Genomic DNA, 113,080 nt, shown 5'->3' with positions numbered 1-113,080 from the left:
GCGACTTAATGCCGTATATGTAATGAGGTACCGCCGACGGATCAGGGAATCGGTCGCGTGTCTGGTCATTTTTATAACAAATACAGCACCATCCGATTCAATCCCTCGCCTCCGGGGCCGCGGTCGCCCGGGCCATCGCGCAAATGCCCACAACGCAGCACGCGCAGGCAACGATTCCCGCGCGCAGCGCATGAATGCTTTCGTCTGCTGGCGGGCATACTCGCACGCGTTCAGAGAAAACCCATTTCAATAAGGATCCCATGTCAGGACACGGCTTTCACGTGCACGGCCCGCACGACCACGAACTTGAACACGCGGCATCCGGCGCTGGCCATGGCGACGGCCATGGGGACGGCACGGCGGCCTCACCGTCGGGTGGCATGAGCATGACGAGCAAGATCGCGGTGTGCACCGCCGTGATCGCCACCGTCGGCGCAATCTTCTCGTACATGGGCGGCGCCACGCAGGCCAACGCGGGCCTCTACAAGAACAACGCCGCGATCAAGAAGACCGAGGCGTCGAACCAGTGGAATTACTTCCAGTCGAAAAGCACCAAGCAGGCCTTGGCCGAATTCGCGCGCGACACCGCGACCGACGACGGCCGCAAGCAGGACTGGCAGCTCAAGGTGGCGCGCTACGAGCAGGAGAAGACCGACATCCAGGCCGCCGCAAAGAAGCTGGAAGCCGAGGCGAGCCAATGGGACGCCCAGTCGGAAGAGCAGATGCACCAGCACCATCGCTGGGCGCAGGCGACGACCGTGCTGCAGGTGTCGATCGCACTGGCCGCCATTGCGTTGCTGACGAAGAAGAAGTGGCTTGAGCGCGCGATGTTCGGCGTGGCGGCTGGGGGGCTTGTGGTGGGGGCGCTGGCGGCGTTTCACATCTAGCAGCCAGGCCGGCGCGAGTCGGAGGCGACGCATGCAGCTGCCGCCTCGACCTCCCGGCCCTCCGCTAGGCAGCTTGCCGCACAGAGGCGCGCGCGCAGGCCAGGAAGGGCTCGATGAGCGGGCTCTGCCAATCGCTGCGCCAGCAGGCGGCGATGTCCATCTTTGCATCGACGTTGCGAAGCGCCCTGAACACCACACCCGGAGGCCGGCCGATCCGGGCGCAGGCCGGCAGGATGGCCACGCCCTTGCCCGCCAGCACGAGCGCCAGCGCCGACATCATGGTCTCGACCCGCTGCGCGATCGGCATGCTGACGCCGTGCCGCCGAAGCATCGAGGCGACGACGGATTTGTCGACGTCTCCATCCGGCACAGGCAGCCCGATGAGGGGCAGGCCTGAGAGCCGCTCCAGTGGAATGCTGGACATGCGGGCCAGGGGCGAGTCCGCATGCATGGCCAGCATCAAGGGCTGGGTTCCGATGCGCTCGACCGCGATGCCGGCCTGGGCCACGGGCGGGATGCAGATCGCCACCGACACGTCCGAGTCGACGAGGGCCGAGACGTTGTTGAGGGCGTTCAGTTCCACGTACTGGACTTCCACATCCGGCAGTTTCGCCCGCAGCGCGTTCTCCAGGCGAGGGAGCACCAGGTAGGACAGCACGACCATGGTCCCGATCGTGAGCCGGCCCCTGCGGCCCGAGCCGATCGCCCGTGCCGCGTCGAAGCCTTCGTTGGCGAGCAGCAGCGCTTCCTTCGCACGCTGGAACAGCGCATTGCCGGCATCGGTGATCTCCATGCCGCGCGCCGCCCTGCGGAACAGCGGCGTGCCCACCGCCGCTTCCAGGTTCTTGATGTGGACCGACAGCGGCGGCTGGGCCATGTTGAGCCGGCGTGCCGCCTTGCCCACGCTGCGTTCCTCGGCGACCGCCACGAAGTAGCGAAGCGTTCTGAAGTCTGGTGCTGCCATACGCTGCTCGTATGCCTTTTCAAGAAAACAGTATTGGACCCGATGGTGCGGTGCGTCAATCATTTGCGCATGAAAAAGTTTCCGCGTCTTCCGAAGTCCGAAATCTGCGAGATGTCCGCCGCGACCATGCGCACGCTCGTCGCGCAACGAAAGCTCTCGCCGGTGGAGATCGTCGAAGAAGTATTGCGCCGGGCCGACACCGTGCAGCCGCACCTCAACTGCTTCATCACGCTGTGCCACGAGCAGGCGATGGCGCAGGCCCGGGAGGCGGAACGTGCCGTGACGAGGGGCGAGGCACTGGGCCTGCTGCACGGCCTGCCTTTCACGGTGAAGGACATCGTCGACACCGCGAACGTCAGGACGACCTACGGCTCCCTGCTGCATCGTGACCACGTTCCCACGCAGGACGCCGTGGCGGTGGCGCGCATGCGCCAGGCGGGGGCCATCCTCATCGGCAAGACGACCACCTCCGAGTTCGGCGCCAAGTGCCTGACCGACGCTCCTCTTTTCGGCAGCACCCGCAACGCCTGGGATGGAACGCGCACCAGCGGCGGCTCGAGCGGCGGCGCGGCCGCGTCCATCGCGGCCGGCATCGCGCCGCTGGCCATCGCCACCGACGGCGGCGGCTCGACCCGCATTCCCGCCGCCTGCAACGGCGTGGTCGGCCTGAAGCAGAGCCTGGGCGTGGTGCCTCACAGCCAAGTACAGGACGCTTTCGGCAACTACACCTACGTGACGCCCACCACGCGCAACGTGGCCGACACCGCGCTCATGCTGCAGGCCATGACCGGCGCCCACGGGTCCGATCCCTGGTCATTGGGCGTGCCGGCGCAGCGCTACTTCGACGCTCTGCAACCCGGCGGCGATCTGCGCGGCAAGCGGATCCTCTACTGCGCAACGCTCGAGGGGCGTCCGATCTCCGACGACGTCGCCGCCGCCTTCGAAGCCGCCCTGGACACCTTGCGTTCCATGGGCGCGGAGCTCGAAGAGATGTCGAGCGACGGATACGACGTCGAGCCGGTGTGGCGGGTGATCAACCACACCAGCTGGCGCGGCCGCTTCGCCCCGCTGGCCGCGGCGCATGCCGACCAGTTGAGCCCGTCGTTGCTGCAACAGCTCGAACTCGCGCAGCACGTCGACGGGGTCGCCTTCCAGCAGGCCATGTTTGCCAGGACCGCGCTCTTCCGCAAGGTCCAGGCCCAGCTGGAGAGCCACGACTTCATCTTCACGCCGACGCTCTCGCGCACGGCCCTGCCGATCGACCAGGACCTGTTCGGCCGCATCGAGATCGATGGCGCGGCGTATGCCGAAGTGCGGCCGAACTGGTTTCCCTGGACCATGCCCTTCAACCTCACGGGCCACCCCGCTATCAGCCTGCCGTGCGGCGCGGGCCGCGATGGCCTGCCCATCGGCATGCAGCTCGTCGGCCGGTTCCGCGAGGACCTGCAGCTGTTGCAGGCCGCGGCGTCCTTCGAAGCCGCGCACCGGCCGGCGAACGCGCTGCCCGCCCTGGCCTTCTAGATCCCCTCTCCCGCTCCCATTCCACAACTTTGGAGGTACTCCACCATGGCCTCGTTTCTCAGGACACTTTTCCTCGGCGCGTCGATCGCACTGATCGGCGCCGCCGCGCATGCCGACAGCAATGCGCCCATCCGGCTGGTCATCGGCTTTCCGCCGGGCGGCGCGCTCGACAACCTGGCGCGTTCGCTGGCCGAGGACTTGCGCACCACGCTCAAGGAACCCGTGCTGGTGGAGAACCGGCCCGGCGCCTCGACCCGGATTTCCATCGAGGCCGTCAAAGCCGCCCGGCCCGACGGCCGCACCATCCTGCTGGGCGCGACGCCGCCCTTCGTCCTCTTTCCGATGACCTATGCGCGGCTGAACTACGACGTCGACAAGGACTTCATCCCCATTGCGCATCTGGCGAACGTGCCCAGCGTCCTTTCGGCCGGCGCAGGCCAACCGTTCAAGACACTCCCCGAATATGTGGCCTGGGTCAGGAAGAACCCCACGGGTGCGAGCGTGGGGTTGACCAACCTCGGCGGCGCGCTGCACTTCAGCGTGCTGCAGCTGTCCAAGGCCATCGGCGTGCCGCTCGCGCCGGTCACCTACAAGGGCGGTGCGCCGCTCGCGACCGACCTCATCGGAGGCCATGTGCCGTTCGCTGCCGACGCGCTGGCCAGCCAACTCGAGCTCCACCGCGCGGGCAAGCTGCGGATCCTGGGTGTGGCAGGGACCCGGCGATTGAGCTGGCTGCCCGACGTTCCGACCATCAAGGAATCAGGCTACGACGCCTTCGACCGCGCCAACGCCGCCTATGCCGCCTTCGTGCCGGCGGGCACGCCGAAGGATGTGGCCGCGAAACTGGAAGCGGCCCTCCTCGCGGCCATGCGCAATCCGCAGGTGCGCGCGCAGGTCGACCGCATGGGCCTCGAGGCCACGGGGCTTCCCGGCGCCGAAGTGACGCGCATCATGAGGGAGGACCGGGCGTACTGGCGCCCCATCGTCAAGGCCTCGGGGTTCAGGAGCGAAGACTGAATCGATGATGGCCGACGACGACGCCGACCGGGCGGGCTGGGCGGTGCTCGTGGCCGCCAGTTCGGGCGCGCTGCTGTGCTTCCTGAATCTCAGTGCGCTCAATGTCGCGCTGCCTGCCGTGGCGCGGAGCCTGCATGCCTCGCCGGCGCAGGCGAGCTGGATCCTGCTGTCCTACATGCTGGTCAGCACCGTCTGCATTCTCAGCTTCGGACGGCTGGCCGATCTCTGGGGACGGCGCCGGCTCTTCCTCGCAGGACTGGGGCTTTTCGTGGCGGCGTGTGCGGCATGCGCCTTCGCACCCACCGCCGAACTGATGTTGGCGAGCCGCATCTGCCAGGCCGTCGGTGCGGCCGGCGTCATGGCCAACGCCAGCGCGCTGGTGGGCGATGCCTTCGGCCGCCGCAGGATGGGGCTGGCACTCGGCGTGCTCGCCATGGTTGCGGCCCTGGCCCAGGTCGTGGGCCCGCTGGCGGGCGGTTTCGTCGTCTCGTGGTGGGGATGGCGCGTCCTCTTCATGCTCAACGTGCCGATCGGGCTCGGCGTGCTGGCGTGGTCCTGGAAGATCCTGCCAAGAAGTGCGCTCGTCCAGGCCGAGCGCTTCGATCTGGCCGGCGCGGCACTGTCCTTCGTCGGCATTGGATGCGTGACCTATGCACTCTCGATGGCCGGTACCCGCGGATGGACCAGCCCGCCGGTGTGGGCCTTCATGCTCGCGGGGCTGTGCGCCATCGCCCTCTTCTCCGGCGTTCAAATGCGCGTGGCCAGTCCGCTGGTCGACCCCTCGCTGTTCGGCGACCCGGGACGCCGCACCGCCTACGCGGCCATCCTGCTCCTGTCGATGACGCAGGCGGCTCCACTGCTGCTGGTGGCTCTGTATCTGCAGGCTTGCGCGGGCCTGCAGCCATCGCAGGCGGGCCAGCGCATCGCACCGGTGGCATTCGGCATGCTGATGGCTGCGCCGGTGGCGGGCATCCTGCTTCGCCGCTTCGCGGCCGAATCCATCTGCGTGGGCGGCATGCTGCTCGCAGCCTGCGCCTTGGCACTGCTGGCGGCGCTGCTGCAACCGATGATCGGCGCCGTGCAGCTGTCGCTGTGCCTCTGGATGCTCGGCCTGGGCATCGGGAGCTTCGTGACGCCGAACAACGCATCGATCCTCCAGAGCGTGGTCCCCCAGCGCCGGGGCATCGCCAACGGCGTCCGGTCGACGCTGCAGAACACGGGCATCATGGTGGGAACGGCGCTGACGCTGAGCGTGGCGCTGGCACAGCTTCCTTCCGGCTCGCAGCGCATGATTCTGGGAGGCGGTGGCGCGGGACTTTCGAATCCGGATGTGGCGGCCTTTACGCAAGGCGCCTGTTCTGCGCTGATCTTGCTTGCGGTCCTTTGCCTTGCCGGCGCGGCCTTGATCGCCGCGACCATCTACAGGAACGCCAGCGCAGGGCCGCCAGTCAGCGCGGGCGCCTAGCGCGAATTGCAAAAAGCCTTGGTGTCGTTCTGGGCGACTTCACGATCGTATTTGTCGGTCGGCCTGCCGTTGCCCTGCCGGACAGCCCCGTTCAAAACATTCCGCGCGAGCACGCATTGCGATGCATCGGTGCGGTGATCTCGTCCGTCGAAGAGTGGCTTTGGCCTTGCCACGGGCGGCCCGTAAGGCCCCACTGCCAGCGGCCGCGGCGGCTGAGCGAACCTGCAGCGCGCCCGGCAATGGTCTGATGAGGGCGCGGAGCCTGGCGGCGCCGCAGGCGGCGAGATTTTTTGCCTCCACCGCCTTGGCTTCGCCCGCGTCGGCTTTGCGCTCCGTAGTGTGTCTGGCCTTTGGCATCCACCCATTTGTGATCTCTGCATGGCCGGCAGTAGGGAGAAGCAGCGTCGCGAGGACGGCGCCGAGCGCCAGCCAGAGTTTGAACGTTGCGTGACTTCAGGTCGGTTTGATGCCGCCAACTTTGCGGGTGTGAGACAGGCAGATAAATCACTAACCATCGAACCGAATCTCGTTGGCTTCGGTTGAAGCGCTGGATCCCGATGGTTTTCCTACGTCTGCATCCATGCAGGTATGTCGCGCTGGCCGTGGAGGAGGCGCCAGACGTCGATGCAGTCGGGCTGTTCGAAGTAGAAGACCAGGTACGGAAAACGAGTCAACGGCCAAAAGCGAAGCCCCGGCAGACTGAGCTCATATGCGTAGCTCGCAGAACCCGTTCCGGGATTCCGGCTGATGTGGTCGTAGGCCTTTTCGAGTGCATCGATGAAATTCATTGCGGCAGCTGCCGCATCTTCTCTCAGGTAGTAGGCAATGGCTTCATCAATGTCTCGGTTCGCCTGTTCCCGCGGAACGACTGCTTTCGCCTTCACCTTCCGCCAGCCCTAGCGCCCTTTTTTCCCGCGTTGCGAACCCTCTCGCGCAAGCCATCGAAGTAGGCCTTGTCTGCCCTGCTGGTGGGCGCCGAGAGGCCTCCTTGGAGCAACAGACTGCGCAGCTGAAGCCGCTGCTGGTCCTTGCGGATGAGCTCGCGCACATATTCACTGCTCGTGCCATACCCACGTTCGACCACTTGCTCATCCACGAACGACTTCATGGCTTCGGGCAGGGATACGTTCATGGTGCTCATATGCGAAGCTTAAGCCTTTTGGCAAATTTTGGCAAATCAACCGCCAGGGTTCGCCGTTCCCGGTCCAGAGCGAGCCGCACGAAGCGGGCCGGCGGGCGAGAGGATCTGGACGAGGGTTGTCGGGCGTGGGCAGTCGAAAACGCCAGTCATCGCGGGTGGGGAAACAGCCGTTCGATCGGGCAGTGCGTCTTGATGAACGGCGACTTGATGACGATGTAGCTGAAGTACTTCGAGATGCCGATGTTGCGTTCGAGCAGTTCCTCGATCACTTCCTGGTAGTGGTTGACGCCGCGCGTCAGGAAACGCAGCAGGTAGTCGTAGCCGCCGCTCACCAGGTGGCACTCGAGCACCTCGTCCACCTCTCGGATCGCGGCCTCGAAGCGCACGAAGTCCTCGCGGTGGTGGTCCTGCAGCGTGACTTCGGTGAACACGGTGAGCGTGTCGCCGAGCTTCTCGAGCCGCAGGTGCGCGCCGTAGCCGGCGATGTAGCCGGCCTGCTCGAGCCGCTTCACGCGGATCAGGCAGGGGCTGGGCGACAGGCCGACCGCATCCGCGAGGTCGACGTTGGTCATGCGCCCGTTCTGCTGCAGCTGGGCCAGGATGCGCAGGTCGAGTCGGTCGATCTTGAAAGCTTCAGACATGGCAGTCCTGAAAAAACGAAAGAGGATCCGATTCTGCTTTGCCGGCGAGGTCCCGGGGCAGTGCTTTCCCGCCCGCTCAGGCCCCCAGGGCCGCGCGCACGTCGGTGGCATCCAGCACCTCGTCGAGCGTCTTCTTCAGGCGCGCGAACATCTGGGCGAACTCATCCTCGGTGAAGGTCAGCGCCGGCGCAAAGCCGAGGATGTGGTCGCCGAAGGATCGGAACACCAGGCCGTTGCGGTAGCCCGCGGCAAAGATGCGGTCCGCGAGGCCCAGCGCCGGATCGAAGCCGCGCTTGCCCTGTTTGTCGCTCACCAGTTCCAATGCGCCCAGCAGGCCTCGGTGGCGCGCATCGCCCACCAGTGGATGCGCGCGCAGCGCATCGAGCCCGGCCGCGAAGTGCGCCGCGCCGCGCTGGCCATTGGCGAGCACGCCGCCCTCTTCGTACAGCCGCAGCACCTCGAGCGCGACCGCGGCGCTCACCGGGTGGGCCGAATAGGTGGCGCCGTGGCCGACCGGCACGCCCGCGGGCGCGCCGTCGGCGATGCCGGCGTAGACCTTCTCCGACATCATCGTCGCGCCCATCGGCACGTAGCCCGAGGTCAGGCCCTTGGCCATGGTCATCAGGTCGGGCTCCACGCCTTCGGCCTCGCAGGCGAACATCGGGCCGGTGCGGCCGAAGCCGGTGATGACCTCGTCGACGACGAAGAGGATGTCGAGTTCGCGCGCGGCATCGCGCATGGCCTTGAGCCAGCCCTTGGGCGGCACGATGACGCCGCCCGAGCCCTGGATCGGCTCGCAGAAGAAGGCGGCCACGTTGTCCGCGCCGAGCTCGGCCACCTTGGCGCGCAGCGAGGCCACCGATGCGGCGATCAGGGCCTGCGGGTCGCCGCCGTCCGCATGGCGGTACGGGTTGGGCGACGGGATGTAGTGCTGCGTGGGCAGCGGCAGATCGAAGCCGCGATGGAAGGCGGGCAAGGCCGTGAGGCCCGCGCCGGTCGACGAGGAGCCGTGGTAGCCGCGCCCCAGTGCGATGAACTGTTTCTTCGACGGCTTGCCGATGGCGTTGTAGTACTGCACGATGAAGCGCACGGCGGCATCGACCGCCTCCGAGCCGCCGAGCGTCATGTACACGCGCGTCAGCGATGCGGGCGTGATCTGCACCAGCTTTTCCGCAAGGCGGATGGCCGGCTCGCTGCTGAAATGGAAGTAGCCGGTCGCGTAGGGCAGGCGCCGCATCTGCTCGGCCGCAGCCTGCACCACGCTCTCCTGGCCGTAGCCCACGTTCACGCACCACAGGCCCGCGAAGGCGTCGAGCAGTTCATGCCCGTTCGCATCGGTGAGCCACACGCCGCGGGCCGAGGCCAGCACGGTGGGGCCGCGCTGCTCGTGCGTGCGCCAGGGCGAGACGGGGTGGATCAGGTGGGCACGGTCGATGGCGTCGAGCGTGGCGTGGTGCGGCAATGCGGTGGGATGCGTCATGGCGGTGTCGATGGAAGCGAGAGCGAAGAAAGCTTTCGATGCCTTGAGCTTAGGCCGCGTGCCGCACGGCGTGGTGCTGCTTTGGGGGTGCTGCGCGAAGCAGGCTGCGGTTATGCGGCCCGCTACGGCACATCATGCGGCAGGCCCTTTCTCTTCTTCATCTTCAGTAGCCCCGCGCGCGGTCCACCACTCCAGCCATCGGCTCGCCGGCTTCGAAGCGGCGCAGGTTGTGGAGCACGGCTTCGGCGGCGCTCAGCGGCTGCGTCATGCTCGCGATGTGCGGCGTGAGCTGAATGCGCGGATGGCGCCAGAAGGCATGCGCAGGCGGCAGCGGCTCGGGGTCGGTCACGTCGAGCACCGCATCGCCGACCCGCCCGCTGGCCAGCGCCGCCAGAAAGTCGGCCTCGACCAGGTGCGGCCCGCGGCCCACGTGCACCAGCCCCGCGCCCATGGGCAGCATCGAGAACAGTCTTGCATCGAGAAAGCCGCGCGTCGAATCGGTGAGCGGCAGCAGGCACACAAGGATGTCGGTGCGCGCAAGAAAGGCAGGCAGTTCGTCGCTGCCCGCATGGCATTGCACGCCATCGACCTCATGCCGCGAGCGGCTCCATCCCGCGCAGTCGAAGCCCAATGAGACCAGCTGCGCGAGCACAGCCTGGCCGAGCGAGCCGAGCCCCAGCACACCCACGCGCCGCTCGCTTGCGGGGCGCACCGGCAGCGGCTGCCACTGGCCTTGCTGCTGCTGGCGCCGGTACTGCGGCATGTCGCGGTGCAGGCCGAGCACGGCATGCGTCACGTATTCAACCATGCCCTGCACGATGCCGGGCTCGACCATGCGCACCACCGGCAACCCGGGCGGCAGCGCCGCGAAGTCGAACTGGTCGACACCCGCGCCCGAAGAGAACAGCACCTCGAGATTCGGAAAGCGCTCGGCAAGATCCTCCGGCGGCACCCAGGCTGCGAGAAAGCGCACCTGCGCCGGATCGCCAACGTCGGGCCAGATGCGGAAGTCGATGTCGGGGCGGTGGCGGCCGAACACTTCGGCCCACTGGCGGCCGCGTACGGGGTCTGACTTGTAGAGGAAGGTGGTCTTCATGGTCCGGGCCTAGCCCACAGCCTGAGTCACGAGAGCAAACAGCGACGGCCCCTGCGCCGCCACAGCAAGTGGCGCACCGCGCACCATCGTCGTCGGCGCATCCACGCGCAGCAGGCCGATGCTCTCGAGCCATTCGGCCAGGCCGCTGTCGAAATCGATGTCGATGCGCGTGAAGTGCCCGGCGTTGAGCCCGGCAAGGTGCGCGATCAATGCCTTCGCACCCTCGGCATCGGGCGCCACCACCGGGCCGATCGAATGGCCGCGCCCGAAGCGCCGCAGCATTGCGAAGCCCTTCGGCTCGTTGTCGTGGTCGAGCACCACGCAGGCATCGGCACCTTGCAGCAGCTCGGCGACCAGCGCATCGCGCGGCATGCCTCGCGCGGCCGCGTCGAGCGCCTGCAGCGCGGGCAGCTCGTTGAGACCCGCCGGCCGCAGGCGCCAGCCCGGCTGCAGCGCGACCAGCGGCGCCGGCTGCGCAATGCCCTGGTGCTGGCGCACCTCGCCGGCGCGCACAAAACCGAGCCGCTCATAAAGCCCCCGCCCTTCCGCGGTGGCGTGCAGGAGCACCGTGCGGTCTTCAAGCCCCTCGAGCAGCGCGCTCATCAGGCGATGGCCGATGCGGCGGCCCTGGCAGGCGGGCGTGACGATCACCAGGCCGATGGTGGCGTGGCGCTGGCCCCAGCGCCAGCGCAGGCCGGTCGCAATGATCTGGCCGTCGCGCTCCACCGCAATGCCGTCGGCATGGGGGAACACCTGCTCCCAGTCTGCGGGACGGTGCGGCCAGCGCTGTTCGGCCGAGAGCGCATGCGCTTGTGGAAGGTCGGCGGCCGTCATCGGCCTGAGCACCACGCCATCCATGGCGGGTGCGTTCGAAGTGGGTTCAGGCATAGGGAAAACTCTCTGTTGCGGCGGAATGGCGCATCCATCTTGGACGACATTGCGGCGCCGCACCAGAGCGAAACGGGCCTCTTTCACAACTTGCAAGCTTCGGTTGCAGCACCCCCCTGTTTCGCAATTCGCTGCGGCGGCGCGCCCGCATACGCACACAAATGCTGTGCCACCCTGCCTAGGATCGACCGCCACTTTCCTCGCCCCCCGCCATGCAAGCCTTCCATCCGAGAAACACCCATCAGCAACGACCTGGAACACCAGATGGTCGAGGCCAGGCTGAGCTTCAAAAGCGTGCTCGTCGACTTTGCCGCGACGCACGCAGGTGCATGGACGCACACACGCTGGGCACACCGCACGGCATGCCGTCGCCGCCCCCGCAAACCGCAGCTTCGTTTCGCCAGGCGCCGTTTTTCCCTACATACCTCGAGCGATGGCGTGCTGCAATCGCTTCGTAATGAGTTTGTCGCATTTGCCACCCTTCACAGAGGATTCGAGACCATGACCTTCCGTCCCAAGTACGTGACCTTCGACTGCTACGGCACCCTCACGCGGTTCCGCATGAAGGAGCTGACCACCGACCTCTTCGCCGACCGCATCCGGCCAGAGCAGATGGATCAGTTCGTCGCCGACTTCACCGCCTACCGCTTCGACGAAGTACTGGGCGCCTGGCAGCCCTACGAAGTGGTGCTGAAGAACGCGGTGCGGCGCCTGTGCAGGAAATGGAAGATCCAGTACTTCGACAGCGACGGCCAGAAGTACTACGACGCCGTGCCCACCTGGGGCCCGCACGACGACGTGGCCGCGGGCCTCGCCAAGGTGGCCAAGGAAATCCCGCTGGTCATCCTGTCGAACGCCTCGGACGACCAGATCCAGAAGAACGTGGCGATGCTCGGCGCACCGTTTCACCGCGTCTATACCGCACAGCAGGCGCAGGCCTACAAGCCGCGGCTGCAGGCCTTCGAATACATGCTCGATTCCCTCGGCTGCAACCCGGAAGACGTGCTGCACGTGTCGTCGAGCCTGCGCTACGACCTGATGTCGGCCGACGACATCGGCATCGTCAACAAGGTGTTCGTCAATCGCGGCCATGGTCCGGGCAATCCGGCCTACCGCTACACCGAGATCCAGGACATCGGCGGCCTGCCCGGCGTCGTCGGTCTCTGATCTTTTCTTTCATCCAGCACAGGCCCCACGCCATGAAGCTCGACTCCTACTGGACCGATTCGGCACCTGCGTTCGTGCCGCAGACGCACGAGCTGCCGGCGCAGGTCGATGTCGCGATCGTCGGCGGCGGCTTCACGGGCCTGTCGGCGGCGCGGGCGCTGGCGAAGCGCGGCGCGCGTGTCGCGGTGCTGGAAGCCGGCAACCGTGTGGCGGCCGAGGCCTCGGGGCGCAACGGCGGGCACGTGAACAACGGGCTGGCGGTCGACTATGCCGACGTGGCGGCCAAGGTCGGCATCGACAAGGCCCGCGCCTGGTACCGCGCTTACGACGACGCGGTCGACACGGTGGCGCGGCTGGTGCGCGACGAAGCCATCGACTGCGACTTCATGCGCCACGGCAAGCTCAAGCTCGCCACGCGTGCCAACCAGATGGCCGCGCTCGAACGCAGCGCCGAGCGCCTGGTCGGCGACGGCGTGGACACCGATGTGGAGATCCTCGGCGCGGCACAGGTGCGCAGCGAGGTGCAGAGCGAGCGCTTCCACGGCGGCCTGCTCTACAAGCGCAGCGGCCAGATGCACATGGGCCGCTTCGCCCAGGGCCTGGCGGAGGCCGCACAGCGCCATGGCGCGCAGATCCACACCGGCACCATGGTGAGCCGCATCGAGCGCCTGGGCCAGGGCCATGCGCACCGGCTGCACACCGCCGGCGGCATCGTCAGCGCGCAGCAGGTGCTGCTGGCCACCGGTGCCACGCGCCATGGCGGCTACGGCAGCTTCGGCTGGCTGCGCCGGCGCATCGTTCCGATCGGCAGCTTCATCGTCGTCACCGAGCCGCTCGGCGCGGAGCGCGCGCAGGCGCTGCTCGCGGCCCGGCGCACCTACACGACGGTGGCCAACATCCACCACTACTTCCGGCTCACGCCCGACCACCGGCTGGTGTTCGGCGGCCGTGCACGCTTCTCGGTTTCCAGCCCGCAGGCCGATGCCGCGAGCGGCGAGATCCTGCGTGCCGGGCTGGCCGAAACCTTTCCGCAGCTCGGCGCCGTGCGGCTCGATTATTGCTGGGGCGGACTGGTCGACATGACGCAAGACCGCCTGCCCCATGCCGGCGAGCGCGACGGCCTCTACTACGCGATGGGCTACAGCGGCCACGGCACGCAGATGTCGGTCCACATGGGCGAGCGCATGGCCGCCGTGATGGACGGCGACGCCGCCGCCAACCCCTGGCGGGACCGCGGCTGGCCCGCCATTCCCGGCCACTTCGGTCCGCCCTGGTTCCTGCCCGCAATGGGCCTCTACTACTCGCTCAAGGACAAGCTGGCCTGAGCGCCCCGCGAGTGCACCGTTTTCGTTCCGTGTTTGTTCCACAACCTTCAGTCACCGGCCCACAGGAGTACCCCATGAGCAACAGCAGCAACACGAGGTTCGAAGACCTCGTCGGTCCCGGCGAAAGCCTTCGCGTGATGGATTCGATCAAGCGCGGCGCATCGCGGCGCGACATCCTCACGATGCTGATGGCCGGCGGCATGCAGGCCACCCTGGCGGGCAGCCTCGCGGGCGTGGCGATGAGCGCCCATGCGCAGACCCCGCGCAAGGGCGGCCGGCTGCGCGTGGCAGGCGCCACGGCCGCCGCCACCGACACGCTCGATCCGGCCAAGCAGTCGAACCAGACCGACTACTCGCGCTGCAACATGATCTACAACGGCCTGACCTCGCTGGACGGCAGCCTCACGCCGCAGCCCGCGCTGGCTGAATCCTTCACCACCAAGGACGCCAAGACCTGGGTCTTCACCTTGCGCAAGGGCGTGAGCTTCCACGACGGGAAGGCGCTCGCGCCGGCCGACGTGGTGTTTTCGGTGATGCGCCACAAGGACCCGGCCACCGCCTCCAAGGCCAAGATCCTTGCCGACCAGATCGAAAGCGCCAAGGCCACCGGTCCGAACGAAGTGACCTTCGTGCTCGGCGCGCCGAACGCCGACCTGCCCGTGATCCTGGGCACCTTCCACTTCCACATCGTCAAGGAAGGCACCACCGACTTCAACGCCGGCATCGGCACCGGCCCCTACAAGCTCAAGGAATTCAAGCCCGGCGTGCGCTCGCTGATGGTGCGCAACGACGCCTACTGGAAGCCCGGCAAGCCCTACCTCGACGAAATCGAGTTCGTGGGCATCGGCGACGAGAGCGCGCGCGTCAACGCGCTGCTGTCGGGCGGCATGGACCTGGTCGGCTCGGTCAACCCGCGTTCGGTGGAACGCGTGAAGGGAACCCCCGGCTTCGGCATCTTCGTGACCCAGTCGGGCCAGTACTCCGACCTCATCATGCGCAAGGACGTGGGCCCCGGCGCCAACCCGGACTTCGTGCTCGGCATGAAGCACCTGTTCGACCGCGAACAGATGAAGAAGACCATTGCGCTGGACTACGCGGTGCTCGGCAACGACCAGCCGATCGACCCGACCAACCGCTTCTACTTCGCCGGCCTGCCGCAGCGCCCCTTCGACCTGGACAAGGCGAAGTTCCACCTGCAGAAGTCCGGCATCACGGGCAAGGTGCCGATGGTGGCATCGCCCGCGGCGCTCTATTCGGTGGAGATGTCCCTGCTGCTGCAGCAGACGGCCCAGCGGGCGGGGCTGGAGCTCGACATCAAGCGCATGCCGGCCGACGGCTACTGGTCGAACCACTGGCTCAACAGCCATGTGGGCTTCGGCAACGTCAACCCGCGCCCGAGCGCCGACGTGCTGCTGACGCAGTTCTTCCAGTCGGGTGCGGCATGGAACGAATCGCGCTGGAAGAGCGAGAAGTTCGACCAGCTGCTCGTGGCCTCGCGCGCCGAGACCGACCTGGCCAAGCGCAAGCAGATGTATGCCGACATGCAGACCATGATCCACCAGGACGCCGGCATCGGCATTCCGCTGTTCCTCGCGAGCATCGACGGCCACAGCTCCAAGCTCAAGGGCCTGTCGCCCATCCCGCTAGGCGGCCTCATGGGCTACAACTTCGCCGAGAACGTCTGGCTCGAAGCCTGATCCGTGCATCGGAAGATCCTTCATGAACCATGTCATCCTGAAGCTTCTGGCCCAGCGCATCGCGCTGGCGCTCGTGTCGCTGCTGGCGGTCTCGGTGGTCGTGTTCTCGATCACCGCGGTGCTGCCCGGCGATGCCGCGCAGGAGCAGCTCGGCCAGGACGCCACCCCCGAGGCGGTGGCCGCGCTGCGCGCCCAGATGGGCCTGGACGTGCCGGCGCCCGCGCGTTACGCGAAGTGGCTGCTCGGCATGGTGAAGGGCGACCTCGGCCGCTCCACGACCACGCAGATGCCGGTGTCCGAGCTGGTCGCCAGCCGCCTGCCCAACTCGCTGCTGCTGGCCGCGGTCACGGCGCTGTTCTCGGTGCCGATTGCGCTGGCGCTGGGCATTGCCTCGGCGGTGTGGCGCGGCTCGTGGTTCGACCGCGCGGCATCGACGGCGGCCGTGGGCGTGGTGTCGGTGCCGGAGTTCCTGGTCGCGACGCTGGCGGTGCTGGTGTTCGCGGTGCAGCTGCGCTGGCTGCCGGCGCTGTCCTTCGTCAACGACATCGAGTCGCTGGGGCAGCTGCTGCGCGCCTTCGCCATGCCGGTGCTGGTGCTGTGCTGCGTGATCGTGGCGCAGATGATGCGCATGACGCGCGCCGCGGTGATCGACCAGCTCGAGGCGCCCTACATCGAGATGGTGCGGCTCAAGGGCGCCTCGCCGATGCGCATGGTGCTCGCGCATGCGCTGCCCAATGCGGTGGGGCCGATCGCCAACGCGGTGGCGCTGAGCCTGTCGTACCTGCTGGGCGGCGTGATCATCGTCGAGACCATCTTCAACTATCCCGGCATCGCCAAGCTGATGGTCGACGCTGTCTCGCAGCGCGACATGCCGCTGGTTCAGACCTGCGCCATGATCTTCTGCTGCGCCTACCTGATCCTGGTGACGACGGCCGACATCTGCGGCATTCTTGCCAACCCGCGGCTGCGGCACCGCTGAAGGAAGCTTCATGGAAACCTCCACCTCTCCAACGGTCGTGAGCGCTGCGGCCTTGCTGCCGCAGGTGCCGCAGAAGCGCCGCGGCGGCCCGCTGCACTGGCTCGCCGGCTTCGGCGTCTCGGGCCTGTTCGGCCTTGCGGTGCTGCTGTTCTGGGTGCTCGCGGCGCTGCTCGGGCCCTGGCTGCTTTCGCACAGCGCGGCGGCCGCGGGCACTTCGAATGTCTTCGCGCCGATCAGTGCCGCGCACTGGCTCGGCACCGACTACCTCGGCCGCGACATGCTCGCGCTCGTCATCGAGGGCGCGCGCTACACCGTCGGCGTTGCATTGCTGGCCACGCTGCTGGCCAGCGGCACCGGCACCGTGCTGGCGCTGCTGGCCGCGGCCAGCGGCCGCTGGATCGACGCGGTGCTCAGCCGCGGCCTGGACACACTGACCGCGATCCCGAGCAAGATGTTCGCGCTCATCATGGTGGCGGGCTTCGGCTCCTCGGTGCCGATGCTGGTGGTCACGGCGGGCATCATCTACGTGCCGGGCGCCTACCGCATCGCGCGCTCGCTGGCCGTCAACATCAACGCGCTCGATTACGTGACCGTGGCTCGCACGCGCGGCGAAGGCACGCTCTACATCATGCTGCGCGAGATCCTGCCCAACATCGCGGGCCCGATGCTGGCCGACCTGGGTCTGCGCTTCGTCTATGCCGTGCTGCTGCTGGCGAGCCTGAGCTTCCTGGGCCTGGGCATCCAGCCGCCGGCGGCCGACTGGGGCTCCCTGGTGCGCGAGAACATCGGCGCGCTCGCCATGGGCGGCGCCTCGGTGATCGTGCCGGCACTGGCCATCGCGAGCCTGACCATCGCGGTCAATCTCGTCATCGACAACCTGCCCGGCCGTTCGGCAAGAGAACGAGGAGCACGCTGATGGGCGCACCACTCACTGTCCAGGGCCTGAGCATCTGCGCCGGCGAGAACACGCTGGTCGACAACCTGAGCTTCTCGGTGCAGCCCGGCGAAGTGCTGGCGCTGATCGGCGAATCCGGCTCCGGCAAGACCACCACCGCGCTCGCGCTGATGGCCTATGCACGCCACGGCTGCCGCATCTCGGCGGGCCGGGTGCAGATCGGCGACACCGACGTGCTGGCGCTCGATGCGGCGCGGCAGCGCTCGCTGCGCGGCCGCACGGTCTCCTACATCGCGCAGAGCGCGGCCGCGTCGTTCAACCCCTCGCGCACGATCATGGACCAGGTGGTCGAGCCCACCGTCATCCACGGCCTGTGCAAGCGGTCCGAGGCCGAGGCCAAGGCGGTGCAGCTGTTCCGCGAGCTGGCGCTGCCCGATCCTGAAACCATCGGCGCGCGCTATCCGCACCAGGTCTCCGGCGGCCAGCTGCAGCGGCTGATGGCCGCCATGGCGCTGATCGGCGACCCCGAGCTCGTGATCCTCGACGAGCCCACCACCGCGCTCGACGTGACCACGCAGATCGAGGTGCTGCGCGCCTTCCGCCGCGTGGTGCGCGAGCGCCGCGCCACCGCGGTGTACGTGAGCCACGACCTGGCCGTGGTGGCCCAGATGGCGGACCATATCCTGGTGCTGCGCAACGGCAGGATGAGCGAGATCAACGCCACCGGGCAGATCCTCTCGGCGCCCGCCGACGACTACACGAAGTGCCTGCTCGCGGCCGCGCGGCCCGCGGTGCGCGCGTCGGGCCAGGCCTCGGGCGATTCCGAACTGCTGCTCGATGTGCAGGAGCTGTCGTGCGGCTATGGCGCGGTGGACGCGAAGGGCCAGCCGGCCAAGATCATCCTCGAGGACATCAACCTCAAGCTCTACCGCGGCCAGGCCATTGGCGTGATCGGCGAATCGGGCTCGGGCAAGACCACGCTGGCGCGCGCCGTTGCCGGCCTGCTCAAGCCCTGCCACGGCAGCGTCATGTTCGATGGTCATGCGCTCAAGCCCACGCTGCAGCAGCGCAGCCCCGAGGAGCTGCGCCGCATACAGATCGTGTTCCAGATGGCCGACACGGCCTTGAACCCCTCGCAGACCATCCGGCGCATCCTGGCGCGGCCGTTGCAGTTCTACAAGGGCTTGCGCGGCGAGCCGCTCAAGCGGCGCATCCATGAACTGCTCGACCTGGTGAAGCTGCCGCACACCGTGGCCGACCGACTGCCCGGCGGGCTCTCGGGCGGGCAGAAGCAGCGCGTGAACCTGGCGCGCGCGCTGGCGGCCGAGCCCGACCTGATCCTCTGCGACGAGGTGACCTCGGCGCTGGACACCGTGGTGGCCGCGGCGGTGCTCGACCTCATGGCCGAGCTGCGGCGCGAGCTCGGCGTGTCCTATCTCTTCATCAGCCACGACCTGCACACGGTGCGCTCGGTGTGCGACGAGATCGTGGTGATGCAGCACGGCCGCAAGCTCTCGCAGGTGGCGCGCGCCGACTACGAGCGCGGGCCGCACCACCCCTACTACCAGCTGCTCGCCCGCTCCGTGCCCGAGCTGCGCCAGGGCTGGCTCGACGACATGGACCGCAAGGCTGCGGCAGCCGCATGAAGAAAACCGAAATGACCCCCACGTTCCGCATCGCGCTGATCGCCGGCGACGGCATCGGCAAGGAAGTGATGCCCGAGGGCCTGCGCGTGGTGCTGGCCGCCGCGGAGCGCTTCGGCTTCGAGCTCGACTGCCGCACCATCGCCTGGGCCAGCTGCGACTACCACGCCGAGCACGGCCAGATGATGCCGGACGACTGGAAGGAGCAGCTCCAGGGCGTCGACGCAATCTATTTCGGCGCCGTCGGCTGGCCTGCCACCGTGCCCGACCACGTCTCGCTCTGGGGATCGCTGCTGAAGTTCCGCCGCGAGTTCGACCAGTACATCAACCTGCGCCCGGTGCGCCTGTTCGAAGGCGTGCCCTGCCCGCTGGCCGGCCGCAAGCCCGGCGACATCGACTACCTGGTGGTGCGCGAAAACACCGAGGGCGAATACACCTCGCTCGGCGGCGTGATGTACGAGGGCACCGAGCGCGAGATCGTGATCCAGGAGTCGGTGTTCTCGCGCCACGGCACCGACCGCGTGCTCAGGTACGCCTGCGAACTCGCCCAGTCGCGCAAGCGCAAGCACCTCACGGTGGCCACCAAGAGCAACGGCATCGCGATCAGCATGCCCTGGTGGGACAGCCGCGCCGACGCCATCGGCCGCGACCACCCCGAGGTGACCGTCGACAAGCAGCACATCGACATCCTGTCGGCGCGCTTCGTGCTGCAGCCCCAGCGCTTCGACGTGGTGGTGGCGAGCAACCTGTTCGGCGACATCCTCTCCGACCTGGGCCCGGCCACCACCGGCACCATCGGCCTCGCGCCCTCTGCCAACCTCAACCCCGAGCGCAAGTTTCCCTCGCTGTTCGAGCCGGTGCACGGCTCGGCGCCCGACATCTACGGCCAGAACATCGCCAACCCGATCGCGATGATCTGGTCGGGCGCGCTGATGCTGGACTTCCTCACGCAGGGACAAGGCGCGGGCCGGGCCGCGCACGATGCCATCCTCGGCGCGATCGAAGCGGTGCTGCGCGACGGGCCGCGCACGCGCGACCTGGGCGGCACGGCCTCGACCACCGACATTGGAGTGGCCATTGCCGAACGCGTGGCGGCCGCCTGACCTCCCCATTCATCCAGGACCTTTTCGACCATGACACTGACACTTGAACGCCAGGACCTGATGCCCGGCCAACAGCTCATCGGCGCCGACTGGCGCGAAGCCAGCGACGGCCGCCGCCTCGAGGTGACCGATCCCGCCACCGACGGCGTCTTCGCGAGCGTGCCCGACGGCACCGCCGCCGACGCGCGCGCCGCAGTGAACGCCGCGCATGCCGCCTTCCCCGCCTGGCGCGCCGTGCCGGCGAAGCAGCGCGCGCAGATCCTCAAGCGCTGGAACGACCTGATGCTCGCGCACCAGGAGGACCTGGGCCGCCTCATTTCGCGCGAACAGGGCAAACCGCTGGCCGAAGGCCGCGGCGAAGTGGCCTACGCGGCCAGCTATGTCGAATGGTTCGGCGAAGAGGCCACGCGCGCCAACGGCGACGTGATTCCGGCCCCCGTGACCGGCCGCCGCATGCTCGCGCTGAAGGAGCCCGTGGGCGTGGTTGCCGCGATCACGCCGTGGAACTTTCCGGCCGCGATGATCGCGCGCAAGATCGCGCCCGCGCTGGCCGCGGGCTGCACCGTGGTGTGCAAGCCGGCCGAGGACACGCCGCTGACCTCGCTCGCGCTCGTCAGGCTCGCGCAGGAAGCCGGCGTGCCCGCGGGCGTGCTCAACATCGTCACGGCCTCGCGCGAGCGCACGCCCGAGGTGGTCGACGTGTGGCTGGCCGATGCGCGGGTGCGCAAGATCAGCTTCACCGGCTCCACGCCTGTCGGCAAGCACCTGGCGCGCGCCTCGGCCGACACGCTCAAGAAACTCTCGCTCGAGCTCGGCGGCAATGCACCGTTCATCGTGTTCGAGGATGCCGACATCGATGCCGCGGTGGAAGGCCTGATGGCCGCCAAGTTCCGCAACGGCGGGCAGACTTGCGTGTGCCCGAACCGCGTGTTCGTGCAGGCCCGGGTGCACGACGCCTTCGTCGACAAGCTGGCCGCGCGCGTCGGCGCGCTGAAGGTCGGCCCGGCCACCGAGCCCGACTCGCAGATCGGCCCGATGATCAACGCGCGCGCGGTCGACAAGATCGAGCGCCACGTGCGCGACGCCGTGGCCCGGGGCGCGCGCATCGTGGTCGGCGGCGAACGGCTGCGCTCGGCGCGCTGCGACGGCCCCAACTACTACGCGCCGACCGTGCTCGTGAACGCCGATGCGGGCATGGATTGCAGCTGCGAAGAGACTTTCGGACCCGTGGTGCCGGTCACGCGCTTCGACACCGAGGCCGAGGTGATCGCCGCCGCCAACGACACGCCCTTCGGCCTGGCCGCCTACTTCTACTCGACCGACGTGCGGCGCATCTGGCGCGTGGCCGAGGCGCTCGAATCCGGCATCGTCGGCATCAACGAAGGTGCACTGGCCGCCGAGGCCGCGCCCTTCGGCGGCGTGAAGGAATCGGGCTACGGGCGCGAAGGCTCGGTGCACGGGCTCGACGACTACATGCACACCAAGTACCTGTGCCAGGGCGGGCTTTGAGGCGGCGACCGCGCCTTTTCGGCATTCGGGCTTGACCCGGCCCCAGGGGCATCCTCTAAAAGGGGAAGATCCACCGAAAGGAACACTTCATGCGATCTTCCGCCCCGCACCTGAATCCCTCCGAAGCAGCGAGACGGCTCGGCGTCTCGGCCAAGGCCCTGCGGCTGTACGAGCAGCGCGGCCTGGTCGAGCCCGGCCGGACCGCGGCGGGATGGCGGACCTACGGCCCGGCCGAGATGACGCGTGCAGGCGAGATTGTCGCGCTGCGCGCGCTCGGCTTCAGCCTGGCCCAGGTGGCACGGGTGCTCGCGGGCAATCCTGAAGGCCTGGAGCAGGCGTTGGCCGCGCACCAGACGGCGCTGGAAGCGCAGCTTCGCCAGCTCGCGCACACCGTCGAGAAGGTCCGCGGCCTGCGAAGCGGCATTGCGCAAGGCCGGACACCGACCATCGGCGAACTCACGGGCCTGCTGGCACCCGCCTGCGAAGTCCGCCTTGCCTTCGACCTGCCATGGCCCTGGGGCGGGGAGCGCTTCGAGCTTCGCGAGATCCGGCCGCTCAACTACATCGTCGGCCCGCTCGGCAGCGGCAAGACCCGGCTGGCGCAGCGCATTGCCGAGGCACTGCCCAACGCGGCCTGGCTCGGGCTGGACCGGCGGGCGGAGGGCGGTGCCGCCGTGCCCGAGCCTCGGGTCGAGCGCACGCTGGCCTGGCTCGTGGAGGACGGTGCGACGCCATCGGACGCGCTGATTGCACTTCTGGCCGGGCTGGAAGCGGAAGGGCCCCATGCCGTGGTCGTGGACCTGATCGAACACGAGCTGGACCAGGCCACCCAGGAGGCGCTGATCGCCCGGCTGCGCCGCCGCGGCCCCCACGCGCGGCCGATCTTCATGCTCACGCGCTCCTGCGCGATCCTCGACCTGGCGGCCGTCGGGCCGGACGAGGCGATCATCCTGTGCCCCGCGAACCACAGCCCGCCGAGCCTGGTCGCACCCTGCCCCGGCGCGCCGGGCTACGAGGCCGTCACCACCTGCCTGGCGACGCCGCAGGTGCGGGCGCGAACGGCGGGACTTGCGGCGTGGCGGCAGGCGGCCTGATCACGTCGAGCCGCGCTCCATTCAGCGCACCGCCGACAGCTCCGCGCGCATGGCGGCGAGGGCATCCACAGGATTCGAAGCGCGTGATATCGGACGGCCGATGACCACGTGCGTCGCGCCGGCGCCGACGGCCTGCGCCACCGTGGTGAAGCGCGCATGGTCGCTCTTCGAGTCGCCGGCCAGCTGTATGCCGGGCGTGACGATCAGCATGCCCGGCGGCAGGGTCTCGCGAAGCAGCCGTGCCTCCAGCGGCGAGGCGACGACGCCGTGGCATCCCGAGTCCGCGGCAAGCCGTGCAAGGCGCAGCACCTGCTCGGTCACCGTCGAGCCGACGCCCACTTCGTGCAGGGCTTCGTCGTCCATGCTGGTGATGACGGTGAGCGCGAGTACCTTCAGGTGGGGAAAGCGGCGCGCGGCCTCGACCGCAGACCGAAGCACCGCCGAGCCGCCCGAGGCATGGACCGTCACCATCGAGGCGCCGATCTGCCCCGCCGCGGTGACGGCCGCGGCGACCGAACTCGGAATCTCCAGCAGCTTGAGGTCCAGAAAAACATGCTTGCCGCCCTCCACGAGCTCGCGCACGATCGAAGGCCCGGCCGCTGTCAGCAACTGCAGGCCGACCTTGTAGAACGTCGCTTCGGCGCCCAGTTGCCGCACGAGGCCCGTGGCCGATGCAGCGGCGGCGAAGTCGAGCGACACGATGATGCGGCTGTCCAAGCGCTTACCTCGTCTGGAAGATCGGTCCAGCATAAGCGATCGTGCCGCTGTCCGCGCGGGCGCGGCGGAGATGGCGCGGCCGCCTCCGCCTGGCGACAATCGTTCGACCATGAAAACCATCTCCTACGGCGTGCTCATCGTCAACGAGCAAGGCCAGCTTCTCATGGCGCACGCGACGGGCCAGAAGCACTGGGACATCCCCAAGGGCGGCGGAGAAGCCGGCGAGTCCGCGCGCGAAGCAGCCATCCGCGAAGTCCGGGAAGAGACGGGCATCGAGCTGGCCGCAGATTCGATGGAAGAGCTCGGGCGCATGCCGTACCGTCCCGGCAAGGACCTGCACCTGTTCCGCGCCTTCGTGCACACGCGCGACTGCGACATTGCGGCCTGCAAGTGCACGAGCTTCTTTCCTCACCACGCTTCAGGCGTGATGACGCCCGAGGTGGACCAGTTCAGGTGGGTGGACCCCGCGGACGTACCGGCGCTGGCCGCAAAGTCGATGACGGCGGCGCTTCGGACGCTGCCCGGCTTCGGAACGGCGAGGGACATCTGACGCCGCTGGCACCTCGATGCGCCCCGCTCAATCGGCATCCGGCGGCAGCACCAGCGGACCGCAGTTCTCGTCGGCAACGAACACTGCCACCAGCTTTGCGGGGCGCACCGGATCGGGGTTCTCCGCAAAGAGATGCAGCGTGCGCGGCGGCTCGAAGAAGGTCTCGCCGCTCCTGTAGGTGCCCACCGGAGCGCCGCCGAGCTGCGAGCGGATGGTGCCTTCCAGAATGATCGCGGTCACCGAGCCCGGATGCCGGTGCGCCGGCGAATAGGCCAGCGGCGGAAAGTCGACGAGCACGGTGGTCACCGACTTGCCCGGCACGTTCGGCAGCGCCTCGCACGAGAGCACCTTGACCGAGGTCGCGGGCCTCGCATCGGCACCCGAACCCGCGGGCGCCGGGGCCGACGAGAACATGGGCCGCGCCACGCTGCTGCACACATCGGCGAACCATTGCGCCGCCTCCTGCCGGTTGCCGTGCGGCATCAGCGCCCAGCCGGCGGCCAGCACCAGGGAGAGCGCCGCAATGCCCGCGCCGAGCGGGCCGCGATGAAGCCTCGCCGCATTCACGATGCAACCCTCTGGCGCAGCCGCAGCGACGCACTCCAGCCCAGCTCGCGCCTGGCCTTCTCGCTGCTGACTTCGGGGTTGTGCTCGGCAATGTTGAAGACACCGCCCTGCGCATGCCGCAGCGCCAGCACCGCGGCCCAGGCCGCAGCCTCCACATGGACCGGGCACGCGCCCCTGGGCTCAGCGCTCGACGTGCCTGGACCGTAGAACTGCCCGTAGCGCAGCACCGTGCCCGTGAGGCCCGCCGTGCCCAGCACACTGCGCTCCAGCGCCGCCACGCCGGCCACGCTGACGCCGCGCGTGCCTTCGGCCGCGAGATCGAGCGGATCTTCCTCGACGTGCGGGGTCGCGCCGGACGCATAGAGCCAGGCGATGCTCTGCGCCACCAGCCGGCGGCTGCCGGCCGCCACCGCCGCGGCCACGAGGTTGCGCGTGCCCTCGTCTCGCACGCGCGCATTGCGATGGGCCGCATCGGCCATCAGCCTGGGATCGAGGTCCGGCGGCAGGTCGGTGAGCTGGTGGATCACGCTCGCTGGTGCTATGCGCCTCAGCGCCGCGCGCAGCGCTGGCGCGTCGAACACGTCGACGACGACGGGCACCGCGCCGCGCGCCTCCAGCGCATGCGCGCGCTCGGGGCGCCGCGTGCTGCCGTACACGGCGTAACCCGCGTCGAGCAACAAGGGCACGAGTGCGCTGCCGATGGCACCGGCCGCACCCGCCACGAATATCTTCTCGCTCATCGCACGTCCTTTTCTACTGGCTGTGCGAAGCTTAGGTTTTCGATGACCCATTCCAAAGAGCCAAGATTCGTCAAAATGAATGGGCCATGATTCAAGAGAAGAAATCTTCCGCCGCCCTCCTCGCGATCGACCGCGCAACGTCCACGCCGCTGCACCGGCAGATCTACGAGCGCTTTCGCACGGCCATCGAGCAGGGCCTGCTGCGCCCGGGCGATCGCGTGGCCTCGGCGCGCAGCCTGGCCAGCGAGCTGGGCGTGGCGCGCGGCACCGTCGAGGCGGCCTACAACCAGCTCGCGGGCGAAGGCTATTTTTCACCGCAGGGCCAGGCGGGCACGGTGGTCTCGCCCTCGCTGCCTTCCCCACGGTCGGCGCGCCGCGCCCCCCGGCCGGCCGAGGCGCGGACCGTGGAGCAGGAACTCGCCGAACCCGCGCCGCCACCGCCTTTGCAGCTGGGCATTCCCGCGCTCGATGCCTTCCCGCGCAAGCTCTGGGCGCGCCTGGTGTCGCGCCGTGCCAGGGCAACGGCCGCGGCCGACATGTTCTATGGCGATCCCGCGGGCCATCCGTCGCTGCGCACGGCCATTGCCGCCTACCTGCGGGTGTCGCGCGGCGTCGCGTGCCATCCGTCGCAGGTCTTCGTGACCGGCGGCTACCGCGCATCGCTCGCGCTCATCTCGCACGCACTGCTCGCAAGGGACGACCGCGTGTGGGTGGAAGACCCGGGCTATCCGCCGACGCAGGAAGTGCTGCGCAGCGCCGGCCAGCGCACGGTGCCCGTGGCGGTGGATGAAGAAGGCCTGGTCGTTGCGCGCGGCATGCGCAAGGCAGCGAAGGCGAAGATGGCCATCGTCACGCCCTCGCACCAGGCGCCGCTCGGTGTCTCGATGTCGCTCGCGCGCCGGCTGCAGCTGCTCGACTGGGCCTCGCAGGCAAAGGCCTGGATCGTCGAGGACGACTACGACGGCGAATACCGCTACGCCGGCCCGCCGCTGCCCGCGCTCAAGAGCCTCGACCGCCACGACCGGGTGCTCTACGCCGGCAGCTTCTCGAAAGTGCTGTACCCCGGCTTGGCGCTGGGCTACGTGGTGGTGCCCGATGCGCTGCGCGGCGCCTTCGGCGAGGCCGCGCGGACAGGGTCCAACGGATGTCCGCAGCTCACGCAGGCGGTGGTGGCCGACTTCATCCGCGAAGGCCACTTCTCGCGCCACCTCAAGAAGATGCGGCTGCTCTACGCGCGCCGCCGCCAGATGCTCGCGGCCGCACTGCTGAAGGTCTTCGGCGAGGACGTGCGCATCGACCTGCTGGGCGGCGGCATGCACCTGATCGCGCGCTTCGACCGGCGGCGAGACAGCGATGAGACGCTGGCCCGCCGGGCGCAGCGTGCCGGCCTGAACTGCCAGCCGCTGTCCGTGCGGGGCACGGCAAGCTTCCGCGACGCGGGGCTGCTGATCGGCTTCACCAACATCGGCTCCGCGATACGTGCGCAACAGCTTGCAACGATGTTGCGGGCAGCCCTGGACCGAAAGCCCTGAGAATTCACCGGCCTGTCATGCACGCCGCCTAAGGTCCGTCCGCACACCAGCGAGGAGACATCCATGCACACCCTGAAAAAGATCTGCAATGCGTTCTTCGGCCTGGGCCTGCTGCTCGCCGCCGCGGGCCCGGCCACCGCGCACGAGGAGAACGCAAGGCGCCGCGCCGACAATGCGCCGCTCGTGATCGGCCATCGCGGCGGCGCCAACGGCTACCTGCCCGAGCACACGCTGGAGGCCTACGCGCTCGGCATCTCGCTGGGCGCCGACTACATCGAGCCCGACCTGGTCGCCACCAAGGACGGCCACCTGATCGCCCGGCACGAGCCCAACCTGATCGACACCACCAACGTCAAGGACCTGCCGCAGTTTGCCAACCGCCGGCGCACGGTCATGCTCGATGGTGTCGCGACCGACGGCTTCTTCGCCAGCGATTTCACGCTGGCCGAGATCAAGCAGCTGCGCGCCGTGCAGTCCTTCGCGGAGCGCGACCAGTCGTTCAATGGCAAGTTCCAGATCCCGACGCTGGCCGAGGTGATCGACCTGGCCAAGCGCAAGTCCCGCGAAGAGGGGCGGCGCATCGGGATCTATCCCGAAACCAAGCATCCCACCTACCACCAGAGCATCGGCCTGCCCCTGGAGGACAGGCTGCTGAACGTGCTGAGCGCGGCCGGCTGGAACCAGCGCAACGCCCCTGTCTTCATCCAGTCCTTCGAGACCGCCAACCTTCGCTATCTGCGCAGCAAGACGAGCGTGCGCCTGATCCAGCTGGTGGACGCCAACGACGTCAAGCCCGACGGCACGCTGGACCTCAGCAAGCCTTACGACAAACCCTACGATTGGGTGGTGTCGAACCGCGACGGCCTCTTCAGCGATCTGCTGACGCCGCGCGGCCTGCAGGAAGTGAAGGGCTATGCGGACGGCATCGGCCCGTGGAAGCCGTACTTGATTTCGAGCGCGTGCAAGTCCGTGCAGGCCGGGGCGTGCGCCGACGTGACCGGCGACGGCGTCATCGACGAGCGCGACCGCGTGCTGCTGCCCCCCACCAACGTGATTGCCAATGCGCACCGGCTGGGACTGCTGGTCCATCCGTACACCTTCCGCAGCGAACAGAAGCGCCTGACCGGCAGCTTCAGCGGCAACGCGGTCAATGAATACCTTGCGTTCTACGAGGCCGGCGTCGACGGGCTGTTCAGCGATTTCGCGGACACGGCGGTCGCGGCACGCGCGATGTTCCTGCTCAAGCACGATCCCGACTACGCCGCCTGCCTCGTCAATTCGCGCAGGTGCGAACGCAATAACGATTGACCCGACGCTACCGCAGCCCTCCGCGGCATCCGTGGTGCCGTGTTCGGGAGCAACCAGAGAGCCATCCCAGGGGATCGCTACCATCTCGACATGCTCATGAACGGGTTTGCGTATGTCTCCATGGTCCTGGCTCGGCTTGGCATTTGCCGCGGCACTGCTCGTGTACGACGTGTACGACGTGTACGTCGTTACGCTCGTGCTGCGATCGGATGCATTCGGCCGGTCGCAGAAGTTGGCGCAGATCGCACTTGTCCTGCTGCTGCCGGTGATAGGCGCCGCCATCGTTCACTGGTTTGCGCGGGAAGGCGTCGCGCCGCTGCCGCGCCCGGATCGGGAGTTCGTGCCGCAGGATCGGCCGACGCTGGGTCAGCGCTAGCAACCCCATGACTCTGCGGCAAGTCGGATCGTGGATGCCTTTTGCATGCGCATCCATCCTCAGCTTTTTGGCCTACAGGACCCTTTCCGCAAGCGAGTGGTACTACGTGTGGCTGTGGTTGCTGACGGGCCTGAGCGCCGTGCTTGCGGCGAGACTCCTTTGGCAGGCCGGCTTCAAGTGCGCGGCTGCGGCAGGAACAACCATCGGCTTGCTGGTCGGCCAATGGTGGCTGGTGGAGGCTCTGATCCTGCGAGCGTTCTGGCGCATCAACGGGTTCGCCCCCTGAGGTTGCAGGACGGCCATTGCCCGTCGAAAACCGGTCGCCCCGAGTCGCAAGGCGATCTTCGCTCCCGCCTCAGCCGCCTTCGCTGCCGTCCGGCCTTCCTGGCTGAAGATCCATTCGCAGCCCCGCGACTGTGCCGTTCTCTACATCGAGTACGAAGCGCATCGCCGGACCTTCGACAAGGATCTCGATCTCCAGTTTCGCCGTCGCCCGGTCGAAGCCCATCTGCGCACCCTGCCAGGCCGCCGCGGCATCGCGGGCCGCGAGTGAAGCCATCTCCACCTTGAGGCCGCGGCCGACGGAATGGGAGTGCAGTCCGATCGCATGGCGCCCTTCCAGATGCATTTGCAGGCCCGGCACGGCAACCAGCCCCTCGCCAAGCCGCAGCTCGCCCGAGAGCGACGTGCGGCTCAGCAGCAGGCGCGCCTGCTGCGTCAGCCCATGGCCCGGGCCCCTGTGGCCCTGGCGCAGCATCGACTCGGCAAAGGCCTGCAACTGCAACTTGCCGCGCTCGGAAACCCAAGGCCCCAGCAAGGCCCCGCGGTGCTCGAACACCACGCCCGCGAGCGGCGCCGAGGCGAACTGGTACAGGTAGCTGCGCCCATTGGGCGCGTCGACATAAACGCCCATGCGGCTCACGCCCATGCGCGAGTCGGGGCCGACATGCTCGACCGTCGCATCGTTGAAGTCGATCTGGCCGCCGCGAAAGGGCACCGTGACGTCGGCATCGAACAGCAAGTGCGCGTCGGTGATCTGGCCGCGGATCGTGCCTTCGGCTTCGCCGAGGGGAGCAAGGTGCCATGCATCGGCTGCAGTATGGCCGGCCGCGTCGCCGGGCGTTGCCGCCGCTGCGTCCGTCGCGCCCTGGCTCGCCTCGCGGATCTTCCGGATCCGGGGCGGCAGGACCAGGGGGCCGTGCAGCTTCAATCCCGAGAACTCGGCTCTGTCCGCCTGGACGGAAACCAGGCGCGGCACGCCGGCTTCGACGCGCAGCCGGGCCACCAGCTCATGCGCGTCGATGCGGCCGATTTCAAGGACGAACGGATCCGACGCCAGCCGCAGCGCCATCGCCTCGAACCGCCGGACGCGGAGTTCGACGGCGCCGTCCGGCAGGGATTGCCACGTCACGCCATCGAGCGTGCAGCGATTGCGCCCGGCATCGCCGGAGGCGCCGAGTTCCGATCCGAATGCGAGTTCGATGAGGGAGGCCGCGAGCGAGACGGTCATGGCGTGCTTCTACCAGAGCTCGCGCCGCCTTTGCCATCAGAAGTGAGCAGGCGGCCAAACCTTCGAAGTGCGAAATTTAGTCATTTATTGACAACTGACTAGTAATTGCAACAAACTAGCACAGTGGCACTGCACTCCAATCCGACCCTTGAACAAGCCGCGCTCGCACTCGCCGAGCGCCAGCCGCTGCTGCGCGCGCGGGATCTTGCGAGGCAGGGCCTGCCGACGGCGGTTCTCAGCCGGCTCGTGGCGGCCGGCAAGCTCGAGCGCGTTGCCCGCGGTGTCTACGGCCTGCCGGGACGAGCGCTCAGCGAGCACCGGTCCCTGGCCGAGGTGGCGCTGCGCGTGCCGCGCGGCGTGGTGTGCCTGCTCTCGGCTTTGCGCGTCCACGGCATCGGCACGCAGGCACCGTTCGAGGTCTGGATGGCGATCCCGCATCACTCGCCCACACCGCGACTGGACCAGCCCGCGCTGCGCGTGGTGCGCATGTCGGGGGCGGCCTTGACCGAAGGCGTCGAGCCCGTCGAAATCGACGGCGTGCAAGTGCCTGTGTTCAATGCCGCCAAGACAGTCGCCGACTGTTTCAAGTACCGCAACAAGATCGGGCTGGACGTGGGGCTGGAAGCGCTGCGCGACGGCTGGTCGCAGCGCAAGCTGACGATGGATGCGCTCTGGCAGTACGCCACGGTGGATCGCGTGACCAATGTCATGCGCCCCTATCTGGAAAGCATCACGGCATGAGCCGCAACCTCGCAGCGTCCATCCGCGCCCGCTTGAAGCAGCGCGCAGACGCCACGAGACAGGACTTCAACCTGACGCTCACCCACTATGGGCTGGAGCGGCTGCTGTACCGGCTGTCGATCTCGCCGCATGCCGCCAACTACCTGCTCAAGGGCGCGCTGCTGTTTTCGCTGTGGTACGACCAGCCGCATCGGCCGACCCGCGATGCAGACCTGCTGGGCTTCGGTCCGGACGACATCGACACCGCCACTTCGGTGTTCCGCGATATCTGCCGGATCGAGCTGGAGGATGGCATCGCGTTCGATCCTGCCTCGGTCAAGGGCTCGGTGATCCGCAAGGAAGCGGGTTATGGCGGCGTACGGATCGATCTGCGGGCACAACTGGATGGCGCGCGTCTCGCGCTGCAAGTGGATATCGGCTTTGGCGATGCGGTCACACCGGCACCGGAATCGGTGCAATACCCGGTGCTGCTCGAAGACCTGCCCGCGCCGCAACTGCGCGCTTATCCGAAATACACGGTAGTCGCCGAGAAGTTTCATGCGGTGTGCCTGCTGGGCATGGCCAATACCCGCATGAAGGACTACTTCGATCTCTGGGTGCTGCTCACCGAAGGTTCGCTGGAAGCCGCCGAGATGCGCCGGGCCGTCGATGCCACTTTCGCGCGGCGGCAATTGGTGATGCCCAACAGCCTGCCCTCGGGGTTGAGCGATGCGTTCGCGCAGGATCCAGCGAAACAAAGGCAATGGGCCGCCTTCCTCCAGAGGAACCAGCTGGGTGACCTGGATCTCGCCACTGTCGTCGTGCGGCTGCGCAGCGAATTTCAGAAGCTCCGAACCGCCTGAAGAGCCGATACCGCTGCTAGCGCACGCGCGGGGCCGCGCCCTGCAGGCTGCTGCGCAGCGCCAACTTGCGCACGATGGTCGAGAACGCGCGCGTGGCTGCCGCGTCGCGCGCCACCGGTGACCACAGCATGCCGGGCGTGCGCACGGGCGTGGGGCTTTCCAGCCGGATGACCACGAGCCCCGAGAGCGGGTTCACCACGTTCGCGGCCACGATGGACGCGAGCTGCGTCTTGGCGACCAGGTCCATCATCGGCGCGAGCGTGTTGATCTCCGCCACCACGTGCGGCTGCGCACCGCAGGAGCGGAAGCACTCGTCCAGCATCTGGCGCGTCGCGAAGCTGGCCGGCAGCAGCACCATCGGCAGGCGGTGCAGCTCCACCATGCGCACACGCTTGCGCCGCGCGAGCGGATGTTTTTTGGCCACCACCAGGACCATCTCCTCGTTGTAGAGCGGCTCGAACTGCAGCGGCCCGGGCACGCTCGGCCGGTAGGCGATGCCCAGGTCCAGCGTGCCCTGCTGCAGGCGCGCGGCGATCTGGTCGGCCGACAGCTCCTCGACCACCACCTTCACGCGCGGGTGCCGCGCCTGGAAGCTCGCGATGCAGTCGGGAATGAAGCCGAGGTTGAAGGTGTGCGTCGAGCCCACGCGCAACTCGCCGGTCACGTCGGAGCTGTCCTGGCGCAGCGCGCCCAGCCCCAGGTCGATCTCGTGCAGCGCCTTGGTGCAGTAGTGCAGGAACTCGTCGCCGGCGTCGGTCAGGCTCACGCGCTTGCCGATGCGGTCGAACAGCGCAACGCCGATCTCCTCTTCGAGTTGCTTGATCTGGTGCGACAGCGTCGACTGCGTCACGTGCAGGCGCTCGGCCGCACGCGTGAAGTTCAGCGAGCCCGACAGGGCGATGAAGTAGCGCAGGTGCCGGAGTTCCATGGCGTTCCTCGGGATCAATGATCGATGACATCGATGCTAACGATGGAAAACAATCATTTCCGAGATTCGCGGATGCAACCTAAAGTTTCTCCGGCCCCCACAACGACCACAGGAGACCTCCCGGTGCAAAAAGTCCTCAGCGGCATCAAGGTGCTGGAGCAAGGCACGTTCATCACCGGACCGGCCGCCGGCATGTTCCTCGCGGACCTGGGCGCCGAGGTGGTCAAGATCGAGCAGCCCGGCGCGGGCGATCCGTTCCGCGCCTTTCGCGGCGGCCTCTACAGCCCGCACTTCCAGACCTACAACCGCAACAAGCGCAGCGTCACGCTCAACCCCAAGCTGCCCGAGGACGCGGCCGTGTTCGACGAGCTGGTCAAGGACGCGGACGTCTACATCCAGAATTTCCGCCCCGGTGCGGCCGAGCGGCTGGGCGCCGGCGAGGCCAGGCTGCGGGCGCTCAATCCACGGCTCGTGTATTGCGCCATCAGCGGCTTCGGGCAGACCGGCCCCGCAGCCGGCCGCCCTGCCTACGACACGGTGGCGCAGGCCGCGAGCGCCTTCCTCAAGCTGCTGGTGAACCCGGCCAACCCGCGCGTGGTCGGCCCCGCGCTGGCCGACGCCATGACCGGCTTCTACGCCGCCTACGGCGTGCTCGGCGCGCTGGTCGAGCGGGGCCGCACCGGCCGCGGGCGCGCGGTCGAGGTGTCGATGCTGGAGGCGATGTGCCACTTCAACCTCGACGCCTTCACGCACTTCTTTTCGGAGGACGAGGTCATGGGCCCGTTCAGCCGGCCGAGCGTTTCGCAGTCCTACGTGCTGGAGTGCGCGGACGGCCTGTGGATCGCGCTGCACATGTCCTCGCCCGAGAAGTTCTGGCAGGGCCTGGCCAACGCCATCGAGCGCCCCCGCCTGTTCGCGGACCCGCGCTTCGCGTCGCGCGAGGCGCGCATCGCGCACCAGGAAGACCTGATCGCGCTGCTCGGCGGCGTGTTCCGCCAGCAGACCCGCGCTGCGTGGTGCGCGCGGCTCGAGGCCGAGGACGTGCCGCATGCGCCCATGTACGACACGCGCGAGGCCATGGAAGACCCGCAGGCGCGGCATCTGCAGCTGCAAGTGAGCGCGCCGCACCCCGAGGGCGGCGAGTGGCACACCATCCGCTCGCCCGTGAGCTTCGACGGCGAGCGCGCGCTGGAAGTCACGGCACCTCCCATGCTCGGGGCCGACAACGCGGCCATCGTCGACCCGATCCGCCAGCGCCTGGGGCAGCCTCCCAACGCCGCGCGCTGAGCCCGGCACGGCCTTCCGAAAACACAACGAGCCAGGAGACAAGACAACCATGACGCCATCGAACGAAAGCGAGCTGACGCAGACCGTGCTCAAGAGCCTGGAGGGAACGCGCGACGCGCGCTTCCTGCAGCTCATGCAGTCGCTGATCACGCATCTGCATGCCTTCATCCGCGACGTGGACCTGAAGCCGGACGAGTGGATGCAGGCCATCGAATTCCTGACGGCCACGGGCCAGACCTGCACCGACAAGCGCCAGGAGTTCATCCTGCTGTCGGACACGCTGGGCGCCTCGATGATGGTCGTGATCCTGGACCAGCTGCGCGCTGCCGCCAGCAAGCGCGGCCGCGCCGTGAACGAAGCGACCGAAGCCACCGAGCTCGCCGAGGCCACGCACGCCACCGTGCAGGGCCCCTTCTACTGGGAAGGCGCGCCCGACCTGCCGCTGGGCGCCGACGTGGCTCAGGGCGCCCGCGGCGAGCCGACCTTCTACAGCGGCCGCGTCACCGACACCCACGGCCAGCCGCTCGAAGGCGCGCTGCTCGACATCTGGTCGGGCGACGGCGAAGGCGTGTACGACATGCAGCTCGAGGGCGCCGCGATGCAGGCACGCGGGCGCATCCGCACCGATCACGAAGGCCGCTACTGGTTCTGGTCGATCCGCCCGAGCTTCTATCCGATTCCGGTCGACGGGCCCGTGGGCCGCATGCTGGAGGCCATGGGACGGCATCCGAACCGCCCCGGGCACATCCACATGATGGTCTCGGCGCCGGGCCATGTGCCCGTGACCACGCACCTGTTCGTGGCGGGCAGCCCGTACATCGAATCCGATGCCGTGTTCGGCGTGCGGCCGCGGCTCGTCGTGGACTTCGAGTCCCACCCGCCGGGCCGCGCGCCGGACGGCCGGCCGATGGAGACGCCCTACTGGTCCGCGCACTACGACTTCCGCCTCGAACCCCGACACGCCTGAAAGACCACGCCCATGAAAATCGGAAAGTCCACCGTCCCGCGCACCGCCATCTGCACCTCGGACGAACACACCATCGTCGTGCGCGGCCAGGACCTGTGCCAGGAGTTGATCGGGCACCTGTCGTTCAGCGACTATTTCTTCCTGCTGCTCACCGGGCGCCGCCCCGATGCCGCGTGCAGCGCCGTGCTCGACGCCACGCTGGTGGCGATCGCCGAGCACGGCCTCGTGCCGAGCGTGCAGGCCAGCCGCATGACCTTCGCGGCCGCGCCCGATGCGCTGCAGGGCGCGGTGGCGGCCGGCATCCTCGGCTGCGGCTCCGTCATCCTCGGCGCATCGGAAACGGCCGGGCGCCTGTTCATGGATGTGGCGGCGCGCATGGATGCAGGCGCCACGCTGCAGCAGGCCGCCGCCGCGGCCATCGCCGAACTCAAGGCCGCGCACGCGGCGATCCCTGGCTACGGCCATCCGCTGCACAAGGAACGCGATCCGCGCGTCGACCGGCTGATCGACGTGGCGACACAGGCCGGTGCCGACCTGCGCTACGTGCGCATCGCGCAGGCGCTGGAAGAAGCGATCCCGGGCATCGTCGGCAAGGACTTGCGCATGAACGTCTCCGCGGCAATTCCGGCGGTGCTGCTGGGTGTGGGCTTTCCGGTGGCGTCGCTGCGGGGCGTGCCGATCCTTGCGCGCACCGCGGGACTGATCGCCCACCTTGCGGAAGAGGCCGAGATGCCGAGCGGCTTTGCGCTCTCTTACCAGGCCACGCGCGAACTGCAGTACGAAGGCACGGTGCCCGCGGCCTTCGGGGAGGCGCGGTGACGAAGCGCCGCGCCATCCTGGCCGCGGCGGCTGTGGCCGCGGCGCTGCTTGCGCAGGGCAGCGGCAGCGCATGGGCGCAGGCAGGCGATGCGCGCCCCCTCAAGCTGGTCGTGCCCTTCGCTGCCGGCACCACGACCGACATCGTGGGACGCGTGCTGGCCGAAGCGCTGGGGCGCCAGCTGTCGCAGGCGGTGATCGTCGACAACCGGCCCGGCGCGGGCGGTGCCATCGGCAGCGAACTCGCGGCCCGCTCGGGGGCGGACGCACACACCGTGCTGCTGGGCACCGTGGGCACGCATGCCATCAATGCGACGCTCTACAAGCGCCTGTCCTACCAGCCGCAGCGCGACTTCGTGCCGCTGGGCTTCGTCGGCGCCACGCCCACGCTGCTGGTCGTGCCCGCCGCGGCGCCGTGGAAGACGGTGGCGGACCTGCGCCAGGCCAGCGGCAAGTCGGTGAGCTTTGCTTCGGCCGGCAATGGCACCTCGGGGCATCTTGCGGGCGAGTTGCTCAACCTGCGGCTCGGCAAGGACTTCGTCCATGTGCCCTACCGCGACGGCGCCCAGGCGCTCACCGAGGTGATGGCGGGGAACGTGCAATTCATGTTCTATCACCCGGCCGCCGTGCTGCCGCAGATCCGCGCCGGCAAGCTGCGCGCATTGGGCGCATCGAGCGCCCGGCGAAGCATGGCCGCGCCCGACGTGCCCACGCTCGCCGAGCAGGGCATTCCGGACTTCGACCTGGTCGCGTGGTTCATGTTGTATGCGCCGGCCGACATGCCCGCCGCGCAGCGCGACCGCCTGCGCGAAGCCACGCAGGCGGTGCTCGCCCAGCCTGCGGTGCGCGACAAGCTCGCGGCCCAGGGCATCGAGCCCCTGGCGATGAACACATCGGAAATGGCCGCCTTCGGCGCGGCCGAGATCGCGAAGTGGGGCGAGGCCGTGCGCCGCTCCGGCGCGCAGGTGGATTGAAGAAGACAGAACAACCCAACAAACGGGCCCCCATCGGCCCAAGGAGACAAGCCATGCGTTCGACAACAACCCTCGTCAAGAAGATGCTCGGCCTGGTGCTGGGTCTCGCCGGCATCCTGGCCACGGGCCATGCAGCTGCCCAGAATGCGGAATGGCCGAGCAAGCCGATCCGTATCGTGGTGGGCTTCGCGCCCGGCACGCCGCCCGACATCTTCGCGCGCATGTACGGCGACTATGCGAGCCGCAAGCTCGGCGTGCCGGTGCTCATCGACAACAAGCCCGGCACGGCCGGCAACCTGGCGTCGGACACCGTCGCCAAGGCGCCGGCGGACGGCTACACCTTCCTCTACAACCTGTCGACGGCGTTCACGATCAACCCGTACATCTACAGCAAGCTGCCGTTCGATCCGGAGAAGGACCTGGTCCCCGTCGCCACCACGATGCGCCAGGGCCTCGTGCTGATCGCGAACACCAAGTTCCCGGCCAGGACCATCAAGGAGCTTGTGGCCGCGGCCAAGGAAAAGCCCGGCATCTACTCGCACGCCTCGTATGGCGCCGGCAGCCCGTCGCAGCTGATCGTCGAGTCCCTGAAGGACGAGGTGGGCATCACGATGCTGCATGTGCCGTACCGCGCGAGCCCCATCGCCGATCTCGTCGGCGGACAGGTCGACACGCTGATGGAACCGATCGCCACGGGCTATCCGCTGATCAGCAGCGGCCGCGTGCAGGCGCTGGCCTACTCGGGCCCCACGCGCCACCCCGCTTTGCCGGACGTGCCCACGCTCTCGGAGGTGATGCCGGGCTTCTCAATGATGTCGTGGCACGGCATCTGGGCGCCTGCGAACACGCCGGCCGCGCTGCTCAACCGGTTCAATGCGGTGTTCGTCGAAGCCAGCAAGGACCCGGACCTCGCCAAGCGCATCAAGGACCTCAACAGCGAGCCGCTGGGCGTCACGCGCGCCGAGATGAGCGCGATGGTGCGCCGCGATGCGGAGATCTACAGCCGCGTGGTGAAGGCGCGCAACATCCGCGTGGATTGATCCGCCGCGTTCATTGCCTGCCCGTTTCCGCGGCCCTTAACATCGGCCGCGATGACCGCTTCACTGTCACTGCCCCCTGAAATCATCCCGCAGCTGTCGCAGGCGCGCACCGTGCTCGAGCGCCACCTGGCCGGCACGCTCCAGGCCATCCACCTGTTCGGCTCCGCCGTCGATGGAGGGCTCAAGCCGCACAGCGACATCGACCTGATGGTGACCGTGGGCGCCCCGCTGGCCGCATCGGTCCGGCAAGCACTGATGATGGACCTGCTGTCGGTCTCGGGCAGCCCCGGCGCCGGCGCACCATGGCGCCCGCTCGAAGTGACGCTCGTCGTCCGAGGCGAGGTCGTGCCCTGGCGCTATCCGCCGCTGCGCGAACTGCAGTTCGGCGAATGGCTGCGCGAGGAACTGCAGACCGGCATCGTGGAGCCCGCCATGCCCGACCATGACCTTGCGATCCTGCTCGGCAAGCTCAGGCAGCACAGCATCTGCCTGCTCGGCCCTCCCGCGGACGAACTGTTCGACCCGGTGCCGCGCGCCGATTTCACGCGCTCGCTGCTGGACACCGTGGCGCAGTGGAACGACGCGCCGGACTGGCAGGGCGACGAGCGCAATGTGGTGCTGGCGCTCGCGCGCATCTGGTTCAGCGCGAGCACCGGCGAGATCGCGCCCAAGGATGCCGCAGCCGCATGGGCGCTGGAGCGCCTGCCGGACGAGCATCGGCCCGTGCTGGCGAGTGCGCATGCGGCTTACCTGGGCCGTGCGCCGGACAACTTGGCCGATCGTCCTACCCAGGTTGCGGCGTTCGTGCGCTACACCAAGGCACTGATCGTGGACATGGTCTGCGCAGGCCCTGCGCCCGCGCGGTGAGCCATTGCGCCCGATCGCACCTCAACAGACTTTCCTCCAGGCACGACGAAAAGGAGAGACACGGATGTACGTCATCATGGGTGGCACAGGACACGTAGGCTCGGCGGTCGCGCAGGCACTGCTCGACCGCGGCGAACCAGTGACGATCGTCACGCGCGACGCGAAGCGCGCCGGCGCATGGCGCGCAAGGGGCGCCGAGATCGCCGAGGCCAACGTCGAAGACGTGGCGTCGCTGCGCGCGGCGTTGCAGCGCGGTCGCCGCGCCTTCCTGCTCAATCCATCCGCGGACACGTCGGCGGACACCGACACCATCGAGCGGCACACGGTCGCCAACATCCTGTCTGCGCTGGAGGGCTCGGGGCTGCAGAAGGTGGTGGCGGAATCGACCGGCGGCGCGCAGCCCGGCGAGCGCATCGGCGACCTGAGCGTGCTGTGGGAACTCGAAGAGGGCCTGCGCCGCCAATCCATTCCGGCAGCCATCAACCGTGCGGCCTACTACATGAGCAACTGGGACGGACTGCTCGACGCCGTGCGCAGCACGGGCAGGCTGCCCACGATGTACGACCCCGGCCTTGCCATTCCCATGGCCGCGCCGCACGACCTCGGCGAGATCGCGGCCCGCAGGCTGGTGTCCCCGCTCGACGACGTCGGCATCCGCTACGTGGAGGGCCCGCGGCGCTATACCTCGGCGGACGTGGCGAAGGCGTTCTCGCAAGCGCTCGGCCGGCCGGTGGAGCTCGACGTCACGCCGCGCAACCAGTGGAAGGCGGCGTACCGCGCCCTCGGCTTTTCAGAAGCGGCCGCAGACTCGTATGCGCGAATGGCCGCGGTGAGCGTCGACAGCGGCTTCGAGATGCCAGGCGATGCCCTGCGCGGCTCGACGACGCTCGATGCCTACATCCGCGGCCTGGTGGCGCGATCCTGACGGTGGCGCGCCACCAACCACCCATGTTCAGGCAGCGAGCACCTGCAGGTTGCCCGCGCCCGGCAGCGCGCGCAGCGTGGCGGCGAGCCGTACCGAATAGTCGCGGCTGAACACCGTGCTGACCTCGATGTAGTCGCAGCGCGCCTCGGCCGGCGTCAGGGTCAGCACCACATAGCCGCGCTTGCTGGTCTCGGCATAGCGCAGGTCGTCGACCATGCGCCGGAAGCCGTCGGCCAGCAGGTCGTTGGCGATCAGCGGCAGCGCCCGCTCGAAGCCCGGCGACGACACCGACGAGGTGCCGAACTCCACGCCGACCCGCTGCCCGGTATTGTCGGTGAGGTTCCCGGCCCATGAATTGTGCGTGTCGCCGGCCAGCGAGATCAGGTTCTTGCCCTGGTTGCGCGCCATGGCCAGCACCGCGTCGCGCGCGGCCGGATAGCCGTCCCACGCGTCCAGGTTGTAGGGCACCTTCTGCTGCGTGACCAGGGCCCGCTGGCTGTCGCTGCGCGCGGAGTCCGGAAGCGCCAGCGCCGCCAGGTAGGCGGTCAATGTCTCGAGGCTGAAGTCGGTCGCGATGCTCAGGGGAATGGCCATGCGCATCATGAGCACCTGCTGGCCGAGCACCTGCCAGGTGCAGGGCGATGCAGACATGCGCTGCGACAGCCAGTCCACCTGCGGCTGGCCCATCAGCTGCCGCGTCGGCGCCGACGCTTCCCCGGCCAGGTACTGCTCGAGCGTGACCTGCTTGTCGCGGCCGATCAGCCGGGTGTCGAGCATGTGCATCGAAGCCAGCGTGCCGAAGTCGAAGGAGCGGTAGATCCGCAGCGGGTTGGCGGGGTCGGGCAGCCGCGTCGGCAGCCACTCGTGGTAGGCCTGCACGGCGGCCGCGCGCCGTGCGGCAAAGCTGCCCTCGGTCGCTTCGTCATGGTTCTCGGCGCCGCCGGACCACGCGTCGTCGGCCACGTCGTGGTCGTCCCACACCGCGATCATCGGCAGCCGCGCATTGAGGGCCCGCAGGTCCGCGTCGGTGCGGTACTGCGCATGGCGCAGGCGGTAGTCCGCGAGCGTCAGGATCTCGTGGTCGGGGTTCGACTCGCGGTCGATGGCGATGGCGAGCTGCGACGCATAGCCCACGCGGCCGTACTCGTAGATGTAGTCGCCCAGGTGCAGCACCAGGTCGATGTCGGTGCGCTTGGCAATGTCGGCATACACGTTGAAGTAGCCGCTCGGGAAATTGGAGCACGACACCACCGCCAGCCTCGCCTGCGATACGCCGCCCACCGGCAACGTGCGCGTGCGGCCGATCGGCGAGTGGTCGTTGCCCATGGAGAAGCGATAGAAATAGGTGCTGGCCGGCTGAAGCCCCGCGGCGTCCACCTTGACCGTGTAGTCGCGCTCGGGGCCGGTGCTCGCGGTGCCGCGCGCAACGATGATGCCGAAGCGCTCGTCGCTGGCCACCTCCCAGTCGACATTGAGCGTGCCCGGCGCAGGCGCCGTCACGCGGGTCCAGAGGATCACGCGGTCGGACAACGGATCGCCGCTCGCGATGCCGTGCTTGAACACCGAGTCCGAACCCTCGGGCGGGCTTCCGCCCCCACCTCCCCCGCCGCCGATGCCGCCGCCGAAGCCACCACCTCCTCCGCCACCGCCGCCACCACAGGCGCTCAGGCCAATGCCGCTGCCCGTGAACATCGCGAACAGCACGGCGCTGCGCAGCAGCGAGCGCCGGGTGGTGCCGGTCAGGGCTTGCGGGGGATCGCTGTCCTCGTCATGGAAGGCATGGCTTGTCTCGCCGTTGTTCTTCTTCTCGTCGTGGGTGCGCATGGCTGTCTCCTGATCCGCCGACGGCAAGACGCACGGCACGCCTCGGTCCCCGTTCGACGTCGGCGCCATTTGAATGTGAAGCCCTTGGTTTTCAACGTAGGCTGCCGCCGATGCGCGCGTCAGCCGGGAACGCAGGGGTACCCTCAGTTCAACGTGTCGAAGAGCCTGAAGATCCACGACAGCTGGTAGACCAGCGTGGCCGCCACGAAGACGGTGTGAAAGCGCTGGCTGGCTGTCCTGGCCGCCACGATGCACAGCGTCACGAGAACGGGCGTGCGGATCAGGTATTCCAGCGCAAACCGGGCGAAGTGCGCCTCGCCCTTGATCAGCGTGTCGACCACGTCGAGCAGGTAGGTCGCGCCCAGCAGGCCGAAGAACCAGGCGCGCCGGGCATAGAAATAGTCTTCATAGCTCGCGTAGTCGCGCATGCTGTCCGGAAAGAGCAGCGCGCACAGCAGGAACAGCACGATCGCGTAGCTCACGATGAAGGCATAGGTGCCGAAGGTCCAGCTCTCGATCTGGTAGAGGCCGAACTCCCACCACCAGAAATGCACCAGCGCCAGCAGGACCGAAGCCACCCAGGCAAGGTGCACCGCATAGAGCCGGTACTGCGCCGGGTGTTGCACGATGCGCGCCACGCCCGACAAGAGCCGCGTGACGCCAAGGCCGATCACCATGCCCATGACGATGCGGATGTGCGGGAAGATGTCGTGGGCGGAGATGGCTTGTTGCTGCATTCGGGGGCTTCATGGTGTTGGGACGGTGCCAAGGGATGGCCAGGCTGCCCATGCCACGCTACAGCACCTGGAGGTGCGGCTCAGCGCAAGACCCTGCTGCGACCGGGCGTTTTGCGCCCATGGCATGGCGCATTCCCGGCCGCGAACGCCTTCTATGCCTGGGCCATTCCCCGCATCAATGTGAGCAGGGCATGTTCGAGGTCTTTTTCGAAGTCGTACCGCAGGCTCTTCAAGTCGGGAAGCTCGATCACTTGTGCGGCCATCCCGGCCGGGTTGCTGAGCGGCCACAGCCCGATGATGAGCGGCAGCGCATGCTTCACCACCTGTTCGAAGGCTCGCACCGGCACGGCGGGCACGCGGGCATGGAAGTCCTGCGCTGTCCGTTGCCGGATGGCCAGCAGGCTGCCCTTGAAGTCGACCATGCGTTCGTACGACACCTTGCGCTCGAGGATGGACGGCAGGATGCTGATCAGCCGGCAAAGCAGGGGCCGGGCAGAAATGGTCGAGGCGAAGACGCGGGCAATGTGCTCGACGCTCGCGCCGGCCTTGCCGCCGCGCGCCAGCGCCGTGCCCAGCTCGGCATGCCATCCTGCAAATTCTTCGACGAGCAGGTCCATCAACACGGCCTCGCTGCTTTCGAAATAGCGGTAGACGTTCGACTTGGTCATCTGCGCCTCGCGCGCGAGTTCGTTGATGCCCAGGTCCAGGGCCTCCGGGCTCTGTTGCAGCATTTTCCGGGCGGTGACCAGCAGGTGGCGGCGCCGCTCTTCCTTCTGCTCGGCAGAGCGGGCGCGTACGTAGGGGATGGGCGAATTCATGCGGTGATCACGTTCCATTTGCTAAAAGACCGATGGTCTGTTAAATTACAGACCATCGGTCTCCAATCTTGCCTGAAAGCAAGGATGCCGGCCACCTCCAGCGTCACTGCAACTTCAACAAAGGCGAACATCATGGCTACCAACGTCGACTCCTGGGTTCTCATCACTGGTGCGTCCAGTGGCTTCGGCGAAGAATTCGCAAGGCAATACGCAGCCAAGGGCCACCCGCTGATTCTGGTTGCGCGCCGACTCGATCGGCTGCAGGCCCTGGCTGCGGCGCTGCAACAGGAGTGGGGCATCAAGGTCATCGTGGAGCAGGCAGACCTGTCGGACGTGGCCGCCGTCCACAGGTTGCACGCCAACCTTCGCGAGCGCGCCATTGCGGTCGAGATCCTGATCAACAACGCGGGTCACGGCCTGCAGGGCGCTTTCCTCGACACGCCGATGCAAAGCGCCCTGGACATGTTGCACCTGGACATCGCGAGCCTCACGGTCATGACGCGGCTCTTCGGCGAGGACATGCGCGCACGCGGCCACGGCAAGATACTGCTCGTGGCCAGCATGCTTGCTCACTTCGGCGTGGAAAACATGGCCGTCTATGGCGCCGCCAAGGCCTATGTGCTGCGCCTTGGCGATGCCTTGCACCGTGAGTTCAAGCGCGATGGCGTGACGGTGACCTCGCTGTGCCCCGGCATGTCCGACACCGGTTTTGCGCAGGCCGCGAAACAGAAGATCACATGGGGGCTCAAGCTTCTGATGATGAAGCCGGCACCGGTGGTGCGGGCGGGAATCCGTGCGCTGCACGCCGGCCGCGTCAGTGTGGTTCCGGGCTTCAACAACAAGGCTGCCGTCGCGATGGTGTGGGCAACACCGCGATGGCTGCACCAGGCCATCTTTGCGCGCGTCATGAACAGTTGAGCGCGTTGCACGCGCCACCAGGGCTGCCGCGGGCCGTCATCGCGACGCCACAACACGTGAGGCGGACTGCGGCGGAAGTCCTGTCTCCGATTGGGAATTTGTCGAATGCGACAGACCATTCTTTCCATTGCTTTATGTCACTCATTCTGGACAAATCTCCTGGCTTGTCTAATATGAGATACACATATGCCTTCTGCAGCCCCGCCTCTCACCCCCGCGGCCGATCGCCGCCTCGCAGCATTCGGCCGGCGCATCCATGCTCGCCGCAAGGCCCTGAAGGTCAGCGCCACTGCGGCGGCAGAGGCTGCAGGCGTGTCCCGCATGACGCTGCATCGCATCGAACGCGGCGAGCCCTCGGTCACGATGGGGGCCTACATGAATGCAATCGCAGCGCTGGGCCTGGATGTCGACGTGGTCCCGTCAACACAATCCGCACAGCCGGCGCCGATTCCTGGCGGCGTTCGTATCGCCGATTACCCCCAACTGCGCCGACTCGCCTGGCAGCTGGCACCGGGCACCGAACTCACGCCCGAAGAGGCGTGGGCCACCTACGAACGCAACTGGCGCCATGTCGATGCATCGGTGCTCCATGCGCGAGAGCGGCGATTGCTCGATGAACTGGCACGCGCATTAGGCAGGAAGCCGCTGCATGATTGAACGCCCACACCATCAACGGGCGTGCTCGAAGCACGCATCGAACTCACCCGCGCTGCTTCGCCAGCGCATCAAGGCTTTACTGCCTCGAGTCCCAGACGCCAAAGGCGAAGCCCCCACCCCCTGACAGCAGGCCCCGCCCACTCAAAGAAACCCAATCGACAGCCAAGGAATCGCCGCCACCGCAATCGTCCCCACCAGCAGCGCGACCATGTAGCCCGCGATCGGCCGGATGCCCGCGTCGGGATGCACGCGCCCGATCGCGCAGGCCGCGTAGTAGCCCACGCCCAGCGGCGGCGCGAACAGGCCGAGCCCCATCGACAGCACCACCACCATCGCGTAGTGCACCTCGTGGATGCCCAGCTGCCGCGCTATCGGGAACAGGAGCGGGCCGAACAGCACGATCGCCGGAATGCCCTCGAGCACGCTGCCCAGCACCACGAAGATCACCAGCGACACCGCCAGGAACATCGGCGCGCCGCCGGGCAGGCCGGTCATCGCTTCGGCCAGCAGGCGCGAGAAGCCCGACTGCGTGAGGCCCCAGGCCATGGCCGTCGCGGTGCCGATGATCAGCAGGATGGCGCCCGACAGCGACGCCGTCGCAACGAGCATCGGCCCCAGCCGCTTCCAGTCGAACTGGCGGTACACGACGAGCCCCGCGACCACGGCGTACATGATGCCGATGGTCGAGACCTCGGTCGCGGTGGCCACGCCCTCGACCACCGCCGCGCGGATCACGAACGGCAGCGCCAGCGCCGGCAGTGCCACGACGGCCAGCCGGCCGACCTCGCGCCAAGGCGTGCGCATGACCTCGCGCAGGTCCTCGCCGCGGCAGCGGAAGTACACGACCACGCACAGCATCAGACCCAGCACCACGGCCGGCAGCAGGCCGCCCGTGAACAGCGCGGCGATCGACACGCCCGTGACCGAGCCGATGGTGATCAGCACCAGGCTGGGCGGCACCGTCTCGGTCTGCGCGCCGGTCGCGGCCAGCAGCGCGACGAGTTCGCCCTCGCTCGCGCCGCGCTGCTTCATCTCCGGAAAAAGCGCCGGCGCCACTGCCGCCATGTCGGCCGCCTTGGAGCCCGAGATGCCCGACACGAGGTACATCGCGCCCACCAGCACGTACGACAGCCCGCCCTTCACATGCCCCAGCAGGCCTGCGAGGAACGCGACCATCGCCTTGGCCATGCCGGTCATCTCGATCAGCAGGCCGAGGAACACGAACAGCGGCACCGCGAGCAGGATCAGGTGCGACATGCCCTCGTCCATGCGCCCCACGATCACCGGCAGCGCCGTGTCGGTGGCCAGCGCGAGGTAGCCGAAGGTGCCGAGGCCGAACGAAAAGGCAATGGGAATGCCCGCGAGCACGCCCGCCAGCACCACGCCGACGAAGAACACCAGCAGGTTCAGCCGCCCGAGCTCCTGGAACACCGAGCGGCCGAGCGTGAACGCCACGATCAGCGTGGCGACGATCGCCACCGCCTTGGCCGTGACCCGCCACTCCAGGTCGCGCAGCAGCCTGAGCACCGCGAACAAACCCATCAGGCCGATGCCCACCGGCAGCGCCGCGGCCCGCCATGCATTCGAGATGTTCAGCGCGGGCGTGGTGATGAAGCGCTCCTCGGACGCGTACTCCCAGGCCGGCCATGCCACCATCGCCAGGAACGCGAGCGAAGCGCACAGCGCCAGGGCTTCGAACAGCGGACGCCGCGACGGCGGCTGCATCGAGACCAGCGCCGTCATGCGCATGTGCTCGCCGCGCCGCAGCGCGACCACCGCGCCCAGCATCGCGAGCCAGATGAACAGGATCGACGCGAGCTCGTCGGACCAGACCAGCGGACTGTGGAACACGAAGCGTGCGAGCACGCCCGCGAGCAGCACCACCACGTCGGCCAGCACCAGGCCGCCGGCGGCGATGTCGACCAGCGCGCCGAGCCGGCGCTCGATGGCCGACAGCCGGGGCGCGTCGACGCGCGTGCCGGCCGCCAGGGCGAGGGCCGGCCCGCTCATGCAAGCTTGCCCGCGCTGCGCTCGAGCAGCGCCCAGGCCTCGTCGCCGTACTTGGCCTTCCACTCGCCGTAGAAGCCGGCCTTGCGCAGCTGGTCGCGGAAGGCGGCCGCGTCGGGCTGGTTGAAGGCCATGCCCTTGGCGGCCAGCTCCTTCTGCAGCCCGGCGTTGAGTTCAGCCACGTCGGCGCGCTCCTTCATGCCGGCCGCGTTGATGTGCCGGGCCACCACGGTGCGCAACTCGGCAGGCAGCTTTTCCCAGGCGCGCCGGTTGGCCAGGAACCAGAAGCCGTCCCACATGTGGTTGCTCAGCGAGCAGTACTTCTGCACCTCGTAGAGCTTGGCCGTCGCGATGATGGCCAGCGGGTTCTCCTGCCCGTCGACGATCTTCGTCTGAAGCGCCGAATAGACCTCGGCAAAGTTGATGGAGGTGGGCGCGGCGTCGAGCGCCTTGAACATCGAGGTCCACAGCGGCGAAACCGGCACGCGGATCTTGAAGCCCTTCATGTCCTGCGGCGCGGCAATGGCGCGGCTCGACGAGGTGATCTGGCGGAAGCCGTTGTCCCAGATCTTCTCCATCGGAACGATGTTGGCCTTGGCGATCTGCTGGCGGATGTGGGCGCCGAGTTCGCCGTCCATCGCCTTCCACACGCTCGCATAGTCGTTGAAGGCAAAGCCCACGCCGCTGATCGATGCGGACGGCACGAGCGTGGAAAGGATCAGCCCCGACAGCGTGAAGAACTCCACGCCGCCCGAGCGCAGCTGGCTCAGCATGTCGGTGTCGGAGCCCAGCTGGTTGCTCGGGAAGATCTGGATGTCGACGCGGCCGCCGGTCTCGGCGCGGATGGCGTCGGCCATCTCCTTGGCGCGGATGTTGAGCGGATGCGTGACCGGCAGGTTGTTCGCGTACTTGTAGTTGAACTCGGCCTTCTGCGCGAAGGCCCGGTGCATGGGAACGGCGAGGCTGGCGGCCAGTGCCGTCGAGCGCAGCACGGTGCGGCGGGAAATGCTCATTTTTTGTCTCCTGGTCCTTTTGTGAATGGATCTGGTCGTGCGGGGCGGCGTCGATGGGTGCGCTCAGGTGGTGGCGGCCTCCTTCACGTCGCCGCGTTCGAACAGCTGCTTGCGGATGTCGGCCTTGGCGACCTTTCCGTAGCCGGACTTCGGCAGCGCATCCCAGAAGAAGATGTACCGCGGCCAGCGGTATTTCGCGCAGCGGCCGTCCAGGTGCTGCAGGAGCTGCTCGGCCGTGAGGCCGGGCTGCGAGGCCACGATCACCGCCACGCCCACCTCGCCCCATTTCTCGTCCGCGATGCCGAGCACCGCCGCCTCGCGCACGGCCGGATGCATCAGCAGGATTTCTTCGACCTCGCGCGGGTATATGTTCGAGCCGCCCGAGATGTACATGTCCGATTCGCGACCCGTGATGTAGAGCAGCCCGCGCGCATCCATGCGGCCGAGATCGCCGGTGTGGAACCAGCCGCCGCGCAGCGCCTTCCCGGTGGCTTCGGGGTTGTTGAAGTAGCCCGCAAACACGGCCGGCCCGCGGCAGCAGATCTCGCCGACGGTGCCGGCGGGCACCGGCTGCATCTGCGCATCGAGGATGGCCACCTCCATGCCGGTGCGGGCCCGGCCGCAGCAGCCGATGTGGGCGTTCGGATCATCGTCGTCGGCGGAATGCATGGCCGGCGGCAGCACCGTGATGCAGCCCGTGACCTCGCCCAGGCCGAAGTACTGCACCAGCACCTTGCCGAGCTTCTGCAGCGCGCGCTTCTGGTCCGCGCGGTACATCGGCGCGCCCGCATAGACCACGTAGCGCAGCGAGCCATGATCGAACCGGTCGACGGCCGGGTCTTCCACCAGCATCTTGACGATGGTCGGCACCGTGAAGACATTGGTCACGCGGTGCCGCTCCACCAGCGCCCAGAAGGTGGCGGGCTCCAGCCTGTCGGACGCGAGCAGCACGGTGGCCGCACCGCGCGCCACGTTGAGCAGCGCATGGATGCCCGCGCCATGCGACAGCGGCGCCACGGCGATCGAGCAGTCGTGCTCGGTGGTGCCCGGGATGAGATCGGCCAGGTGGTTGGTCACGACGAAGGCGAGCTGCCCGTGCGTCAGCACGGCGGCCTTCGGGCGGCCGGTGGTGCCCGAGGTGTAGAAGTACCACAGGGGGTGGTCGGCATCGACCTGCGCCATCGCCGCGGGCGCACCGGCGTTGGCCGCGAGCAGCGGCTCGTAGCCGAGTTCACTGGCGCGCGGGAGGCCGATGGTGACGACCGAGCGCAGATGCGAAGACGCGGCTTTCACCGCCGCCACATGCTCGGCAAAGCAGTCCTCGGCCAGCATCACGCTGGCCTCGCTGGCGCTGCCCAGGTAGGCGACTTCCGGCGGCGTGAGCCGGAAGTTGACCGGCACCCAGACCGCGCCCAGGCGGAAGGCGGCCCAGCAGCTCTCGAACAGCGCCGGGTTGTTGCGCGACATCACGAGCAGCTTGTCGCCCGGCCGCATACCCAGCGAGCGCAGCCCCTGCACCAGCGCATCGACGCGCGCGTCGATCTCGCGCCAGGTCCACTGCCGCTCGCCCTGGATCAGCCCCGGCCGGTCGGGAAACAGCGCGGCCGTCTGCGACAGCAGCGCGGACAGGTTCATCGCCCGCGCTTCGTTCACGGGTGCACCTCCAGCACGCTCAGGTAGTTGGCAACTGCGGCGCCGCCCATGTTGAAGACCGCGCCCGGCTTGCCCGAGCCCACCTGCATGTCGCCCGCCAGGCCCGCCAGTTGCATGGCCGCCATCACATGCTGCGACACGCCCGTGGCGCCGATCGGATGGCCGCGCGACTTCAGACCGCCCGACGGATTGACCGGCAGCTTGCCGTCCTTGCGGCTCACGCCGTCGAGGATCACGCGTGCGCCCTGCCCGTGCGGCGCCAGGCCCATGGCCTCGTACTCGAGCAGCTCCGCAATGGTGAAGCAGTCGTGCGTCTCGACGAAGCCCAGGTCATGCAGCGACAGCCCCGCCGCGGCCAGCCCCCGCTGCCACGCGAGCGCCGCGCCCTCGAAGCGCGTCGGGTCGCGGCGCGACAGCGGCAGGTAGTCGTTGACCTGCGTGCGCGAGCGCCAGCGCACCGCCGGGACCGTCGCCGATGCGATCGGCGCGGCCGAGATGACCAGCGCCGCCGCGCCGTCGGAAACCAGCGAGCAGTCGGAGCGCTTCAACGGACCGGCGACGAACGGATTCTTCTCCGACGGCTGGCGGCAGAAGTCGAAGCCCAGGTCGCGCCGCATGTGCGCGTAAGGGTTGTGCACGCCGTTGGCGTGGTTCTTGGCCGAGATGGCGGCCAGCGCATCGCTCTGGTCGCCGAAGCGCTCGAAGTACTGGCCCGCGATCTGGCCGAAGACGCCCGCAAAGCCCGCCGGGGTCGCGCCCTCTTCCTTCACGTAGGAACAGCGCAGCAGCGTCTCGGCGATGCGCGGGCCGGGCACGGCATTCATGATCTCGAAGCCGACCACCAGCGCATGCCGCACGCGCCCGCACTGCACCGCATCGAGCGCGGCCCAGATCGCGGCCGAGCCCGTGGCGCATGCGTTCTCCATGCGCACCGCGGGAACGTGGCGCAGCTCGGGCAATGCCAGGCCGACGAGCGACGCGCTGAAGTCCTGCGGCAGGAAGCCGCTGTTGAAGTGGCCGACGAAGATGCCGTCGATGTCGGCCGCGGCGAGGCCCGCGGTCTGCAGCGCGGGCTCGACCGCTGAGCGGATGAGCGCTTCGCTCTCCACTGCGTCGAGCTTGCCGAAAGGCGTGTGTCCCCAGCCGATGATGCAGGCGTTGGTGGCCATTGGGCGGTCCTTCTTGTCAGGCGTGATCGGCGGCGGGCGCGGGCATGCCCCGGCGCAGGGTCGGCAGGCCGACACCCGCGGCATCGAAGCCGCCATCGACGGCCAGCACCTGGCCATTGATGAAGCTCGCCTCGTCGCTGCACAGGAAGCCCACGGCGTTGGCCATTTCCTCCGGCGTGCCATAGCGGCCCAGCGGAATGGTGTCGTAATAGTCGGAGCGGATCGCCACGCTGTGCACAAGCTTGGCCATCTCGGTTTCCACCGGCCCCGGCGCAATCACGTTCACGCGCACGCCCGCATTGCCCAGTTCCACCGCATGCTGCTTGGTCAGGTGGATCAGCGCCGCCTTGCTGGTGCCATAGGCGACCCGCAGCGTGCTGGCGCGCAGGCCGGAGATGGAGGCGATGTTCACCACCGCGCCGCTCCCGCGTTCGACCATCAGCGCGCCGAAGGCCTGGGTGCACAGGAACGCGCCGTCCAGGTTGGTGCCGAGCACCGTACGCCATTCCTCGAACGAAGTCTGGAGCACCGGCTTGAACACCGCCACACCGGCGTTGTTGACCAGCGCGTCGACGTGGCCGAAGCGCTCGACCACGGCCTTTGCCGCGCGCTCGATCTGCGATGGCTTCGACACGTCGCAGTGCAGGCCAAGCACCTTTGCAGGCTGCGCGAGTTCGGCCACCGCCTGGTCGAGCGTGGCGCCGTCGATGTCGAGCAGCGCGACGCTGTAGCCGTGCGCCAGGAACCAGCGGCCGATGGCCAGGCCGATGCCGCGCGCGCCTCCGGTGACGACGGCGACGCGGGAAGCAGATGAAGTGGGGAGATCGGTCATTGATGGGAATTTCTGCAGTGGACGAAATCAGGGGTTGTCGGGCGAAGGCAGCCACTCTTCGAGCGTGACTTCGAAGGTGACGCAGACGGCATTGGCGCCCGCCACGAACGGGCCGCCGTACAGGTGGCCGTGCGTGTCCGCCACCACGCCGGTGAGCGCGGCGCGCAGCGAGCCGTCGGGCTGCGAGCGCACCTCGCCGGCCAGGCTCACGATTTCGGCGGCCGGCCCGCGGATCACCTGGCAGGAACCGTCGGCACGCTCGAGGCAGGCATCGACGAGGCTGCCCAGCGCGCCGCGCACGAACGCATGGCCGAAGCCTTCCGCGAGGCAGAGCTTCTCGACGCTCGAGACGAGGTCTTCGTTCGGTGCGATGCGCGCATAGGCCACGCGGCCCATGCGCCCGCTTTCGATCAGGCGCATCTCAGCCATGGACGCGCCTGGCCTGGGGCCGCATCAGCGGCATGCGGGTTTCGTCGTCGTAGACCACGCGCAGCTCGAAGCTGTCGAGCGCGGTGACCACGGCGGTGACGCTGCGGCGTCCGACCACCGTCCGGTCGGTCAGGATGTGGCCGCCGCGCACCGCGCCGTCGGCGGTGCGAAAGGCGCCGTGGCAATGGACCACCGGCGTGCCGCTGGCGGAACTGCCGAGCGTCGCGTTGCCGAAGATGAAGCAGGCGCCGTGCACCGTGTGCGGTGCGCCGTAGGTTGCGAGCACCCGGCCCGTGGGATCGGGCAGCGCCAGGCAGAAGCCCAGCTCGGCCAGTTCGCCGCCGATCAGCGTCATCGATGCGCTGGCCACGCCTTCGTTCGCCAGCGCCTGCACGAGGCTCTCGTGCAGCGTTCGGCCGCCGGGCAGCGAAAGCCGGAAGTGCCGGCCCTTCTGGTCGCGCATGCGATCGATGCGCACGGGCCGGAAAGGCCCCGGATGCACCACGGTGCGCGACCGTGGCAGCCCCACCAATTTCTCGACCATCGCGTTGTCTCCTTGCCGCGCCGTTCGGATCGACGGCGCTGGTGGAGGCAAAGTCTAGAAGTTGACATCGATAGCAACAAATTTAGAATTCGTATCGATCAATACAAAATTCAGATCGATGGAAATCCGCCACCTCCGCTGCCTGGTCGCCGTGGCCGAAGAGCTGCACTTCGGGCGCGCGGCGCAGCGCCTGAACCTGTCGCAGCCGCCCGTGAGCCTCGCGATCAAGGAGATGGAGGAAGAACTCGGCGTCACGCTGTTCGAGCGCACCTCGCGCCGCATCGCGATCACGCGCGCGGGAGACGAAGCGCTTCGCGATGCGCGCGCGGTGCTGCTCGGCATGGACACATTGCGCCGGCGCGCGCAGGAGGCCGCGGCCGGGCTCATGGGATCGATCTCCATCGGCTTCATCAGCCTGCCGGCCTACTCCTTCCTGCCGCGGGTGCTGCGGCAGTTCTCGGACGAGAACGAGCGGGCCGAGATCGCGCTGTGGGAAGGCACGACCGACCAGATCATCGGCGACGTCGAGTCCGGCCGGCTCGACGTGGGCCTGGTGCTGCAGCCGTCCAGCATGCCCGCCTCGCTGGGCTCGCGGCTGGTGCAGAAGGATGCGCTGATCCTCGCGATGCCCGAGTCGCATCCGCTGGTGCGGCCCGGCAGCATCGCACTCGAAAAATTCTCGGGCGAGCGCTTCCTGGGCTTCGAGCGGCACTTCGGGCCGCAGGTGTTCGATGCGATCGTGGCCACCTGCATGCGGCGCGGCTTCAGCCCGCGCTTGTTTCCGGCGCGCCAGATGCACACCATCGTGAGCCTGGTCTCCGGCGGGCTGGGCGTGGCGCTGGTGCCGGCCTGCGTCAAGGCGCTGCACCGCGAAGGCGTTGCGTACCGCTCGCTCAAGGGCGAGAAGACCTACATCGACACCCTGGCGGTGTGGCGCAAGGCGGACGATTCGCCGCTGGTGCGCGCGCTGCTGGCGCTGCTGCCGACGCTCAGCAGCGTCTGAGGTCGCTCAGGCGCCGTCCCTCACCAACTCCCACAGCGCCTCGGCCACCGGCGCCATGTGCGCGAGCTGCCGGTACAGCCGGATGTCCACCGGCACCCGCCAGCCGCCCGCGCCGGCATCCACCAGTGCGCCGCCGCGCAGGTCCTCCGCCACCAGGCTCATCGGCAGCCACGCGAGGCCGCGCCCTTCGAGCGCCATGGTCCTGAGTAGCGCGGCATGGTGGGCCGTGAAGACCACCGACAGCGACGGCCCGAAGTCCTTGCCGAACTCGCTGTCCTGGATCGCCCGCATGATCCGCCCCAGGCCCGAGGCCTCGCTGTAGGCCAGCACCGAAGGCGCCTGCCCGGTGCCCAGCCCATGCTGCGGCAGGCCGCGCGCGTCCGGTGCCGCCACCGGCACCAGCACGTCGTCGCTCAGGCGCTGCATCGGGTACTGCGCCTCGTCGAGCCGGCCGGGCGCTCGCGCATGACCGTGGCACAGCACGAACTGCACGCGGCGCTGCAGCATCAGGTCTTCGCAGGCCTGCGAGCTGTCGGAGATGGTCTGGATCGGCCCCAGGCTCAGCCGCGCCTCCACGCTGGCCAGCCAGCGTGGAAAGAAGGTCAGCGACAGCACGTGCGTGGCGGCGAAGCTCAGGCTCGCCGCGGCCAGGTCGTGCGCCGCACGCGCCTTGATGCGCGCGGCCTCCAGCGCGGCCAGCACCTCCTGCAGCAGCGGCTGGAAGCGCTTGCCCGCCGCCGTGAGCGCGGCCGGATGCGCGCTGCGGTCGAACAGGTCCACGCCCACCCACTCCTCGAGCGCGCGGATGTGGCGGCTGAAGGCCGGCTGGGCGATGGAGCGCGCCTGCGCCGCGCGCGAGAAATTGCCGCTCTCGGCCAGGGCCAGGAAGTCTTCCAGCCATTCGAGGTCGAGGGGTCGGTTGCCGGGGCCCATGCGCGGTGCGAGCGATTGAATAGTTGTATGCGATTCGAGTATTGGACGGTGCATGCCCCGCCGGCCAAAGATGCGGGCAGTCCTGCACCTTGAACCCCAACGGAGACACAGCATGCCTTCCATCGCGAATTATCGCGGGATCATTCCCGCCATTTCCTGCCCCTTCACCAACGACCACCGCATCGACGAACCGGCGCTGCGCAAGCTGGCCTCGTGGCTCGCGGGCCACGACGGCGTGGTGGCGGTCATGACCAACGGCCACACCGGCGAGGTGTTCTCGCTGACCCCGGCCGAACGCGCCGAGGTGACCCGCATCGTCGCCGACGAGCTGCGCGGCCGCATGCCGGTGATCTCGTCGATCGTGTGCGAAGGCCTGGCCGAGGCCGCCGAACATGCGCGCGCCGCCCAGGCCGCCGGCGCGGCCGCGCTCGACGTGATGCCGCCGCACCACTGGCTGCGCTTCGGCTTCACGCCCGGCCATGCGCTGCAGTATTTCGAGGCCATCCACCGCGCCGCGCCGGAGCTCGACCTGGTCTGCCACGTGTACCCGGCCTGGACCCGCGCCTCCTACTCGTCGCAACTGCTGGCCGAGCTGGCCCGCCTGCCCTACCTGCAGGCCTTCAAGGTCGGGCAGCGCGACATGAACAAGTACGCCCGCGACATCCAGGCGATCCGCGAGGCCGATGCCTCCAAGGCCATCCTCACCTGCCACGACGAGTACCTGCTGGCCTCGATGGTGCAGGGCGTGGACGGCGCGCTGGTCGGCTTTGCCACCTTCATTCCGCAACTGATCATCGACCTGTGGAACGCGGTCAAGGCCGGCGACCTGAAGAAGGCGATGGCGGTGCAGGCCCTGATCACGCCGCTGAAGGACGCCGTGTATGGCGGCGGCGAACCGACCGGCGAGGCGCATGCGCGCATGAAGGGCGGCATGTACCTGGCCGGCGTGCTCGACAACGCCACGGTGCGCCCGCCGACCGAGGCGCCGAACGCGCGCGAGATGGACGCACTGCGCGCCGCCGTCGCGCAGGCCGGGCTGTCGAGGCGCTGAGCGAAAACACGGAAGGCGCCCGGAAAGAACGCGCCCTCCCCCAAAAAACATCAGGAGACAAGAGACATGCAACGCACCCATTTCCTGCGCGCCGCGCTCGCGGCCTTCGCACTCGCCGCGGCGTCCTCCGGTTTTGCACAGGCACAGCCCTGGCCCACCCGGCCCGTGCGCATGGTGATTCCGTTCCCGCCCGGCGGCACGCTCGACACCGTCGGGCGCCTGCTCGCGCAGAAGCTCGGCGATCAGCTGGGCCAGCCCTTCATCGTGGAGAACCGGCCCGGCGGCAACGGCGTGATCGGCGCCGACGTGGTGTCGAAGGCGCCGGCCGACGGCTACACGCTGCTGTTCAACGCCTCGACCTTCACCACGGCGCCCATGACAATGAAGTCCGTGCCCTACGAGGTTGCCAGGGACTTCACGCCGGTGGCGCTGGTCGCCAAGGCGCCGCTGTCGGTGGCCATCAACAAGAACCTGCCGATCACCGACGTCAAGTCGCTCATCGCCTACGCCAAGGCGCATCCGGGCAAGATGACCTTCGCGGTGGGATCGATCGGCTCGGCGGGCCACCTGTCGACCGAGCTGCTCAAGCGCGCGGGCGGGCTCGACTACCTGATCGTGCCGTACAAGGGCACGGCGCCGGCCTTCCAGGACCTGATCGGCGGGCAGATCGACGGCTTCATCGACCCGATCCTGGGTTCGCTGCAGTACCACAAGAGCGGCATGCTGCGCGTGGTGGCCGTCACCTCGGCCCAGCGCGCCACCAGCCTGCCGAACGTGCCCACGGTGGGCGAGAGCATTCCGGGCTACGAGTTCTACAGCTGGTATGGCCTGTGGGGCCCGGCCAGGCTGCCGGCCGCGATCACGCAGCGGCTCAATGCCGAGGTGAACAAGGCGCTGGGCACCGACATGCGCGAGACGCTCAGCGCGCAGGGCCTGCTGCTGACGCCGGGCAGCGTCGACGACTTCGCGAAGTTCCAGCAGTCCGACATGGAGCGCTCGAAGAAGATCATCGTGGAGGGCAACATCCGTGTCGAATGATGAAGCCGCGCCGCATGCCGTGGTGACGGGCAGCAGCAGCGGCATCGGCCGCGCCATTGCGTCGCACCTGCTCGAAGAGGGCTGGCGCGTGCGCGGGCTCGACCTCGCGGCGCCGACGCTCTCGCATCCGGGCTTCGCGCATGCGGCGGTCGACCTGTCGGATGCCGCGGCCATCGCGCGCGCCGCGGCCGCTCTTCAGGACGCCGATGCGCTGGTGCATGCGGCCGGCGTGCTGCGCGTGGGCCCGCTCGGGCAGCTCGACCATGCCGGCGGCGAATTGATGTGGCGCCTGCATGTCGACGCTGCCACGCGGCTGGCCGATGCGCTGGTGCCCGCGATGGCCGCGCGCGGCCACGGCCGCGTGGTGTTCGTCGGCAGCCGCGTGGCGCACGGCATGCCGGGCCGCGGCCAGTACGCCGCCACCAAGGCGGCGCTGGTCGCGCTTGCGCGCAGCTGGGCGGCCGAGGTCGCGGAGCGCGGCGTCACCCTCAACGTGGTGTCGCCCGGCGCCACGCAGACCGCGATGCTGCAGGACCCCGCGCGCGCCGGCAGCGCGCCGCGCCTGCCGCCCATGGGCCGGCTGATCGAGCCCGCGGAAGTCGCCGCGCTGGTCGCCTTTCTTCTCTCGGCGCCGGCCGCGGCCATCACCGGCCAGGACATCGCCATCTGCGGCGGTGCGTCGCTGCACCGCTGAGTTCCTTTTTTTCTCAAGCACAAGCACCATGAAGATCGTCAACATCCTCGAGTCCACGCGCCCCATCAAGTCGGACATCCGCAACGCCTACATCGACTTCTCCAAGATGACCCTGAGCCTCGTGGCGGTGGTCACCGACGTGATCCGCGACGGCCGGCCGGTGGTGGGCTACGGCTTCAACTCCAACGGGCGCTACGGCCAGGGCGGGCTGATCCGCGAGCGCTTCCTGCCGCGCCTGCTCGAGGCCGAGCCGGCCTCGCTCGTCGACGAGACCGGCGACAACCTCGATCCGCACAGGATCTGGGCCCGCATGATGATCAACGAGAAGCCCGGCGGCCACGGCGAGCGCTCGGTGGCCGTGGGCACCATCGACATGGCCGTGTGGGACGCGGTCGCCAAGATCGCCGGCAAGCCGCTCTACCAGCTGCTGGCCGAGCGCTACGGCAGCGGCACACCGAACCCGCGCGTGTTTGTCTATGCGGCGGGCGGCTACTACTACCCCGGCAAGGGCGTCGAGGGCCTGCAGCGCGAGATGGCCAGCTACCTCGAGCGCGGCTATTCGGTGGTCAAGATGAAGATCGGCGGCGCCACGCTCGCGCAGGACTGCGAGCGCATCGAGTCGGTGCTGAAGATCCTCGGCCCCGGCCAGCAGCTGGCGGTGGACGCCAATGGCCGCTTCGACCTGGCCACCGCCATCGACTACGGCCACGCGCTTTCGCAGTACCCGCTCTTCTGGTACGAGGAAGCCGGCGATCCGCTCGACTACGAGCTGCAGGCCAAGCTGGGCGAGGTCTACGCCGGCCCCATGGCCACGGGCGAGAACCTGTTCTCGATGCAGGACGCGCGCAACCTCATCCGCCACGGCGGCATGCGGCCCGACCGCGACTGGCTGCAATTCGACTGCGCCTTGAGCTACGGCCTTGTCGAGTACCTGCGCACGCTCGACATGCTCAAGGAAAACGGCTGGTCGCCCTCGCGCTGCATTCCGCACGGTGGCCACCAGATGTCGCTGGCCATTGCGGCGGGCCTCGGGCTCGGCGGCAACGAGAGCTACCCCGACCTGTTCCAACCCTACGGCGGCTTTCCCGACGGCGTGAAGGTGCAGGACGGCTACGTCACGCTGCCGCCGCTGCCCGGCATCGGTTTCGAGGGCAAGGCCGACCTGATTGCCGAGATGCGCGCGCTCGCGGGTTAACCCGAAGGGTTTCATCGGGCTCCACGGAATGCGCCCTGTGTAGCCCGTATGGATTACATCTTTCGGCAACTGCGATCAAATAGCCCCGATCCGTGCCGAATTACCAGGAAATGAGTAAAGGCCTCTTGCATAATCCAGCTGTTTGATGCGTCCTGTCACACACATTGCATCCAGACAGTTGATTGGCTAGTTTCTTCTCCGAAGAAGAAAAAGATCAGGGAGGTCACATGGACACCACGTTCCTGCAAGGTGGCGGCTCGTGAAGCGCCGCGTCACCATCCAGACGCCGCTGGGCGAGGCCCTGCAATTCCACCGGCTGGCGGGGCGCGAGGCGCTCAGCCAGGCCTATGCCTTCGACCTCGAGCTGCTGGGCAGCAGCAACGCCATCGATGCGAAGGCCCTGCTCGGCCAGCCCGCCACCGTCGTGATGGAAACCGAGAGCGGCGCCCCGCGCTACCTCGCCGGCCTTGTCACCCGCTTCGGCCTGTCGCACGAAGACGACCGCCAGGCCTTCTACGGCATGCGGCTGCGCCCCTGGCTCTGGCTGGCCACGCGCCGCAGCGACTTCCGCATCTTCCAGGACCAGACCGTCCCCGAGATCGTTGCGGCCGTGCTGGGCCGCTACGGCCACCCGATGGAGCAGAAGCTCCACCGCAGCTACCGCCCCTGGACCTACTGCGTGCAGTACCACGAGGACGACTTTTCCTTCGTGTCCCGCCTGTGCGAGCACGAAGGCATCTACTACTGGTTTCGCCACGAGGCCGGGCAGCAGGTGCTGGTCTTCGCCGACGACATCGCCAGCGCCCATGCCCCCTTGCCCGGCGGCGAGGCCGTGCGCTACCACCCGCACGAGAAGGCCGGCATGACCGGCGGGCTGGAAGCCAGCGAGCGCATCACCGAATGGGCGCAGGCCGAGGAGATCCGCCCGGGCCACCACTTTCGCAACCACTACGACTTCGAGAAGCCCCAGGCCGACCTGGCCAGCCGGCGCCAGATGCCCCCGGGCCACGCGCACGACGGCTTCGAGCGCTACGAATGGCCGGGCGACCACCTGCAGCACGAGGACGGCGAAACCTGTGCGCGCATCCGCACCGAGGAGCAGCTGAGCGAACGCAGCCGCGCCAGCGGCCGTTCCAACCGGCGCGACCTGGCCCCGGGCCACCTCTTCAGGCTCACGCACCATCCGCGCGAAGACCAGAACCGCCAGCACCTGCTGCTGGCGGTCGACTACGAGCTGCAGGAGAACCTGCAGGCCAGCGAAGGGGTGGATGCCTCCGAAGGCTCGGTGCAGCGCTTCGCCTTCGAGGCCCAGCCCACGAGCTACGCCTGGCGCCCGCAACGCAGCACGCCCAAGCCCCGCACCCGCGGCCCGCAGACGGCGATGGTGGTCGGCCCCGCGGGCGAGGAGATCTGGACCGACCGCTACGGCCGCATCAAGGTGCAGTTCCACTGGGACCGGCTGGGCCAGCGCGATGAACATTCGAGCTGCTGGGTGCGCGTGTCCACATCCTGGGCCGGCGCCACTTTCGGCGCGGCCGCGCTGCCGCGCATCGGGCAGGAGGTGATCGTCGATTTCCTCAACGGCGACCCCGACCACCCGATCGTCACCGGCCGGGTGCACAACGCCGACGAGATGCCCGCTTGGGCCCTGCCCAGCCAGAAGCAGCTCACGGGCATCCGCAGCCGCGAGCTCGGCGGCGGGCGCAGCAACCACCTGGCGCTGGATGATTCCAGCGGCAAGGTGCAGGCCCAGCTCAAGAGCGACCACCAGAGCTCCAGCCTGAGCCTGGGCCACGTCGGGCGCATCGAGGACACGGCCGGGCGCAAGGACGACCGGGGCCAGGGCTTCGAGCTGCGCACCGACGGGCACGGCGCGGTGAGATCGGCCAAGGGCCTGCTGCTGAGCACCGAGGCGCGCGCCAATGCGCAGGGCCACATCACCGACATGCGCGAGACGGTGGCGCGGCTCACGCAGGGGCGCGACCTGCACGAGAGCCTGGCGCAGGTGGCGCAGCAGGCCCAGGCCCATGAGGCGGGCGACCAGGACGAGGTGGCCCGGGCGCTGAAGGCGCAGAACGACGCGATCAAGGGAAGCGGCGGCAGGCCGGGCCAGGGCGAGTTCCCGGAGTTCCAGGAGCCGCACCTGACCTTGGCGAGCCCCGCGGGCATCCAGGCCACCACGGCCGCGAGCACCCACCTCGTGAGCGTGGAACACACGGCCCTCACGAGCGGCGCGCACACCAGCGTGGCCACGGGCAACAGCTTCCTGGTGAGCGCCAAGGATGCGGTGCGCATGGTGGCCTTCAACAACGGCATCCGCATGGCGGCGGCGGCGGCGGACATCGACCTCACGGCGCTCAGGGACAGCATCCACGCGCTGGCCAAGCTGGACATCAAGATGGAGGCCAACCGGATCACCATCACGGCGAAGGAAGAGGTGCTGATCAACGGCGGCTCCAGCTACACGCGCTGGACGGCCGGCGGCATCGAGAGCGGCACCAATGGCCTGTGGCGCGCGCATGCGGCTTCGCATTCGATGGTGGGGCCGAAGAGCGACGGACAGCCCCGGCTCCCGCAGCCGGCCCAGCTTCCCAGGGGGCAGCTCGACCTGTACCACCAGTACGTCAAGGCCGACGGCGCGACGCGCCAGGGCGTGAAGCAAGGCGACTACACGGTGGTCGACTCCGACGGCGGCACGCACACCGGCAAGCTCGACGCGAACGGCTTCGCCTCCGTGGCGGGGCTTCCGCTCGGCCAGGCCAAGGTCACGTTCGGCGGCGATCCGAGCGATCCATGGGATACGGGCAGCTACTTCGGCCAGCCGAACCGCTGGCCCGCCCAGCCCGCGAACGACAAGTCCATCGATGCGGGAGGTGGCGGATCGAGCTTGCTCGGCGGAGCGGCAACGGGCCTGCTGGGCCAGGCTGGCGGCGCACTGGGCAGGGCGGCCGGCCTCGTGAGCCAGGCCAGCGAGGCGGCAAGCACGGCGCAGCAGGCCGTCGGCGCCATGCAGGCCATCCAGCAAGGCGGCGCCAAGGCATTGCTGGGCCAGGTCGGCCAGGCGGCCAGAGGCATGGCCGCGCAGACCGTGGGCGCCATGGTGCCCAAGCTGCCCGCGTCGCTGCCTTCGATGCCGACGCTGCCGCTCGGCCAGACGCCGGGCTTCGCGGGCTGATCGCCGGCGCCGCTCGACGACGACCACCAGAGAACACGGGAGAGATTCGCGAATGGCTGACCAGGCCCCCCAGAGCGATGCGCAAGGTGCGCAAGCCACCGAGCGCGCGCGCCAGACCGCGGTGGCGCCGCTCAACACCATCGGCGAGGAAGACATCGGCGCCGGCGCCGCCAAGATCGACAAGTGGCTGCGCAAGCTCACCAACGACTACGTCACGCTGAACGTGCTGACGACCTTCGCGGGCAGCCTGCCGGTCATCGGCAACATCATGGCGCTCATCGACGCGGTCTGGGACCTCGTCGAGATGGTCACCAAGAAGGCGTACAGCGACGTGCTGCAGTGGGTGAGCCTGGCCATCAACCTGCTGGGCGTGATCCCGTTTCCGCCCGCCACCGGCGCGGCGCGCATGAGCCTGCGGCCCATGCTGCACCTGCTCAAGCAGGAGATCGCCAAGTCGGCCAGGAACGTGGTGCCGAACATCGGCGAGGCGTTCATCGCCGTGCTCGTCACCCACCTGAACGACACCATTGCCGGCACGCTCGACAAGTTCGTGGACGAGGCGCTCGGCTACCTCGACGACTTCCTGCAGTCCTGCGCGAAAAAGGTCGACGGCATCGCCGACGCGCTGATCGGCGCGCTGCAGGTGGCGCTCGGCGAGAAACCGGTGTTCGCAACCGGCGCCGCTGCCGAGAAGAACACCTACGACCCCAAGACCCAGAGCACCTGGAGCCGCATGATGGCCGCCGCGGCCGAGGCCGCGAAGAAATCCGCCAACTACGTGGCAGCCACCACAAGCCACTATGCGCTGCCCGACAGCGCCAAGGCGATGATCCGGGACACCGTCGCCAGTTTGACCGACCTCAAGGGCGCGGCCCGCCGGCAGATCATGCGGCTGGGCGACGAGAGCCTGCAGTACGGCATCAAGTGGATGATCAAGATCCTCAAGGATGCGTTGCTCAGGCGCAAGGGAAAGCACAGCGCCAACATTTCCGCAAACAACGGAACGCAGGTGGAGAGCAAGAAGCCCGGCGGTGAACAGGGGGCCACATCTGCCCAGGTGCCGGCCAGCGGCGACCCCAGCTGCAAGAACTGCACGAAAGCCGCCGCGGGCGGCGCCATCAGCCTGGCCACCGGCTGCGAGAGCTTCGACCACACCGACTTCGTACTCGGCGCACCCCTGCCCATCACCTGGACGCGCACCTACCGCAGCGACTTGGCCGCCTTCGACCAGGGCAGCCTCGGCGCGCGCTGGATCACGCCCTACGGCACGCGCGTGGACGTCGCCAAGGCCGCCAAGGGCCGCCGCCAGGGCCAGATGAGCCTGATCTATCACGGCGCCGACGGCCGCAGCCACGCCTTTCCGCTGCTGGCCGTGGGACAGAGCCATCGCAACCCGATCGAGGAGATTACCCTCACGCGCCTGAGCGAGCGTCTGCTGGCGGTCGACTTCGGCAAGCCCATGCCGGCCGGCGAAGCCGCCGACTGGCGCGAGACCTACGAGCTCGTCGACACCATCGCCGCCAAGGCCGGCTCGCAGGGCAGGCAGCACTTCCGGCTGGTGGCGCAGCACACGCGCAGCGGCGCTGCCATCGGCCTGCGCTACGACCACGTGATTGCCGCCACCGGCGAGCAGGTGCTGAGCGACATCGTCAGCAGGCAGGGCGAGGCCATCATCGCCCACGTCGGCACCCAACCCGATGCGCAGACCGGCCTCATCAAGGCGCTGTGGGAGCTGAAGGACGGCCGCGTCGTTCGCCAGCTGGCCGCCTACACCCACGATGGCGAAGGCGATCTCGCCACCGCGCAGGACGAGAACGGCGCCGGCTGGCACTACAGCTACAGCCACCACCTCGTCACGCGCTACACCGACCGCACCGGCCGCGGCATGAACCTGCAGTACGACGGCACCGGCGCCGACGCCAAGGCCGTGCGCGAATGGTCCGACGACGGCAGCTTTGCGCTCACGCTCGAGTGGGACAAGAACATCCGCCTCACCTACCTGACCGACGCCCTCGGCGCCGAGACCTGGTACTACTACGACGTGCTGGGCTACACCTACCGGATCATCCACCCGGACAAGCGCGAGGAGTGGTTCCTGCGCGACGACGCCAAGAACATCACGCGCCACATCCACACCGACGGCACCACCGACGACTACGTCTACGACGCCAACGGCAACCTCAAGACCCACACCCGCGCCGACGGCAGCAGCGTCCATTACGCCTACGACGCGCGCCACCGCATCACCGGCATCCTCGATGCCGAGGGCGGCGCCTGGAAGCGCGACTACGACGCGAACGGCAACCTCACCGAAGAGATCGATCCGCTCGGCCACAAGACCGAATACGCCTACGATCCCGCCGGGCGCCCCGTGCGCATCACCGACGCCAAGGGCGGCGTCAAGACCCTGGCCTACACCCCCGACGGCCAGCTGGCCAGCCACACCGACTGCTCGGGCAAGACCACCCAGTGGGCCTACGACGGCCGCGGCCGCCTGGCCAGGATCACCGATGCCCTGGGCCACGCCACCCGGTACCGCTACACCGAACCTGGCGAAACCGCGCGGGCCGCAATGCCGGCGGACCACGCCAACCACCCGGGCCAGCTCGAGGAGATCGTCCACCCCGACAACACCAGCGAGCACTTCGCGCACGACGCCGAGGGCCGCCTGCTCGCCCACACCGACGCGCTGGGCCGCCGCACCAGCTACAGCTACACCCGCGCCGGCCTCGTGTCCCAGCGCACCGACGCGGCCGGCCACACCCTCAAGTACCACTGGGACCTGCTGGGGCGCCTGCGCGAACTGCACAACGAGAACGGCAGCCGCTACGACTTCCGCTACGACCCGGTCGGCAGGCTGCTCGAGGAAACCGGCTTCGACCGCAAGACCACCCAGTACCGCTACGACGAAGCCAGCGGCGTGCTGGCCGAGGTCATCGAGGCCGGCCACAGCACCCGGCTCGAATTCGATCCCCTGGGCCGCCTGAGCGAGCGCCAGGCCGGCGACCAGGCCGAGCGCTTCGCCTACGACCGCAACGGCCGCCTGGTCGAGGCCACCAACGCCGAGGCCAGGCTCCAGTGGTTCTACGACCGCGCAGGCAACCTCGTGCGCGAGCACCAGCACTACCTGGACCATGGCCACACGGCGGTCTGGCAGCACGGCTACGACGAGCTCCACCAGCGCGTCGCCAGCGTCCGCCCCGACGGCCACATCACCCAATGGCTCACCTACGGCTCCGGCCACGTGCACGGCCTGCTCGTGGACGGCCAGGACATCCTGGGCTTCGAGCGCGACGACCTGCACCGCGAGACCGGCCGCGACCAGGGCAACGGCCTGCACCAGGGCTCGAAGTACGACCCGGCCGGCCGGCTGCTGGAGCAGCAGATCTCGCAGACGAAACCCGGCGCGATCGAGGCCGTGGGCATCCGCCGCAGCTATACCTACGACAAGGCCGGCCAGCTGGTGGCCATCGGCGACAGCCGCCGCGGCAACCTGAGCTACCGCTACGACCCGGTGGGGCGCCTGCTGGAAGCCCACAGCCGCCTGGGCCGCGAGACCTTCGCCTTCGATCCGGCGGGCAACATCGGCGACCCTTCCGACACCGATGCGGACACGCAGGCGGCCGGCCGCATCACCACCCGCGTCGCGGTGCGCCTGAACGGCGATGGCCGCAGCATGGCCGGCCGGCTGATGGACAACCTGCTCAAGGACTACGCCGGCACCCACTACACATGGGACGAGCGAGGCAACCTGATCGAGCGCAGCCGCAACGGAGAAAAGACCACCTTCACCTGGGATGGCTACAACCGCATGCGCAGCGCCGAGACCTTCGGTGAGACCACAAGCTTCAGCTACGACGCCCTGGGCCGGCGCATCGCCAAGCGAAGCTCACACGCGACGACCTTGTTCGGCTGGGACGGCGACACGCTGGCCTTCGAGAGCACGCAGAGCACCGAGGGCCAACAGGAGCTACAGGCCTGGCGCGGCGACAGCGTGCACTACATCCACGAGCCCGGCTCGTTCGTGCCGCTGGTGCAGATCCGGCAGGCGCAGGCCGTGGCATTGAGCCAGACCACCGACGTGAAGGCGCTGATCGCGGCCAACGGTGGGCACTACGACATCGAGCAGGATCCGCTGTGGAACGGGCAGCAGCTCAGAACACCGCAGGCCTTCGCAAGGGAAGAAATCGCGTTCTACCAATGCGACCACCTGGGCACGCCGCAGGAGCTGACGGACCATGAAGGGCGCATTGCCTGGTCGGCTAGCTACAAGGCCTGGGGTGAAGCCAGGCAGGCGATCAGCGAGGCGGGGCGCAAGGCGGGGTTCAGGAATCCGATCCGGTTCCAGGGGCAGTACTGGGATGCGGAAACTGGGCTGCACTACAACAGACACAGGTACTACGATCCGGTGAGTGGGCGGTTCGCAAGCAGAGACCCGATTGGGTTGGTTGGTGGGCTCAACTTGCACCAGTACGCGCCGAATTCGGTCGAGTGGGTGGATCCGGTAGGGTTAGCGCGTAAAAAGACTGCCGAACCGTCTGCGCCTTCTGAGCCCAAAAAATGCACGGCCACAAGATCTTCAAACGACGCCCGTCGAGAGGCAATGCGCCGCGCCGGCATAGCGACGTCCTCTACACCGTTTGCCCAACGAACTCCCCCCAAGACTGCACCGGGATTCGAACAATATCTCTATAAGACCACTGGTGAAGGCGGCAGAGAGCGAACAATGGTGGTCTCTCACCACAAACCCGACAGCGACCACGCTTGTGCTCATTGGCATGCCGCAGAAGCCAAAACTATCGAATCCAACGGATTGCCATCCACTTTTTCCAATGGCGCATGGAAATATCAAGCAAACGGGCCCGTCGTGGAACACAAATAATGACGTTCAATTTGACAAAAGCTCAAGAGAAGAGGCTTTTTCTTCTGCAGCAAAAAAACTTCAAGGAATTGGCTCTCAGTTCAAATTCAATTTTTGATTTAATTCAATTTCCCGAGTCCTCGATTCTTCTTGAAAAAATAAAAAAAATCACAGACTCCAAGAGCGGCACAGAGGTGCAAAGTGCAGCACGTCTATTTGAACGCCTATTCGATTTCTCAGCCAATCAAAGCAAGGCGCTGTTCCTTATTCTTCCCGGCCTTTCACCTCAAACGGGGTTCATTTATACGCAGTATCCTGCGATCAAAGTCGATGCAACGCAATTACGCTCGCTCCTCGAAGCAATGCAAGGAAAATTTATTAATGTAGACTATTTGGCCTTGGTTTCCGAAAATCTTAAGCACGGCATCACTCTAGATGTTTACGCAGGAAATCCGGAAATTCATGGCACAGACAAGGAAATTTGCCGAATTACCACGTGGTAGGGAAATGGGATTTTGAAATGAGCCATGGCAAATGATCACCAGCTTCTCTCGAATCGAGGACCCTCACTTTTCCCCATTCGATCTAGGGAACATCAATATAGTCAAGGACGCTTCTCCACTAAATAATCCGCCATGCAAGCGCAATCGCCCAGCCAAACTGCAGCCCCGAATAAGAAATGAACGCCTCTCATAGGATTTTGAATCCCCAAGCGCTATTGTCGCTGTACGGAGAATTTCCACATTTAAATGATTCGGAAATAATAGAAATCCTTTTGAAGCGCGATGAGCCCAAGGTTTCTCTAAAAATCATGACCAACAAGAAGCCGAAGAACACGCCTGCCAAGTGGCCTCAAAGTTATGACGTGATTTATCTTGGGATATCTTTTATTGGAGTCAAGAAAATGACCGCAAGCAGTTGGGAGCACGCCAACATCGTGGATCAGTTCAGCATCAGGGACTCAGAGGACTCGGTGTCCGTGCGCATATCCTGTAAAAAGGATTTTTCAATCTTCATTGATTGCGACTGGATTTCAGTTGACAGCCTTGTCCCCGGCACAATCGGAGGTCCGTAGCAGTCAACCATTGACCTAACCAGGATCGCCCAACCGGGTTGAGGGGCGACGACAGCACGCGCACTACATCCACGAGCCCGGTCCTTCATGCCGCTGCTGCGAATCCGCTAGGCGCAGGCCGTCGCATTGCGCCAGACCGGGGGCTCGGCGCTGGACGCAGACGGCTCCTCAGCGCACAGGCTCGATGTGCGTCACCACGATCTTCCCGTCCATCTTCCCCGCATCAAAGCGCACCTTGTCCCCCGCCTGGAACTTGTCCAGCACGGCCTCGTCGCTCACCCCAAAGACCATGGTCATGCCGGGCATGTCCAGGCTCTTGAGCGGGCCGTGCTTGATCGTGAGTTTCTTGTTGTCCTTGTCCACCTTGCGGATCTCGCCGTCGGCAAGCTCCGCGGCGGAGACCGTGAAGGCCAATGCGGCCAGCGCCGCCATGAGTGAAATGCGAATCTTCGACATGGTCATGTCTCTCCTGGAGGTTGGGGTTTCTTACTTGGCGGCAGCGGTCTTGGCCACGGTGACGGCGCCCTTCATGCCGGCGTCGTAGTGGCCCGGCTGCAGGCATGCGAAGTCGACCTTGCCGGCCTTGGTGAACTGCCACACGATCTCGCCGCTCTTGCCCGCGGCCAGGGTCACCATGTTCGGATCGGCATGTTCCATCTCGGGGTTCTTCTTCATGGCTTCGTAGTGCTCCTTGAGTTCCTTCTCGGTGCCGAGCACGAGCTCATGCTTCAGCTGGCCCGAGTTCTTGACGACGAAGCGCACGGTCTCGCCCTGCTTCACCTTGATGTCGGCGGGCGTGAAGCGCATGCCGTCGGTCATGTCGACGTTGATGGTTCGCGTGGCCTTGGCGGCCACGCCGGGTTGGCCGATGGCCGCTTCGGCGTCGCCATGGCCATGGCCCCCGGCGTGGTTGCCGGCAGCGGAGGCGCCTGCGGCCGCCAGGGCGGTGAGCGCGGCGAAGGCGGTGTTGCGGAGGATGTTGTTGTGCTTCATGGTTGGATTCCTTCTGAGGGTTGGAGGTTGGAAGAAGAGAGAAAGGAGAAATGAAAAATCAGTGGCCGGTGTGGCCGCTGCCGGGCTTGCGGATCTGGACTTCGATGTTCTTCGCGGGCATGTTCTGCGCGGGCATCGCGGCCGCACCGGCATCGCGCCGGCGCGAGGTCTCCGGTGGCGGGCCGTCGAGCTCGTAGGCCACGGTGCCCTTGGGATGCTTGAACCAGCCGGGGTTGCTGTAGTCGCCGGGCTTCTGGTTCCTGCGCACCTTGACCACGCTGAACATGCCGCCCATCTCGACCGAGCCGAACGGCCCTTCGCCGGTCATCATTCGCGCGGTGTTGTCGGGAATGGGCATCTCCATCTCGCCCATGTCGGCCATGCCGCGCTCGCCCATCACCATGTAGTCGGGCACCAGGTTCGTGATCTGCCTGGCCACGTCCTTGTGGTCGAGGCCGATGAGGGTGGGCACGTCGTGGCCCATCGCGTTCATGGTGTGGTGGCTCTTGTGGCAGTGGAAGGCCCAGTCGCCCTCCTCGTCGGCCAGGAACTCGATCTGGCGCATCTGACCGACGGCCACGTCGGTGGTCACCTCGTACTGGCGCGTGCTCTTGGGGGTCGGCCCGCCATCGGTGCCGGTGACGAGGAACTCGTGCCCGTGCAGGTGCATCGGGTGGTTGGTCATCGTGAGGTTGCCGATGCGGATGCGCACCTTGTCGTTGAGCCGCACGTTGAGCGAGTCGATGCCGGGGAAGATCCGGCTGTTCCAGGACCACAGGTTGAAGTCCAGCATCGTCATGATCTTGGGCGTGGCGCTGCCGGGCTCGACGTCGTAGGCGTTGAGCAGGAACACGAAGTCGCGGTCGACCTTCTCGATCAGCGGATGCTCGGCCTTGGGGTGCGTCACCCAGAAGCCCATCATGCCCATGGCCATCTGCGTCATCTCGTCGGCATGCGGGTGGTACATGAAGGTGCCGGGCCGGCGCGCGACGAACTCGTAGACGAAGGTCTTGCCCGGGCGGATCGCCGGCTGGGTCAGGCCGGTGACACCGTCCATGCCGTTGGGCAGGCGCTGGCCGTGCCAGTGCACGCTGGTGTGCTCGGGCAGCTTGTTGGTCACGAAGATGCGCACCCGGTCGCCTTCGACCACCTCGATGGTCGGGCCGGGCGACTGGCCGTTGTAGCCCCACAGGTTGGCCTTGAAGCCGGGGGCCATCTCGCGCACCACGGGCTCGGCCACCAGGTGGAACTCCTTCACGCCGTTGTTCATGCGCCAGGGCAGCGTCCAGCCGTTGAGCGTGACCACGGGGTTGTAGGGCCGGCCGCCGGGTGGCATGAGCGGCGGCATGGTGTTGGGCGTGGTCTGGGTCACGGGCTCGGGCAGCGCGGCCATGGCCACCTTGCTCACGCTCGCGGCCGCGAGGGCGCCGGTGATGGCACCGGCGCCGCTCAGGAAATTGCGTCTGTTTGTCATGTCGTTCGAATCGTTGGTGAGTGCAGGTGGCGCATTCAATGGGCGGCGCCGGCGGAGGCGGCTTCGCCCCCCGCGCTGGCGGTCGGTGTACCGACGGCCGTGGGCTTGCCGATCACCGAGGCCGCCAGTGCGGCATCGGCCAGCCAGAACTGCTGCTGGGCGTTGATGGCGTTGCTCACGCTGGCGATCTGGTCGCGCGCCTCGGCCAGCAGCTCGAAGACGCCGATCAGCATGCCGTTGTAGCGAAGCACGTTCTCGTCGGCCATGGCCTGGCGCAGCGGCACGATCTCGTCGCGGTAGTGCCGCGCGATGTCGTAGGCGGTGCGGTAGGCCGAATAGCCTTCGCGCAACTGCGACGAAGCACCGCGCACGGTGGCGTCGTAGCGGTTGGCCGCGGCCAGGGATTGCGCGTTCAACGCATCGCGCTGCGCCGAGCCCCAGTCGAACAGCGGCAGCCGGATGTCGAGCTCGAAGCCGCGCCGCGTGCTCCGGGTGCCTTCGGCGTTGTCGAACACGGTGTCGCGCCGGCCGCCGACTTCCACATCGACGAAGGTCGACAGCAGGTTGATGCCCTGCGACTTGCCCGCCACGTCGAGCTGGGCGCGCGCGAGCTGCACGTCCAGGCGCTGCTCGGTCGCGGTGGCGGCCACTTCCTTGGCCTCGCGTGGCGCTTTCGGCAGATCGGGCAGCCGCTCGGGCAAGGCCAGCCTGGCGGCCTGCGCATCATCGAGACCCAGGGCGCGCACGAGCTCCTCGCGCGCGGCGGTGGCGGCGTGCTGCGCCGAGGCCAGCTGCGTGGTCGCGTCGGCATAGAAGACCTGCTGGCGCGCGCGCTGCAGCTTGCTGAAGTTGCCGATCTGCTGCATGCGCCGCGCGAGTTCCGCGCTGGCCTCGGCCGAGCGGTTGACCTGCTCGGCGTAGCGCAGCATCTGCTGCGCGGCCACCGCGCGGACCCAGGCCTGCCGCACCTGCGTGACCTGGTCGACCACCGCGCCGGTGAGCTGCACCTTGGCCTGGCTCGACTGGCTGCGCGAGATCGACAGGCGCTGCGGCAGCAGGAGGAGGTCCACGAGGCCGAAGGACAAGAGCCGCCCGATCTCGAGTTCGCTGCCCAGGCGCATGCGCTCGAAGCTGAAGACCGGGTTGGGCAGCCGGCTCGACTGGTTGGACGCGGCGATGTCGCCCCAGCTCCGCGCGACCAGCGCCTGCACCCTGGGGCTGTTGGTGAGCGCGAGCTGCACCGCGTCGCTTTGCGACAGCGGCCTGGACAGCAGCTCCTGCGCGAGCGCGGCGCGGCGGTCGCGCTGCTCCTGCGTGCGGCTGAGCTCGAGCTTGCCGCCGGTGAACTGCCCGGCCTGGGTGTTGGTGTCCTGCAGCGCGTCGTCGATGCCGACCGAGGCGCAGCCGGCCAGCAAGACGGCCGCCGCCGCGAGGGCCGTGAGGCGCACGGCGCGCTTCATGGCTTCTGCTCCTTTTTCGAGGGAGGCATCAGCATCGTGTGCCCCTGGTGCGCGGCCGGTGCATCGGAGGCGCTGCCACCCGCGGCCTCCTCTGCATAGGCCTTCCAACCGCCGCGCTGGCGGACGGTCTCGTTGGCCTGCTTCCACGGAATGGGCTTGTCGTCGGTGAAGGGCCGGTAGCCCTCGAACGCGGACCGGTAGCTCAGGGCGGTGGGCGCGCCGGCGGCGCCTTCGTCAGCCGATGGGACGGACGCCGGCTGGGCCGCGGCGGCGAGCGCGGCCGCCACGGCTGGAAAGACAGCCAGCCAACGGGCCGGCAATGAATGGAACATGGGAACCTCGCATGGTCATGAACGGAATGCGTCACGGCACCCGGAGGGGCATGACGCAGGCGATGCATGCGCGTTCGCTGCTGTGCTGCGGCGGCCCGATGACCGGGCGCACGCAGGCGCACGAACGCTTCAGGCGCGAGGAGGTCTGTCGAGAAGGCGCGGCGCGACCGAGGCCACCGTGCTGGCGGGCTCGATCAGGTCGGCACGCGGAAGGCCCTGGAACACGATCAGTTCCAGCGTGCTGGTGAGCGCGGTGGCATGGCAGGCGCCGCAGGTGCCGCACTTGTGCATGCCATCCGGATCCGCATGGGCGGTGGTGCCGGCGCTGTGATCGCCGGCGGATGGCCCGGCGTCCTGCGTGGCGGCTTCGTGGTGGTGATGGTCTGCATGCCCATCGCCATGCGCCTGCTGGGCATGCCGATGCGCTGCGGCCGGCGCGGCGGTTGCCGCAACCGCCAAGGCAGCACCCTCATGGCCCGGCCCGCAAAAGACCATGGCTGCCGCCGCGTACGCCTGGAAGGGCACGGCAAACATCACGATCCAGAGGACAAAGAGGCGAACCCGGTGCATGCGGAGATTGTAGATAGGGCGTAGAGCGGCAATGCCTGTCCGTATTCGACGGGCATGCATGCCACTCTAGCCGTCCAGTCCGACGGTTTCCCGTCGGCTGGATTACAGCGCCGTCATCTTCGGGCGCCGCCGTGCCGTCAGAAGAACCCGAGCTTCTTCGGCGAGTAGCTCACGAGCAGGTTCTTGGTCTGCTGGTAGTGGTCGAGCATCATCTTGTGCGTCTCGCGGCCGATGCCCGATTCCTTGTAGCCGCCGAAGGTGGCGTGCGCCGGGTAGGCGTGGTAGCAATTGGTCCAGACGCGGCCGGCCTGGATGGCGCGGCCCATGCGGTAGGCGGTGCTGCCGTCGCGCGTCCACACGCCGGCGCCCAGGCCGTAGGGCGTGTCGTTGGCGATCTCCAGCGCCTCGGCCTCTGTCTTGAAGGTGGCGATCGCGAGCACGGGCCCGAAGATCTCCTCCTGGAAGATGCGCATCTTGTTGTGGCCCTTGAACAGCGTGGGCTCGATGTAGTAGCCGCCGGCCAGCTCGCCGCCGAGCTGCGCGCGGCCGCCGCCGGTCAGGCACTGCGCGCCCTCTTCCTTGCCGAGCGCGAGGTAGCTCATGATCTTGTCCATCTGCATGGCCGAGGCCTGGGCACCCATCATGGTGTCGGTGTCCAGCGGATGGCCCTGCTTGATGGCCTTGATGCGCTCGAGCGCGCGCGCCATGAACTTGTCGTAGATCGACTCCTGGATCAGCGCGCGCGACGGGCAGGTGCAGACCTCGCCCTGGTTGAACGCGAACAGCACCAGGCCTTCGATGGCCTTGTCGAAGAAGTCGTCGTCCGCGTCGGCGATGTCCTCGAAGAAGATGTTGGGGCTCTTGCCGCCGAGCTCCAGCGTGGCCGGAATCAGGTTGCCGGCCGCGGCCTGCGCGATGACGCGGCCGGTGGCGGTGGAACCCGTGAAGGCGATCTTCGCGATGCGCTTGCTGCCCGCCAGCGCCATGCCGGCTTCGCGGCCATAGCCGTTCACGATGTTGAGCACGCCGGGCGGCAGCAGGTCGGCCAGCAGCTCGGCCATCACCATGATGCTCACGGGCGTCGATTCGGCGGGCTTGAGCACCACGCAGTTGCCCGCGGCAATGGCGGGCGCGAGCTTCCACGCGGCCATCAGGATCGGGAAGTTCCACGGAATGATCAGCCCCACCACGCCCAGCGGTTCGTGGAAGTGATAGGCGATGGTGTTCTCGTCGATCTCGCTCAGTGCGCCTTCCTGTGCGCGCAGGCAGCCGGCAAAGTAGCGGAAGTGGTCGATGGTCAGCGGAATGTCGGCGTTGAGCGTCTCGCGGATGGGCTTGCCGTTGTCCACGGTTTCCGCATAGGCGAGCAGTTCGAGGTTCTGCTCCAGGCGGTCGGCGATCTTCAGCAGCACGTTGGCACGCTCGGCCGGCGAGGTGCGTCCCCATCGGCCCGCGGCGGCATGGGCCGCGTCGAGCGCGAGCTCGATGTCTTCGGCACCCGAGCGGGCGGCGCGCGTGTAGGGCTTGCCGGTGATCGGCGTGATCACGTCGAAGTACTGGCCCTTCACCGGCGGCACGAACTTGCCGTTGATGAAGTTGTCGTAGGCCGGCTTGAAGTCGATCTTTGCACCGGGGGTGTTGGGGCTGGCGTATTGCATGGTCTCTTGTCTCCGTCGGGTAAGGGGTGGAAGGCGACCGCGCAAGCCGGATGCCGCGCGGTCCCGCGTGCTGCATTGCACACGCCATGCCACCCCCTCTTGGGCGCGAATGCTCTGATCTGGCGCAAGAACCGGGTCAGTTTCTTACGCCAGACTGCGCAGCAGAGCGTGCCGCGCTGAGCAGCTGTCACGAAACGGAACAGTGCACCGCCGCATTCATGCTCGAACGTTCGATGCCGTGACACCAAGGCCCAGAGAGGCCCTATTGGAGACAACCGAGATGCAGACGACTTCACACCACGTCGCCGCGCGCACGCCGGGCTCGCGCCTGCGCGAGGCGCGCCGCCAGCTGACCACCACCGGCGAAGTGGCCGACGGCCTGATCGATGCCGCGTTGCGCCGAAGCTGGGAGCGCAGCCGCGGCTTCGGCCTGGCACCGGCCGGCCGCGCGCCGGGCGCGCCCCATGCCTCCGCGGCGCAGCTGGCACGCGCGCTCGAGCAGCAGCGCGAACTGGCCTCCCATGCGCGGCCGGTGATGGAGTTCCTGTTCGAGCAGATGCGCGACACCGACAGCCTGGTGATCCTTGCCGACGCACAGGGCATGCTGCTGGAGGCCATGGGCGATGCGAATTTCGCGGACCGCGCGCAGCGCGTGGCGCTGCGACCCGGCGCCAACTGGCATGAACGCTGGCGCGGCACCAATGCCATCGGCACCGCGCTGGCCGACGCGGCGCCGCTGGTGGTGCATGCCGGCGAGCACTACCTCGACCGCAACGGCTTTCTCACCTGCACGGCCGCGCCGATCACCGGCCCCGACGGCCACATGCTGGGTGTGCTCGACATCTCGGGCGACCACCGCGGCCACCACCGCCATGCGCTGGCGCTGGTGCGGCTGGCGGTGCGCACGGTCGAGCAGAAGCTGTTCGACACGCGCCACGCCACCGACCTGCGACTGCGCCTGCATCTGCAGCCCGAGGGCATCGGCAGCGTGGCCGAGGGCCTGCTGGCGCTGTCGGACGACGGCCGGCTGATGGGCGCGAATGCGGCCGCGCTCGCCATGCTGGGCCTGACCCGCGCCGACGTGGGCGCCGCCGCCGTCGAGCAGCTGCTGCAGCTGGATATGACGACGCTGATGGCCTGGTGCCGCCAGCCGGGCAGCGCGCCACGCACGGTGCGCCGGCACGACGGCAGCGCGCTCTGGCTGCGCGTGGAGGCCGGCCGCCATGTGCTCACGTCCTCGCCCGGCGCGGCCCCGGCGCCGCGTGCGGCGGAAAAAACACACGCCGACGCGCTGGCCGCGCTGGACACCGGCGACCCGGCCATGCAAGCCGCCGTCGAGCGCGCCCGGCGGGTGCTCGACAAGCCGATCTCCTGGCTGCTGCTGGGCGCCTCCGGCGTCGGCAAGGAAGTGTTCGCGCGGGCGCTGCATGCGAGCGGAACGCGCCGGGACGGGCCGTTCGTTGCGGTCAACTGCGCCGCGCTGCCGGAGCAGCTGATCGAGGCCGAGCTCTTCGGCTACCGGCCCGGCGCCTTCACCGGCGCGAGCCGCGACGGCGCAGCCGGCCGCATCCGCGAGGCGCACGGCGGCACGCTGCTGCTCGACGAAATCGGCGACATGCCGCTCGCACTGCAGGCACGGCTGCTGCGCGTGCTGCAGGACCGGCAGGTGACGCCGCTGGGCGGCGGCAAGCCGGTGGCGGTGGACTTCCGCCTGGTGTGCGCGACGCACCGCAACCTGCGCCGCGAGATCGAGGCCGGGCGCTTCCGCGAAGACCTGTACTACCGGCTCAACGGCCTGTCGCTGCAGCTGCCGGCGCTGCACGAACGGCAGGACCTGCCGCACCTGGTCGCGCAGATGCTGCGCGGCATCGAGCCCGGGCGCGAGCTGCGGCTGGCGCCCGAGCTCGCGCTGGCCATGTCGCGCTACCGCTGGCCCGGCAATTTGCGCCAGCTGAACAGCGCGCTGCACACCGCCTGCGCCCTGCTGGGCGAACACGAGGCGCAGATCGACTGGTGGCACCTGCCCGACGACCTGGCCGACGAACTGCGCGGCATTTCCGCGGAGGAGCCCACGGCGCCCGCGATGCCCGCCGGCGGCGCAGCGGACCTGAAGGCCGTCTCGGCACGCGCGGTGTCGCAGGCGATGCAGTCGTGCGCCGGAAATCTCTCCGAAGCCGCGCGCCGCCTGGGGATCAGCCGGAACACGCTCTACCGCAAGCTGCGCCAGCTGCCGCCCGGCTGACGCCGCAACCAAGCGGCGGCCGGATGCGCGGGGCGTCGCCTTCGGATACATTGGGGCCGCATTCGCCTCCGGCGAGCCACCCCATCATTCCCCCTTCCGCCGCCATGCTTCTTTGCCCTGAAAGCGCGTAGTGCTTCGCGGACCCTCCATCACCGCCCGGACCATGGCTTTCGTGGCCGTCGTCTGCCTCAGCCTGCTGGCGATCGACTTCTGGAACAGCTGGGAGTCCCGCGCCGACCAGCTCCAGCAGATGAACGTGGCCGCGTCGAACCTCGCGCGCGCCATGGCGCAGCAGGCCGACGACGCCATCAAGAAGGCCGATACTGTGCTGGTCGGCATGGTCGAACGCGTCGAGCAGGACGGCACCGATCCGGCCAGCGTGGCCCGGCTTCGCCGTGTGCTGTCCATGCGGGTCGCTGAACTGCCGCAGCTCGACGGCCTGCACATCTACGACAAGGACGGCAACTGGGTTGCGAACTCCCGTTCCACGCCGCCAGAAAACCTCAACAACGCAGGCCGGGAGTATTTCGTCTATCACCGAACGCACGTGGATCGCGGACCGCACATCGGCATTCCGGTGCACAGCCGCACCAGCGGCCGGCTGCTGGTTCCGGTTTCGCGGCGCATCAACCATGCGGATGGCAGCTTTGCCGGCGTGGCGCTCGCAACGATCCACGTCGAGTTCTTCTCCAGGTTCTACGACAGCCTGGACATCGGCCAGGCCGGCGCCGTCGCGCTGGTGCTCGAAAACGGAACCATGATGACGCGCCGGCCCTACAGCCCCGACATGGTGGGCCGGAACATGCAGGAAACCGAGCTCTTCCGCGCCTACACCGCACAAGGGCCGGTCGGAATGGCTTTCATCAAGTCGGCGCAGGACGGCGTGACGCGGTTGAACAGCTTCCGGCGCCTGGCCAACTATCCGCTGTTCGTTTCCGCGGCGCTGTCCAAGGACGAGATCCTGGCCAACTGGTGGCGCGAAATGCTTTGGCATTCGGGCGGCGTTCTTCTGCTGACCTTGATCGTCGGCTTCATCGGGTGGCGGCTGGTGCGGCAGTTCCAGCTCCAGACCCGCACCGAGGCAGAGCTGCGGCAGGCGCGCGATGCGCTGGAAACGCTCAACAAGACCCTCAACACCCTGGCCATGGAAGACGGCCTGACCGGGCTCGCGAACCGCAGGCAGTTCGACGTGGCGCTGGACAGCGAATACAGCCGCGCGGCGCGCACGGCGAGCACGCTGGCCCTGATCATGATGGATGTGGATTGCTTCAAGCAGTACAACGACATCTACGGCCACGCGGCAGGCGACGAGTGCCTGCAGACCATCGGCCGCACCATCGCCCGCGTCGCGTCGCGGCGCCCGGGAGATCTTGCGGCACGCTATGGCGGAGAGGAACTCGCGGTGCTGCTGCCGAACACCGACGTGGCGGGCGCCGTGATGCTGGCCGAACGCATCCGCAGCGCCGTGCGCGACCTCAAGATCGAGCACGCCGGCTCTGCCGACGGGTTCGTGACGCTGAGCGCGGGCGTGGATGCGCTGAGCCCCGCGGCCGGGAAGGCGGGCCAGCCCAAGGAACTGATCCGGGCCGCCGACAAGGCGCTGTACGCGGCCAAGACGGGCGGGCGCAACCGGGTGTGCGCACCGACGGTGCAGCCTGTGCCTGCGTGACCCCGCTGGCCAGGCGCTTCAGCCAAGGGTAAACCCCAGTCGATGAGCCCTTGATTCCACGCGGGATGATTCAGTACACTGATTGTCATTCAGTGTACTGAATCAAGGAGCGCCAGCAATGTACTTGGCTGCCCTGCACAAGGAGACACATTGACCCACGATCTACGCAAGACCTTCGATGAAGGCCCCATGAGCCGCTTCCAGTGGAGCGCCATCACGATCTGCATCACGCTGATCATGCTCGACGGCTTCGACGTGCTGGTCATGGCCTTCACCGCCGCCAGCGTGTCGGCCGAATGGAAGCTCGGCGGCGCGCAGCTCGGCGTGCTGTTCAGTGCCGGCCTGTTCGGCATGGCCGCCGGCTCGCTGTTCCTCGCGCCGCTGGCCGATCGCTTCGGACGCCAAGCCGTCATCCTGCTGTGCCTGGTGGTGATCGCGCTCGGCATGGGGCTGTCGGCGCTGTCCCGGAGCAGCACGCAGCTGGCCGCGCTGCGCGCGCTCACCGGCCTGGGCATCGGCGGCATGCTGGCCAGCGTGGGCGTCATCACCTCCGAATACGCATCGAACAAGTGGCGCAGCACCGCGGTGGCCCTGCAGGCGACCGGCTATCCGATCGGCGCGACCATCGGCGGCAGCATCGCCGCCGTGCTGCTGGAGCGCTACGGCTGGCGTTCGGTCTTCCTCTTCGGCGGCCTTGCCACGGCGCTGATGATTCCGCTGGTGCTGTGGCGCCTGCCCGAATCGGTCGACTTCCTCGTCTCCAGGCGTCCCGCCGGCGCGCTGCGCAAGCTCAACGCGCTGCTGCGCCAGATGGGGCGTCCGGCACTGGCCGAACTCCCTCCGCTGCCGCCGGCCGGCGAGCGCTCCGCCTCCACGGTGGCGAGCCTGTTCAACGCAGGCCTGGCGCGCTCGACACTGCTGCTGTGGGCCGCGTTCTTCCTGTTGATGTTCGGTTTCTACTTCGCGCTCAGCTGGACGCCGAAGCTGCTGGTTTCGGCAGGGCTGTCGGCGCGGGAAGGCATCACCGGCGGCGTGCTGCTGAACATCGGCGGCATCGTCGGAGGCAGCCTGTTCGGACTGCTGGTCGCGCGGCTGGACCTCGGGCGCCTGACGGCCGCCAGCCTCGCCATCACGGCGCTGGCCATGGCCGCGTTCGGCGCGGCCACCGGCCACCTGGGCGCATCGTTCGCGATCGCCTTCCTGATCGGCGGATTCATCTTCGGCTCGATGGCCGGGCTCTATGCCTTCGCACCGGTGATCTATCCGGCCGCCGTGCGCACGACCGGCATGGGATGGGCGATCGGCATCGGCCGCATCGGCGCCATCCTCGCGCCGCTCATCGCAGGGATGCTGCTCGACCGCGGCTGGCAGCCGCCGCATCTCTACTACGCCTACGCGCTGCCACTGGTGGCAGCGATGGCTGCCGTCCTCGCGCTGCGCCGCAGCGCCGCGGCGCAGCCGGCCGGCCGCGCGGCCGCCGTCCACTGATCCCTCGTTCCAACCCAGCCATCCGAAGGAGAGCTACATGTTCCCGAAAAACACCTGGTACGTGGCCTGCACCGGCAACGAAATCGACGACAAGCCCCTGGGCCGCAAGATCTGCGGGGAGAACCTCGTGCTGTACCGCGCCGCCGAAGGCAAGGCCACGGCGCTGGAGGACTTCTGCCCGCACCGCGGCGCGCCCCTGTCCCTGGGCCGGGTGGTCGAGGGCAAGCTGGTGTGCGGCTACCACGGCCTGGAGATGGGCTGCGACGGCAAGACGGTCGCCATGCCCGGACAACGCGTGCGCGGCTTCCCCGCGATCCGCTCCTTCCCCGTGATCGAGCGCTACGGCTTCGTCTGGATCTGGCCCGGCGACCCCGCTCTGGCCGACCCGGCCAAGCTGCATCACCTCGAATGGGCCGAAAGCCCCGACTGGGCCTACGGCGGCGGCCTGTTCCACATCCACTGCGACTACCGCCTGATGATCGACAACCTGATGGACCTGACGCACGAGACCTACGTGCACTCGACCAGCATCGGCCAGAAGGAAATCGACGAGACGCCCACCACCACCAAGACCGAGGGCGACCAGGTCACGACCAGCCGCTTCATGGAGAACATTTCGGCGCCGCCCTTCTGGCGCATGGCGCTGCGCGGCAACCACCTGGCCGACGACGTGCCGGTCGACCGCTGGCAGATCTGCCGCTTCACGCCGCCGAGCCATGTGCTGATCGAAGTGGGCGTCGCCCACGCCGGCAAGGGCGGCTACCACGCCGATCCGGCGCACAAGGTGTCGAGCATCGTGGTGGACTTCATCACGCCCGAGACCGAGACCTCGCACTGGTACTTCTGGGGCATGGCGCGCAACTTCCAGCCGCACGACAAGGCGCTGACCGCGTCGATCCGCGAAGGCCAGGGCAAGATCTTCAGCGAAGACCTGGAGATGCTCGAATCGCAGCAGCGCAACCTGCTCGCCCATCCGGACCGCGCGCTGCTGAAGCTCAACATCGACTCGGGCGGCGTGCAATCGCGCCGCGTGCTGGAGCGCCTGATCGCGCAGGAAAGCCAGGCCCCGGCGACTACGGCAGGTGCGGCATGAACGCCTCCGAACTGAACGTGCGCGTCGCCCGCAAGCATGCGGAGGCGCTGGACATCTGCACCTTCGAGCTGGTGCACGCCGACGGGCATGCCCTGCCTGCCTTCTCGGCCGGCTCGCACATCGACGTGCATCTGCCGAACGGCCTCACGCGCCAATACTCGCTGTGCAACGATCCGCAGGAGAGCCACCGCTACCTGATCGGTGTGCTGCGCGATCCCTCGTCGCGCGGCGGCTCGCAGGCCATGCACGAGCTGGTGCAGGAGGGCAGCCTGCTGCGCATCAGCGCACCGAAGAACCATTTCCCGCTGGCCCATGCGGCCGCGCGCAGCGTGCTGATCGCGGGCGGCATCGGCGTGACGCCGATCCTGTGCATGGCCGAGCGGCTGGCACTGAGCGCGGCGCCTTTCGAGATGCACTACTGCACGCGCTCGCGCGAGCGCACCGCCTTTGCCGGGCGCATCGCGCAGTCCGCGTTCGCCTCGCAGGTGCAGTTCCACTTCGACGACGGCGACGCGGCACAGAAGCTGTCGCTGCCCCAGGCCATCGGCACGCCGCAGCCGGGCGTGCACCTGTACGTCTGCGGCCCGAAGGGCTTCATGGACTGGGTGCTGGATGCCGCGCGCACCGCCGGCTGGCCGGCCGAGCAGCTGCACTACGAGTTCTTCTCGGCCGAGATCGCCGCCTCGGACAGCGACGCGGCGTTCGAGGTCAAGCTGGCGAGCTCGGGGCGCATCGTCAAGGTTCCCAAGGACCGCACGGTGGTGCAGGCGCTTGCCGAGGCGGGCGTCGAGGTGGCGACCTCCTGCGAACAGGGCGTGTGCGGCACCTGCCTCACGCGCGTGCTGGAAGGCGAGCCGGACCACAAGGACATGTACCTGACGCCGGAAGAACAGGCCGCCAACGACCAGTTCACCCCGTGCTGCTCGCGCTCGCGTTCGGCAATGCTGGTGCTCGATCTGTAGCGGCCCGCTCGGCGGTCGACCCCCTAGAATCGCAGGCTCCGCCCTTGCCGCCGGAGACCCGATTCAGCTTTCGACATCCATGCCCAGCCCCACTTCCGACGCCGCCGAGATCGACATCAACGACCAGCCGGGCCACCTGATTCGCCGGGCCCACCAGATCGCGGTCTCGGTGTTCCATGAGAAGCTGGGGCGCGACATCACGCCGGTCCAGTACGCGATCCTGCGCACCCTGCAGAAGAAGCCCGGCATCGACCAGGTCACGCTGGCCCAGCAGGTGGCGCTCGACACCTCCACCGCTGCCGACATTGCCGCGCGCCTGGAGACCAAGGGATGGATCACGCGCCAGGTGCTGGCACGCGGCCAGCGCGAACTGCGCCTGACCGCCGCGGGCACCGAGCTGCTCGCGCAGACGGTGCCGGCCATGGCCCAGATGCAGGACGCGCTGTTCAGCACCATGAGCGAGCAGGAGCGCCACGATTTCATGAAGCTGCTCGCCAAGTTCGTCACGGCCAACAACGACAGAAGCCGCGCGCCCATGCGCGCGTGAATGGAAATCGGGCGCCCGCCGGCTTCGCGGCGCGGGCGCTTCAGCGGGCCTTCAGGCCCCCGTCCGACCGGGGCCGCGACGTCGATTCGCGCACCACCAGCGACACATCGACCTCATGGTGCAGCGCGGCCGCGCGGCCCGACAGCGACCGGACCAGGTACTCCCCGGCACGCGTCCAGACCTCGTCGGTGGGCACGTGCATGGTCGTCAGGCTGGGGCGCAGGTGGCGGCTCCATTCGAGATCGTCGAAGCCCATCACCGACAGGTCGTCGGGCACGTTGAGTCCGCGGCGCTCGGCCTCCAGCAGCACGCCGTAGGCGATCACGTCGTTGCCGCAGACCACCGCCGTGGGCCAGCCTTCGCGCGGCGACGACAGCAGCGACCGCGCGCCCTGGCGCGCATCGTCCAGGTGGTAGGGCACCTCGATGTACCACTCGGACTTCAGCGCAAGTCCGCTCTCCGCCAGCGCGCGCCGCACCCCCGACACGCGGGCCGTGGCCCGGTCGTTGTTGGACGAGATCGCCGCCACCATGCCGATGCGCGTATGGCCGAGTTCGATCAGGTAGCGGCAGGCGCGGTAGGCGGCGGCCTCGTTGTTGCCGCCGACCGAGGCATACGGCTTGTCGGGGTGGTACACGCCCACGTTGACGAAGGGAATGCGCTGCGACGCGAGCAGCCGGCGCAGCGCATCGGTGTGCATGTCGCCGCGCAGGATGAGCCCGTCGATGCCGCGGCTCACCATGTTCTGCGCCTGCCGTGCCTCGGTCTCGGGGTCGTAGCCGCTGGTCGACAGCAGCAGCAGGTAGCCCTGCAGCGACAGGTAGCTCTGCAATGCCTCGATGCCGCGCGCGAACATGGCGTTGTCCACCGTGGGAATGATCGCGCCGATGGTGCGCGTGCGGCGCGACGACAGCGCGCGCGCCGCCGCATCGGGGATGTAGCCCAGTTCGGCGATGGCCGCGTCGATGCGCATGCGCAGCTCGAGGCTCACCGACTCGGGGTTGTTGAGGGTGCGCGAAATCGAGGCCGTCGAGACGCCCACGTGCTTCGCGACGTCGCGGATTCCTACGGATTTCGGCTTCATGGTGAAACAGTTTACAGGAAACGATACGTAGCCGTTTACAGCCGATTTCCAGGGAAATCCCCTATCAAATCATCTCCGTAATCGCCTTTTTCGCGTTGACATCGAAGAGGCCTGTTCCGATAATTTTGTAAACGGTTACATGACGAATTGCTCGCCTCGAAGACCGCCTTCGACACGTCAAAGGAGACAAGGAAATGAGCCAGGCCTTCCGCCATCCGGGCACCCGCCCGAGCGCCCGCACCACCGTGCGTGCCGTCGCCCTCCTCGTTGCGGCTTCCTGCGCCGGTGCCGCCTTCGCGCAGGATTTCAACTGGAAGAAACACCAGGGCAAGACCCTGACCTTCCTTGCCAACAACAACCCGGTGGCCAACGCGCTGCTCAAGTACAAGGCCGATTTCGAGCAGCAGACGGGCATGACGCTGAAGGTCGACTCCTACCAGGAGCAGCAGATGCGCCAGCGCCTGGTCACGGTGATGAACTCGCGCAGCGACGAGGTCGACGTGTTCATGTCGCTGCCTTCGCGCGAGGGCATGCAGTTCGCCAAGGCCGGCTGGTATGCCGACCTTTCGGAGCTGGTGAAGACCGCCAGCGCCAAGGACTACGACTTCGCGGACCTGAGCGCCGGCATGCTCAAGGACGCCACCTACGACAAGCAGCTCACGGGCATTCCGATGAACGTCGAGGGGCCGGTGCTGTACTACCGCAAGGACCTGTTCCAGAAGTGCGGCGTGACGCTACCTAAGAGCCTGCCCGAGCTCGAGGCCGTGGCGGCCAAGCTCAAGAGCTGCGAGCCCGGCGTCACGCCCTTCGTGTCGCGCGGCCTCAAGCCCGCCCTGCCCTTCACCTACAGCGTGTTCCTGCACAACATGGGCGGCCAGTACATGAAGGACGGCAAGTCGCAGCTGTGCAGCAAGGAAGGCCAGGCCTCGCTGGCGCTGTACGCCAAGCTGCTGAAGGACTACGGCCCGCCGGGCGTCGTGAACTACAGCTTCTATCAAATCTCCTCGCTCTACCGCGAAGGCAAGGCGGCGATGGCCTTCGAGTCGTCGAACGAGCTGCGCAACGTGATGGACGGCGGCGCGCGCCTGAAGGACACCGCCGTTGCCGTCCTGCCCGCGGGCCCCGGCGGTTCGCATCCGACCGTCATCGGCTGGACCATGTCGGTGTCGGCGCACAGCAAGAACAAGGAAGCCGCCTGGTACTTCGTGCAGTGGGCCACCAGCCCCGCGGTCCAGGCCAAGCTGGCGCTCGACGGCGTGGCGCCGCCGCGCACGGCCGTTGCGAAGTCACCCGGCTACAAGGCCTGGACGGACGAGCAGCCGGTGCGCGCCGAATGGGTGGCGGCGGTCAACGAACTGGCCCGCACCGGCACGTCCGAGGTGGGCTATCCCATCGTCGCCAATCCGGCTTCGCGCGAGTTCATCGGGCAGGCCGCGACCGAACTCCTGCTGGGCCAGAAGACGCCCGCGCAGGCCTGCGCGGACGCCGACAAGCAGCTCGACGCGCTCATCGCCAAGGACTGACGGATGGCCGTGTTCGACTTCCCCGCAGGCCACCGCGTGCTGGTGGTCGGTGGCGCCGGCGACATCGGCGCCGCCATCTCGCGCGCCTTCCTCGAGATGGGCTGCAGCGTCGTCGCCACGGGCGTCGACGAGGCGGCGCTCGCGGCCAGTTCGCTGGCGCCGCAGCCGCGCCTGGCGCTGCGCACGCTCGACGTGACCGACGACGCCCAGGTCGCGGCCTTCGCGGGCGGTCTCGACGGCCTCGGCACGCTGGTCAACTGCGCGGGCATCCTGGCGCGCTTCAAGGAGTTCGAGATCCAGACCTTCCAGCGCGTGCTGGACGTCAACCTCACCGGCACCTTCCGCCTGTGCAATGCCTGCCTGCCGCTGCTGGAAGAAAGCAAGGGCAGCATCGTCAACGTGGCATCGATGAATGCCTTCGTCGCGCTGCCGTTCATCCCGGCCTATTGCGCGAGCAAGGGCGGCGTCGTGATGCTGACCAAGTCGCTCGCGCTCGCCTGGGCCGACAAGCGCGTGCGCGTGAACGCCATCGCGCCGGGCTATGTCGAGACCGCCATCAACGCGGCCGGCCGCCAGGACACGGCGCACTACGAGCGCATCCGCGCGCGCATTCCGCTGGGCCAGTGGGCGCAGCCGGACGACATCGCGGGCAGCGCCGTCTACCTGGCCTCGCCGGCGGCGCACTACGTGACCGGGACCGTGCTGGCGGTCGACGGCGGCTTTCTCGCGGGGTGAATGCATGAGCCAGTCGATCGGCACGCGCGGACAGCTCGCGTTTCTCTCGCTGCCGGCCGTGATCTTCACGACCGCGATGATCGCCTTTCCCTTCGCCTACACCGTGTGGTTCAGCCTGCACGAGTACAGCTTCGGCGGCAAGCCCAAGCTCAACTTCGGCATGAACTACGTCGAGATGGCGGGCGACGGCGAGTTCTGGAACGGGCTGAAGATCACGCTCGTGCTGTACCTGCTCTCGCTGGTGCTGCAGCTCGCGCTCGGCACCTGGATCGCGCTGCTGCTGCACGGCTCGAAGAAGCTGTCGGGCATCGTGCGCACGCTGATGATCTCGCCCTTCGTGCTGCCGCCGGTGGTGGTCGGCATGATGTGGCTGGTGGTGCTCGACCCTTCCATCGGCGCCGCCAACTACCTGCTGACGGCCGCGGGCCTGCCGCGCTCCGACTGGCTGGCCTCGCCCGTGTGGGTGATCCCCACCGTGGCGATGATCGACACCTGGCAGTGGACGCCCTACGTGGCGCTGATCGTGCTGGGCGGCCTGCAGTCGCTGCCGCCGAACGTGTACGAGGCCGCGCAGATCGACGGCGCCTCGCGCTGGAAGACCTTCTGGCGCATCACGCTGCCGCTGCTCGCGCCCACGCTGGTCACGGCCGCGATCCTGCGCAGCGTGGACCTGCTGCGCTTCTTCGACATCATCTACATCACCACGCAGGGCGGGCCGGGCAACGCCTCGAACACGCTCAACATCTACGGTTTCCGCAAGGGCTTCGAGCTGTTCGAGATCGGCTATTCGAGCGCCCTGATGATCACGCTGTCGGCCATCGTGCTGGGCGCGGTGATGGTGCTGACCCAGGCGCGCAGGCGCGTGGCCTGGTGAAGGAGGCCACGCCATGAACGACAAGCTGGTGCAACGCCTGAACCTGCTGCAGATCGCCTTCGTGGCGCTCTTGATCCTGCTGCCCATCGCGTGGATGGTGCTCTCGTCCTTCAAGCCCTCGGCCGAGGTGACGGCCTACCCGCCCAAGCTGCTGTTCTCGCCCACGCTGGAGAACTACCGCACGCTCTTCGGCACCACGCCGTTCCTGCACTACACCTGGAACAGCACGGTGATCACCGTGGGCTCGACCGCCATCGGGCTGCTGCTGGGCATCCCGGCCGCCTTCGCGGTTTCGTGGACGCGCATCACCTGGCCCGCCACCGTCACGCTGCTGGCGCGCATGGCACCGGGCACGCTGTTCCTGCTGCCCTGGTACGTGATGTTCCGCGAAGCCGGAATGATCGGCAGCTACTGGGCGCTGATCCTCACCCATGCGGCCATCACGATGCCGATCGTGATCTGGGTGCTGCTGCCCTTCTTCGACAACATTCCGCGCAGCGTGCTCGAAAGCGCGCAGGTCGACGGCTGCAGCGTGCCGCGCATCCTGCGGCGCATCGCGCTGCCGCTGGTGATGCCGGGCGTGGTGGTGGCGTCGATCCTGTCCTTCGTGTTCTCGTGGAACTACTTCCTGTTCGCGCTCGTGCTGTCGAACGGCGACACCAAGACGCTGATTGCGGCGTCGTTCAACTTCATCGGCGAGGGCGCATCCAACTGGGGCGCACTGATGGCCGCGGCTTCCCTGATCGCGCTGCCGCCGCTCGTCCTCGCATTCATCGTCCAGCGCAGGCTCGTGTCGGGCCTGGCGATGGGCGCCGTCAAAGGTTAGGAGACTCTTCATGCAAGCTGCGATTTTTCATGGCGACCGACGCATCACCATCGGCGAGGCGCCTATGCCGGTGCCGTCGGCGGGCGAAGTGCTGCTGCGCGTGCGGCGCACCGCGCTGTGCGGCTCAGACACCAAGCTGTGGTTCAGCGGCGCCAGCTTCACGCCGGGCCACGAGATCTTCGGCGTGGTGCAGCAGCCGGGCCATGCGCTCGACGGCAGGCGCTGCCTGGTCTACATCCCCGTGCACTGCGGCCATTGCGACGCGTGCCGCGCGGGCGACACGCAGATGTGCCTGAACGAATCGGTGCTGGTCGGCTGGAACCGGCCGGGCGGCTATGCCGAGTACCTCGCGGTGCCCGAGCAGTGCCTGCTGCCCGTGCCCGACGACATCGAGGACGAGCTCGCGCCGCTGCTGCTGGACACCATCGGCACCGCCGCGCACGGCATCCGCTTCGTGAAGCCGCTGGTGCCGCCCGAAACCACGGGAGCGGTGCTCGTGACGGGCGCGGGCCCGGTGGGGATCGGCGCGCTGATCGCCCTGCAGAACATGGGCTACACCGACGTGTACGTGTCCGACCTGAAGGAAGAGCGGCTGCAGCTGGCCGAATCGTTCGGCGCCCGGCGGCATCCGGTGGGCGACGCGAGCAAGCGCTTCAAGCTCATCGTGGAGTGCAGCGGCGCGCATGCCGCGCGCAGTCTGGGCATGGAGATCGTGCTGCCGCGCGGCGTGCTCATCCTCATCGGCGAGAGCGACAAGCCCTGGCCGGTGCAGGAGAACAAGGCCATCCGCCGCAAGGACTTCTACATGGTGCGCACCTTCTACTTTCCAAAAAGCGACTTCGCGCTCAACGTGGAACTGCTGCGCGGCGAGAAGGCGCGCTACCGCAAGCTGGTGGATGCGCAGTTCGGCCTCGACCGGCTGCCGGAGATGTTCGGCCGCTTCGTGGCGGGCGAGCTCGTCAAGCCGCTGCTGGCGTTTGCCTGAGGACGCACCGGCATGGCAGCCATCCGCATGAACGGCCTGGTCAAGCGCTTCGGCGACGTGGCCGTGATTCCCTCGCTCGACCTGGAGATCCGCGACGAGGAATTCGTCGTCTTCGTCGGCCCCTCGGGCTGCGGCAAGTCGACCTTGCTGCGCATCATTGCCGGGCTCGAGCCGATCGACAGTGGTGACCTCTACATCGGCGACAGGCGCGTGAACGACGTGGCGCCGGCCCAGCGCGACATCGCCATGGTGTTCCAGGACTACGCGCTCTACCCGCACATGACGGTGCGCGACAACATGGGCTTCGGCCTGGAGATGCGCAACACGCCCAAGGACGAGATCGCGCGCCGCGTCGACCGCGCGGCCGGCATGCTGCGCATCGAACCGTACCTCGACCGCAAGCCCAAGGCGCTGTCGGGCGGCCAGCGCCAGCGCGTGGCCATGGGCCGCGCGATGGTGCGCAACCCGAAGGTGTTCCTGTTCGACGAGCCGCTGTCGAACCTCGACGCCAAGCTGCGCGGCGAGGTGCGCACCGAGATCAAGGCGCTGTCGCAGCAGCTCAAGACCACCATGGTCTTCGTCACCCACGACCAGGTCGAGGCCATGACCATGGCCGATCGCATCGTGGTGCTGAAGGCCGGCGTGGTGCAGCAGTTCGGCACGCCCGAAGAAGTCTACAAGTCGCCCGCGAACCAGTTCGTGGCCGGCTTCATCGGCTCGCCGACGATGAATTTCTTCGACGTGAACGCCGAAGGCACCAACGTGCGCATGGACGAGGGCGTGCGGTTCCCGATGCCGCCGCGCTGCGGCGGCGTGACCGGCCCTGCCGTGCTGGGCGTGCGGCCCGAGCACATGCGGGTGCTGCCCGGCAACGCACCGGGCCTGCGCGTACAGGTCAGCGTGGTCGAGCCGCTGGGCTCCGACACGCTGGTGTACTTCGACCGCGCCGGCCAGCGCCACGTGGCGCGCGTGGCGCCCGAGCTGCAGGTGCGCCCGCGCGACACCATCACGCTGGATTTCGACATGGACAAGTGCCACCTGTTCGACAAGAACGACGGTGCTGTGCTGAGGTGCTGAGGTGAGTCCCGTGGAACGCCCCGCCCCGCGCGTGATCTGCCTCGGCCTGTCCGCGCTCGACATCACCTGGCAGGTCGACACCCTGCCGCAGGGCGGCGGCAAGACCCGCGCAAACGATGTGCGCGAGGGCGGCGGCGGCATGGCGGCGAATGCCGCCGCGGCGGCCGCGAAGCTCGGCGCATCGGTACAGTTCTGGGGCCGCGCCGGCTTGGACAGTGCGGGCCACGAGATGAAGGCGCAGCTCGCCGCGCTGGGCGTGGACGTGTCGCGCTTCAGGCTGTTCGAGGGCGCACGCTCGTCGCTCTCCGGCATCGTGGTCGATGCGCGCGGCGAACGCATGATCGTGAATTTTCGCGGCGCCGGCCTGCCGGCCGATCCGGCCTGGCTGCCGCTCGACGCACTGGCCGCGACCGACGCCGTGCTGGCCGATCCACGCTGGCCCGAAGGCGCGCTCGCGCTCTTCGGCGCAGCGCGCACGCGCGGCCTGCCCACCGTGCTCGACGGCGACGTGGCCGATGCCGCCGTCTTCGACATGCTGCTGCCGCACACCGACCACGCCGTGTTCTCCGAGCCCGGCCTTGCCGGCTATGCCACCGGCGCGCGCACGGTCGACGAGCAGTTGAATTTCGCGCTCTCGCGCGGCTGCCGCCTCGCGGCCGTCACGCTCGGCGAGCGCGGCCTGCGCTGGGCCGATGCCCGAGGGCTGCACGCCCTGCCCGCCTTCGCGGTCGAGCCCGTCGACACCACCGGCGCCGGCGACGTCTTCCACGGTGCGTTGGCCTTCGCGCTCGGCGCCGGCTGGCCCGTGCCCCGCGCCTTCCAGTTTTCCGCCGCGGTGGCGGCCATCAAGTGCACACGACCCGGCGGACGCGCCGGGGTGCCCGACTTCGCCACTGCGATGTCCCTCGTCTATTCCATCAAGGAGTGATCCCCCTCATGACAACGCCCCCCCTCCACCTCGGCAAGAAATGGGGCCTGCGCCGCATGGCCACGCCCCAGGGCCACTTCACCATGGTCGCGCTCGACCAGCGCCCGCCGATCGCGCAGTTGATCGGCGCCAAGCGCGGCATCGCACCCGCCGACGTGAGCTTTGCCGACATGGTGGCTGTCAAGCGCACGCTGGTCGACACCCTCGGTGCGCACGCCAGCGCCATGCTGTTCGACCCGAACTACGCCTTCCCCGCGGCGCTGCAGAAACTGCCTGCGCACACCGGCCTGGTGGTCACGCTCGAGGACCACCGCTTCCGCGACACCCCGGGCGGCCGGCTCTCGCACTCGATCGACGACTGGAGCGTGGAAAAGATCAAGCGCGCCGGCGGCGACGGCGTGAAGGTGCTGGCCTGGTACCGCCCCGATGCCGAACCCGAGGTGCTCGCGCACCAGCAAGCCTATGTGCAGAAGATCGGCGAGGAATGCCGCCAGTGGGATATTCCGCTGGTGCTCGAACTGCTGGTCTATCCCTTTCCCAGGAGCGAACGCCACACCGTCGACTACATCGAGTCGCCCGAGAAGATGCCCGAACTGGTGATCGAGAGCGTGCGCGAGTTCGCCAAGCCGAAGTATGGCGTCGATCTCTTCAAGCTCGAGAGCCCGCTGCCCGGCGCCACGCTGCCCGCGCGCGACGGCAGTGCCGCGCCACAGGCCGCGCAGGCCTGGTTCGACCAGATGGGCGCGATCTGCAAGGGGGCGAACATTCCCTGGGTGATGCTGTCGGCGGGCGTGACGCCGCCGCAGTTCCTGCGCGTGATGGAATACGCCTACGCCGCCGGCGCCCACGGCTTCCTGGCGGGCCGCGCCGTGTGGTGGCAGGCGCTGCAGCACTTTCCCGACCTCGAGCGCTGCGCCGAGCAGCTGCGCCGCGAAGGCAGCGCCACGCTCGCACAGCTCGAAGCGCTCACGCTGCGCGCGGGCAACGCCTGGCAGGCCGACTACAGCGCCTTCGATGCCATGACGGCCGAGGGCGAACTCTGCGCGGCCTACGCCTGAGCCCAGGCATCAGGCCTGCGCGATCGCCAGCCACGCGCTCGCGACCAGCGTCGAGCCCGCCGCGGCCAGCAGCCCGCCCACCAGCCATTTGAGGGTGCGCGGCTGCAGCTTGTTGGGCAGCCGGTGATGCAGCCGCGTCACGCCGTAGACCACCGGCATCGCGCAGGCGGCGAGCAGCGCCGCGCGCCACGAGAAGTGGCCCGTGGGCAGCACGATCACCAGCCGCACCAGCGAATTGAACGCGAACATCAGCAGCAGCGCGCGGCGCACCAGTTCGCGCTCCAGCGGCTGGCGGTACATGTGGAAGACGATGGGCGGCCCCGAGCTCGAGAACAGCCCGCCCAGCACGCCCGAGAGCCCGCCGATGACGGCAAAGCTCGTGCGGCCCGACACCGCAGGCTGCGGCCGGCCCTGCAGCACCAGCAGCAGCGCGCAGCCCAGGATCGACACGCCCAGCAGGCCGCGCAGCCAGTTCACCGCGCCGCCGCTGAGCCATGTGAGCAGCATGAGCCCCGCGATCACGCCCACCGTGCTGCCGTTGAGCGCGGGCTTCATCAGCCGCCACGGCACCACGCCGGGCCGCGCGCGGAAATAGGTCCATGCATTGATCAGGCTCAGCACCGTGGCGGCGTTGGCCGTGTCGCCGACGCTGGCGATGTGGAACACCGACACCAGGCCAAGCAGGATGAGGCTGAATGCGAACCCCGTGAGGTTCTGCGCGTAAGTGGCCAGCGCCACGCAGGCCATGAAGACCAGCACGGGGCCGGCTTCGGAAAGAATCGCTTGCACCGGAAATGAAAATCGTCGAGAGGCCGCGTCGGGCCCGAATGTCGCAGGCCGTATTGTCCTCGAACGGCCGTTGTGTCGATTCCGGTGCGCCGCGCGCAAGGCGCGGGGCTTTTTTCAATAGATCGGCGGCTCGGGCGTGGGCGCGTTGCCCGCCAGGCTTGCGAAGTCGCAGCCCAGGTGCGCCTGCGTCACCTCGTGCTGGAAGATCCTCGTGTAGCCGCGCGCGTAGGCCGGTGCGGGTGGCGTCCACTGTTTGCGGCGCTCCGCCAGTTCCTCGTCGGGCACGAGCATGTCGAGGCGCCGCTCGCCGATGTCGAGGCGGATCGTGTCGCCGGTCCTGAGCAGCGCCAGCGGCCCGCCCACGGCCGACTCCGGCGAGACGTGCAGCACGCAGGTGCCGTAATGCGTGCCGCTCATGCGCGAATCGGAAATGCGCAGCATGTCGCGCACGCCCTGCCGCAGCAGCTTCTTCGGGATCGGCAGGTTGCCCCACTCGGGCATGCCGGGCCCGCCGACCGGGCCGCCGTTGCGCAGCACCAGCACGGTCGAGGCATCGCAGTCGAGCGCTTCGTCGGCCATGGCCGCGAGCATCTCGGCGTTCGAGTCGAACACCAGTGCGCGGCCGGTGTGGCGCAGCAGCTCGGGCGTGGCGGCCGAAGGCTTGATGACCGCGCCGTCGGGGCACAGGTTGCCGCGCAGCACGGCCAGCGCAATGCCGGCCTCGGGGCACTCGGGCGTGCCCTGCTTGAGCGGCGCTGCGGGGTCGAGGATGGTGCCGTCGTCCTCCGCGGGCCAGCCCGCGATGTCCTCGCCGAGCGTGCGGCCCGTGACGGTGCGCACCGACAGGTCCAGGTGCGCCGCGATCCTGTTGAGCACGGCGGGCAGGCCGCCGGCATAGTGGAAGTCTTCCATCAGCTTCTCGCCCGACGGATAGAGATTGGCGATGACGGGCACGCGCCGCGCAACCGCGTCGAGTTCGTCGATGTTCAGCTCGATGCCCGCGCGCCCCGCCATCGCGGGCAGGTGCACCGCCGCGTTGGTCGAGCCGCCGAGCGCCATGTAGGCGGCCACGGCATTGAGGAACGAGGCCTTGGTGACGATGCGCGAGGGCTTCAGGTCTTCCCACACCATCGAGACGATGCGCTCGCCGCAGCGCCAGGCCATGCGGCTGTGCTCGGAGTCGACGGCCGGGATGCTCATGGCGCCGGGCAGCGACAGGCCCATGGCCTCGGCGATGGCGGTCATGGTGCTGGCCGTGCCCATGGTGTTGCAGGTGCCGGGCGTGCGCGTCATGCGCGCCTCGAGGCGGATCCATTCGGCCTCGTCGATATTGCCGATGGTGCGTTCGGCCCAGAACTTCTTGGTGTGCGTGCCCGCGCCCACGGCCTGGCCCTTGTAGCGGTCGTTCATCATCGGACCGGCGGGCAGAAAGATGGCGGGGATGTCCATCGAGAGCGCGCCCATGACCAGGCCGGGCGTGGTCTTGTCGCAGCCGCCCATCAGCACCACGCCGTCGATCGGCAGGCTGCGCAGCAGCTCCTCGCATTCGATGGCCAGCAGGTTGCGGTAGATCATGGTCGTGGGCTTGACCATCACCTCGCCCAGGCTCAGCGCGGGCAGCTCGAGCGGGTAGCCGCCGGCCTGCAGCACGCCGCGCTTGACGGACTCGGCGCGCTCGCGCAGGTGCGCATGGCAGGGCGAGAGCTCGCTCCAGGTGTTGACGATGCCGATGACCGGCCGGCCCATGAACTCCTCGCGCGCGAGCCCCTGCTGCTGCATGCGCTGGCGGTGCGCGAAGCCGCGGATGTCGTCGCTCGCGAACCAGCGCTGGCTGCGCAGTTCCTGCAGGGTCTTGGGGCGGGCGGCTTCGATGGACATGCGGTGCGTTCTCTGGATCTCTGGGTTCAATAGGTGGCGGGGGCCGGGGCCGAAGCGGGAGCGGCGGGTGCGCCGCGCTGCTTGAAGCGCGCCGCGATGTCGTCGGCGCTCCTGCGCAGCAGCAGCTGGTCGTTGGCCACCGCCACGAACAGCGCGCCAAGGTCGAGCAGCTCGCGCGCGCGCGGCTCGTCGTTCATGAGGATGCCGGGCGCCTTGCCGCAGGCGAGGATGCGCGCGATGGCGCGGTCGATGGCGGCGCGCACCGTGGGGTGGTTGACCTGGCCGGCCACGCCCATGCTGGCCGACAGGTCGCCGGGGCCGATGAAGACGCCGTCGACACCGTCGACGTTCGCGATGCCCTCCAGGTGTTCGAGCGCTTCGACGGTTTCCACCTGCACCAGCACGCAGATCTCGCCGGAGGCCTCGGCCACGTATTTGGTGTCGCGCCCGAAGCGCGTGGCGCGCACCGTGCCGCCCATGCCGCGGATGCCGTTCGGCGGATAGCGCGTGGCGGCCACGGCGGCCTCGGCCTCGGCGCGGTTCTGCACGAAGGGCAGCAGCAACGTCTGTGCGCCGATGTCCAGGTACTGCTTGATCAGCACCGGGTCGTTCCAGGGCGGACGCACCACGGCCGAGGTGGGCCGCTCGCGCTCGGCCTGCACCGCCTGCAGCTGGCGCAGCATGGTGGTCGGATCGCCGGGCGTGTGCTCGGCGTCGAGCAGCATCCAGTCGAAACCGGCGCCCGCGAGCAGCTCGGAGACATAGGGGTCGGGCAGCGTCGACCAGAGGCCGATCTGCGGGGTCTTCGCCGCAAGGGCGTGCTTGAAGGTGTTGCGCGAGGGCATGGATTCAGTCCTTTACTGGGTCAATCGATCTTCACGTTGCCGGCCTTGATGACCTCGCCCATCGCGGCGTGGTCGGCCTTCAGGCGCTCGGCGAACGCCTCTGGCGTCGATGAGAGTACATCGAAGCCCTGCGCTTCCAGCGGCTTGCGGAACGCGGGCTCCTTGAGGATCGCAACCATCTCCCTGTGCAGCCGCTCGACCACCGGCGCGGGCGTGCCGCTGCGCACCAGCATGCCGCTCCATGCGAGCTGCACCACACCCGGCGCGCCGGCCTCGGCCATGGTCGGCACGTTGGGCAGCAGCCTGGAGCGCTGGGTGTCGGCCACGGCCAGCACGCGCACGCGGCCGCCCTTCTCCTGGCCCAGCACGGCCGAGAGGTTGTGGAACATCATCGGGATCTGCCCGCCCATCACGTCGTTCAGCGCGGCGGGCCCGCCCTTGTAGGGCACGTGGATCAGCCGGGTGCCCGTCTTCGCCTCGAACTGCAGCCCGGTTAGGTGCATGGTGTTGCCGTTGCCGGCCGAGCCGAAGCTCAGCGTGTCGGGCTCCTTCTTCGCAGCCGCCACCACGTCGGCCACGCTCTTGTAGGGCGTGCCCGCGCCCACCACCAGCACGTTGGGCGTCTGGTTGGTGAGCGTGATCGGCTGGAAGTCCTTCAGCGCGTCGAAGCCCGTGGCCTTGTAGAGGTGCGGGTTCACGGCCAGCGTGCTGATCGAGCCGAAGAAGATGGTGTAGCCATCGGCCGGCTGGTTGCGCGCCACGTAGGCGGCCGCGATGTTGCCGTTGGCGCCGGGCCGGTTGTCGATGACCACCGGCTGGCCCAGCCGCTGCGACAGCGCCTGTCCGAAGGGCCGCGCGAACTGGTCGGCCGCACCGCCCGCGGGCTGCGGCACGACGAGCACGATGGGCTTGTGCGGATAGTCGTCCTTGGGCTGCGCCGGCGCGGGTGCGGCGGCGAGCGCCATCGCCGACAGGGCCATCGCTGCCCTTGCGAATTTCATCATGGGGTCTCCTGGATCACGTGTTGTTCATGCGGCAGCGCCGCGCCAGAACGCGATCTGCGCGGCGACCTGGTGGTCGATCATGGGTTTGCCGCCGACCACCCGCAGCCCGCGCGCGGCGCATGCGGCCATGAGCTCGGTGTCGCGCGCGGCGATGATGTCGAACAGCGCCGCATCGGCCGGCAGCAGCGCCGGGTCGAAGGGCATCGGGTCGCCCGCGTGCAGGCCGAGCGAGGTGGCGTTGATGGCGAGGCCGGCACGCCCCAGGCTCCCGGCGTGCGTGTCGGCATGGGCGTCCGGATACGCCTTGCGCAGTTCGGCGCACAGCTGCTCCGCGCGCTCGGCTTCTCGGTTGACGATGTGCAGCTCGCGCACGCCGGCCGCGGCCAGTGCGAAGGCGATGGCGGTGCCCGCACCGCCCGCGCCCACCAGCACCACCGGCCGATCGGTGCACAGCACGCCATGCGCGCGTGCGGCGTCGACAAAGCCCACGCCGTCGAAGCTCTCGCCCGACCATTGGCCGTCGGCATCGATGCGCATGGTGTTGACCACGCCCGTGCGCTGCGCCTCGGGCCCGAGGCGCGCGCACAGCGCATGCGCCGCGGCCTTGTGCGGGATCGTGAGGTTCAGGCCCTGCAGGTTGCCCACGCGCGCGAGCTGCGCCACGGTGGCCGCGAAGTCGCCGGGGTGCACGCCCATCGGCACCACGCACCAGTCGAGGCCGGCGGCTGCGAAGGCCGGGTTGTAGATGCGCGGCGCGCGCACGTGGTCGACCGGATGCGCGAGGATCGGCACGAGGCGCGTCGCGCCGCTGAGGTTTGCGGGGACCATCGCCTCAGCCCTTCACCGCGCCGGCCGTGAGGCCGCTCACCAGGTAGCGCCGCACCAGCATCGAGAACACCAGCACGGGCGCCATCACCAGCGAGCCGCCGGCGGCGATCTTGCCCCACTCCCAGCCTTCGTAGTTCATGAAGTTCACGACTGCCACAGGCGCGGTGCGCGCGTCGGTGCGCGTGAGGATGAGCGCGAAGAAGAAGTCGTTCCAGGCATAGAGGAAGCACAGGATCGCGGTGGCCGCGATGCCGGCCGCCGCCATCGGCATCACGATCTCCATGAACACGGTGGCGTAGCCCGCGCCGTCCATCAGCGCCGCCTCTTCGAGCGAAGCCGGCACGGCGTCGAAGAAGGGCTGCATCATCCAGATCACCAGCGGCAGGTTGAAGGTCATGTAGATGAGGATCAGGCCGGTGCGGGTGTCGAGCAGGCCGAGGTAGCGGTACGCCAGGAAGAATGGAATCGTGAAGGCGATCGGCGGCGCCATGCGCGTCAGCAGGATGCCCAGGCCCAGGCCGAAGCGTCCGCGCCCGGTCCAGCGCGACAGCGCGTAGGCCGCCGGAATGCCGAACACCAGCGCGAGCAGCGTCGACACGATGCTCGTGACCAGGCTGTTGAGGAAGGACTCCGGAAAGCCGGCCTGCCAGAGCCCCACGTAGTGCTCCAGCGTGGGCATGAAGAAGACCCGCGGCGGAAATTCGAGGATCAGCGGCGTCGGCTTGAACGACATCTGCAGCAGCCACAGGAACGGCAGAAGCATCGCGAACAGCACGAGCGGCACGGCCCAGCGCGCGAGCGGCCAGCGCCGGCGCAGCAACGTCATTCGATTCGAGCTCATTCGGCAGCTCCCGCATGGCGGCTCACGCGCATCGCGCCCCAGCTGATCAGCACGGTGGCCGCGAGCAGCACGACGGTGATGGCGCTCGAATAGCCGAGTTCGCCGAAGTTGAAGGCCACGAGGTAGGCGTAGTAGTTGGTCACCTCCGTCACCGAGCCCGGTCCGCCGCCGGTCAGGAGGAAGATCAGCGGAAAGGCCTTGATGCTGTCGATCAGGCGGAACAGCGTGCACACCAGCAGCACCGGCGCGATGTAGGGCAGCACGATGTGGCCGAACACGCGCCAGGCGTCGGCGCCGTCCATGCGCGCGGCCTCGACGTATTCGGCCGGCAGCGTCTGCAAGGCGGCCAGCACCATCAGGAAGGTGAACGGCGCCCACTCCCAGGTGTCGGCGATGACGATGGACCACAGCGCGAAGTCGACGTGCGTGGTGAGCGCCGGCAGCGTCACGCCCAGCATGCGCGCGGCCTGGTAGATCGGGCTGATGTCGGGCGTGTAGATCAGCTTCCAGATCACCGCGACGACGATCGGCGGCAGCACCATCGGAATCACGAACAGGTGGCGCAGCGATTTCCAGCGCTCCTGCCCCGAATGCACGAGCAGCGCCAGCCCCGTGCCCAGCAGCACCTGCAGCACGACCGTGTAGACCGAGAGGCGCGCCTGCACGCCCAGCGAGCCGACGAAGCGCTCGTCGCTGCCCAGTAGCCTGTAGTTGCGCAGCGGCTCCGAGAAGTCGCCCAGCGAGCCCGGGTTCACCAGCGCCCCGGGCGTGAGGCTCGTGACCAGCAGGAAGACGGTGGGCAACCCCGCCACCAGCAGCAGGAACAGCAGGCTCGGCGCCATCGCCAAGCGCACGAAGCGGCGGCGCTGCGCCTCGTAGGACGCTCCTCTCGCGCTCACTGGTGCACCCTTGGCGCTGCCGCTGCGCTCATACCTTGGCTCCGGCGCGCCGCAGGCTGCCGAGCGCGGCCTCCTGCGCCGTCTTCATGGCATCGGCGGCCGGCGCCTGGCCCGAGACCACGCGCTCCACGGCCTTGTTCAATACGTCGCCCACCAGCGGAAACTCCTTGACCGTGCGATAGGCCATGTAGTTGCGCGTCTTGCCGGGCTGCTCGAGCACTTCGAGATAAAGCTTGCCGATGTCCTGGCCGTTGATGGTGTTGATGCGCTTGTACTCGGCGCTTTCGATCACCGAGCGCCGGCAGATCGATGGATGCCCGGTGTCTTTCACGATGCGCGCGGTGAGCTCGGGGCTCAGTGCCCATTTGATGAACTCCCAGGCCGCTTCCTTGTTCTTCGCGTTCTTCGGGATGCCGAGGCCCTGGCTGTTGGCGGCGGGAAAGTCGCCCTTCGGGCCGGCCGGCATGCGCACCACGCGCGCGGTGTCTTTCACCTTGCTCTCGGGCGAGCTCAGCATCGCGGTGACCCAGGAGCTCGAATGGATGAAGATGTTCGAACGGCCGCCGATCAGCGCGGCGCGCGCCTGGTCCTCGGTGTAGCCGAGCACGCCCTGCGGGCTGTATTTGGACAATAACGTCGAATAGAAGGCCGTGGCCTGCACCGCGGCGGCCGAGTCGAGCGTGGGCTTGATGTCCGCCGGCGGATTGGCGAACAGGTCGCCGCCGAAGCCGTGGATGTACGGCGGCAGGAACCAGTGGTGCAGGTTGGAGCTCACGAAGCCCGTGACACCGTCCTGCCCGTGCACCGCCTCGCAGACCTTCATCAATTCGTCGAAGGTCTGCGGCGCCTCGACCCCGCGCTTCTTCATCAGGTCGGTGCGGCTCATGCCCATGAGCATCGCGCCGCCTTCCCACGCAAAGCCATGGGCCTTGCCGGCCTTGTCGAGGTACGGCAGCTGCGCGCCCTTGACGAAGTCGTCCGGGTTCCAGCTGGCCGGCGTGAGCCTGCGGTCGGCCGCGAAATCGCTCAGGTTGGCGAGCAGGCCGGCCGCGACCCAGCGCGCGGCAAGGATGAAGGTGACGTTGCAGAAATCCCAGGCGCTGCCGCCCGAAGACAGCTCCAGGTCGGCCTGCTGGTTGTAGACCGGGAAGGCCGACAGCTGCAGGTCGACCGTCATGCCCGTCTGCTGCTCGAACTCCGGGATGTACTTGCGCAGGATGTTGAAGAAGCCGTGCTGGTATGCGGCGCCGCGCAGCTTGAGGCCGGCAAAGGGCTTGGCTTGCGCGATGGCGGGAAACGCCAGCGCAGTGCCGGCGCCGGCCACTGCCGTGGCAGCCGCGGCCTTGATCAACCGGCGGCGCTGCGTGTCGACAGCGAGGGAGTACAGGAGGCTCATGCTTGTCTCTCTTTCGATCAGAATCACGCGGCGCAACGAGGGTGGCCGGCATGTTCCACTTGCTTGTGGAAGCGAATATGACAGACAAATAAGACTTCACAGCTCATGGAAAACCAGAGATTCCCTGCGACTTTCCCAGATATAAGCTCATCGCATCAATAAATATGTCAGACCATAAAACAAAAACGTCGAAGAAACCCGCCGCTACGGACACGCCCGCCCGGCGCGGTCCGCTGGCCGTGACGGAGGCGCTCGCGCGGCGCGTGATCGGCGGCGAATGGGATGACGAATCGACGCTGCCGACCGAGGTCGAGCTGGCCGAGCAGCTGGGGGTGGCGCGCACCTCCGTGCGCGAGGCGCTGACCCGGCTGAAGGCCAAGGGCCTGCTGGCGTCGCGCCAGAAGGCCGGCACGCGGGTGCTGCCGCGCATGCAATGGAACATGCTCGACGAGGACGTGCTGCGCTGGACCTGGTCGGGCCACGACCGCGCGCAGATGGCGCAGCACCTGATGCAGCTGCGCCGCATCGTCGAGCCGGCCGCCTGCGAGATCGCGGCCGCCTCGGCGCCCGATGCGGCCATCGCTGCGATCGAGCGCGCCTACCGCCTGATGGACGCCGCGGGCATGGATCCGGTGGCCTATGCCGGGCCGGACCTGAGCTTTCACCAGGCCATCCTCAGCGCCACCGGCAATCCGTTCCTGGTGGCCTTCGGCGCCACCATCGAGGCGGCGCTGCGCATGTCCTTCGAGCTGTCGACGCGCCAGCCGGGCGCGCCACGCAAGAGCCTGCCGATGCACCGCGCCGTGCTCGACCAGATCTGGGCGCGCAAGCCGGCCGCGGCGCGCAAGGCCATGGAAGAGCTGCTCGGCCTCACCGAATCGAACATCCAGCGCGGAGTCGCCAGGTCGGGCGCCACGCCGCCGGCCTGAAGACCTCCCCACCCTTCCCTCACCAGCAAGCACCACCATGGCAGAGATCCAGCTCCAATCCATCAGCAAGCGCTTCGGCGACGTCGAGGTGATCCCCGGCATCGATCTCACCATGCCCGACGGCCAGGTCACGGTGCTGCTCGGGCCTTCGGGCTGCGGCAAGTCGACCTTGCTGCGCATCATCGCGGGGCTGGAGACGCCGAGCGGCGGCCAGGTGCGGGTCGGCGGCCGCGTGGTGAACGACGTTCCGCCCGCCGAGCGGGGCTGCGCCCTGGTGTTCCAGAACTACGCGCTCTATCCGCACAAGACGGTGCGGCAGAACCTCGCCTTCCCCTTGCGCATGGCCAAGGCCACGGCCGCCGAGCAGGAGCGCAGCGTGGACGAGATCGCGCACAAGCTCGAGCTCACGCCGCTGCTGGAGCGCTATCCGCGCCAGCTCTCGGGCGGCCAGCGCCAGCGCGTGGCGATGGGCCGCGCGATGATCCGCAAGCCCGAGGTGTTTCTCTACGACGAGCCGCTGTCGAACCTCGACCTCGAGCTGCGCGTGAAGCTGCGCCTGGAGATCGCGCGCATGCAGCGCACGCTGAAGGCCACCGCCGTCTACGTGACGCACGACCAGACCGAGGCCATGACGCTGGCCGACCAGATCGTGGTGCTGCGCAAGGGCCGCATCGAGCAGGTGGGCTCGCCGCTCGCGCTGTACCGCTCGCCCGCCAACCTGTTCGTGGCGGGCTTCATCGGCACGCCGCGCATGAACTTCTTCAAGATCGACAGCGCGCAGGCTGATGCAAACGGCACGCTGCTGCGGCTCTGCGACACCCGCTTGCAGATTCCGCGCGGCGTGCCGGGCCAGCCGGCCACGCTGGGCTTTCGCGCCGAGCAGGCACGCATCGGCGAACCCGCGCCCGGCGAGGTGCTGCTCGAACTCCAGGGCTGCGAGACACTGGCGGTCGAACAGCTGGGCGACCGCGCGTACTGCTACCTGCGCTCGTCGCTCGGCGAGCTGGTGCTCATGGCACCGGAGGCGGACGCGAATCTCTCGGGCACCCTGCGGCTGGCCATAGCGCCCGGCGCGCTTCACTTCTTCGATGCAAACGGCATCGCTGTGGACAGCGAAGAGCGCCTGCTCGCGGCCTGAAGTTCTCCGTCGAACGCGGTAGACGGCAGGCGGTTTGTCCTCCGTTCCCCGGGCCCGCTTGCAGGAAAGGGCTGGAACGAGGGTGCAGCCACATCCAAGTTGCCGCCGCCTGGCGAGGTCCGACTCCTAAGCCCGGATGAAGGCCAGCAAGTCTTCGTTCACCTGGTCCTTGTGCGTGGTGCAGGTGGCATGCGGCGCACCGGCGTAGACCTTGAGCTGGCTGCCCTTGATCATCTCGGCCGCGAGCTTGCCGGTGGCCTCGAGGGGCACCACCTGGTCGTCGTCGCCGTGGATCACGAGCGTGGGCACGTCGATCTTCGCCATGTCGGGGCGGAAGTCGGTTTCGGAGAAGGCGGTCACGCAGTCGATGGTAGCCTTGATCGAGGCCTGCAGCGCGATCTGCAGCGTCTGCTTGAAGATGCCCTGCGACACCTTCGCACCGGGGCGGTTGGTGCCATAGAAAAGTGTGCTGAAGTCGTCGAGGAACTGCGGGCGATCGGCGGCCAGGCCGGCGCGGATGCCGGCGAACAGCGAGGCCTCGGGGCCGACGGGATGGTCGGCCGTCTTCATGAACAGCGGCGTCACGGCGCTGATGAGTGCGAGCCTGGCCACGCGCGCGCTGCCCTTGCGCGCGATGTAGCGCGTCACGTCGCCGCCGCCCATCGAGAAGCCCACGAGGATCACGTCCTTCAGGTCGAGCGTCTCGACCAGCTCGGCGATGTCGTCGGCGAAGGTGTCGTAGTCGTAGCCGGTCCACGGCTGGCTCGAGCGGCCGAAGCCGCGGCGGTCGAAGGCGATCGCGCGGTAGCCGCGCTCGGCGAAGAACAGCATCTGGGCGTCCCACATGTCGGCGCTCAGCGGCCAGCCGTGGCTGAAGAGGATGGGCTGGCCCGAGCCCCAGTCCTTGTAGTAGAGCTCGGTGCCGTCGCGCAGTGTGAGTGTGGTCATGGTTTCTCCAGGTTGACGAAAAAAAGAAAGGAAGAAAGGAAATCAGAGCGACAGGAAGTGATGCACCTCGGGCCGGCCGGGCCCGGCGTGGAAGCGCATGGCCTCGCCCTGCAGGTCGGCATCGGCATGCGACACGCGGTGGTGCTGGCGCAGGTGCTCGGCCCAGGACTCGACAAGGAACCACTCCATCACGCGCTCGGGGTCGCCGGTGTGTTCGGTGAGGCCCCAGGCATAGGCACCGTCGCGGCGGCGTTCCAGCGACAGCCGCTTCATCACGGCGAGGAATGCGGCACGGTCGTCCTGGCGGATGCGGTATTCCACCTGCACCATCACCGGGCCGCGGTCGTTCGCCACGGGCTGGGCGAGCAGTGGTTCGGGCCAGTGGTTCGAGGGCTGCAGGTCGGCTTCGCCGGCGGGCAGTCGCACCCGATGGAAGACCAGGCCGGCGACGGCCAGGCCCAGCGCGCCCGCCACCAGCGTGGCCGGCACGCCGACCTGCTGCGCGACCAGGCCCCAGCCCAGGCTGCCGGCCGCCATCGCGCCGTTGAACACCGTGAGGTACACGGCCAGGCCGCGCCCGCGCACCCAGTTCGGCAGGATCGATTGCGCCACGCCATTGAGCGTGGTGAGCGCGATGATCCAGCCCAGGCCCAGCACCATCAGCAACAGCACAGCGAGCCACTGCGGCGGCGCGAAGACCAGGCTGCCCATCACGCCGGCGGTGAGCAGCGAGGCCAGCAGCAGCATGCCGTCGGCGTCGAGCCGTGCGCGCAGCCGCGGCATCACGAGCGCGCCGCCGATGGCACCCGCACCCACGGCACCGAGCAGGATGCCGTAGAAGCCGGCGCTGCCGCCGAGCATCTGGCGCGCCACCAGTGGCAGCAGCGCCCAGACCGAGCTGGCAAAGAGAAAGAACACCGCCGCGCGCAGCAGCACGCGGTGCAGCTCGCGGCTGGCGCGCGTGTAGCGCAGGCCGGCGCGGAAGGCACCGAGAAAGTTCTCGGACAGGCCGCTGTCGACGGCCGCCGGACGTTTCCACCACAGCAGCGCCGCGATCACGAATGCGTAGCTGAGCACGTCGATGCCGTAGGTGACGGCGGCACCGAAGCTCGCGAGGATCAGGCCGCCCGCGGCCGGCCCGATGGAGCGTGCGATGTTGATGCCCAGCGAGTTCAGCGCCACCGCGCCCTTGAGCTCGGCGCGCGGCACCAGCTCGGGCACGATCGACTGCCAGGTCGGCCCCATGAGCGCGGCGCCGATGCCGCCCACGAACGTCAGCGCGACCAGGTATTCGACCGTGAGCGCGCCGGTGTGCGAGAGCACCAGCAGCGTGCCGCTCACGGCCGCCAGCACCAGCTGCACGAAGATGAGGAAACGCCGCCGGTCGAGGATGTCGGAGAGCACCCCGGCCGGGATCGCGAGCAGGAAAATCGGCAGCGTGGCCGCGGTCTGGATCAGCGCCACCGCCGTGGGGCTGGCCGACAGGTCGGTCACCAGCCAGGAACTCGCCACGTCGCGCATGAAGCTGCCGATATTGCCGAGCACGGTGGCCGCCCACAACACGGCAAAGACCGGCTGGCGCAAGGGCGCGAAGGCGCCGGGCGGTGCGGGAGCGACAGCGGCGCCTTGGGGTGAATCAGACATGGGCATGCTCTTTCAGGTCGAGCCAGGCGACGAGCAGAAAGCCGCCGACCAGGCCCAGGTGTTCGAAGAAGGAATTGGCCGCCATGAAGCGCTCCGGCTGCGGCATCTCCCAGAAGCGCAGCGCAACGAAGGTCGCCATCAAGGTGAAGCCCGCCAGCGCCAGTGCGCCAAGCCAGCGATGAAAGCCCGTGAGGATGAGCGCCGCCGCGCCGAGCTCCAGCACGATCACCGCCGCGGCCAGCGGCCCCGCGGGCGAGAGGCCGAAATGGTTCATCTCGGCGATGGCCGCGTGGAAGTCCATCGCCTTGTTGAGCCCGCCCTGCAGGTAGGCCGCGCACAGCAGCAGCAAGGCGACCCAGCGCACCGCGGCTGAGGTGGTCCAGCGTATCGTCGTCATCACACCGCCCAGCAGGCGCAGCCCAGCGCGCCCCAGAAGCTCTTGAGGTCGGCGATCGGCAGCTTGCTGCTCCAGGCCGTCGCATGCCGGTGGCCGTGCACGTTGCAGTTGTTGGCGCAGGCGCAGGCCGCGGCGGCGTTGCGCAGCACCTTCTGCATCGGGGCGCCTTCGGCGCTGCCCGCGGCATCGGCCCAGCCGGCATAGCCGCCGAAGGTGCGCGCGGGCGACCAGTCCGGCATGGCCGGCGGCGGCGCGCCTTCGTCGTGCGCGGCGAACGGGCCGGCGCCGTAGACCACCTTGCCGCCGACCATGGTGAGCAGCGCGGTGGTGTCGGCGATCTCCGATTCGGCACAGGCGAAGTAGTCGCGGTCGGGCACCACGAGGTCAGCGAGCATGCCGGCCTCGATGCGGCCCTTCTTGCCGACCTCGTTGGAGAACCAGGTCACGTTCTCGGTCCACATGCGCAGTGCGCCTTCGCGGTCGAGGCAGTTGCGCTGCGGATACAGCTGCATGCCGCCCACCGTCTTGCCGGTGACCAGCCACGACAGCGACACCCACGGGTTGTACGAGGCGACGCGCGTGGCGTCGGTGCCGGCCGACACCTTCAGGCCGCGCTCGAGCATGCGCTTGACCGGCGGCGTGGCCTCGGCCGCACCGTGGCCGTAGCGCTCGACGAAATACTCGCCCTGGTAGGCCATGCGGTGCTGCACCGCCACGCCGCCGCCCAATGCAGCGATGCGGTCCATCGACTGCTCCGAAATGGTCTCGGCATGGTCGAAGAACCAGTTCAGGCCCGCGAGCGGCGTGTCCTGGTTGACGCGCTCGAACACGTCGAGCGCGCGGCTGATGGTTTCGTCGTAGGTGGCGTGCATGCGCCACGGCCAGCGGTTCTGCGCGAGGATGCGCACCACGTCCTCGAGCTCGCCTTCCATCTCGGGCGCCATGTCGGGCCGCGGCTGGCGGAAGTCCTCGAAGTCGGCGGCCGAGAACACCAGCATCTCGCCCGCGCCGTTGTGGCGGAAGTAGTCGTCGCCCTGCTTGTACGTCGAGTTGGCGGTCCAGTTGAGGAAGTCTTCCTTCTCGGCCTTGGGCTTCTGCGTGAACAGGTTGTAGGCCAGGCGAATGGTGAGCTGGCCGTCGTCGGCCAGCTTCTGGATCACGGCGTAGTCGTCGGGATAGTTCTGGTTGCCGCCGCCCGCGTCGATGGCGCCGGTCACGCCCAGGCGGTTGAGCTCGCGCATGAAGTGGCGCGTGGAATTGAGCTGGTAGTCGAAGGGCAGCTTCGGGCCCTTGGCCAGCGTGGCGTAGAGGATGGCGGCATTGGGCTTGGCCAGCAGCAGGCCGGTGGGATTGCCGGCGCTGTCGCGCACGATCTCGCCGCCGGGCGGCGCGGGCGTGTCCTTGGTGTAGCCGACGGCGCGCAGCGCGGCGCCGTTGAGCAGCGCGCGGTCGTACAGGTGCAGGATGAACACCGGCGTGTCGGGCGCCACCGCATTGAGTTCCGCAATGGTCGGCAGGCGCTTCTCGGCGAACTGGTGCTCTGTGAAGCCACCGACCACGCGCACCCATTGCGGCGCCGGCGTGACGGCCACCTGGCGCCTGAGCATGCCCATGGCGTCGGCCAGACTCCTCACGCCGTCCCAGCGCAGCTCCATGTTGAAGTTGAGCCCGCCGCGGATGATGTGCAGGTGGTTGTCAATCAGGCCCGGCAGCACGCGCTTGCCCTGCAGGTCGATCACGCGGGTGTGGCTGCGGGCGAGCGGCAGGATGTCCTCGGCCCGGCCCACGTGCGTGAAGCGGCCGTCCTTGATGGCCACCGCATCGGCCGTGGGATTGGCGCGGTCGAGGGTGGTGAACAGCCCGCGGTGCAGGATCAGGTCGGGGGTCTCGGTGTCAGCCATTGCGGGGCTCCTTCGAAGATGCGGCGTCGGTTGCAGCGGTGGGCAGGCATTTCGGCAGCTCGCCGAACACATGCGGCTTGACCTGGTGGTGCAGCCAGGACGCGGCCACGGCCTGCGGCCCGACCAGGCTCTTCACCAGCGGCGGAATCTGCTCGCCCAGCAGGATACCGAGCAATCCCACCAGCGCAATGACCGGCGGCGCCGGCGAGCGCACCTGGAAGAGCGCATAGATCACGCCGACCAGAAGGCCGAGCGCAAGGGAAACGACATAGGGCTTCATGGCCGGGCCTTCCTTCTCTTCTATCCCGCTCAACCTTCGTGCGCGCCGAACATGGTCTTGGCGTAGGTCACGCCCAGGCCGTAGGCGCCGCCCACCTTCTTCGCGATGCCGGTGGTCAGCTCGTAGGTGTCGCCGCGCGCCCAGTCGCGCTGCAGTTCGAGCAGGTACTGCAGCGAGGTCATCGGCTGCGCGCCGGCCTGCACCATGCGCTCCATCGCGCGGTTGTGGGCCTCGGCCGAGACATCGCCGCAGGCGTCGGCGATCACGTACACCTCGAAGCCCTGGTCGAGCGCCGACAGCGCCGGGCCGACGATGCACACGCTGGTCCACAGGCCCGCGAGCACGATGCGCGGCTTGCCGATCTCGTTGACGCGCTCGATCACGGCCGCGTCTTCCCAGGTGTTCATCGAGGTGCGGTCGAGCATCTTCTGGCCCGGGAAGGCGTCGGTGATCTCGCTGAACATCGGGCCCGAGAAGCTCTTCTCGGCCACCGTGGTCAGGATGGTCGAGACCTTGAAGCCGGCCGCGGCCTGCGCCACCAGCGCGGCGTTGTTGCGCAGGTTCACGGCATCGATCGAGTGCGTGGCAAAGGCCATCTGCGACTGGAAGTCGATCATCACCAGCGTGTGGTCGGTGGGGGTGAGCAGCTTGGCGCCGGCGGTGGGGGTGGCTTTGATGGACATGGGAAGCTCCTTTGGGGTTGAGTGGATGTTCGATTCGATTCACAATTGCTTTCGGAGGAAATCTCCTTGGCATGGGCTCAATCATCGGGGCCATTTCATCCGTCATCGACGAAAGTTTTCACCATCAATGATCGAAGTTTTCGATCATTGCCTTTTCGAGGATTGCCGCGTGCTCAAACTCAGCCTGGAAGCCATCGAGGTCGTCGACGCCATTGCGCGCCACGGCTCCTTCGCCGCCGCCGCCGCGCGCCTGAACAAGGTGCCCTCCACCATCTCGTACGCGGTGGGCAAGCTGGAGGAGCAGCTGGGCATGCTGCTGTTCGAGCGCAACGGCCCGCGTGTGACCCTCACCGGCGCGGGCGAGGAAATGCTCAAGGAAGGCCGCTGGCTGCTCAGCGCCGCGAGCGACCTCGAATCGCGCATGCGGCAGATCGCCACCGGCTACGAGTCGGAGCTGCGGCTGGTGCACGACTCGCTCATTCCCACCGAGGCGCTGATCGGCGACATCCGCGCCTTCGAGGACCTGCGCTGCGGCACGCGGCTGCGCGTGGGCTGCGAGGCGCTCACCGGCAGCTGGGAGGCGCTGCGCGAGGGCCGCGCCGACATCGTGATTGCCGCGGGCGAAGGCCCGGCCGGCGGCGGCTACCAGGCCGTCGCCGTGGGCAGCCTGGAGTTCGCGTTCTGCGTCGCGTCCACGCACCCGCTCACGCGGCTGGGCCGGCCGGTGCAGCGCGGCGACCTGCTGGAGTGCAACGCCATCGTGGTGGGCGACAGCGCGCGCACGCTGTCGGAACGCACGGTGGGCCTGCTCGCGGGCCAGCCGCGCATCACCGTGCCGTCGATGGCCGCGAAGATCGCCTGCCAGGTGGCCGGGCTGGGCCATGGCTTCCTGCCGCGCGCCTGCATCGTGAACGAGCTCAGGCGCGGCACGCTGGTGGAACTGCCGACCGAAGAGCCGCGCCCGCCCGAGGCCTTCTGGCTCGCATGGAAGACCAATGCGCAGGGCCAGGCGCTGCGCTGGTGGCGGGAGCGGATGAACCGCACGCTGGTGCCGGCGCTGCTGCCGCGCTCGCCCTGAGCGGCCGCACCGGCAAGCCCGCCACGAGACTCAGTCCGCGGTCGCGCCCGACTTCTTCACCAGCTCGGCCCAGCGCGGGATCTCGCGCGCCATGTGGTCGCGCAGTTCCTCCGGCGTGCTGCCGACGATCTCCATGGCCAGCTGGCCCGAGAGCTTGGCCTGCACGTCAGGCTGCTTCAGCGCCTTGACGATCTCGGCATTCAGGCGCTGCACGATGGGCCTGGGCGTGCCCTTGGGCGCATACACGGCCTGCCAGGACGACATCTCGAAGCCCGGCACGCCCGACTCGATCATGGTCGGCAGTTCCGGCACCAGCGCGATGCGCTTGCCGGTGGTCACGGCCAGCAGCTTGAGCCGGCCGCTCTTGACGAGCGGCAGCGCGGCCGTCACCTGGTCGAACATGAAGGGCACCAGGCCCGACGCGACATCGGTCATGGCGGGCGGCGTACCCTTGTACGGCACGTGCGTGAGCTTGACGCCGATCATGTCGGCGAACATCTCGCCCGCCAGGTGCGTCGAGGTGCCGGCGCCGGACGAGGCGAAGGTGCGCTTGGACTCGTCCTTCTTGAGCAGCGCGATCAGCTCGGCCACCGAGTTCACGCCGAGCTGGCTGTTGACGATCAGCACGTTGGGCAGCCGGCCGACCAGCGACACGGGCTCGAAGTCCTTCATCGGGTCATAGGGCAGCTTCTTGTAGAGGCTGGCGTTGATGGCGTGCGTGCTGATGGTGCCGCCGAACAGCGTGTAGCCATCGGGCGCGGCCTTGGCCACGTAGGCCGCGCCGATGCCGCCGGCCTGCCCCGGCTTGTTGTCCACCACCACCGACTGGTGAAGGCTCTCCTGCAGCTTGTTCGACAGGATGCGGCCCACGATGTCGGTGGAGCCTCCGGCGGTGAAGGGCACGACGTAGGTGATGGGCTTGGCCGTGGGCCACTCGGCCTGCGCGAGGACCGCGGCCGGTGCCAAGGCGAGTGCGGATGCGAGTGCGGCGGACCAAAGGCCCGCGGCGCGTTGGATGAAGGGCATGGTGTTGTCTCTCTTGTCGTTGTCGGGGAGGAAAAACCGGCGTCAGCGCCCGCAGGCCTGGCGCCAGGCGGCGAACTCGGTGCGGCTTTGCTCCTCGGTCGGCGGATAAAGGCCGAGGATGGAACGGCCTTCGAGCACTTTCTCCTGCACGAAGTCCTCGAAGACGGTCATCTCGGTGGCCTCGGCCGCGATCTCGTCGGCAATGCCGGCCGGAATCACGATGACGCCTTCGGCATCGCCCACCACCACGTCGCCAGGCCACACGGCCACGTCGCCGCAGCCGATCGGCACGTTGATGTCGATGGCTTGGTGCAAGGTCAGGTTGGTGGGCGCGCTCGGGCGCTGGTGGTAGGCCGGAAAGCCGAGCCTGGCGATGTCGGGGCTGTCGCGGAAGCCGCCGTCGGTGACCACGCCGGCCACGCCGCGTTTCATGAGCCGGCTCACCAGGATGCCGCCGGCCGAGGCGGCGCGCGCGTCCTTGCGGCTGTCCATCAGCAGCACCGCGCCCACCGGGCACTGCTCCACGGCCTGGCGCTGCGGGTGGTTGCGGTCGTTGAACACGGTGATGGGATTCAGGTCTTCGCGCGCCGGCATGTAGCGCAGCGTGAAGGCCTCGCCGACCATGTTGGGCAGGCTCGCATCGAGCGGATGCACGTCCTGGATGAACTGGTTGCGCAGTCCGCGCTTGAACAGCGCCGTGCACAGGGTGGCGGTGCTGACCTTCATCAGCTTCTCGCGGGTTTGGGGATTCAAGTGGGTCTCCGTTGGGGTCTTCAGAAGATGTCCGGCTCGGGCACGGGGCGGCCGAACGCGGTTTCGAGGAAGTCGAAGTCGCAGCCCTCGTTGGCCTGCAGGATGTGGCGGCCGAACATCCAGCCGTAGCCGCGTTCATAGCGCGCGGGCGGCGGTGTCCAGGCCGCCTTGCGGCGGGCCAGTTCCTCGTCGCTCACTTCGAGATGGATCGTGCGTGCGGGCACGTCCACCGTGATGCGGTCGCCCGTGCGTACCAGTGCCAGCGGCCCGCCCACGGCCGCCTCGGGCGAGCAGTGCAGCAGGCAGCCGCCGTAGCTGGTGCCGCTCATGCGCGCATCCGACAGGCGCAGCATGTCCTTCACGCCCTGCTTCAGCAGCTTGGTCGGGATCGGCAGCATGCCCCACTCGGGCATGCCGGCGCCGCGCGGGCCGGCGTTGCGCAGCACCAGGATGTCGTCGCCGGTCACGTCGAGCGCGGGATCGTCCACCGCCTTCTTGAGCGACGGATAGTCGTCGAACACCAGCGCACGGCCGGTGTGCTGCAGCAGGTGCGCCGCGCAGGCGCTGGGCTTGATCACCACGCCATCGGGCGCGAGGTTGCCGCGCAGCACGGCCAGCGCGCCTTCGGCATAGATGGGGTTGGCGAGCGGCCGGATCACGTCGTCGTTGAACACCTCGGCGCCCTCGATGTTCTGGCCGAGGGTGCGGCCGTTGACCGTGCGCGCCTCGGTCTTCAGGTGGCCGCGGATGCGCCCGAGCATGGCGGGCAGGCCGCCCGCATAGTAGAAGTCTTCCATCAGGTAGGTGTCGCCGCTCGGCCGGATGTTGGCGACCACCGGCACCCGGCGGCTCGCGGCGTCGAAGTCGTCCAGCGTGACCGGATGGCCCGCGCGGCGCGACATGGCGATCAGGTGGACGATGGCGTTGGTGCTGCATCCCATGGCCATCGCGCAGGCGATGCCGTTCTCGAAGTTGGCACGCGTGAGCATCTTCGCGGGCGTCAGGTCGTCCCACACCATCTCGACGATGCGGCGGCCGCACTCGGCGCTCATGCGCACATGGTTGGCATCGGCCGCGGGAATGCTGGAGGCACCCGGCAGCGTGAACCCCACGGCCTCGGCGATGCCCATCATGGTGGCCGCGGTGCCCATCGTCATGCAGGTGCCGTGGCTGCGCGCGATGCCCGCTTCCATCTCCTGCCAGGCCTGGTCGCTCAGCTGGCCGGCGCGGCGCTGGTCCCAGTACTTGAAGGCGTCCGAGCCCGAGCCCAGCACCTGCCCGCGCCAGTTGCCGCGCAGCATGGGGCCGGCCGGCAGGTAGATGAAGGGCAGGCCCATGCTCAGCGCGCCCATCGTGAGGCCCGGCGTGGTCTTGTCGCAGCCGCCCATCAGCACGGCGCCGTCCACCGGATGGCTGCGCAGCAACTCTTCCGTCTCCATCGCAAGGAAGTTGCGGTAGAGCATGGTGGTCGGCTTGACCATGCTTTCGCTCAGCGAGATGGCCGGCAGCTCGAGCGGGAAGCCGCCCGCCTGGAAGATGCCGCGCTTGACGTCGTCCACGCGCTGCTTGAAGTGCGAATGGCACTGGTTGGCATCGCTCCAGGTGTTGACGATGGCGATGATCGGCTTGCCCACCCAGTCGGCGGGCGCATAGCCCATCTGCATCACCCGCGAGCGATGGCCGAAGGAGCGGAAGTCGTCGGGCGCGAACCAGCGGGCGCTGCGCAGGGTGTCGTAGGAACGTGGCATCGGAGGCGGAACCGGCATTCTTTGTGGGATCCGCTACATTAAAACACTAATATATTACTTGGTCAAAGCGAAAATTCGAACGAATGACAGCCCTCCCCCGGATCCGACTCGACCGCACACGCCTTGCAGCGCCCCAGGTGCTCGAAAAGCTGCGCGATGCCATCCTTTCTCTCGAACTCGTGCCCGGCACGGTGCTGGTCCGCCAGGAGCTGGCCGACCGCTTCGGCGTGAGCCAGACGCCGGTGCGCGAGGCGCTGCTGCGCCTGGCCGAGGAAGGCTTGGTGGACGTGTTCCCGCAGCACGCCACGCTGGTGAGCCGCATCGACGTCGATGCCGCGAGGCAGGCGCACTTCCTGCGCCGCTCGATCGAACTCGAGATCGTGCATCAGCTGGCCGAAGAGGCGCCGCCCGAACTGGCGGCCCAGCTGCAGGCCCAGGTCGCGCTGCAGGCCACGCTGGCGGCCGCGCGGCAGTACGGCGACTTCGTCGGCGCCGACCGAAAGTTCCACCAGCTGATGTATGAAGCCGCGGGCGTGCCGAGCCTGTGGGACATGGTGTGCCGCGTCTCGGGCCACGTGGACCGACTGCGCCGCCTGCACCTGCCCACGGCCGGCAAGACCGAGGCGATCCTGCGCGACCACCGCGCCATCGTGCGCGCCATTGCCAGGCACGACGGCGCCGCGGCGCAGAAGGCACTGCGCGAGCATCTCTCCGGCACGCTGAGCTCGCTGCCGGAGATCTGTGCGCGTCATCCGGATTTCATTGCAGGGAAATAGCGCGGCCAGCCAGCCTCTCCGATTCACCGGCGGTCGATCTCGTGCGGCTGAATTCGAAATCCACCAGAAACGAGGAACTGATACTTGGCGTCAGGAGCTTCGCCTGCGGATCGTTCCCGTCAGTACATATCGGCTGCCAGCGCCGTCACGCTTTCCGCGCCATCGACGATGCTGTCGCGCAGCCCGGGCGCCTTGGCGAGGATGTGCTCGGCATAGAAGCGGGCGGTCGCGATCTTGGCCTGCATGAAGTCCACGTCGACGTTGTGCGACGCAAGGTCCTGCGCAATGATCAGCGAGCGCGCCAGCTGCCAGCCGGCCACGAGGTTGCCCGCGAGCATCAGGTAGGGCACGCTGCCCGCGAACACCGCGTTGGGCGAGGCCTTGGTCTGGCCCGCCACGAAATCGACCACCTGCACAAAAGCCTCGCGCGCGGCCTTCAGGCGCTTGAGCACCGCCGCCGCGGCCGCGCTGCTGTCGCTCTTGGCCAGTTCGGCTTCGGTCTTCTCGATCTGCGCGGCAATCGCCTTCGCGGTCTGGCCGCCGTCGCGCGCCGTCTTGCGGCCCACGAGGTCGTTGGCCTGGATCGCGGTGGTGCCTTCGTAGATCGTGAGGATCTTGGCGTCGCGGTAGTACTGCGCCGCACCGGTCTCCTCGATGAAGCCCATGCCGCCATGCACCTGCACGCCGAGCGAGGTCACTTCGAGGCTCATCTCGGTGCTGTAGCCCTTGACCAGCGGCACCATGAATTCGTAGAAGGCCTGGTTCTGCTTGCGCGCCTCGGCATCGGGATGGTGGTGCGCGGCGTCGTAGGCGGCGGCGGCCACCGAGGCCATGGCGCGGCAGCCTTCGGTGTAGGCGCGCATGGTCATCAGCATGCGCTTGACGTCGGGGTGGTG

General features: G+C 68.3%; 105 protein-coding genes. 56 read left to right on the top strand and 49 right to left on the bottom strand.

The window, feature by feature from the left end; translation table 11 throughout:
* Window positions 1–260 precede the first annotated feature (260 nt).
* Complete coding sequence (locus FB547_RS16655; protein ID WP_145744075.1) at window positions 261–887, top strand: DUF4337 domain-containing protein; 627 nt, start codon at window positions 261–263, stop codon at window positions 885–887.
* A gap of 64 nt (window positions 888–951) precedes the next feature.
* Here the strand turns inward: FB547_RS16655 and FB547_RS16650 are convergent, their stop codons facing one another.
* Complete coding sequence (locus tag FB547_RS16650; protein WP_145744073.1) at window positions 952–1,851, bottom strand: LysR family transcriptional regulator; 900 nt, start codon at window positions 1,849–1,851, stop codon at window positions 952–954.
* A 111-nt stretch (window positions 1,852–1,962) separates the two neighbouring features.
* Between FB547_RS16650 and FB547_RS16645 the strand changes: the two genes are divergently transcribed.
* Genes FB547_RS16645 through FB547_RS16635 form a run of 3 tightly spaced genes read left to right on the top strand, consistent with a single transcriptional unit; the run spans window position 1,963 to window position 5,854 of the window.
* Window positions 1,963–3,372, top strand: a complete 1,410-nt coding sequence (locus FB547_RS16645; protein ID WP_261380304.1) for an amidase — start codon at window positions 1,963–1,965, stop codon at window positions 3,370–3,372.
* A gap of 45 nt (window positions 3,373–3,417) precedes the next feature.
* A complete protein-coding gene (locus tag FB547_RS16640; RefSeq protein ID WP_145744071.1) occupies window positions 3,418–4,389 on the top strand; it encodes a tripartite tricarboxylate transporter substrate-binding protein in 972 nt (323 codons plus the stop codon).
* Between the two features lie 7 nt (window positions 4,390–4,396).
* Window positions 4,397–5,854, top strand: a complete 1,458-nt coding sequence (locus tag FB547_RS16635) for an MFS transporter (protein WP_145744550.1) — start codon at window positions 4,397–4,399, stop codon at window positions 5,852–5,854.
* A gap of 566 nt (window positions 5,855–6,420) precedes the next feature.
* Here FB547_RS16635 and FB547_RS16625 read toward each other — a convergent pair.
* From FB547_RS16625 to FB547_RS16600, 6 genes are all read right to left on the bottom strand, one after another.
* Entirely contained in the window at window positions 6,421–6,738 is a 318-nt protein-coding gene (locus tag FB547_RS16625; protein WP_145744069.1) for a type II toxin-antitoxin system RelE/ParE family toxin, read from the bottom strand.
* A complete protein-coding gene (locus tag FB547_RS16620) occupies window positions 6,735–6,995 on the bottom strand; it encodes a type II toxin-antitoxin system ParD family antitoxin (protein WP_145744067.1) in 261 nt (86 codons plus the stop codon). Before FB547_RS16620 ends, FB547_RS16625 begins: the two co-directional genes overlap by 4 nt.
* A 146-nt stretch (window positions 6,996–7,141) precedes the next feature.
* Entirely contained in the window at window positions 7,142–7,636 is a 495-nt protein-coding gene (locus tag FB547_RS16615; RefSeq protein WP_015865681.1) for an Lrp/AsnC family transcriptional regulator, read from the bottom strand.
* A gap of 76 nt (window positions 7,637–7,712) precedes the next feature.
* Window positions 7,713–9,116, bottom strand: a complete 1,404-nt coding sequence (locus FB547_RS16610; RefSeq protein WP_145744066.1) for an aspartate aminotransferase family protein — start codon at window positions 9,114–9,116, stop codon at window positions 7,713–7,715.
* A gap of 163 nt (window positions 9,117–9,279) precedes the next feature.
* Window positions 9,280–10,212, bottom strand: coding sequence for a 2-hydroxyacid dehydrogenase (locus tag FB547_RS16605; RefSeq protein ID WP_145744064.1), 933 nt, complete (start codon window positions 10,210–10,212; stop codon window positions 9,280–9,282).
* 9 nt (window positions 10,213–10,221) lie between these two features.
* Window positions 10,222–11,100 (bottom strand): GNAT family N-acetyltransferase, encoded by an 879-nt coding sequence (locus FB547_RS16600; protein ID WP_145744062.1) that lies wholly within the window; start codon window positions 11,098–11,100, stop codon window positions 10,222–10,224.
* A 501-nt stretch (window positions 11,101–11,601) separates the two neighbouring features.
* Here FB547_RS16600 and FB547_RS16595 point away from each other — a divergent pair.
* The 9 genes from FB547_RS16595 (at window position 11,602) to FB547_RS16555 (ending at window position 22,512) form a co-directional block, all read left to right on the top strand.
* On the top strand, window positions 11,602–12,267 hold the full coding sequence (locus FB547_RS16595) for a haloacid dehalogenase type II (RefSeq protein WP_145744060.1): 666 nt from the start codon (window positions 11,602–11,604) through the stop codon (window positions 12,265–12,267).
* A 32-nt stretch (window positions 12,268–12,299) separates the two neighbouring features.
* Complete coding sequence (locus tag FB547_RS16590; protein WP_145744058.1) at window positions 12,300–13,592, top strand: NAD(P)/FAD-dependent oxidoreductase; 1,293 nt, start codon at window positions 12,300–12,302, stop codon at window positions 13,590–13,592.
* Between the two features lie 74 nt (window positions 13,593–13,666).
* A complete protein-coding gene (locus FB547_RS16585) occupies window positions 13,667–15,289 on the top strand; it encodes an ABC transporter substrate-binding protein (protein ID WP_145744056.1) in 1,623 nt (540 codons plus the stop codon).
* Window positions 15,290–15,311: 22 nt separating this feature from the next.
* Window positions 15,312–16,268, top strand: coding sequence for an ABC transporter permease (locus FB547_RS16580; protein ID WP_145744054.1), 957 nt, complete (start codon window positions 15,312–15,314; stop codon window positions 16,266–16,268).
* A 10-nt stretch (window positions 16,269–16,278) separates the two neighbouring features.
* Complete coding sequence (locus tag FB547_RS16575) at window positions 16,279–17,184, top strand: ABC transporter permease (protein WP_145744052.1); 906 nt, start codon at window positions 16,279–16,281, stop codon at window positions 17,182–17,184.
* Window positions 17,184–18,809 carry an ABC transporter ATP-binding protein gene (locus FB547_RS16570; protein WP_145744050.1) on the top strand — a complete coding sequence of 542 codons (1,626 nt, stop codon included), beginning with the start codon at window positions 17,184–17,186 and terminating at the stop codon, window positions 18,807–18,809. Before FB547_RS16575 ends, FB547_RS16570 begins: the two co-directional genes overlap by 1 nt.
* An 11-nt stretch (window positions 18,810–18,820) precedes the next feature.
* Complete coding sequence (locus tag FB547_RS16565; RefSeq protein WP_145744048.1) at window positions 18,821–19,909, top strand: tartrate dehydrogenase; 1,089 nt, start codon at window positions 18,821–18,823, stop codon at window positions 19,907–19,909.
* A gap of 30 nt (window positions 19,910–19,939) precedes the next feature.
* Window positions 19,940–21,418: an NAD-dependent succinate-semialdehyde dehydrogenase gene (locus FB547_RS16560; protein WP_145744046.1), complete on the top strand. Its 1,479-nt coding sequence runs from the start codon at window positions 19,940–19,942 to the stop codon at window positions 21,416–21,418.
* Between the two features lie 89 nt (window positions 21,419–21,507).
* Window positions 21,508–22,512 carry a MerR family transcriptional regulator gene (locus FB547_RS16555; protein WP_145744044.1) on the top strand — a complete coding sequence of 335 codons (1,005 nt, stop codon included), beginning with the start codon at window positions 21,508–21,510 and terminating at the stop codon, window positions 22,510–22,512.
* Window positions 22,513–22,533: 21 nt separating this feature from the next.
* Here the strand turns inward: FB547_RS16555 and pyrF are convergent, their stop codons facing one another.
* Window positions 22,534–23,229, bottom strand: a complete 696-nt coding sequence (pyrF, locus tag FB547_RS16550) for an orotidine-5'-phosphate decarboxylase (RefSeq protein ID WP_145744042.1) — start codon at window positions 23,227–23,229, stop codon at window positions 22,534–22,536.
* 109 nt (window positions 23,230–23,338) lie between these two features.
* Between pyrF and FB547_RS16545 the strand changes: the two genes are divergently transcribed.
* The gene (locus tag FB547_RS16545) at window positions 23,339–23,779 is read left to right on the top strand and encodes an NUDIX hydrolase (RefSeq protein ID WP_145744040.1); all 441 of its coding nucleotides are present in this window, start codon (window positions 23,339–23,341) and stop codon (window positions 23,777–23,779) included.
* 27 nt (window positions 23,780–23,806) lie between these two features.
* Here FB547_RS16545 and FB547_RS16540 read toward each other — a convergent pair whose 3' ends face one another.
* Both FB547_RS16540 and FB547_RS16535 read right to left on the bottom strand, forming a co-directional pair.
* On the bottom strand, window positions 23,807–24,346 hold the full coding sequence (locus FB547_RS16540) for a cupin domain-containing protein (protein WP_145744038.1): 540 nt from the start codon (window positions 24,344–24,346) through the stop codon (window positions 23,807–23,809).
* The gene (locus tag FB547_RS16535; RefSeq protein WP_145744036.1) at window positions 24,343–25,086 is read right to left on the bottom strand and encodes an NAD-dependent epimerase/dehydratase family protein; all 744 of its coding nucleotides are present in this window, start codon (window positions 25,084–25,086) and stop codon (window positions 24,343–24,345) included. Before FB547_RS16535 ends, FB547_RS16540 begins: the two co-directional genes overlap by 4 nt.
* A gap of 86 nt (window positions 25,087–25,172) precedes the next feature.
* On the opposite strand from FB547_RS16535, the gene FB547_RS16530 reads away from it, so the two are divergent.
* The 4 genes from FB547_RS16530 to FB547_RS16515 all read left to right on the top strand — a co-directional run bounded on the left by FB547_RS16530 (window position 25,173) and on the right by FB547_RS16515 (window position 28,588).
* Window positions 25,173–26,618, top strand: a complete 1,446-nt coding sequence (locus FB547_RS16530; protein WP_145744035.1) for a PLP-dependent aminotransferase family protein — start codon at window positions 25,173–25,175, stop codon at window positions 26,616–26,618.
* Between the two features lie 63 nt (window positions 26,619–26,681).
* A complete protein-coding gene (locus tag FB547_RS16525) occupies window positions 26,682–27,926 on the top strand; it encodes a glycerophosphodiester phosphodiesterase (RefSeq protein WP_145744033.1) in 1,245 nt (414 codons plus the stop codon).
* A 112-nt stretch (window positions 27,927–28,038) separates the two neighbouring features.
* On the top strand, window positions 28,039–28,302 hold the full coding sequence (locus tag FB547_RS16520; protein ID WP_145744031.1) for a hypothetical protein: 264 nt from the start codon (window positions 28,039–28,041) through the stop codon (window positions 28,300–28,302).
* 7 nt (window positions 28,303–28,309) lie between these two features.
* On the top strand, window positions 28,310–28,588 hold the full coding sequence (locus FB547_RS16515) for a hypothetical protein (protein ID WP_145744029.1): 279 nt from the start codon (window positions 28,310–28,312) through the stop codon (window positions 28,586–28,588).
* A 69-nt stretch (window positions 28,589–28,657) separates the two neighbouring features.
* On the opposite strand, the gene FB547_RS16510 is transcribed toward FB547_RS16515, so the two are convergent.
* The gene (locus FB547_RS16510) at window positions 28,658–29,812 is read right to left on the bottom strand and encodes a hypothetical protein (RefSeq protein ID WP_145744027.1); all 1,155 of its coding nucleotides are present in this window, start codon (window positions 29,810–29,812) and stop codon (window positions 28,658–28,660) included.
* Window positions 29,813–29,935: 123 nt separating this feature from the next.
* Between FB547_RS16510 and FB547_RS16505 the strand changes: the two genes are divergently transcribed.
* Window positions 29,936–30,553 (top strand): type IV toxin-antitoxin system AbiEi family antitoxin domain-containing protein, encoded by a 618-nt coding sequence (locus tag FB547_RS16505; protein ID WP_145744025.1) that lies wholly within the window; start codon window positions 29,936–29,938, stop codon window positions 30,551–30,553.
* Entirely contained in the window at window positions 30,550–31,395 is an 846-nt protein-coding gene (locus FB547_RS16500; protein ID WP_145744023.1) for a nucleotidyl transferase AbiEii/AbiGii toxin family protein, read from the top strand. The genes FB547_RS16505 and FB547_RS16500 overlap by 4 nt, the downstream gene beginning before the upstream one ends.
* 16 nt (window positions 31,396–31,411) lie before the next feature.
* Here FB547_RS16500 and FB547_RS16495 read toward each other — a convergent pair whose 3' ends face one another.
* Entirely contained in the window at window positions 31,412–32,323 is a 912-nt protein-coding gene (locus FB547_RS16495; RefSeq protein WP_145744021.1) for a LysR substrate-binding domain-containing protein, read from the bottom strand.
* A gap of 123 nt (window positions 32,324–32,446) precedes the next feature.
* Here FB547_RS16495 and FB547_RS16490 point away from each other — a divergent pair, with 123 nt between their 5' ends.
* From FB547_RS16490 to FB547_RS16460, 7 genes are all read left to right on the top strand, one after another.
* The gene (locus FB547_RS16490) at window positions 32,447–33,610 is read left to right on the top strand and encodes a CaiB/BaiF CoA transferase family protein (protein ID WP_145744020.1); all 1,164 of its coding nucleotides are present in this window, start codon (window positions 32,447–32,449) and stop codon (window positions 33,608–33,610) included.
* Between the two features lie 49 nt (window positions 33,611–33,659).
* The gene (locus FB547_RS16485) at window positions 33,660–34,577 is read left to right on the top strand and encodes a dioxygenase (protein ID WP_145744018.1); all 918 of its coding nucleotides are present in this window, start codon (window positions 33,660–33,662) and stop codon (window positions 34,575–34,577) included.
* Window positions 34,578–34,589: 12 nt separating this feature from the next.
* Window positions 34,590–35,396 (top strand): citryl-CoA lyase, encoded by an 807-nt coding sequence (locus FB547_RS16480; RefSeq protein WP_145744016.1) that lies wholly within the window; start codon window positions 34,590–34,592, stop codon window positions 35,394–35,396.
* Entirely contained in the window at window positions 35,393–36,367 is a 975-nt protein-coding gene (locus tag FB547_RS16475; protein ID WP_261380303.1) for a Bug family tripartite tricarboxylate transporter substrate binding protein, read from the top strand. The genes FB547_RS16480 and FB547_RS16475 overlap by 4 nt, the downstream gene beginning before the upstream one ends.
* Window positions 36,368–36,420: 53 nt before the next feature.
* Window positions 36,421–37,407, top strand: coding sequence for a Bug family tripartite tricarboxylate transporter substrate binding protein (locus FB547_RS16470; protein WP_145744015.1), 987 nt, complete (start codon window positions 36,421–36,423; stop codon window positions 37,405–37,407).
* A gap of 51 nt (window positions 37,408–37,458) precedes the next feature.
* Window positions 37,459–38,274, top strand: coding sequence for an AadA family aminoglycoside 3''-O-nucleotidyltransferase (locus FB547_RS16465; protein ID WP_145744013.1), 816 nt, complete (start codon window positions 37,459–37,461; stop codon window positions 38,272–38,274).
* A 64-nt stretch (window positions 38,275–38,338) separates the two neighbouring features.
* The gene (locus FB547_RS16460; RefSeq protein WP_145744011.1) at window positions 38,339–39,199 is read left to right on the top strand and encodes an NmrA family NAD(P)-binding protein; all 861 of its coding nucleotides are present in this window, start codon (window positions 38,339–38,341) and stop codon (window positions 39,197–39,199) included.
* A gap of 27 nt (window positions 39,200–39,226) precedes the next feature.
* On the opposite strand, the gene FB547_RS16455 is transcribed toward FB547_RS16460, so the two are convergent.
* The 3 genes from FB547_RS16455 to FB547_RS16445 all read right to left on the bottom strand — a co-directional run bounded on the left by FB547_RS16455 (window position 39,227) and on the right by FB547_RS16445 (window position 42,578).
* Window positions 39,227–41,023, bottom strand: a complete 1,797-nt coding sequence (locus tag FB547_RS16455; RefSeq protein ID WP_145744009.1) for an alkaline phosphatase D family protein — start codon at window positions 41,021–41,023, stop codon at window positions 39,227–39,229.
* A gap of 143 nt (window positions 41,024–41,166) precedes the next feature.
* Entirely contained in the window at window positions 41,167–41,760 is a 594-nt protein-coding gene (locus FB547_RS16450) for a hypothetical protein (protein WP_145744008.1), read from the bottom strand.
* Window positions 41,761–41,912: 152 nt separating this feature from the next.
* Complete coding sequence (locus FB547_RS16445; RefSeq protein WP_145744006.1) at window positions 41,913–42,578, bottom strand: TetR/AcrR family transcriptional regulator; 666 nt, start codon at window positions 42,576–42,578, stop codon at window positions 41,913–41,915.
* 84 nt (window positions 42,579–42,662) lie between these two features.
* Between FB547_RS16445 and FB547_RS16440 the strand changes: the two genes are divergently transcribed.
* Window positions 42,663–43,496, top strand: a complete 834-nt coding sequence (locus tag FB547_RS16440; protein WP_222431241.1) for an SDR family NAD(P)-dependent oxidoreductase — start codon at window positions 42,663–42,665, stop codon at window positions 43,494–43,496.
* Window positions 43,497–43,682: 186 nt separating this feature from the next.
* Window positions 43,683–44,153: a helix-turn-helix domain-containing protein gene (locus FB547_RS16435; protein ID WP_145743999.1), complete on the top strand. Its 471-nt coding sequence runs from the start codon at window positions 43,683–43,685 to the stop codon at window positions 44,151–44,153.
* 141 nt (window positions 44,154–44,294) lie between these two features.
* Here FB547_RS16435 and FB547_RS16430 read toward each other — a convergent pair whose 3' ends face one another.
* The 7 genes from FB547_RS16430 to FB547_RS16400 all read right to left on the bottom strand — a co-directional run bounded on the left by FB547_RS16430 (window position 44,295) and on the right by FB547_RS16400 (window position 51,800).
* Window positions 44,295–46,163 (bottom strand): TRAP transporter large permease subunit, encoded by a 1,869-nt coding sequence (locus tag FB547_RS16430; RefSeq protein ID WP_145743997.1) that lies wholly within the window; start codon window positions 46,161–46,163, stop codon window positions 44,295–44,297.
* On the bottom strand, window positions 46,160–47,173 hold the full coding sequence (locus FB547_RS16425; RefSeq protein WP_145743995.1) for a TRAP transporter substrate-binding protein: 1,014 nt from the start codon (window positions 47,171–47,173) through the stop codon (window positions 46,160–46,162). The genes FB547_RS16430 and FB547_RS16425 overlap by 4 nt, the downstream gene beginning before the upstream one ends.
* Window positions 47,174–47,236: 63 nt before the next feature.
* Entirely contained in the window at window positions 47,237–48,826 is a 1,590-nt protein-coding gene (locus FB547_RS16420) for an acyl-CoA synthetase (protein WP_145743993.1), read from the bottom strand.
* Window positions 48,823–49,995, bottom strand: a complete 1,173-nt coding sequence (locus tag FB547_RS16415; protein WP_145743991.1) for an acetyl-CoA acetyltransferase — start codon at window positions 49,993–49,995, stop codon at window positions 48,823–48,825. The genes FB547_RS16420 and FB547_RS16415 overlap by 4 nt, the downstream gene beginning before the upstream one ends.
* A 16-nt stretch (window positions 49,996–50,011) precedes the next feature.
* Window positions 50,012–50,827 (bottom strand): SDR family NAD(P)-dependent oxidoreductase, encoded by an 816-nt coding sequence (locus FB547_RS16410; protein WP_145743989.1) that lies wholly within the window; start codon window positions 50,825–50,827, stop codon window positions 50,012–50,014.
* Between the two features lie 27 nt (window positions 50,828–50,854).
* On the bottom strand, window positions 50,855–51,256 hold the full coding sequence (locus tag FB547_RS16405; protein ID WP_145743988.1) for a PPC domain-containing DNA-binding protein: 402 nt from the start codon (window positions 51,254–51,256) through the stop codon (window positions 50,855–50,857).
* The gene (locus FB547_RS16400) at window positions 51,249–51,800 is read right to left on the bottom strand and encodes a PPC domain-containing DNA-binding protein (RefSeq protein ID WP_145743986.1); all 552 of its coding nucleotides are present in this window, start codon (window positions 51,798–51,800) and stop codon (window positions 51,249–51,251) included. The genes FB547_RS16405 and FB547_RS16400 overlap by 8 nt, the downstream gene beginning before the upstream one ends.
* 118 nt (window positions 51,801–51,918) lie before the next feature.
* Here FB547_RS16400 and FB547_RS16395 point away from each other — a divergent pair, with 118 nt between their 5' ends.
* On the top strand, window positions 51,919–52,803 hold the full coding sequence (locus FB547_RS16395; protein WP_145743984.1) for a LysR family transcriptional regulator: 885 nt from the start codon (window positions 51,919–51,921) through the stop codon (window positions 52,801–52,803).
* 6 nt (window positions 52,804–52,809) lie between these two features.
* On the opposite strand, the gene FB547_RS16390 is transcribed toward FB547_RS16395, so the two are convergent.
* Window positions 52,810–53,736, bottom strand: a complete 927-nt coding sequence (locus FB547_RS16390; protein WP_145743982.1) for a LysR family transcriptional regulator — start codon at window positions 53,734–53,736, stop codon at window positions 52,810–52,812.
* A gap of 112 nt (window positions 53,737–53,848) precedes the next feature.
* On the opposite strand from FB547_RS16390, the gene FB547_RS16385 reads away from it, so the two are divergent.
* From FB547_RS16385 to FB547_RS16350, 8 genes are all read left to right on the top strand, one after another.
* A complete protein-coding gene (locus tag FB547_RS16385) occupies window positions 53,849–54,787 on the top strand; it encodes a dihydrodipicolinate synthase family protein (RefSeq protein ID WP_145743980.1) in 939 nt (312 codons plus the stop codon).
* A gap of 66 nt (window positions 54,788–54,853) precedes the next feature.
* On the top strand, window positions 54,854–55,825 hold the full coding sequence (locus tag FB547_RS16380) for a Bug family tripartite tricarboxylate transporter substrate binding protein (RefSeq protein ID WP_145743978.1): 972 nt from the start codon (window positions 54,854–54,856) through the stop codon (window positions 55,823–55,825).
* A complete protein-coding gene (locus FB547_RS16375; RefSeq protein WP_145743976.1) occupies window positions 55,815–56,519 on the top strand; it encodes an SDR family NAD(P)-dependent oxidoreductase in 705 nt (234 codons plus the stop codon). The genes FB547_RS16380 and FB547_RS16375 overlap by 11 nt, the downstream gene beginning before the upstream one ends.
* Window positions 56,520–56,547: 28 nt before the next feature.
* Window positions 56,548–57,714: a mandelate racemase/muconate lactonizing enzyme family protein gene (locus FB547_RS16370; protein ID WP_145743975.1), complete on the top strand. Its 1,167-nt coding sequence runs from the start codon at window positions 56,548–56,550 to the stop codon at window positions 57,712–57,714.
* A gap of 259 nt (window positions 57,715–57,973) precedes the next feature.
* On the top strand, window positions 57,974–60,889 hold the full coding sequence (locus FB547_RS16365; protein WP_145743973.1) for a type VI secretion system Vgr family protein: 2,916 nt from the start codon (window positions 57,974–57,976) through the stop codon (window positions 60,887–60,889).
* Window positions 60,890–60,941: 52 nt separating this feature from the next.
* Window positions 60,942–65,771 (top strand): RHS repeat-associated core domain-containing protein, encoded by a 4,830-nt coding sequence (locus FB547_RS16360; RefSeq protein ID WP_261380302.1) that lies wholly within the window; start codon window positions 60,942–60,944, stop codon window positions 65,769–65,771.
* On the top strand, window positions 65,771–66,253 hold the full coding sequence (locus FB547_RS16355) for a hypothetical protein (RefSeq protein WP_145743971.1): 483 nt from the start codon (window positions 65,771–65,773) through the stop codon (window positions 66,251–66,253). The genes FB547_RS16360 and FB547_RS16355 overlap by 1 nt, the downstream gene beginning before the upstream one ends.
* A 176-nt stretch (window positions 66,254–66,429) precedes the next feature.
* Window positions 66,430–66,825, top strand: a complete 396-nt coding sequence (locus tag FB547_RS16350) for an immunity 50 family protein (RefSeq protein WP_145743970.1) — start codon at window positions 66,430–66,432, stop codon at window positions 66,823–66,825.
* A gap of 168 nt (window positions 66,826–66,993) precedes the next feature.
* On the opposite strand, the gene FB547_RS16345 is transcribed toward FB547_RS16350, so the two are convergent.
* From FB547_RS16345 to adh, 7 genes are all read right to left on the bottom strand, one after another.
* Window positions 66,994–67,281, bottom strand: a complete 288-nt coding sequence (locus FB547_RS16345; RefSeq protein WP_145743968.1) for a copper-binding protein — start codon at window positions 67,279–67,281, stop codon at window positions 66,994–66,996.
* A gap of 30 nt (window positions 67,282–67,311) precedes the next feature.
* Window positions 67,312–67,818 carry a plastocyanin/azurin family copper-binding protein gene (locus FB547_RS16340; RefSeq protein WP_145743966.1) on the bottom strand — a complete coding sequence of 169 codons (507 nt, stop codon included), beginning with the start codon at window positions 67,816–67,818 and terminating at the stop codon, window positions 67,312–67,314.
* Window positions 67,819–67,876: 58 nt separating this feature from the next.
* Window positions 67,877–69,292 carry a multicopper oxidase family protein gene (locus FB547_RS16335; RefSeq protein ID WP_145743965.1) on the bottom strand — a complete coding sequence of 472 codons (1,416 nt, stop codon included), beginning with the start codon at window positions 69,290–69,292 and terminating at the stop codon, window positions 67,877–67,879.
* A gap of 35 nt (window positions 69,293–69,327) precedes the next feature.
* The gene (locus FB547_RS16330; RefSeq protein ID WP_145743963.1) at window positions 69,328–70,752 is read right to left on the bottom strand and encodes a TolC family protein; all 1,425 of its coding nucleotides are present in this window, start codon (window positions 70,750–70,752) and stop codon (window positions 69,328–69,330) included.
* A complete protein-coding gene (locus FB547_RS16325) occupies window positions 70,749–71,084 on the bottom strand; it encodes a hypothetical protein (protein ID WP_145743961.1) in 336 nt (111 codons plus the stop codon). The genes FB547_RS16330 and FB547_RS16325 overlap by 4 nt, the downstream gene beginning before the upstream one ends.
* A 129-nt stretch (window positions 71,085–71,213) precedes the next feature.
* On the bottom strand, window positions 71,214–71,654 hold the full coding sequence (locus FB547_RS16320) for a hypothetical protein (protein WP_261380301.1): 441 nt from the start codon (window positions 71,652–71,654) through the stop codon (window positions 71,214–71,216).
* A gap of 137 nt (window positions 71,655–71,791) precedes the next feature.
* Window positions 71,792–73,312 carry an aldehyde dehydrogenase gene (adh, locus tag FB547_RS16315; RefSeq protein ID WP_145743957.1) on the bottom strand — a complete coding sequence of 507 codons (1,521 nt, stop codon included), beginning with the start codon at window positions 73,310–73,312 and terminating at the stop codon, window positions 71,792–71,794.
* Window positions 73,313–73,592: 280 nt separating this feature from the next.
* Between adh and FB547_RS16310 the strand changes: the two genes are divergently transcribed.
* The 6 genes from FB547_RS16310 to FB547_RS16285 all read left to right on the top strand — a co-directional run bounded on the left by FB547_RS16310 (window position 73,593) and on the right by FB547_RS16285 (window position 81,313).
* The gene (locus tag FB547_RS16310) at window positions 73,593–75,554 is read left to right on the top strand and encodes a sigma-54-dependent Fis family transcriptional regulator (protein WP_145743955.1); all 1,962 of its coding nucleotides are present in this window, start codon (window positions 73,593–73,595) and stop codon (window positions 75,552–75,554) included.
* A gap of 163 nt (window positions 75,555–75,717) precedes the next feature.
* Window positions 75,718–77,223, top strand: a complete 1,506-nt coding sequence (locus tag FB547_RS16305) for a sensor domain-containing diguanylate cyclase (protein ID WP_225613297.1) — start codon at window positions 75,718–75,720, stop codon at window positions 77,221–77,223.
* Window positions 77,224–77,373: 150 nt separating this feature from the next.
* A complete protein-coding gene (locus tag FB547_RS16300) occupies window positions 77,374–78,711 on the top strand; it encodes an MFS transporter (protein WP_145743952.1) in 1,338 nt (445 codons plus the stop codon).
* A gap of 37 nt (window positions 78,712–78,748) precedes the next feature.
* Window positions 78,749–79,804 (top strand): aromatic ring-hydroxylating oxygenase subunit alpha, encoded by a 1,056-nt coding sequence (locus FB547_RS16295; protein ID WP_145743950.1) that lies wholly within the window; start codon window positions 78,749–78,751, stop codon window positions 79,802–79,804.
* Window positions 79,801–80,766 carry a PDR/VanB family oxidoreductase gene (locus FB547_RS16290; protein ID WP_145743948.1) on the top strand — a complete coding sequence of 322 codons (966 nt, stop codon included), beginning with the start codon at window positions 79,801–79,803 and terminating at the stop codon, window positions 80,764–80,766. Before FB547_RS16295 ends, FB547_RS16290 begins: the two co-directional genes overlap by 4 nt.
* Window positions 80,767–80,845: 79 nt before the next feature.
* Entirely contained in the window at window positions 80,846–81,313 is a 468-nt protein-coding gene (locus FB547_RS16285; protein ID WP_145743946.1) for a MarR family winged helix-turn-helix transcriptional regulator, read from the top strand.
* 40 nt (window positions 81,314–81,353) lie between these two features.
* Here FB547_RS16285 and FB547_RS16280 read toward each other — a convergent pair whose 3' ends face one another.
* On the bottom strand, window positions 81,354–82,397 hold the full coding sequence (locus FB547_RS16280; protein WP_145743944.1) for a LacI family DNA-binding transcriptional regulator: 1,044 nt from the start codon (window positions 82,395–82,397) through the stop codon (window positions 81,354–81,356).
* A 194-nt stretch (window positions 82,398–82,591) separates the two neighbouring features.
* On the opposite strand from FB547_RS16280, the gene FB547_RS16275 reads away from it, so the two are divergent.
* From FB547_RS16275 to FB547_RS16240, 8 genes are read left to right on the top strand one after another with little or no spacing between them, the layout of a single operon-like run.
* Window positions 82,592–83,920 (top strand): ABC transporter substrate-binding protein, encoded by a 1,329-nt coding sequence (locus tag FB547_RS16275; protein WP_145743941.1) that lies wholly within the window; start codon window positions 82,592–82,594, stop codon window positions 83,918–83,920.
* 3 nt (window positions 83,921–83,923) lie between these two features.
* The gene (locus tag FB547_RS16270) at window positions 83,924–84,655 is read left to right on the top strand and encodes an SDR family NAD(P)-dependent oxidoreductase (protein WP_145743939.1); all 732 of its coding nucleotides are present in this window, start codon (window positions 83,924–83,926) and stop codon (window positions 84,653–84,655) included.
* Between the two features lie 4 nt (window positions 84,656–84,659).
* Entirely contained in the window at window positions 84,660–85,529 is an 870-nt protein-coding gene (locus FB547_RS16265; RefSeq protein WP_145743937.1) for a carbohydrate ABC transporter permease, read from the top strand.
* Window positions 85,530–85,542: 13 nt separating this feature from the next.
* Window positions 85,543–86,355, top strand: a complete 813-nt coding sequence (locus tag FB547_RS16260; protein WP_145743935.1) for a carbohydrate ABC transporter permease — start codon at window positions 85,543–85,545, stop codon at window positions 86,353–86,355.
* Window positions 86,356–86,365: 10 nt separating this feature from the next.
* Window positions 86,366–87,340, top strand: coding sequence for an alcohol dehydrogenase catalytic domain-containing protein (locus FB547_RS16255; RefSeq protein ID WP_145743934.1), 975 nt, complete (start codon window positions 86,366–86,368; stop codon window positions 87,338–87,340).
* A 12-nt stretch (window positions 87,341–87,352) separates the two neighbouring features.
* Entirely contained in the window at window positions 87,353–88,417 is a 1,065-nt protein-coding gene (locus FB547_RS16250; RefSeq protein ID WP_145743932.1) for an ABC transporter ATP-binding protein, read from the top strand.
* Window positions 88,418–88,427: 10 nt separating this feature from the next.
* Window positions 88,428–89,345 carry a PfkB family carbohydrate kinase gene (locus FB547_RS16245; protein WP_145743930.1) on the top strand — a complete coding sequence of 306 codons (918 nt, stop codon included), beginning with the start codon at window positions 88,428–88,430 and terminating at the stop codon, window positions 89,343–89,345.
* 8 nt (window positions 89,346–89,353) lie between these two features.
* Entirely contained in the window at window positions 89,354–90,403 is a 1,050-nt protein-coding gene (locus FB547_RS16240) for a tagatose 1,6-diphosphate aldolase (protein ID WP_145743929.1), read from the top strand.
* 9 nt (window positions 90,404–90,412) lie between these two features.
* Here FB547_RS16240 and FB547_RS16235 read toward each other — a convergent pair whose 3' ends face one another.
* The 8 genes from FB547_RS16235 to FB547_RS16200 form a co-directional block, all read right to left on the bottom strand.
* Window positions 90,413–91,192 (bottom strand): sulfite exporter TauE/SafE family protein, encoded by a 780-nt coding sequence (locus FB547_RS16235; RefSeq protein WP_145743927.1) that lies wholly within the window; start codon window positions 91,190–91,192, stop codon window positions 90,413–90,415.
* Between the two features lie 114 nt (window positions 91,193–91,306).
* Window positions 91,307–93,070: an L-arabinonate dehydratase gene (gene araD, locus FB547_RS16230; protein ID WP_145743925.1), complete on the bottom strand. Its 1,764-nt coding sequence runs from the start codon at window positions 93,068–93,070 to the stop codon at window positions 91,307–91,309.
* Window positions 93,071–93,096: 26 nt separating this feature from the next.
* Complete coding sequence (locus FB547_RS16225) at window positions 93,097–93,915, bottom strand: aldolase/citrate lyase family protein (RefSeq protein WP_145743923.1); 819 nt, start codon at window positions 93,913–93,915, stop codon at window positions 93,097–93,099.
* Between the two features lie 20 nt (window positions 93,916–93,935).
* On the bottom strand, window positions 93,936–94,919 hold the full coding sequence (locus FB547_RS16220; RefSeq protein WP_145743921.1) for a Bug family tripartite tricarboxylate transporter substrate binding protein: 984 nt from the start codon (window positions 94,917–94,919) through the stop codon (window positions 93,936–93,938).
* A gap of 24 nt (window positions 94,920–94,943) precedes the next feature.
* Entirely contained in the window at window positions 94,944–95,747 is an 804-nt protein-coding gene (locus FB547_RS16215; RefSeq protein WP_145743919.1) for a shikimate dehydrogenase family protein, read from the bottom strand.
* A 4-nt stretch (window positions 95,748–95,751) separates the two neighbouring features.
* A complete protein-coding gene (locus tag FB547_RS16210; protein WP_145743917.1) occupies window positions 95,752–96,588 on the bottom strand; it encodes a carbohydrate ABC transporter permease in 837 nt (278 codons plus the stop codon).
* Window positions 96,585–97,487, bottom strand: coding sequence for a carbohydrate ABC transporter permease (locus FB547_RS16205; protein ID WP_145743915.1), 903 nt, complete (start codon window positions 97,485–97,487; stop codon window positions 96,585–96,587). Before FB547_RS16205 ends, FB547_RS16210 begins: the two co-directional genes overlap by 4 nt.
* 28 nt (window positions 97,488–97,515) lie before the next feature.
* Window positions 97,516–98,883, bottom strand: coding sequence for an ABC transporter substrate-binding protein (locus FB547_RS16200; RefSeq protein WP_145743913.1), 1,368 nt, complete (start codon window positions 98,881–98,883; stop codon window positions 97,516–97,518).
* Window positions 98,884–99,047: 164 nt separating this feature from the next.
* On the opposite strand from FB547_RS16200, the gene FB547_RS16195 reads away from it, so the two are divergent.
* On the top strand, window positions 99,048–99,812 hold the full coding sequence (locus FB547_RS16195) for a FadR/GntR family transcriptional regulator (RefSeq protein ID WP_145743912.1): 765 nt from the start codon (window positions 99,048–99,050) through the stop codon (window positions 99,810–99,812).
* A 37-nt stretch (window positions 99,813–99,849) separates the two neighbouring features.
* A complete protein-coding gene (locus FB547_RS16190) occupies window positions 99,850–100,950 on the top strand; it encodes an ABC transporter ATP-binding protein (protein WP_145743910.1) in 1,101 nt (366 codons plus the stop codon).
* A gap of 126 nt (window positions 100,951–101,076) precedes the next feature.
* Here the strand turns inward: FB547_RS16190 and FB547_RS16185 are convergent, their stop codons facing one another.
* From FB547_RS16185 to FB547_RS16160, 6 genes are read right to left on the bottom strand one after another with little or no spacing between them, the layout of a single operon-like run.
* Window positions 101,077–101,898 (bottom strand): alpha/beta fold hydrolase, encoded by an 822-nt coding sequence (locus FB547_RS16185; protein ID WP_145743908.1) that lies wholly within the window; start codon window positions 101,896–101,898, stop codon window positions 101,077–101,079.
* Window positions 101,899–101,940: 42 nt separating this feature from the next.
* Window positions 101,941–103,542 (bottom strand): MFS transporter, encoded by a 1,602-nt coding sequence (locus FB547_RS16180; RefSeq protein WP_145743906.1) that lies wholly within the window; start codon window positions 103,540–103,542, stop codon window positions 101,941–101,943.
* Window positions 103,535–103,939 (bottom strand): DoxX family protein, encoded by a 405-nt coding sequence (locus FB547_RS16175; protein ID WP_186454179.1) that lies wholly within the window; start codon window positions 103,937–103,939, stop codon window positions 103,535–103,537. The genes FB547_RS16180 and FB547_RS16175 overlap by 8 nt, the downstream gene beginning before the upstream one ends.
* Window positions 103,939–105,840, bottom strand: a complete 1,902-nt coding sequence (locus FB547_RS16170; protein ID WP_145743904.1) for an amidohydrolase — start codon at window positions 105,838–105,840, stop codon at window positions 103,939–103,941. The genes FB547_RS16175 and FB547_RS16170 overlap by 1 nt, the downstream gene beginning before the upstream one ends.
* The gene (locus tag FB547_RS16165; RefSeq protein WP_145743902.1) at window positions 105,833–106,120 is read right to left on the bottom strand and encodes a DUF1427 family protein; all 288 of its coding nucleotides are present in this window, start codon (window positions 106,118–106,120) and stop codon (window positions 105,833–105,835) included. Before FB547_RS16165 ends, FB547_RS16170 begins: the two co-directional genes overlap by 8 nt.
* Window positions 106,121–106,149: 29 nt before the next feature.
* Window positions 106,150–106,803 (bottom strand): hydrolase, encoded by a 654-nt coding sequence (locus FB547_RS16160; RefSeq protein ID WP_145743900.1) that lies wholly within the window; start codon window positions 106,801–106,803, stop codon window positions 106,150–106,152.
* 169 nt (window positions 106,804–106,972) lie between these two features.
* Here FB547_RS16160 and FB547_RS16155 point away from each other — a divergent pair, with 169 nt between their 5' ends.
* Window positions 106,973–107,881: a LysR family transcriptional regulator gene (locus FB547_RS16155; protein ID WP_145743898.1), complete on the top strand. Its 909-nt coding sequence runs from the start codon at window positions 106,973–106,975 to the stop codon at window positions 107,879–107,881.
* Window positions 107,882–107,911: 30 nt separating this feature from the next.
* On the opposite strand, the gene FB547_RS16150 is transcribed toward FB547_RS16155, so the two are convergent.
* The 3 genes from FB547_RS16150 to araD (FB547_RS16140) are packed head-to-tail and all read right to left on the bottom strand — an operon-like array spanning window position 107,912 to window position 111,408.
* A complete protein-coding gene (locus tag FB547_RS16150; RefSeq protein ID WP_145743896.1) occupies window positions 107,912–108,907 on the bottom strand; it encodes a Bug family tripartite tricarboxylate transporter substrate binding protein in 996 nt (331 codons plus the stop codon).
* Between the two features lie 42 nt (window positions 108,908–108,949).
* Entirely contained in the window at window positions 108,950–109,660 is a 711-nt protein-coding gene (locus tag FB547_RS16145) for a ribonuclease activity regulator RraA (RefSeq protein ID WP_145743894.1), read from the bottom strand.
* A gap of 20 nt (window positions 109,661–109,680) precedes the next feature.
* Complete coding sequence (gene araD / locus FB547_RS16140) at window positions 109,681–111,408, bottom strand: L-arabinonate dehydratase (protein WP_145743892.1); 1,728 nt, start codon at window positions 111,406–111,408, stop codon at window positions 109,681–109,683.
* A gap of 83 nt (window positions 111,409–111,491) precedes the next feature.
* Here araD (FB547_RS16140) and FB547_RS16135 point away from each other — a divergent pair, with 83 nt between their 5' ends.
* Window positions 111,492–112,184, top strand: a complete 693-nt coding sequence (locus tag FB547_RS16135) for a GntR family transcriptional regulator (protein WP_145743890.1) — start codon at window positions 111,492–111,494, stop codon at window positions 112,182–112,184.
* Window positions 112,185–112,303: 119 nt separating this feature from the next.
* Here FB547_RS16135 and FB547_RS16130 read toward each other — a convergent pair.
* A partial coding sequence (locus FB547_RS16130; RefSeq protein ID WP_186454178.1) for an acyl-CoA dehydrogenase occupies window positions 112,304–113,080 on the bottom strand: 777 nt, incomplete at its 5' end.

The organism is Variovorax beijingensis (assembly GCF_007828835.1).
Taxonomy (GTDB): Bacteria; Pseudomonadota; Gammaproteobacteria; order Burkholderiales; family Burkholderiaceae_C; genus Variovorax; species Variovorax beijingensis_A.
The sequence above is the reverse complement of the archived record's forward strand: the minus strand, read 5'-3'. Positions and strand labels throughout refer to the sequence as shown.

Excerpts from the sequence above, each read along its gene's own strand:
- FB547_RS16160 (WP_145743900.1), bottom strand. The coding sequence starts at position 106,803 with ATGTCCATCAAAGCCACCCCCACCGCCGGCGCCAAGCTGCTCACCCCC.
- FB547_RS16525 (WP_145744033.1), top strand. The coding sequence starts at position 26,682 with ATGCACACCCTGAAAAAGATCTGCAATGCGTTCTTCGGCCTGGGCCTG.
- FB547_RS16240 (WP_145743929.1), top strand. The coding sequence starts at position 89,354 with ATGACAACGCCCCCCCTCCACCTCGGCAAGAAATGGGGCCTGCGCCGC.
- FB547_RS16535 (WP_145744036.1), bottom strand. The coding sequence starts at position 25,086 with ATGAGCGAGAAGATATTCGTGGCGGGTGCGGCCGGTGCCATCGGCAGC.
- FB547_RS16565 (WP_145744048.1), top strand. The coding sequence starts at position 18,821 with ATGACCCCCACGTTCCGCATCGCGCTGATCGCCGGCGACGGCATCGGC.
- FB547_RS16260 (WP_145743935.1), top strand. The coding sequence starts at position 85,543 with ATGAACGACAAGCTGGTGCAACGCCTGAACCTGCTGCAGATCGCCTTC.
- FB547_RS16185 (WP_145743908.1), bottom strand. The coding sequence starts at position 101,898 with ATGACCACACTCACACTGCGCGACGGCACCGAGCTCTACTACAAGGAC.
- FB547_RS16640 (WP_145744071.1), top strand. The coding sequence starts at position 3,418 with ATGGCCTCGTTTCTCAGGACACTTTTCCTCGGCGCGTCGATCGCACTG.
- FB547_RS16390 (WP_145743982.1), bottom strand. The coding sequence starts at position 53,736 with ATGGGCCCCGGCAACCGACCCCTCGACCTCGAATGGCTGGAAGACTTC.
- FB547_RS16400 (WP_145743986.1), bottom strand. The coding sequence starts at position 51,800 with ATGGTCGAGAAATTGGTGGGGCTGCCACGGTCGCGCACCGTGGTGCAT.
- FB547_RS16445 (WP_145744006.1), bottom strand. The coding sequence starts at position 42,578 with ATGAATTCGCCCATCCCCTACGTACGCGCCCGCTCTGCCGAGCAGAAG.
- FB547_RS16480 (WP_145744016.1), top strand. The coding sequence starts at position 34,590 with ATGAAAATCGGAAAGTCCACCGTCCCGCGCACCGCCATCTGCACCTCG.
- FB547_RS16380 (WP_145743978.1), top strand. The coding sequence starts at position 54,854 with ATGCAACGCACCCATTTCCTGCGCGCCGCGCTCGCGGCCTTCGCACTC.
- FB547_RS16530 (WP_145744035.1), top strand. The coding sequence starts at position 25,173 with ATGATTCAAGAGAAGAAATCTTCCGCCGCCCTCCTCGCGATCGACCGC.
- FB547_RS16590 (WP_145744058.1), top strand. The coding sequence starts at position 12,300 with ATGAAGCTCGACTCCTACTGGACCGATTCGGCACCTGCGTTCGTGCCG.
- FB547_RS16280 (WP_145743944.1), bottom strand. The coding sequence starts at position 82,397 with ATGAAGCCGAAATCCGTAGGAATCCGCGACGTCGCGAAGCACGTGGGC.
- FB547_RS16560 (WP_145744046.1), top strand. The coding sequence starts at position 19,940 with ATGACACTGACACTTGAACGCCAGGACCTGATGCCCGGCCAACAGCTC.
- FB547_RS16455 (WP_145744009.1), bottom strand. The coding sequence starts at position 41,023 with ATGCGCACCCACGACGAGAAGAAGAACAACGGCGAGACAAGCCATGCC.
- FB547_RS16190 (WP_145743910.1), top strand. The coding sequence starts at position 99,850 with ATGGCAGAGATCCAGCTCCAATCCATCAGCAAGCGCTTCGGCGACGTC.
- FB547_RS16495 (WP_145744021.1), bottom strand. The coding sequence starts at position 32,323 with ATGGAACTCCGGCACCTGCGCTACTTCATCGCCCTGTCGGGCTCGCTG.
- FB547_RS16460 (WP_145744011.1), top strand. The coding sequence starts at position 38,339 with ATGTACGTCATCATGGGTGGCACAGGACACGTAGGCTCGGCGGTCGCG.
- FB547_RS16440 (WP_222431241.1), top strand. The coding sequence starts at position 42,663 with ATGCCGGCCACCTCCAGCGTCACTGCAACTTCAACAAAGGCGAACATC.
- FB547_RS16320 (WP_261380301.1), bottom strand. The coding sequence starts at position 71,654 with ATGCACCGGGTTCGCCTCTTTGTCCTCTGGATCGTGATGTTTGCCGTG.
- FB547_RS16645 (WP_261380304.1), top strand. The coding sequence starts at position 1,963 with ATGTCCGCCGCGACCATGCGCACGCTCGTCGCGCAACGAAAGCTCTCG.
- FB547_RS16275 (WP_145743941.1), top strand. The coding sequence starts at position 82,592 with ATGAGCCAGGCCTTCCGCCATCCGGGCACCCGCCCGAGCGCCCGCACC.
- araD (WP_145743892.1), bottom strand. The coding sequence starts at position 111,408 with ATGCCACGTTCCTACGACACCCTGCGCAGCGCCCGCTGGTTCGCGCCC.
- FB547_RS16355 (WP_145743971.1), top strand. The coding sequence starts at position 65,771 with ATGACGTTCAATTTGACAAAAGCTCAAGAGAAGAGGCTTTTTCTTCTG.
- FB547_RS16570 (WP_145744050.1), top strand. The coding sequence starts at position 17,184 with ATGGGCGCACCACTCACTGTCCAGGGCCTGAGCATCTGCGCCGGCGAG.
- FB547_RS16345 (WP_145743968.1), bottom strand. The coding sequence starts at position 67,281 with ATGTCGAAGATTCGCATTTCACTCATGGCGGCGCTGGCCGCATTGGCC.
- FB547_RS16465 (WP_145744013.1), top strand. The coding sequence starts at position 37,459 with ATGACCGCTTCACTGTCACTGCCCCCTGAAATCATCCCGCAGCTGTCG.
- FB547_RS16255 (WP_145743934.1), top strand. The coding sequence starts at position 86,366 with ATGCAAGCTGCGATTTTTCATGGCGACCGACGCATCACCATCGGCGAG.
- FB547_RS16210 (WP_145743917.1), bottom strand. The coding sequence starts at position 96,588 with ATGAGCTCGAATCGAATGACGTTGCTGCGCCGGCGCTGGCCGCTCGCG.
- FB547_RS16510 (WP_145744027.1), bottom strand. The coding sequence starts at position 29,812 with ATGACCGTCTCGCTCGCGGCCTCCCTCATCGAACTCGCATTCGGATCG.
- FB547_RS16500 (WP_145744023.1), top strand. The coding sequence starts at position 30,550 with ATGAGCCGCAACCTCGCAGCGTCCATCCGCGCCCGCTTGAAGCAGCGC.
- FB547_RS16165 (WP_145743902.1), bottom strand. The coding sequence starts at position 106,120 with ATGAAGCCCTATGTCGTTTCCCTTGCGCTCGGCCTTCTGGTCGGCGTG.
- FB547_RS16605 (WP_145744064.1), bottom strand. The coding sequence starts at position 10,212 with ATGAAGACCACCTTCCTCTACAAGTCAGACCCCGTACGCGGCCGCCAG.
- FB547_RS16350 (WP_145743970.1), top strand. The coding sequence starts at position 66,430 with ATGAACGCCTCTCATAGGATTTTGAATCCCCAAGCGCTATTGTCGCTG.
- FB547_RS16370 (WP_145743975.1), top strand. The coding sequence starts at position 56,548 with ATGAAGATCGTCAACATCCTCGAGTCCACGCGCCCCATCAAGTCGGAC.
- FB547_RS16330 (WP_145743963.1), bottom strand. The coding sequence starts at position 70,752 with ATGAAGCGCGCCGTGCGCCTCACGGCCCTCGCGGCGGCGGCCGTCTTG.
- FB547_RS16305 (WP_225613297.1), top strand. The coding sequence starts at position 75,718 with ATGGCTTTCGTGGCCGTCGTCTGCCTCAGCCTGCTGGCGATCGACTTC.
- FB547_RS16620 (WP_145744067.1), bottom strand. The coding sequence starts at position 6,995 with ATGAGCACCATGAACGTATCCCTGCCCGAAGCCATGAAGTCGTTCGTG.
- FB547_RS16580 (WP_145744054.1), top strand. The coding sequence starts at position 15,312 with ATGAACCATGTCATCCTGAAGCTTCTGGCCCAGCGCATCGCGCTGGCG.
- FB547_RS16595 (WP_145744060.1), top strand. The coding sequence starts at position 11,602 with ATGACCTTCCGTCCCAAGTACGTGACCTTCGACTGCTACGGCACCCTC.
- FB547_RS16200 (WP_145743913.1), bottom strand. The coding sequence starts at position 98,883 with ATGAGCCTCCTGTACTCCCTCGCTGTCGACACGCAGCGCCGCCGGTTG.
- FB547_RS16295 (WP_145743950.1), top strand. The coding sequence starts at position 78,749 with ATGTTCCCGAAAAACACCTGGTACGTGGCCTGCACCGGCAACGAAATC.
- FB547_RS16175 (WP_186454179.1), bottom strand. The coding sequence starts at position 103,939 with ATGACGACGATACGCTGGACCACCTCAGCCGCGGTGCGCTGGGTCGCC.
- FB547_RS16650 (WP_145744073.1), bottom strand. The coding sequence starts at position 1,851 with ATGGCAGCACCAGACTTCAGAACGCTTCGCTACTTCGTGGCGGTCGCC.
- FB547_RS16340 (WP_145743966.1), bottom strand. The coding sequence starts at position 67,818 with ATGAAGCACAACAACATCCTCCGCAACACCGCCTTCGCCGCGCTCACC.
- FB547_RS16600 (WP_145744062.1), bottom strand. The coding sequence starts at position 11,100 with ATGCCTGAACCCACTTCGAACGCACCCGCCATGGATGGCGTGGTGCTC.
- FB547_RS16485 (WP_145744018.1), top strand. The coding sequence starts at position 33,660 with ATGACGCCATCGAACGAAAGCGAGCTGACGCAGACCGTGCTCAAGAGC.
- FB547_RS16150 (WP_145743896.1), bottom strand. The coding sequence starts at position 108,907 with ATGCCCTTCATCCAACGCGCCGCGGGCCTTTGGTCCGCCGCACTCGCA.
- FB547_RS16615 (WP_015865681.1), bottom strand. The coding sequence starts at position 7,636 with ATGTCTGAAGCTTTCAAGATCGACCGACTCGACCTGCGCATCCTGGCC.
- FB547_RS16310 (WP_145743955.1), top strand. The coding sequence starts at position 73,593 with ATGCAGACGACTTCACACCACGTCGCCGCGCGCACGCCGGGCTCGCGC.
- FB547_RS16220 (WP_145743921.1), bottom strand. The coding sequence starts at position 94,919 with ATGATGAAATTCGCAAGGGCAGCGATGGCCCTGTCGGCGATGGCGCTC.
- FB547_RS16290 (WP_145743948.1), top strand. The coding sequence starts at position 79,801 with ATGAACGCCTCCGAACTGAACGTGCGCGTCGCCCGCAAGCATGCGGAG.
- FB547_RS16225 (WP_145743923.1), bottom strand. The coding sequence starts at position 93,915 with ATGCCCTCGCGCAACACCTTCAAGCACGCCCTTGCGGCGAAGACCCCG.
- FB547_RS16195 (WP_145743912.1), top strand. The coding sequence starts at position 99,048 with ATGTCAGACCATAAAACAAAAACGTCGAAGAAACCCGCCGCTACGGAC.
- FB547_RS16430 (WP_145743997.1), bottom strand. The coding sequence starts at position 46,163 with ATGAGCGGGCCGGCCCTCGCCCTGGCGGCCGGCACGCGCGTCGACGCG.
- FB547_RS16135 (WP_145743890.1), top strand. The coding sequence starts at position 111,492 with ATGACAGCCCTCCCCCGGATCCGACTCGACCGCACACGCCTTGCAGCG.
- FB547_RS16335 (WP_145743965.1), bottom strand. The coding sequence starts at position 69,292 with ATGACAAACAGACGCAATTTCCTGAGCGGCGCCGGTGCCATCACCGGC.
- FB547_RS16515 (WP_145744029.1), top strand. The coding sequence starts at position 28,310 with ATGACTCTGCGGCAAGTCGGATCGTGGATGCCTTTTGCATGCGCATCC.
- FB547_RS16250 (WP_145743932.1), top strand. The coding sequence starts at position 87,353 with ATGGCAGCCATCCGCATGAACGGCCTGGTCAAGCGCTTCGGCGACGTG.
- adh (WP_145743957.1), bottom strand. The coding sequence starts at position 73,312 with ATGCAATACGCCAGCCCCAACACCCCCGGTGCAAAGATCGACTTCAAG.
- FB547_RS16610 (WP_145744066.1), bottom strand. The coding sequence starts at position 9,116 with ATGACGCATCCCACCGCATTGCCGCACCACGCCACGCTCGACGCCATC.
- FB547_RS16270 (WP_145743939.1), top strand. The coding sequence starts at position 83,924 with ATGGCCGTGTTCGACTTCCCCGCAGGCCACCGCGTGCTGGTGGTCGGT.
- FB547_RS16410 (WP_145743989.1), bottom strand. The coding sequence starts at position 50,827 with ATGACCGATCTCCCCACTTCATCTGCTTCCCGCGTCGCCGTCGTCACC.
- FB547_RS16520 (WP_145744031.1), top strand. The coding sequence starts at position 28,039 with ATGTCTCCATGGTCCTGGCTCGGCTTGGCATTTGCCGCGGCACTGCTC.
- FB547_RS16585 (WP_145744056.1), top strand. The coding sequence starts at position 13,667 with ATGAGCAACAGCAGCAACACGAGGTTCGAAGACCTCGTCGGTCCCGGC.
- FB547_RS16635 (WP_145744550.1), top strand. The coding sequence starts at position 4,397 with ATGGCCGACGACGACGCCGACCGGGCGGGCTGGGCGGTGCTCGTGGCC.
- FB547_RS16395 (WP_145743984.1), top strand. The coding sequence starts at position 51,919 with ATGGAAATCCGCCACCTCCGCTGCCTGGTCGCCGTGGCCGAAGAGCTG.
- FB547_RS16170 (WP_145743904.1), bottom strand. The coding sequence starts at position 105,840 with ATGGCTGACACCGAGACCCCCGACCTGATCCTGCACCGCGGGCTGTTC.
- FB547_RS16285 (WP_145743946.1), top strand. The coding sequence starts at position 80,846 with ATGCCCAGCCCCACTTCCGACGCCGCCGAGATCGACATCAACGACCAG.
- FB547_RS16450 (WP_145744008.1), bottom strand. The coding sequence starts at position 41,760 with ATGCAGCAACAAGCCATCTCCGCCCACGACATCTTCCCGCACATCCGC.
- FB547_RS16265 (WP_145743937.1), top strand. The coding sequence starts at position 84,660 with ATGAGCCAGTCGATCGGCACGCGCGGACAGCTCGCGTTTCTCTCGCTG.
- FB547_RS16180 (WP_145743906.1), bottom strand. The coding sequence starts at position 103,542 with ATGTCTGATTCACCCCAAGGCGCCGCTGTCGCTCCCGCACCGCCCGGC.
- FB547_RS16575 (WP_145744052.1), top strand. The coding sequence starts at position 16,279 with ATGGAAACCTCCACCTCTCCAACGGTCGTGAGCGCTGCGGCCTTGCTG.
- araD (WP_145743925.1), bottom strand. The coding sequence starts at position 93,070 with ATGTCCATCGAAGCCGCCCGCCCCAAGACCCTGCAGGAACTGCGCAGC.
- FB547_RS16360 (WP_261380302.1), top strand. The coding sequence starts at position 60,942 with ATGGCTGACCAGGCCCCCCAGAGCGATGCGCAAGGTGCGCAAGCCACC.
- FB547_RS16215 (WP_145743919.1), bottom strand. The coding sequence starts at position 95,747 with ATGGTCCCCGCAAACCTCAGCGGCGCGACGCGCCTCGTGCCGATCCTC.
- FB547_RS16545 (WP_145744040.1), top strand. The coding sequence starts at position 23,339 with ATGAAAACCATCTCCTACGGCGTGCTCATCGTCAACGAGCAAGGCCAG.
- FB547_RS16435 (WP_145743999.1), top strand. The coding sequence starts at position 43,683 with ATGCCTTCTGCAGCCCCGCCTCTCACCCCCGCGGCCGATCGCCGCCTC.
- FB547_RS16425 (WP_145743995.1), bottom strand. The coding sequence starts at position 47,173 with ATGAGCATTTCCCGCCGCACCGTGCTGCGCTCGACGGCACTGGCCGCC.
- FB547_RS16555 (WP_145744044.1), top strand. The coding sequence starts at position 21,508 with ATGCGATCTTCCGCCCCGCACCTGAATCCCTCCGAAGCAGCGAGACGG.
- FB547_RS16405 (WP_145743988.1), bottom strand. The coding sequence starts at position 51,256 with ATGGCTGAGATGCGCCTGATCGAAAGCGGGCGCATGGGCCGCGTGGCC.
- FB547_RS16325 (WP_145743961.1), bottom strand. The coding sequence starts at position 71,084 with ATGTTCCATTCATTGCCGGCCCGTTGGCTGGCTGTCTTTCCAGCCGTG.
- FB547_RS16385 (WP_145743980.1), top strand. The coding sequence starts at position 53,849 with ATGCCTTCCATCGCGAATTATCGCGGGATCATTCCCGCCATTTCCTGC.
- FB547_RS16655 (WP_145744075.1), top strand. The coding sequence starts at position 261 with ATGTCAGGACACGGCTTTCACGTGCACGGCCCGCACGACCACGAACTT.
- FB547_RS16470 (WP_145744015.1), top strand. The coding sequence starts at position 36,421 with ATGCGTTCGACAACAACCCTCGTCAAGAAGATGCTCGGCCTGGTGCTG.
- FB547_RS16415 (WP_145743991.1), bottom strand. The coding sequence starts at position 49,995 with ATGGCCACCAACGCCTGCATCATCGGCTGGGGACACACGCCTTTCGGC.